The sequence below is a fragment of the Arcticibacterium sp. GJ41-1 genome (assembly GCF_055808875.1).
The window spans coordinates 641,888-757,230 of the sequence record NZ_CM147888.1 but is presented as its reverse complement, the minus strand read 5'-3'; the positions used below and the strand labels follow the sequence as shown (position 1 = coordinate 757,230).

Annotated in this window: 96 protein-coding genes (2 of these 96 running past the window's edge); 44 read left to right on the top strand and 52 right to left on the bottom strand. The window is 37.5% G+C overall.

The annotated features are described in order from the left end of the window. The 4 genes from AC0L6O_RS03135 to AC0L6O_RS03120 all read left to right on the top strand — a co-directional run. A protein-coding gene (locus tag AC0L6O_RS03135) for a SusC/RagA family TonB-linked outer membrane protein (protein ID WP_473306260.1) crosses the window boundary here: on the top strand, positions 1 to 1,854 show its 3' portion. It extends 1,398 nt beyond the left edge of the window; the window shows 1,854 of its 3,252 coding nt (coding positions 1,399-3,252); its start codon lies off the left edge, out of view; its stop codon occupies positions 1,852 to 1,854. 77 nt (positions 1,855 to 1,931) lie between these two features. After that, the gene (locus AC0L6O_RS03130; protein ID WP_473306258.1) at positions 1,932 to 3,365 is read left to right on the top strand and encodes a SusD/RagB family nutrient-binding outer membrane lipoprotein; all 1,434 of its coding nucleotides are present in this window, start codon (positions 1,932 to 1,934) and stop codon (positions 3,363 to 3,365) included. 103 nt (positions 3,366 to 3,468) lie between these two features. Continuing rightward, complete coding sequence (locus AC0L6O_RS03125) at positions 3,469 to 4,728, top strand: metallophosphoesterase (protein WP_473306256.1); 1,260 nt, start codon at positions 3,469 to 3,471, stop codon at positions 4,726 to 4,728. A gap of 4 nt (positions 4,729 to 4,732) precedes the next feature. After that, positions 4,733 to 6,100 carry an MATE family efflux transporter gene (locus tag AC0L6O_RS03120; RefSeq protein ID WP_473306254.1) on the top strand — a complete coding sequence of 456 codons (1,368 nt, stop codon included), beginning with the start codon at positions 4,733 to 4,735 and terminating at the stop codon, positions 6,098 to 6,100. On the opposite strand, the gene AC0L6O_RS03115 is transcribed toward AC0L6O_RS03120, so the two are convergent. After that, complete coding sequence (locus AC0L6O_RS03115) at positions 6,093 to 6,893, bottom strand: M48 family metalloprotease (RefSeq protein ID WP_473306253.1); 801 nt, start codon at positions 6,891 to 6,893, stop codon at positions 6,093 to 6,095. The genes AC0L6O_RS03120 and AC0L6O_RS03115 overlap by 8 nt on opposite strands. A 247-nt stretch (positions 6,894 to 7,140) precedes the next feature. Between AC0L6O_RS03115 and AC0L6O_RS03110 the strand changes: the two genes are divergently transcribed. Further along, complete coding sequence (locus AC0L6O_RS03110) at positions 7,141 to 8,127, top strand: ribonucleotide-diphosphate reductase subunit beta (RefSeq protein WP_473306251.1); 987 nt, start codon at positions 7,141 to 7,143, stop codon at positions 8,125 to 8,127. A 152-nt stretch (positions 8,128 to 8,279) separates the two neighbouring features. Here AC0L6O_RS03110 and AC0L6O_RS03105 read toward each other — a convergent pair whose 3' ends face one another. From AC0L6O_RS03105 to AC0L6O_RS03090, 4 genes are all read right to left on the bottom strand, one after another. Then, positions 8,280 to 10,757, bottom strand: coding sequence for a ribonucleoside-diphosphate reductase subunit alpha (locus tag AC0L6O_RS03105; RefSeq protein ID WP_473306250.1), 2,478 nt, complete (start codon positions 10,755 to 10,757; stop codon positions 8,280 to 8,282). Between the two features lie 436 nt (positions 10,758 to 11,193). Beyond that, positions 11,194 to 11,868 (bottom strand): thiamine diphosphokinase, encoded by a 675-nt coding sequence (locus tag AC0L6O_RS03100; protein ID WP_473306248.1) that lies wholly within the window; start codon positions 11,866 to 11,868, stop codon positions 11,194 to 11,196. A gap of 110 nt (positions 11,869 to 11,978) precedes the next feature. After that, the gene (gene lolA1, locus AC0L6O_RS03095; protein ID WP_473306246.1) at positions 11,979 to 12,623 is read right to left on the bottom strand and encodes an outer membrane lipoprotein periplasmic chaperone LolA1; all 645 of its coding nucleotides are present in this window, start codon (positions 12,621 to 12,623) and stop codon (positions 11,979 to 11,981) included. Positions 12,624 to 12,731: 108 nt separating this feature from the next. Continuing rightward, positions 12,732 to 15,161 carry an FtsK/SpoIIIE family DNA translocase gene (locus AC0L6O_RS03090; protein WP_473306245.1) on the bottom strand — a complete coding sequence of 810 codons (2,430 nt, stop codon included), beginning with the start codon at positions 15,159 to 15,161 and terminating at the stop codon, positions 12,732 to 12,734. Positions 15,162 to 15,496: 335 nt separating this feature from the next. Here AC0L6O_RS03090 and AC0L6O_RS03085 point away from each other — a divergent pair, with 335 nt between their 5' ends. The 3 genes from AC0L6O_RS03085 to AC0L6O_RS03075 all read left to right on the top strand — a co-directional run bounded on the left by AC0L6O_RS03085 (position 15,497) and on the right by AC0L6O_RS03075 (position 19,480). Continuing rightward, the gene (locus AC0L6O_RS03085) at positions 15,497 to 16,102 is read left to right on the top strand and encodes a hypothetical protein (RefSeq protein WP_473306244.1); all 606 of its coding nucleotides are present in this window, start codon (positions 15,497 to 15,499) and stop codon (positions 16,100 to 16,102) included. A gap of 124 nt (positions 16,103 to 16,226) precedes the next feature. After that, a complete protein-coding gene (locus tag AC0L6O_RS03080; RefSeq protein WP_473306242.1) occupies positions 16,227 to 18,572 on the top strand; it encodes a TonB-dependent receptor in 2,346 nt (781 codons plus the stop codon). Further along, entirely contained in the window at positions 18,569 to 19,480 is a 912-nt protein-coding gene (locus AC0L6O_RS03075) for a DUF4249 domain-containing protein (protein WP_473306241.1), read from the top strand. Before AC0L6O_RS03080 ends, AC0L6O_RS03075 begins: the two co-directional genes overlap by 4 nt. Before the next feature lie 18 nt (positions 19,481 to 19,498). Here the strand turns inward: AC0L6O_RS03075 and kdsA are convergent, their stop codons facing one another. Then, positions 19,499 to 20,311, bottom strand: coding sequence for a 3-deoxy-8-phosphooctulonate synthase (gene kdsA / locus AC0L6O_RS03070; RefSeq protein WP_473306239.1), 813 nt, complete (start codon positions 20,309 to 20,311; stop codon positions 19,499 to 19,501). Positions 20,312 to 20,445: 134 nt separating this feature from the next. On the opposite strand from kdsA, the gene AC0L6O_RS03065 reads away from it, so the two are divergent. The 3 genes from AC0L6O_RS03065 (at position 20,446) to rnc (ending at position 22,813) form a co-directional block, all read left to right on the top strand. Further along, positions 20,446 to 20,682, top strand: a complete 237-nt coding sequence (locus tag AC0L6O_RS03065) for an acyl carrier protein (RefSeq protein ID WP_463044995.1) — start codon at positions 20,446 to 20,448, stop codon at positions 20,680 to 20,682. A gap of 85 nt (positions 20,683 to 20,767) precedes the next feature. Further along, entirely contained in the window at positions 20,768 to 22,021 is a 1,254-nt protein-coding gene (gene fabF / locus AC0L6O_RS03060; protein WP_473306238.1) for a beta-ketoacyl-ACP synthase II, read from the top strand. Positions 22,022 to 22,072: 51 nt separating this feature from the next. Continuing rightward, a complete protein-coding gene (gene rnc / locus AC0L6O_RS03055) occupies positions 22,073 to 22,813 on the top strand; it encodes a ribonuclease III (RefSeq protein ID WP_473306236.1) in 741 nt (246 codons plus the stop codon). Here rnc and AC0L6O_RS03050 read toward each other — a convergent pair. The 3 genes from AC0L6O_RS03050 to AC0L6O_RS03040 all read right to left on the bottom strand — a co-directional run bounded on the left by AC0L6O_RS03050 (position 22,810) and on the right by AC0L6O_RS03040 (position 26,702). Next, positions 22,810 to 23,382, bottom strand: a complete 573-nt coding sequence (locus tag AC0L6O_RS03050; protein WP_473306234.1) for a precorrin-2 dehydrogenase/sirohydrochlorin ferrochelatase family protein — start codon at positions 23,380 to 23,382, stop codon at positions 22,810 to 22,812. The genes rnc and AC0L6O_RS03050 overlap by 4 nt on opposite strands. Positions 23,383 to 23,445: 63 nt before the next feature. Continuing rightward, positions 23,446 to 25,566, bottom strand: coding sequence for a peptidylprolyl isomerase (locus AC0L6O_RS03045; protein WP_473306232.1), 2,121 nt, complete (start codon positions 25,564 to 25,566; stop codon positions 23,446 to 23,448). 131 nt (positions 25,567 to 25,697) lie between these two features. After that, positions 25,698 to 26,702 carry an SMP-30/gluconolactonase/LRE family protein gene (locus tag AC0L6O_RS03040; RefSeq protein ID WP_473306231.1) on the bottom strand — a complete coding sequence of 335 codons (1,005 nt, stop codon included), beginning with the start codon at positions 26,700 to 26,702 and terminating at the stop codon, positions 25,698 to 25,700. Between the two features lie 113 nt (positions 26,703 to 26,815). Here AC0L6O_RS03040 and AC0L6O_RS03035 point away from each other — a divergent pair, with 113 nt between their 5' ends. Beyond that, positions 26,816 to 27,472 carry an AlbA family DNA-binding domain-containing protein gene (locus AC0L6O_RS03035; protein WP_473306229.1) on the top strand — a complete coding sequence of 219 codons (657 nt, stop codon included), beginning with the start codon at positions 26,816 to 26,818 and terminating at the stop codon, positions 27,470 to 27,472. Here the strand turns inward: AC0L6O_RS03035 and AC0L6O_RS03030 are convergent. The 8 genes from AC0L6O_RS03030 to AC0L6O_RS02995 form a co-directional block, all read right to left on the bottom strand. After that, a complete protein-coding gene (locus AC0L6O_RS03030; protein WP_473306228.1) occupies positions 27,469 to 28,743 on the bottom strand; it encodes a M16 family metallopeptidase in 1,275 nt (424 codons plus the stop codon). The two genes, AC0L6O_RS03035 and AC0L6O_RS03030, sit on opposite strands and share 4 nt — an antisense overlap. A 95-nt stretch (positions 28,744 to 28,838) precedes the next feature. Next, complete coding sequence (locus AC0L6O_RS03025; protein ID WP_341228053.1) at positions 28,839 to 29,036, bottom strand: hypothetical protein; 198 nt, start codon at positions 29,034 to 29,036, stop codon at positions 28,839 to 28,841. A 157-nt stretch (positions 29,037 to 29,193) separates the two neighbouring features. Next, the gene (locus AC0L6O_RS03020; RefSeq protein ID WP_473306227.1) at positions 29,194 to 29,691 is read right to left on the bottom strand and encodes a GtrA family protein; all 498 of its coding nucleotides are present in this window, start codon (positions 29,689 to 29,691) and stop codon (positions 29,194 to 29,196) included. A gap of 10 nt (positions 29,692 to 29,701) precedes the next feature. Continuing rightward, a complete protein-coding gene (locus tag AC0L6O_RS03015) occupies positions 29,702 to 31,081 on the bottom strand; it encodes an NADH-quinone oxidoreductase subunit N (RefSeq protein ID WP_473306225.1) in 1,380 nt (459 codons plus the stop codon). Positions 31,082 to 31,094: 13 nt separating this feature from the next. Beyond that, positions 31,095 to 32,546 carry a complex I subunit 4 family protein gene (locus AC0L6O_RS03010; RefSeq protein WP_473306224.1) on the bottom strand — a complete coding sequence of 484 codons (1,452 nt, stop codon included), beginning with the start codon at positions 32,544 to 32,546 and terminating at the stop codon, positions 31,095 to 31,097. After that, positions 32,547 to 34,499 (bottom strand): NADH-quinone oxidoreductase subunit L, encoded by a 1,953-nt coding sequence (gene nuoL, locus AC0L6O_RS03005; RefSeq protein WP_473306222.1) that lies wholly within the window; start codon positions 34,497 to 34,499, stop codon positions 32,547 to 32,549. A gap of 27 nt (positions 34,500 to 34,526) precedes the next feature. Continuing rightward, the gene (gene nuoK / locus AC0L6O_RS03000; protein WP_341228058.1) at positions 34,527 to 34,868 is read right to left on the bottom strand and encodes an NADH-quinone oxidoreductase subunit NuoK; all 342 of its coding nucleotides are present in this window, start codon (positions 34,866 to 34,868) and stop codon (positions 34,527 to 34,529) included. Between the two features lie 110 nt (positions 34,869 to 34,978). Further along, positions 34,979 to 35,803, bottom strand: a complete 825-nt coding sequence (locus tag AC0L6O_RS02995; RefSeq protein WP_473306221.1) for an exonuclease domain-containing protein — start codon at positions 35,801 to 35,803, stop codon at positions 34,979 to 34,981. A 101-nt stretch (positions 35,804 to 35,904) separates the two neighbouring features. On the opposite strand from AC0L6O_RS02995, the gene AC0L6O_RS02990 reads away from it, so the two are divergent. From AC0L6O_RS02990 to AC0L6O_RS02975, 4 genes are all read left to right on the top strand, one after another. Next, entirely contained in the window at positions 35,905 to 36,963 is a 1,059-nt protein-coding gene (locus AC0L6O_RS02990) for a PA0069 family radical SAM protein (protein WP_473306219.1), read from the top strand. Between the two features lie 162 nt (positions 36,964 to 37,125). Beyond that, a complete protein-coding gene (locus tag AC0L6O_RS02985) occupies positions 37,126 to 37,377 on the top strand; it encodes a DUF6364 family protein (RefSeq protein WP_473306217.1) in 252 nt (83 codons plus the stop codon). Positions 37,378 to 37,398: 21 nt separating this feature from the next. Further along, on the top strand, positions 37,399 to 37,809 hold the full coding sequence (locus tag AC0L6O_RS02980) for a type II toxin-antitoxin system VapC family toxin (protein ID WP_473306215.1): 411 nt from the start codon (positions 37,399 to 37,401) through the stop codon (positions 37,807 to 37,809). Between the two features lie 127 nt (positions 37,810 to 37,936). Next, complete coding sequence (locus AC0L6O_RS02975; RefSeq protein ID WP_473306214.1) at positions 37,937 to 38,437, top strand: hypothetical protein; 501 nt, start codon at positions 37,937 to 37,939, stop codon at positions 38,435 to 38,437. A gap of 12 nt (positions 38,438 to 38,449) precedes the next feature. Here AC0L6O_RS02975 and AC0L6O_RS02970 read toward each other — a convergent pair whose 3' ends face one another. The 7 genes from AC0L6O_RS02970 to AC0L6O_RS02940 all read right to left on the bottom strand — a co-directional run bounded on the left by AC0L6O_RS02970 (position 38,450) and on the right by AC0L6O_RS02940 (position 48,600). Next, the gene (locus tag AC0L6O_RS02970) at positions 38,450 to 38,848 is read right to left on the bottom strand and encodes a hypothetical protein (protein WP_473306212.1); all 399 of its coding nucleotides are present in this window, start codon (positions 38,846 to 38,848) and stop codon (positions 38,450 to 38,452) included. Between the two features lie 158 nt (positions 38,849 to 39,006). After that, entirely contained in the window at positions 39,007 to 39,282 is a 276-nt protein-coding gene (locus AC0L6O_RS02965; RefSeq protein ID WP_473306211.1) for a hypothetical protein, read from the bottom strand. Positions 39,283 to 40,292: 1,010 nt separating this feature from the next. Then, complete coding sequence (glpK, locus tag AC0L6O_RS02960; protein WP_473306210.1) at positions 40,293 to 41,789, bottom strand: glycerol kinase GlpK; 1,497 nt, start codon at positions 41,787 to 41,789, stop codon at positions 40,293 to 40,295. A 111-nt stretch (positions 41,790 to 41,900) separates the two neighbouring features. After that, positions 41,901 to 45,380, bottom strand: a complete 3,480-nt coding sequence (locus AC0L6O_RS02955; RefSeq protein ID WP_473306209.1) for an efflux RND transporter permease subunit — start codon at positions 45,378 to 45,380, stop codon at positions 41,901 to 41,903. A gap of 51 nt (positions 45,381 to 45,431) precedes the next feature. After that, the gene (locus AC0L6O_RS02950; RefSeq protein WP_473306207.1) at positions 45,432 to 46,568 is read right to left on the bottom strand and encodes an efflux RND transporter periplasmic adaptor subunit; all 1,137 of its coding nucleotides are present in this window, start codon (positions 46,566 to 46,568) and stop codon (positions 45,432 to 45,434) included. Between the two features lie 20 nt (positions 46,569 to 46,588). Next, positions 46,589 to 47,920, bottom strand: a complete 1,332-nt coding sequence (locus tag AC0L6O_RS02945) for a TolC family protein (protein ID WP_473306206.1) — start codon at positions 47,918 to 47,920, stop codon at positions 46,589 to 46,591. Between the two features lie 5 nt (positions 47,921 to 47,925). Next, on the bottom strand, positions 47,926 to 48,600 hold the full coding sequence (locus tag AC0L6O_RS02940) for a TetR/AcrR family transcriptional regulator (RefSeq protein WP_473306204.1): 675 nt from the start codon (positions 48,598 to 48,600) through the stop codon (positions 47,926 to 47,928). 291 nt (positions 48,601 to 48,891) lie between these two features. On the opposite strand from AC0L6O_RS02940, the gene AC0L6O_RS02935 reads away from it, so the two are divergent. The 3 genes from AC0L6O_RS02935 to porT are packed head-to-tail and all read left to right on the top strand — an operon-like array spanning position 48,892 to position 51,442. Then, entirely contained in the window at positions 48,892 to 49,932 is a 1,041-nt protein-coding gene (locus AC0L6O_RS02935) for a quinone-dependent dihydroorotate dehydrogenase (RefSeq protein ID WP_473306203.1), read from the top strand. After that, complete coding sequence (gene ubiE / locus AC0L6O_RS02930; protein WP_473306201.1) at positions 49,932 to 50,657, top strand: bifunctional demethylmenaquinone methyltransferase/2-methoxy-6-polyprenyl-1,4-benzoquinol methylase UbiE; 726 nt, start codon at positions 49,932 to 49,934, stop codon at positions 50,655 to 50,657. The genes AC0L6O_RS02935 and ubiE overlap by 1 nt, the downstream gene beginning before the upstream one ends. 23 nt (positions 50,658 to 50,680) lie before the next feature. Further along, positions 50,681 to 51,442, top strand: a complete 762-nt coding sequence (gene porT, locus AC0L6O_RS02925) for a type IX secretion/gliding motility protein PorT/SprT (RefSeq protein ID WP_162628207.1) — start codon at positions 50,681 to 50,683, stop codon at positions 51,440 to 51,442. On the opposite strand, the gene AC0L6O_RS02920 is transcribed toward porT, so the two are convergent. After that, positions 51,424 to 52,167, bottom strand: a complete 744-nt coding sequence (locus tag AC0L6O_RS02920) for a copper homeostasis protein CutC (protein WP_473306199.1) — start codon at positions 52,165 to 52,167, stop codon at positions 51,424 to 51,426. The genes porT and AC0L6O_RS02920 overlap by 19 nt on opposite strands. Before the next feature lie 151 nt (positions 52,168 to 52,318). Here AC0L6O_RS02920 and AC0L6O_RS02915 point away from each other — a divergent pair, with 151 nt between their 5' ends. Beyond that, positions 52,319 to 52,540: a DUF2795 domain-containing protein gene (locus AC0L6O_RS02915; RefSeq protein WP_096193716.1), complete on the top strand. Its 222-nt coding sequence runs from the start codon at positions 52,319 to 52,321 to the stop codon at positions 52,538 to 52,540. A 167-nt stretch (positions 52,541 to 52,707) separates the two neighbouring features. After that, positions 52,708 to 53,898, top strand: coding sequence for a DUF4440 domain-containing protein (locus AC0L6O_RS02910; protein ID WP_473306198.1), 1,191 nt, complete (start codon positions 52,708 to 52,710; stop codon positions 53,896 to 53,898). Positions 53,899 to 54,082: 184 nt separating this feature from the next. On the opposite strand, the gene AC0L6O_RS02905 is transcribed toward AC0L6O_RS02910, so the two are convergent. After that, positions 54,083 to 54,940: a ThuA domain-containing protein gene (locus AC0L6O_RS02905; RefSeq protein WP_473306197.1), complete on the bottom strand. Its 858-nt coding sequence runs from the start codon at positions 54,938 to 54,940 to the stop codon at positions 54,083 to 54,085. Between the two features lie 150 nt (positions 54,941 to 55,090). Here AC0L6O_RS02905 and blaOXA point away from each other — a divergent pair, with 150 nt between their 5' ends. Continuing rightward, positions 55,091 to 55,924, top strand: coding sequence for a class D beta-lactamase (gene blaOXA / locus AC0L6O_RS02900; protein WP_473306195.1), 834 nt, complete (start codon positions 55,091 to 55,093; stop codon positions 55,922 to 55,924). Positions 55,925 to 56,024: 100 nt separating this feature from the next. Here the strand turns inward: blaOXA and AC0L6O_RS02895 are convergent, their stop codons facing one another. Then, positions 56,025 to 57,182: a 2-isopropylmalate synthase gene (locus AC0L6O_RS02895; protein ID WP_473306194.1), complete on the bottom strand. Its 1,158-nt coding sequence runs from the start codon at positions 57,180 to 57,182 to the stop codon at positions 56,025 to 56,027. Positions 57,183 to 57,394: 212 nt separating this feature from the next. On the opposite strand from AC0L6O_RS02895, the gene pyk reads away from it, so the two are divergent. Together pyk and AC0L6O_RS02885 are read left to right on the top strand one after the other, a co-directional pair. Beyond that, positions 57,395 to 58,849 (top strand): pyruvate kinase, encoded by a 1,455-nt coding sequence (gene pyk, locus AC0L6O_RS02890; RefSeq protein WP_473306193.1) that lies wholly within the window; start codon positions 57,395 to 57,397, stop codon positions 58,847 to 58,849. A gap of 176 nt (positions 58,850 to 59,025) precedes the next feature. Beyond that, positions 59,026 to 60,579: a M81 family metallopeptidase gene (locus AC0L6O_RS02885; RefSeq protein ID WP_473306192.1), complete on the top strand. Its 1,554-nt coding sequence runs from the start codon at positions 59,026 to 59,028 to the stop codon at positions 60,577 to 60,579. Here the strand turns inward: AC0L6O_RS02885 and udk are convergent. Both udk and AC0L6O_RS02875 read right to left on the bottom strand, forming a co-directional pair. Further along, complete coding sequence (udk, locus tag AC0L6O_RS02880; protein WP_473306190.1) at positions 60,576 to 61,220, bottom strand: uridine kinase; 645 nt, start codon at positions 61,218 to 61,220, stop codon at positions 60,576 to 60,578. The two genes, AC0L6O_RS02885 and udk, sit on opposite strands and share 4 nt — an antisense overlap. A gap of 105 nt (positions 61,221 to 61,325) precedes the next feature. After that, on the bottom strand, positions 61,326 to 62,351 hold the full coding sequence (locus tag AC0L6O_RS02875; RefSeq protein ID WP_473306189.1) for an isoaspartyl peptidase/L-asparaginase family protein: 1,026 nt from the start codon (positions 62,349 to 62,351) through the stop codon (positions 61,326 to 61,328). Positions 62,352 to 62,393: 42 nt separating this feature from the next. On the opposite strand from AC0L6O_RS02875, the gene AC0L6O_RS02870 reads away from it, so the two are divergent. Next, entirely contained in the window at positions 62,394 to 63,218 is an 825-nt protein-coding gene (locus AC0L6O_RS02870) for a Rossmann-fold NAD(P)-binding domain-containing protein (RefSeq protein ID WP_473306188.1), read from the top strand. Here AC0L6O_RS02870 and AC0L6O_RS02865 read toward each other — a convergent pair. Continuing rightward, a complete protein-coding gene (locus AC0L6O_RS02865; protein ID WP_473306186.1) occupies positions 63,215 to 63,592 on the bottom strand; it encodes a MerC domain-containing protein in 378 nt (125 codons plus the stop codon). The two genes, AC0L6O_RS02870 and AC0L6O_RS02865, sit on opposite strands and share 4 nt — an antisense overlap. 195 nt (positions 63,593 to 63,787) lie before the next feature. Between AC0L6O_RS02865 and AC0L6O_RS02860 the strand changes: the two genes are divergently transcribed. The 3 genes from AC0L6O_RS02860 to AC0L6O_RS02850 are packed head-to-tail and all read left to right on the top strand — an operon-like array spanning position 63,788 to position 67,942. Further along, complete coding sequence (locus tag AC0L6O_RS02860; RefSeq protein WP_473306185.1) at positions 63,788 to 64,276, top strand: DUF4442 domain-containing protein; 489 nt, start codon at positions 63,788 to 63,790, stop codon at positions 64,274 to 64,276. A 25-nt stretch (positions 64,277 to 64,301) separates the two neighbouring features. Next, entirely contained in the window at positions 64,302 to 66,707 is a 2,406-nt protein-coding gene (locus tag AC0L6O_RS02855; RefSeq protein ID WP_473306184.1) for a 3-hydroxyacyl-CoA dehydrogenase/enoyl-CoA hydratase family protein, read from the top strand. Between the two features lie 56 nt (positions 66,708 to 66,763). After that, positions 66,764 to 67,942 carry an acetyl-CoA C-acyltransferase gene (locus AC0L6O_RS02850; protein ID WP_473306182.1) on the top strand — a complete coding sequence of 393 codons (1,179 nt, stop codon included), beginning with the start codon at positions 66,764 to 66,766 and terminating at the stop codon, positions 67,940 to 67,942. A gap of 65 nt (positions 67,943 to 68,007) precedes the next feature. Here the strand turns inward: AC0L6O_RS02850 and AC0L6O_RS02845 are convergent, their stop codons facing one another. After that, entirely contained in the window at positions 68,008 to 70,869 is a 2,862-nt protein-coding gene (locus AC0L6O_RS02845; protein WP_473306180.1) for a T9SS type B sorting domain-containing protein, read from the bottom strand. A gap of 299 nt (positions 70,870 to 71,168) precedes the next feature. On the opposite strand from AC0L6O_RS02845, the gene AC0L6O_RS02840 reads away from it, so the two are divergent. Genes AC0L6O_RS02840 through AC0L6O_RS02830 form a run of 3 tightly spaced genes read left to right on the top strand, consistent with a single transcriptional unit; the run spans position 71,169 to position 74,739 of the window. Then, on the top strand, positions 71,169 to 71,948 hold the full coding sequence (locus tag AC0L6O_RS02840; RefSeq protein WP_473306178.1) for a succinate dehydrogenase cytochrome b subunit: 780 nt from the start codon (positions 71,169 to 71,171) through the stop codon (positions 71,946 to 71,948). Between the two features lie 18 nt (positions 71,949 to 71,966). After that, positions 71,967 to 73,976 carry a fumarate reductase/succinate dehydrogenase flavoprotein subunit gene (locus tag AC0L6O_RS02835; RefSeq protein WP_473306177.1) on the top strand — a complete coding sequence of 670 codons (2,010 nt, stop codon included), beginning with the start codon at positions 71,967 to 71,969 and terminating at the stop codon, positions 73,974 to 73,976. Between the two features lie 10 nt (positions 73,977 to 73,986). Next, on the top strand, positions 73,987 to 74,739 hold the full coding sequence (locus tag AC0L6O_RS02830; protein WP_473306175.1) for a succinate dehydrogenase/fumarate reductase iron-sulfur subunit: 753 nt from the start codon (positions 73,987 to 73,989) through the stop codon (positions 74,737 to 74,739). Positions 74,740 to 74,846: 107 nt separating this feature from the next. Here AC0L6O_RS02830 and AC0L6O_RS02825 read toward each other — a convergent pair whose 3' ends face one another. Both AC0L6O_RS02825 and AC0L6O_RS02820 read right to left on the bottom strand, forming a co-directional pair. Next, the gene (locus AC0L6O_RS02825; RefSeq protein ID WP_473306173.1) at positions 74,847 to 76,466 is read right to left on the bottom strand and encodes an ABC-F family ATP-binding cassette domain-containing protein; all 1,620 of its coding nucleotides are present in this window, start codon (positions 76,464 to 76,466) and stop codon (positions 74,847 to 74,849) included. A 122-nt stretch (positions 76,467 to 76,588) separates the two neighbouring features. After that, entirely contained in the window at positions 76,589 to 77,011 is a 423-nt protein-coding gene (locus tag AC0L6O_RS02820; protein ID WP_473306172.1) for a hypothetical protein, read from the bottom strand. Between the two features lie 673 nt (positions 77,012 to 77,684). On the opposite strand from AC0L6O_RS02820, the gene AC0L6O_RS02815 reads away from it, so the two are divergent. Together AC0L6O_RS02815 and AC0L6O_RS02810 are read left to right on the top strand one after the other, a co-directional pair. After that, complete coding sequence (locus AC0L6O_RS02815; RefSeq protein ID WP_473306170.1) at positions 77,685 to 78,320, top strand: response regulator; 636 nt, start codon at positions 77,685 to 77,687, stop codon at positions 78,318 to 78,320. Between the two features lie 15 nt (positions 78,321 to 78,335). Further along, complete coding sequence (locus AC0L6O_RS02810; RefSeq protein WP_473306168.1) at positions 78,336 to 81,635, top strand: sensor histidine kinase; 3,300 nt, start codon at positions 78,336 to 78,338, stop codon at positions 81,633 to 81,635. 92 nt (positions 81,636 to 81,727) lie between these two features. On the opposite strand, the gene AC0L6O_RS02805 is transcribed toward AC0L6O_RS02810, so the two are convergent. Both AC0L6O_RS02805 and AC0L6O_RS02800 read right to left on the bottom strand, forming a co-directional pair. Then, positions 81,728 to 82,732 (bottom strand): DUF4097 family beta strand repeat-containing protein, encoded by a 1,005-nt coding sequence (locus AC0L6O_RS02805; RefSeq protein ID WP_473306166.1) that lies wholly within the window; start codon positions 82,730 to 82,732, stop codon positions 81,728 to 81,730. Positions 82,733 to 82,813: 81 nt separating this feature from the next. Continuing rightward, the gene (locus AC0L6O_RS02800; RefSeq protein ID WP_341226756.1) at positions 82,814 to 83,107 is read right to left on the bottom strand and encodes a hypothetical protein; all 294 of its coding nucleotides are present in this window, start codon (positions 83,105 to 83,107) and stop codon (positions 82,814 to 82,816) included. 249 nt (positions 83,108 to 83,356) lie between these two features. On the opposite strand from AC0L6O_RS02800, the gene yaaA reads away from it, so the two are divergent. Beyond that, the gene (gene yaaA, locus AC0L6O_RS02795) at positions 83,357 to 84,115 is read left to right on the top strand and encodes a peroxide stress protein YaaA (protein ID WP_473306165.1); all 759 of its coding nucleotides are present in this window, start codon (positions 83,357 to 83,359) and stop codon (positions 84,113 to 84,115) included. A 66-nt stretch (positions 84,116 to 84,181) separates the two neighbouring features. Here the strand turns inward: yaaA and AC0L6O_RS02790 are convergent, their stop codons facing one another. Both AC0L6O_RS02790 and AC0L6O_RS02785 read right to left on the bottom strand, forming a co-directional pair. Then, complete coding sequence (locus AC0L6O_RS02790; protein WP_473306164.1) at positions 84,182 to 84,565, bottom strand: hypothetical protein; 384 nt, start codon at positions 84,563 to 84,565, stop codon at positions 84,182 to 84,184. 102 nt (positions 84,566 to 84,667) lie between these two features. Beyond that, a complete protein-coding gene (locus tag AC0L6O_RS02785; RefSeq protein WP_473306162.1) occupies positions 84,668 to 85,057 on the bottom strand; it encodes a hypothetical protein in 390 nt (129 codons plus the stop codon). A gap of 328 nt (positions 85,058 to 85,385) precedes the next feature. On the opposite strand from AC0L6O_RS02785, the gene hemN reads away from it, so the two are divergent. Beyond that, on the top strand, positions 85,386 to 86,747 hold the full coding sequence (hemN, locus tag AC0L6O_RS02780; protein ID WP_473306160.1) for an oxygen-independent coproporphyrinogen III oxidase: 1,362 nt from the start codon (positions 85,386 to 85,388) through the stop codon (positions 86,745 to 86,747). A 92-nt stretch (positions 86,748 to 86,839) separates the two neighbouring features. Here hemN and AC0L6O_RS02775 read toward each other — a convergent pair whose 3' ends face one another. Further along, positions 86,840 to 87,235, bottom strand: coding sequence for a T9SS type A sorting domain-containing protein (locus AC0L6O_RS02775; protein WP_473306158.1), 396 nt, complete (start codon positions 87,233 to 87,235; stop codon positions 86,840 to 86,842). Positions 87,236 to 87,566: 331 nt separating this feature from the next. Between AC0L6O_RS02775 and AC0L6O_RS02770 the strand changes: the two genes are divergently transcribed. Beyond that, positions 87,567 to 88,673: a Fic family protein gene (locus AC0L6O_RS02770; protein ID WP_473306157.1), complete on the top strand. Its 1,107-nt coding sequence runs from the start codon at positions 87,567 to 87,569 to the stop codon at positions 88,671 to 88,673. A gap of 17 nt (positions 88,674 to 88,690) precedes the next feature. Here the strand turns inward: AC0L6O_RS02770 and AC0L6O_RS02765 are convergent, their stop codons facing one another. Continuing rightward, positions 88,691 to 89,893, bottom strand: coding sequence for an NAD(P)-dependent oxidoreductase (locus AC0L6O_RS02765; protein ID WP_473306155.1), 1,203 nt, complete (start codon positions 89,891 to 89,893; stop codon positions 88,691 to 88,693). A 21-nt stretch (positions 89,894 to 89,914) separates the two neighbouring features. Then, entirely contained in the window at positions 89,915 to 91,960 is a 2,046-nt protein-coding gene (metG, locus tag AC0L6O_RS02760) for a methionine--tRNA ligase (protein ID WP_473306153.1), read from the bottom strand. Between the two features lie 192 nt (positions 91,961 to 92,152). Here metG and AC0L6O_RS02755 point away from each other — a divergent pair, with 192 nt between their 5' ends. Beyond that, a complete protein-coding gene (locus AC0L6O_RS02755; protein WP_473306152.1) occupies positions 92,153 to 94,540 on the top strand; it encodes a glycoside hydrolase family 95 protein in 2,388 nt (795 codons plus the stop codon). A 54-nt stretch (positions 94,541 to 94,594) separates the two neighbouring features. On the opposite strand, the gene AC0L6O_RS02750 is transcribed toward AC0L6O_RS02755, so the two are convergent. From AC0L6O_RS02750 to AC0L6O_RS02730, 5 genes are all read right to left on the bottom strand, one after another. After that, on the bottom strand, positions 94,595 to 97,648 hold the full coding sequence (locus AC0L6O_RS02750) for a glycoside hydrolase family 3 N-terminal domain-containing protein (protein ID WP_473306150.1): 3,054 nt from the start codon (positions 97,646 to 97,648) through the stop codon (positions 94,595 to 94,597). Between the two features lie 74 nt (positions 97,649 to 97,722). Next, entirely contained in the window at positions 97,723 to 98,418 is a 696-nt protein-coding gene (locus tag AC0L6O_RS02745) for a hypothetical protein (protein WP_473306148.1), read from the bottom strand. A gap of 3 nt (positions 98,419 to 98,421) precedes the next feature. Continuing rightward, on the bottom strand, positions 98,422 to 98,847 hold the full coding sequence (locus tag AC0L6O_RS02740; protein ID WP_473306146.1) for a DUF2141 domain-containing protein: 426 nt from the start codon (positions 98,845 to 98,847) through the stop codon (positions 98,422 to 98,424). Positions 98,848 to 98,994: 147 nt separating this feature from the next. Next, positions 98,995 to 99,288 carry a chaperone modulator CbpM gene (locus AC0L6O_RS02735; RefSeq protein WP_473306144.1) on the bottom strand — a complete coding sequence of 98 codons (294 nt, stop codon included), beginning with the start codon at positions 99,286 to 99,288 and terminating at the stop codon, positions 98,995 to 98,997. Beyond that, positions 99,278 to 100,156 carry a DnaJ C-terminal domain-containing protein gene (locus tag AC0L6O_RS02730; RefSeq protein WP_473306142.1) on the bottom strand — a complete coding sequence of 293 codons (879 nt, stop codon included), beginning with the start codon at positions 100,154 to 100,156 and terminating at the stop codon, positions 99,278 to 99,280. Before AC0L6O_RS02730 ends, AC0L6O_RS02735 begins: the two co-directional genes overlap by 11 nt. Positions 100,157 to 100,299: 143 nt before the next feature. On the opposite strand from AC0L6O_RS02730, the gene AC0L6O_RS02725 reads away from it, so the two are divergent. Next, a complete protein-coding gene (locus AC0L6O_RS02725; RefSeq protein ID WP_473306141.1) occupies positions 100,300 to 100,536 on the top strand; it encodes a hypothetical protein in 237 nt (78 codons plus the stop codon). Positions 100,537 to 100,539: 3 nt separating this feature from the next. Here AC0L6O_RS02725 and AC0L6O_RS02720 read toward each other — a convergent pair whose 3' ends face one another. Beyond that, positions 100,540 to 101,385: a LytR/AlgR family response regulator transcription factor gene (locus AC0L6O_RS02720; RefSeq protein ID WP_473306139.1), complete on the bottom strand. Its 846-nt coding sequence runs from the start codon at positions 101,383 to 101,385 to the stop codon at positions 100,540 to 100,542. Next, positions 101,382 to 101,999, bottom strand: a complete 618-nt coding sequence (locus tag AC0L6O_RS02715) for a rhomboid family intramembrane serine protease (protein WP_473306138.1) — start codon at positions 101,997 to 101,999, stop codon at positions 101,382 to 101,384. The genes AC0L6O_RS02720 and AC0L6O_RS02715 overlap by 4 nt, the downstream gene beginning before the upstream one ends. A gap of 61 nt (positions 102,000 to 102,060) precedes the next feature. Here AC0L6O_RS02715 and AC0L6O_RS02710 point away from each other — a divergent pair, with 61 nt between their 5' ends. After that, the gene (locus tag AC0L6O_RS02710) at positions 102,061 to 102,669 is read left to right on the top strand and encodes a DUF1684 domain-containing protein (RefSeq protein ID WP_473306136.1); all 609 of its coding nucleotides are present in this window, start codon (positions 102,061 to 102,063) and stop codon (positions 102,667 to 102,669) included. A 41-nt stretch (positions 102,670 to 102,710) separates the two neighbouring features. Further along, positions 102,711 to 103,394: a molybdopterin-dependent oxidoreductase gene (locus AC0L6O_RS02705; protein ID WP_473306135.1), complete on the top strand. Its 684-nt coding sequence runs from the start codon at positions 102,711 to 102,713 to the stop codon at positions 103,392 to 103,394. A 79-nt stretch (positions 103,395 to 103,473) separates the two neighbouring features. Here the strand turns inward: AC0L6O_RS02705 and tpiA are convergent, their stop codons facing one another. Further along, the gene (gene tpiA / locus AC0L6O_RS02700; RefSeq protein WP_473306133.1) at positions 103,474 to 104,241 is read right to left on the bottom strand and encodes a triose-phosphate isomerase; all 768 of its coding nucleotides are present in this window, start codon (positions 104,239 to 104,241) and stop codon (positions 103,474 to 103,476) included. A gap of 94 nt (positions 104,242 to 104,335) precedes the next feature. On the opposite strand from tpiA, the gene AC0L6O_RS02695 reads away from it, so the two are divergent. Then, entirely contained in the window at positions 104,336 to 104,734 is a 399-nt protein-coding gene (locus AC0L6O_RS02695) for a hypothetical protein (protein ID WP_473306132.1), read from the top strand. Positions 104,735 to 104,781: 47 nt separating this feature from the next. Here the strand turns inward: AC0L6O_RS02695 and AC0L6O_RS02690 are convergent, their stop codons facing one another. Beyond that, the gene (locus AC0L6O_RS02690) at positions 104,782 to 107,055 is read right to left on the bottom strand and encodes a carbohydrate binding family 9 domain-containing protein (protein WP_473306130.1); all 2,274 of its coding nucleotides are present in this window, start codon (positions 107,053 to 107,055) and stop codon (positions 104,782 to 104,784) included. A gap of 275 nt (positions 107,056 to 107,330) precedes the next feature. Continuing rightward, entirely contained in the window at positions 107,331 to 108,053 is a 723-nt protein-coding gene (locus tag AC0L6O_RS02685; RefSeq protein WP_473306129.1) for a YebC/PmpR family DNA-binding transcriptional regulator, read from the bottom strand. A gap of 128 nt (positions 108,054 to 108,181) precedes the next feature. Between AC0L6O_RS02685 and AC0L6O_RS02680 the strand changes: the two genes are divergently transcribed. Continuing rightward, a complete protein-coding gene (locus AC0L6O_RS02680; protein ID WP_473306127.1) occupies positions 108,182 to 111,148 on the top strand; it encodes a lantibiotic dehydratase in 2,967 nt (988 codons plus the stop codon). Between the two features lie 8 nt (positions 111,149 to 111,156). Here AC0L6O_RS02680 and AC0L6O_RS02675 read toward each other — a convergent pair whose 3' ends face one another. Next, positions 111,157 to 111,879, bottom strand: coding sequence for a LytR/AlgR family response regulator transcription factor (locus AC0L6O_RS02675; RefSeq protein WP_473306125.1), 723 nt, complete (start codon positions 111,877 to 111,879; stop codon positions 111,157 to 111,159). 80 nt (positions 111,880 to 111,959) lie between these two features. After that, entirely contained in the window at positions 111,960 to 113,012 is a 1,053-nt protein-coding gene (locus AC0L6O_RS02670) for a sensor histidine kinase (RefSeq protein WP_473306124.1), read from the bottom strand. A gap of 327 nt (positions 113,013 to 113,339) precedes the next feature. Between AC0L6O_RS02670 and AC0L6O_RS02665 the strand changes: the two genes are divergently transcribed. Beyond that, entirely contained in the window at positions 113,340 to 114,005 is a 666-nt protein-coding gene (locus AC0L6O_RS02665) for a LuxR C-terminal-related transcriptional regulator (protein ID WP_473306122.1), read from the top strand. A 292-nt stretch (positions 114,006 to 114,297) separates the two neighbouring features. Further along, a protein-coding gene (locus AC0L6O_RS02660; protein ID WP_473306120.1) for a pyridoxal phosphate-dependent aminotransferase crosses the window boundary here: on the top strand, positions 114,298 to 115,343 show its 5' portion. 157 nt of this gene lie beyond the right edge of the window; 1,046 of the gene's 1,203 nt are visible here — the first part of the coding sequence; the start codon lies at positions 114,298 to 114,300; its stop codon lies beyond the right edge, outside the window.

The window sequence follows — 115,343 nt, the reverse complement described above, 5'->3', positions numbered from 1 at the left end:
AATATCACTTGGAACCAAAAAGATCCAATTGGTGGCGACATAGGGCCAATCTATACTGACAATGCTTACTTTACTCGTTTCGAGAACTACCAATCTGACAACAGAAACCGTCTTTTTGGTAACATTAACCTAAACTATAAAGTAACTGACTGGTTTAATTTGACTGGTAGAATATCTACTGATACTTATACTGAACTTCGTGAAGAGAGATTAGCTGAAGGTTCTAATCCAATTGCATTTGGAATTAACGCTTCTGATGAAACTTCAGGATACCAAAGAGTTGACATCAACTTTACAGAGATGAACTATGATATCATGGGTAACTTCAATCATAGATTCAACGATGACTTCTCTCTTTCTGGAATTATCGGTACTAACATTAGAACTGAAAGCAGAGAAAGAATCATGCTTTCTACAGCAGGTGGATTGGCTAGCCCAGGAGTATGGTCTATCGGTAACTCAGTAAATACTCCTCCTATTCCTTTGGAGTCATTAGCTGAGAAGCAAGTAAACGGTTACTATGCAAGTGCATCATTAGGATATCAAGATACATATTTCTTGGATATCTCTGATCGTTATGATATCTCTTCTGCTCTTCCTTCTGGTAGCAATGCTTACAACTATTACTCTGCATCTGGTAGCTTCGTTTTCTCTAACCTAATTGATGCCAACTGGTTGAGATTTGGTAAATTAAGATTCGGATATGCTGAGGTTGGTAATGATACAGGTGCTCTTAATGTATATGACACATATACGAGATCTGACAACTTCGGTTCTTCTATTATTACTTCTCTTCCTTCTACCAAAAACAATGCTTTCCTTAAGCCTGAAAGAACTAAGAGTTTAGAAGCTGGTTTGGAATTGAATACATTGGGTGGTCGTTTAGGATTAGACATGAGTGTTTACAAAGTGAATACTATTGATCAAATCTTAAGAGTTTCTCAATCTACGGCAACAGGTTACTCATCTCGTTATGTTAATGCTGGTGAACTTTCTAACAAAGGAATTGAAATAGCTTTAACTGGTACTCCAATTAAAGTAGCAGGTTTCACATGGGACATGAACTTAAACTTTGCTAAAAACATGAATACGGTAGAGTCACTTTATGGTGATGTTGAAAACATCGTATTAGGTTCTTATCAAGGTGGTATTACTATCAATGCTACTAAAGGTGAGCGTTATGGTACTATCAGAGGAACTGGTTATGACTATGATGATAACGGTAACAGAATTGTTGACGCTAACGGGTACTACGTAGCTAAAGCTGACCAAGTGTTAGGTGTAGCTGCTCCTGATTATACTGCAGGTCTTTATAACACATTAACATACAAAGGTCTTTCTTTAGGCTTCTTAATTGACATGTCTCAAGGTGGTGAAGTATTCTCATTAGATACTTACTATGGCTTTGGAACTGGTATGCCAGATTTCACTGCTGGCCTTAATGAGTTAGGAAATGAAATGCGTTTACCGATTGCTGAAGGTGGTGGAGTCCTTAATGAAGGTGTTCAAGCTGACGGTTCTGTAAATACAGTAAGAGCTAGAGCAGATTACTATGGTGGTAACTACTACTGGGGTAACTCTTCTAGAAACCCAGCTCAAATTCATGTATACGATGCATCTTATGTGAAATTAAGAGAAGCTTCTCTTTCTTATAATCTTCCATCTAAACTATACAGCAATTTTGCAAACAACATTTCTGTTGGTGTAGTAGGAAGAAACCTTTGGATTATCAAGAAACATGTTCCTTTCGCTGATCCAGAATCAGGTTTAGGTTCTGGTAATGCTCAAGGTTACCTAACTGGTTCTTACCCAACCGTAAGAAGCATGGGTTTCAACGTAAAACTTGACTTTTAAGAATAATCAATACCTCCATCCACACCTCCTTTCCGAAAGGATTGAGAGGGTGGTTGCGGAATTATAAAAATATATATATGAAAAAAATAGTAGCAATTTTATTATTTGGCTCGCTTCTATCTTGTACAGACCACTTCGAGGAATTGAATACTGACAAGAAAAGCTTAGCCACTGTTCCGGCAGAATCGCTTTTTAATAATGCAACAGAGCGTTTCTATCACATCATGAATAGCAATAGTGTAAACTATGGCGTATTCAAATTGTATGCTCAATATCAGGCACAAACAACATATCCTGATGAGTCTCAGTACAACATGGTTACTCGTAATATCTCGGCTAACTGGTTTTCTAGAGTATACAGAGATGGTTTAAATGATTTGAAAGAAGCAAAGAGATTACTTGAAGCTGAAGAGACAAATGCTGCAACAGCTCCAATTCAAAAGAACAAGCTTGCAATTATCACTATTAACGAAGTACAAATGTACTCTACCTTAGTTGATTTATTCGGCAACGTTCCTTACTCTACGGCTTTGGATTTCGAAAACCCAAGCCCATCGTATGATGACGCCAAAACAATTTACTACGACTTGTTCTCTAAATTAGATCAAGCGATTTCCGATATTGATGTGAATTCTGCTGGTTTTTCTGCCAAAAACGACTTGATTAATCAAGGAGATGTGGCTATGTGGAAAAAAGCGGCTAACTCTTTGAAGCTTCGTTTAGCAATGCGTATTGCAGATACAGATCCAGCTACTGCTAAAACTATGGCTGAAGCTGCTGTAACTTCAGGAGTATTTTCTGAATTATCTGATGACCTTTCTATGGAATACATTACTTCTGCTCCATACACCAACCCTGCTTATGAGGATTTCGTGTTAAGTGGTCGTACAGATTTCGTTGCAGCCAACACTATCGTTGACGTAATGAATGGATATAATGATCCTAGAAGATCTGCTTTCTTTAGCAACAATTTAGATGGTGAATATGTTGGTGGAACTTACGGTACTACTAACTCTTACCCTAACTCTACTCAAGTTGGAAGTTATTTACAAACAGCTACTTCTCCTGGTATTCTTATCAGCTGTTCTGAAGTAGAATTCCTAAGAGCTGAAGCTGCTGCACGTGGCTTTAACGTTGGAGGAACTGCTGAAGAACTTTACAACAAAGCTGTAGCTACTTCTATTATGGAGTGGGGTGGTTCTCAAGAAGATGTTGATGCTTACTTAGCACAAGAAGGCGTAGCATATTCTGCTGATGATTGGAAACAACAATTAGGTACTCAAAAATGGATCTCTCTTTTCTATAGCGGTGGTATAGAAGGATGGACTACTTGGAGACTATTTGACTTTACTGGATTCAATGTACCAGACGGTCTTGAGTATTCAGATATCCCAAGTAGATTATTGTACCCAACTAATGAGGCTACATTAAACGGTACTTCATATGATGCAGCTGCAGCTGCCATCGGTGGAGATACTAAGCAAACCAAAATATTCTGGGACGTTAACTAATACTTAGCACCTAGAAAATTAAAAAAGGGTGAACGAAAGTTCATCCTTTTTTTGTTTTCCCCCCCATAACGAACCACAAAAGAACAAGCAGCGTTTACCACCAATGCAAAGAACTGTCCTACTTACCATCTTCCTATTTCTATTTCTTGGATTAGACTGGTATATATTCACAGGTGTAAGACAACTTATAAAACCATGGTCAGCCAATAATCAAAGGTTTGTATCTATACTATATTGGGCCATTCCACTCATAAGTGTATCACTCGTAATTATTGGATTCTTCTGGTTAGGTGAAAGACTATCTTATCAAACCAGAACATTCATCGCTTCTTTTGTTCTCATAGTTTACGTTTCAAAGATATTTGCTGCCGTGGTTCTCCTATTCGGTGATATCGTTTTGATGATTCGTAAAGCCTACTCGTGGATTCAATCTTCATTTTCAAACAAGGGTACATCTCTAGACCAGCCCATTTCTAATCCTATAAGCCGAACAGAATTCATTACAAAGGCCGCTTTAGCTGTAGGAGCCACACATATAGGAGCTATGACATGGGGTATAATTTCAGGTGCACATGACTATAGAATTAGGCGAGTTCCACTTAAACTCGCTAACCTTCCTGCACAGTTTCATGGTCTAAAACTTGTACAACTCTCTGACATTCACTCTGGTAGTTTCTTTAATAAAACCGCTGTGCAAGGTGGTGTAGACATGCTTCTTAATGAAAAGCCTGACATGGTATTTTTCACAGGAGACATTGTCAATAATAAAGCTGAGGAACTTAATGATTACTTTGACATATTTAAGCGTATTCAAGCCCCTCTAGGCGTTTATTCCACATTAGGCAATCACGACTATGGAGACTACGTACAATGGTCCAGTCAGCAGGCTAAAACACAAAATCTTAAAGACCTCATGGAAGCCCATAAGCTCATGAACTGGAATTTATTGATGGACGAACATAAAGAAATAAAAGTTGACGGTGATAGTCTAGGGATTCTAGGAATTCAAAACTGGGGTCAGGGCTTTGCACAACATGGCAATCTTGAAAAAGCAATCTTAAATACAGACCACCTTCCTACCAAACTCTTACTTTCTCATGACCCCTCTCATTGGCGAGCACAAGTCTTAGACAAAACAAATATTGATGCTTCTTTCGCAGGTCATACACACGGCATGCAGTATGGTGTAGAAATTGGCGGCTTTAAGTGGAGTCCAGTTAGTCTTAGATATAAAGAGTGGGCCGGCCTATATAAAGAGAATGAACAGCAACTTTACGTCAACCGCGGTTATGGCTACCTTGGCTATCCAGGAAGAATAGGTATACTTCCTGAAATCACCGTTTTTGAATTACAAAAAGCATAATTTAATGCTCTCCAAAGAATACTTCAAAGAAGTTAAAACTAGTTTAAACCTTGCCTTTCCTATTGTCATAGCTCAATTAGGCGTAGTCTTAATGAGCGTTTCCGACAATATTATGATTGGCCAATTCATTGGTAAAGATGCCCTAGCAGCTGCTGGCTTATCCAATTCGCTTTGCTTCCTAATAGCCTCTATTGCTGTGGGTGGCTTCCCTATAGTTTCACCATTAATTTCAAAGCATTTTGCCGCTAAGAATAGCAACAAAATGCTTGAAACTTTCACAGCGTCCATTTCTATTGCTATAATATACTCAGTGGCTCTTACAGCCATCAGCTTAGCACTTTTATTGAACTTTGACTTGCTTGGCCAAACCCAAAATATAAATACCCTATCAAAGCCTTTCTTTTTGATAATCACCTTATCAAACATTCCACTCTTCCTATTCCTTGCTCTTAAACAAACTTTTGACGGCTTATCCCTTCCAAAGGTTTCCATGCTTATTACATTTCTTGGTTTGGCTTTGAACGTAGTGATAAACTACTCTTTAATAAATGGTATTGGCTTCATACCCAAAATGGGGTTAAATGGTGCTGCCTACTCTACACTTATAGTTAGAGTAATAATGTTTTTAGCCCTTTTAGTAGCTTTATTCTACATTAGTGAGGTTAGACATATAATTCCACCAAAATTAAACCTCTTGAAAAGCAAAGAGCAAACCATAAAACTTCTGCGACTTAGCATTCCAAGCGGACTTCAATTCTTGTTTGAAATAGGAGCATTTTCTGTAGCACTCATTATGATGGGCTGGATAAGCGAAGATGCTTTGGCCGCACATCAAATAGCTATTAATATAGCCGCAACAGCGTATATGACCGCTACAGGAATCGCATATTCTGGAGCAATAAGAGTAGGTAATGCCGTAGGCTTAGGAAGTATGCCCAAGCTACGTTTGGCATCAAATGTTTCCTATACACTGGTAACAATTCTTATGACACTAACCATGCTCATAATACTTGTGTTTAATGAAGACTTAATAGGTATTTACATTAGTGATCAAGATATAATTCAACTAGCTAAACCGCTCTTAGTAATTGCAGCAGTTTTCCAATTATCCGACGGTATTCAAGCGGTAGCTTTAGGGAATTTGCGTGGCATCTCTGATGTGAAAATCCCAGCTTATATAACCTTCGTGGCTTATTGGGTCATATCACTTCCATTGGGTTACTTTTTTGCTTTTCACTTTGATATGGGAGCCTCCGGAATATGGTATGCCTTACTCATAGGCTTAAGCTTCGCGGCTATTTTCCTTAGTTTGAGATTTTATAAAGCATTAAAAAATGAACAGCTAATTTTTGGGGAAATCCAAACTACCTAGAACGGTAGTTTTCTATATGCTCCTTTATCTTTTGAATTCTATTTGACGGGCTAGGGTGCGAACTCATGAACTCATCTCTATCCATTTCACCACCACCTGCTTCTGCTAATATTTCCATTACCTGAATCATAGCTTCCGCATTATAGCCTGCGTCCATCATGTAGTTTACACCAAACTCGTCAGATTCTAATTCGTCGTCACGACCAAACTTCATCATTTTGACCTGAGCTACATAATTCGCAATTTCTGATGTTCCATAACTACCGCTAGCTGCCGTAGCAGCCCCAGCCAAACCCTGAAAAAAAGCACTTTGAGCCATTTGCTGTGCCGAGTGCCTATGGATGACATGACCCACTTCGTGGCCTAAAATTCCAGCCAATTGGTCTTCCGTTGATAAACGACTTAATAAACCAGCTGTAATAAATATTTGACCGCCAGGTAAAGCGAAAGCATTCACCGTTCTATCATCTCTTAAAACGTGAAAATCAAAACGATAAGGATTTTGAATACCTCTTTCCGCTAAAGCACCATTAAAGCTCTTGACTATTCTATTTCCCACAGTTTTAATTTGCTGCTGAATCTCGTTATCTGGATATAATCCTCCATATTCCTGAGCCATTTGAGGGGCAGACTGAAGCCCCATCGCCACCTCTTGTTCTGGACTCATTCCTACCTGCTGACTTTCGCCAGTCAATGGGTTTTCTTGTGTCTTACCATAATAACTTATCAAAGCTATCACAGCCATAACAACACCCAAGATGAGTCTCATTTTAAGTCCAGAAGAACGTCCCATATAATCTATATTTTGAATTGCCAAGTAACTAAAAGCCAACAAATCTAATAAAAGATGACTATATCAAAAAGTTTGATTTTCTATAAAGCCCAAACGCTATCGAATGGAAAACAATAAACTTGAAATACCTCTCATTTCAAATAAATAAATGTCACTTTGACAGATCACTTTGAGTCAACTCATAAATTCTTTACATTTGATATACTGTACTAGTGAATTAAAACTTAAGAATCTATACCCGTAAGTAATGACAGATCAAGAATTAAAGATTTCTGAACCTTTATTAATTGACGATCCGCAACGATTCGTCATATTTCCTATAAAGCACATTGATATATGGCAGTTTTACAAAAATGCTGAAGCATCTTTTTGGACTGCTGAAGAACTAGATTTGTCTCAAGATTTAACAGATTGGGAAAACCTAAATGATGGTGAAAGACATTTCATCTCAAATGTTCTAGCATTTTTTGCAGCCTCAGATGGAATAGTCAATGAAAATTTGGCAGTTGATTTTATCTCAAATGTTCAATATGCTGAAGCCAAATGTTTCTACGGTTTCCAAATTGCAATTGAAAACATTCACGCTGAAGTTTATTCATTGCTTATAGACACTTACATCAAAGACGAAAAAGAGAAAGACAGATTGCTCAACGCCATGGAACATATACCATGCGTTAAGAAAAAAGCAGACTGGGCTATGCGATGGATAGATAATGGAAACTTTGTAGAAAGACTTATAGCTTTTGCCGTAGTGGAAGGTATCTTCTTTTCAGGTTCTTTCTGCTCTATATTCTGGCTAAAGAAAAGAGGTTTAATGCCAGGCCTAGCCTTCTCAAACGAATTAATTTCGAGAGACGAAGGAATGCACCGCGATTTTGCCTGCCTACTTTATACAGACCATATCAAAAACCAGCTAAAAGATGAAGATGTGTATGACATCATCAAAGACGCTGTGGAAATTGAAAAAGAGTTTGTAAGCGACGCTCTTCCAGTTTCGCTAATAGGAATGAACTCGGTTTTGATGTGTCAATATATCGAATTTGTGGCTGATCACTTGTTAGAGCAATTGAACTTGAAAAAAATATACAATTCTAGCAATCCATTCGACTTTATGGAGTTAATATCATTACAAGGAAAAACTAATTTCTTTGAGAAACGTGTAGGAGAGTATCAAAAAGCAGGTGTTACATCTGACAAAGATTCTCAATCGTTTTCTCTAGACGAAGACTTTTAATAACAGTTTATTTAAGGATCAAAAGAAAAGCGGGGTGGTTATGCCACCTCTTTTTTTATGCCCTTTATTCTGCTTAAAATGGGCACAAAAAGAGAGCCCCGTCATATTGACAGGGCTCATTATAATACACGAAAGTCGAAATCAAGCAAATATTAAGAACCGCACATTTCACAATCATCTGGGTTATCTAAAGAGCATTGCATGGCGGCAAACTTCTGCTCTTCTTCGGACATCTCTACAAACGAACTAGCAGCTTTCGCCAACTCTTCGTTCTTCACAGCGTACTCCTTATAATCCAAAGGTTTTTCATTAATCTTCTCTGTAGTAGGCTTTGTTTGCTGCAGAGCTTGCTTGTCTACTGTAAACTTAACGGCATCCACAGCCGCTTTAGTACGTAGATAATACATTCCTGTTTTAAGACCCGCTTTCCATGCATAAAAGTGCATAGATGTAAGCTTACCAAAGTTAGGATCTTGCATAAAGATATTCATTGACTGGCTTTGGCAAATGTATGCCCCTCTATCGGCTGCCATGTCAATAATTACTTTTTGCTTAATCTCCCAAGACGTCTTATAAAGGTCTTTCAGTGTTTGAGGAATTTCATCAATATGCTGTACAGAACCATTGGCTGCTATAAGCTTATTCTTCATTCCTTCGTTCCACATGTTAATCTTAACCAAGTCTCTTAAAAGGTGCTTATTTACAATAGCAAACTCACCTGAAAGAACTCTTCTAGAGTAAATGTTAGAAGTATATGGCTCAAAACACTCGTTGTTTCCAAGAATCTGGCTTGTAGAAGCCGTAGGCATTGGAGCTAATAAAAGTGAGTTTCTTACACCATTTTTAACTACTTTCTTTCTCAAGTCTTCCCAATCCCATCTGTTTGATTCTGGTTTAACATCCCACATATCAAACTGGAATATTCCTTTTGAAATTGGAGAACCTTCCCATGTTTCATAAGTACCTTCCTCTATGGCTAACTCCATTGAAGTCTCCATTGAAGCAAAGTAAATAGTTTCGAAGATCTCTTTGTTCAATTGCTGTGCTTCGGCAGAATCAAAAGGCATTCTTAAGTGAATGAATGTATCTGCTAAGCCCTGAATACCTATCCCTATAGGTCTATGTCTTTTGTTACTATTCTCTGCTTCTTTTACAGGATAATAGTTAACATCAATAATCTTATTAAGGTTACGAGTAACCACCTTAGTGATTTCGTAAAGTTTTTGATGGTCAAACTTAATACCATTACCAAAATCGTCCATTTCGACGTATTTCGGTAGAGCAATAGAAGCCAGATTGCATACAGCCACCTCATCAGGAGATGTAAACTCTATAATCTCGGTACATAAGTTAGAAGACTTGATAGTACCTAGGTTCTTCTGATTAGACTTCTTATTACAAGCGTCTTTATATAAGATATAAGGCGTTCCTGTTTCTATCTGAGACTCTAATATCTTAAACCAAAGTTGCTGAGCTTTTACTTGCTTTCTAGCTTTTCCTTCAGACTCATACTTCTCGTATAATTTCTCAAAGTCATCGCCATAAGCATCCGCTAAACCTGGGCACTCATGTGGGCAGAATAAAGACCATTCTGCATCGGCTTCCACTCGTTTCATGAATAAATCAGAAATCCACATAGCGTAGAATAAATCTCTAGCTCTCATTTCATCTTTACCATGATTCTTTCTCAAATCAAGGAAATCATCTATATCTGCATGCCATGGCTCTAAATAAATAGCAAATGACCCTTTACGTTTTCCACCCCCTTGGTCCACGTATCTGGCTGTATCATTATAAACACGAAGCATGGGTACTATACCATTCGAAGTTCCATTAGTTCCTTTAATATAAGACCCCTTTGCTCTTACATTATGGATAGAAAGTCCTATTCCCCCCGCTGATTGAGAGATTTTGGCACATTGCTTAAGTGTATCATAAATACCATCAATACTGTCATCTTTCATGGTTAACAAGAAACATGAAGATAACTGTGGCTTAGGTGTACCTGCATTAAATAATGTAGGAGTGGCATGCGTAAACCATCTGTCAGAAAGAAGCTCGTAAGTTTCTAGCACTCTTTCTATAGCTTCACCATGAATACCCACGGCTACCCTCATTAGCATATGCTGAGGACGCTCCACTATCTTACCATTAAGTTTAAGTAGGTAAGATTTTTCTAATGTTTTATATCCGAAATAATCATAACCATAATCACGGTCATAAATTATTGTAGAATCTAATAAGGCTGCGTTTTTCTGAATTACCTTCCAAACGTCTTTTGCTATCAATGATGCATTTTCGCCTGTTTTAGGATCTTCATATTGATAAAGCATTTTCATAGTACCTGAAAAAGACTTCAAGGTATTCTTATGAAGATTTGATATTGCTACTCTAGCTGCCAACTGTGCATAATCAGGATGCTTTGTTGTCATTGATGCAGCTGTTTCTGCCGCAAGGCTATCAAGTTGTGAAGTAGAAACACCATCATAAATCCCAGAAACCACTTTCATGGCAACTTCAACAGGTTGTACAAAATTGGGATCTAGACCGTAGCAGAGTCTCTCGATTCGGGCCGTTACTTTGTCAAACTTTACCGATTCCCGGCGTCCGTCTCTTTTGATTACATACATAGTACAAAAATAATTTTAGGGGTATTACAAAGATAAGTGAGTTAAGTTTTCGTTACTAAATCATTAACTTTCGCTTATCAGGATTACAAAATAAATGAGAATTATAGGTAAAAAAAAGTGCCATTTTTCTTTGGATTTTAATCTATTGTCAAATCATACAAGTCCTTTTTTTTGTAGGCCTTAATTATCAAGGATTTAAAAGTAGGTGCAAGTTAGAATAGTACTATTCTAAAGTTATCCACATTTTATTGCCATTAAAACTCAAGCCTTAAGTAAAGAACACATAATCTAGGCGGAATGCCTAAATAACACGTTTTCTGCTACTTACACCCTAAAGCTAAAGATTTTTTTTTAGAACTTTCAAATAATACTGAAAATTAATTAGCCGATTGACTAATTATTTTGTGGATAAGTATCAAACGCTGTATTAGACGTATCAATCGTTACATTCCATTAGAAATAGTTTGCCTTTTTCGAATTTGATACTCATTAAACCGTCCTTATCAACTTCATTGCTATTGCCTAACCTATTCCCTATTTCTAGGGTCTCCTTATGTAACGGATATTTCAAATTAGAAGTTTCAATATTCTCCGCTTTTGGTACAGGAATTAAAGAAATGACCGTTCCTGCCTTATACCACTTCTCAAATTTTGTTAAACCAGGCTCTAAAGGAATGATTTTAGAGTAATCATCTAGCATCACCAGCTTAATTTGAGAATTGTACTTTACCAAGTTTAAAAGGTTCGCAATCGTGTGATCCATTCTCCTTCCTGTAGCCCAAAGTATGTTTACTGCAGGAAAACCTTTCTCTATCAAAAACTCAATTCCTTTTTCTAAATCGGTCTTGTCTTGGTCTGGTGTGTGGACAATTTCAATGGGAAACTGCTCTTCGCGAATTTTATCCACATCCACTCCTTCTCTGTCAAAATCGCCCAGCAAGACGTCAACTTTAATACCTAAACTCAAAACCCTGTCAATAGCACCATCTAGCACCACCACATACGGCGACCAACCCAGAAGCTCTTCCATGAGTTCAAACTTGCAGGCAGCTCCGTTTGCTATCAATAAAGCGGGCTCTTGTTTATCTTTTACTATATGATGCGATGACATTTCAGAAATTTAGATTTTACCTTCAGGCTAAATTAGAGATTAGCCTTGAATCAAAGAAAAATGCTCACACTTTTCAGCGTGAGCATTCTCAAAATATTGTTTTGCGAAGCTTATCTTAAATCCACCACCTCTACTCCTGGGTGCTTTGCTGTATTAAAAGTGAAGTAGCTATCTGCCAAAGTTACGTTTGGACTAAACTTCACGATATCAAAAGCCGTTACTTTACCCGAACCGTCGGTTAACTTCCAGTTTTTAATTTCTTTGGTAGATTTACTTACACCTATTTCTACTTTCTGAATGTTTCCATTACCTTTTAAAGGAATCAACTCTATCAAATCACAAGAAGCACCACCAATGGTAGCTGTACCCTTGTGCGTGTATTTATATCCTTTCTTATAAATGCTATAGATGTTTGCAGGAGAAAATTGAGAATCAGCACTAGCGTCGTACTCAGTTACATTTACCTCATTGGTTTCTTCTACATAAGAAAATATCTCCGAGCCATTATTGTAAATCTCTTGACCAGCCATATTTAATTTGAACTTAACACCTTTGACAGCTATGCTGCCCGTACGTACACGTCCTTTTTTACCACTTGCACTAATTGCTCCGTAGGAGAAATTGGCCGTAAAAGTTTTCATGTTTTTATACTTCGTGCTCATCGCATCTAAAACTGCTCCCGCTTTAGCATCTTGAGCACTTGCCCCTAAATTAACCAAAAGCAAAAGAGCCAATAAAACCTGTATTTTCTTCATTATATTCAATTAAACTATGAGCAACAAACCATTCTGTAATGGCTATCTCAAATTGGACACAAAATTAGCAGAAAAGTTTAAGACCGAATTGTTAATAAGCCTTTAATGTTATTTCTCTCGCTTAAGGCCTCTTAATACTTCTTCCAACTCTGTCATGTCTTTGACAAGAACTTCACGGGCTTTACTACCCTCAAAAGGCCCTACTATTCCTGCACCTTCTAATTGGTCAATAATTCTACCGGCTCTGTTATAACCTAATTTCATCTTACGCTGAATCAAAGAAGTACTTCCTTGCTGAAAAGTCACCAGAACCCTTGCTGCATCATCAAACATAACATCCAACTGTGTTGGGTCAAAGTCTAGAATATCTGGCTCATCATCACCAAAAAACTCGGGTAACATATACGCAGACTCGTAGCCACGCTGCTCTCCTATGTAATCACAAATACCTTCAATCTCAGGAGTATCTACAAACGGACACTGCAATCTGACCATGTCGGAACCCATGGATAAGAGCATATCCCCATTACCTACTAATTGGTCCGCCCCGCCTGTATCTAAAATAGTACGTGAATCTACCTTTGCCGTTACTTTAAAAGATATTCTGGCTGGGAAGTTGGCTTTAATTAAACCTGTAATCACATTAACCGAAGGCCGCTGGGTGGCTACTATTAAGTGTATCCCAATTGCTCTGGCCAACTGAGCCAAACGAGCAATAGGCTGCTCCACCTCTTTACCAGCAGTCATCATCAAATCTGCCAACTCATCAATCACCAAGACAATGTAGGGCAAATACCTGTTCCCTTTTTCTGGATTCAGTTTCCTTTTGGTAAACTTGGCATTATACTCTCTAATATTTCTTACACCCGCATCTTTAAGAAGGTTGTACCTATTATCCATCTCTATACAGAGCGAATTCAGGGTGTATATAACCTTTTTGGTATCGGTGATAATAGCATCTTCTGCATTTGGCAGCGTGGCCAAGAAATGCCTTTCAATTTTATTAAAAAGAGACAGCTCCACCTTTTTAGGGTCTACCATCACAAACTTCACTTCTGAAGGATGCTTCTTATATAATAGGGATGCCAAAATAACATTGATACCAACAGACTTACCCTGACCCGTGGCTCCCGCCATCATAAGGTGAGGCATTTTAGCTAAATCCGATATAAAGATTTCATTGGCAATAGTCTTTCCTAAAACTATGGGCAGTTCATATTTACAGTTTTGAAACTTTTCGCCACCAAAGACCGATTTCACCGAAACCATCTCTCGGTTTTTATTTGGCACCTCTATCCCAATAGTACCTTTCCCTGGCATTGGGGCTATAATTCTAATTCCTAGTGCAGCTAAGTTTAAGGCAATGTCATCTTCTAAGTTCTTAATCTTAGAAATTCTTACCCCTGCTTCTGGTACAATCTCATACAATGTTACTGTAGGCCCAATGGTGGCTTTGATAGAAGAAATTCCAATAGAGAAGTTTTTCATGGTCTCCACAATGTTTATCTTATTAGCCTCCAACTCTTCCTGAGAAACCTTTCCGCCGCTCATGCCGCTATGGTCTGCCAATAAACTTATAGGTGGGTACATATAAGAAGAGAGGTCTAGCTTAGGGTCATAGGGCCCAAATTCCTCTAAATCCTTATTATCATCGTTATCCTCTATCAAAAAGCTATTTTCCTTTTCGGCTACTTCTAAAGGAATTTCTTCTTCTACTTTTTTAACAGGCTCTTCTTCATTTTCAAAGTTTTCTACGCTGAAAGCAATGCCACCATCAAAAGGTTTTGCTGGAAGACTATCTGGCACTTTAACTGTCGGAGGCGTTTCTTCAATCTCTTTCTCCACCAAAGTAGGCTCCGCCCTTGGCGTTACTGCACTAACAGTAGCCTCTTTCTCTTCTTCTTTAGCAGGTTTCTTTGAGAAATAATTATCAATCTGAGTAAGACCATGAAAGAAAACCAACCATAAAAACAGAACCAAGACTATCAACAAAATACTCCCCCAGCCCAATGCATGATTTAGCGATTGATTTAATTGATAACCTATGCCTCCGCTTATTTCTCCCTCACCAAGGTTAAACTGAAAAACAAAATAGCCTAAGAAAATAGAAGTAAACAGCACATAAAAGATACTGCCTTTGGCAAATCTGTTTAAGTTAACTTCAAATAAGTCTTGCTGAAAAACTAGCCTAAACGCCGATAAAAAAATGATAGGTATTAAACCGAAAGCGGCATAGCCAAACCATTTGAAAATAAAATAATGTGAAATAAAAGCTCCTAAAACCCCTAATGAGTTTTCTGCTTTTTTGCTACTGTTTTCAATAGCAGTTCTGAAGTTTTTTTGAACCAAATCTTGGTCTGCCTCTCCCGTAAATAAATACGAAACGAAGGCTATTAACATCACTAAGGAAATAATGAGGAAAAAGACACCACAAATAAGCTCTAGCTGAGCAGCCGATATTCCAAACGAACCCTCTTTCTTAGGAGACTTACGTTCTTTAGTTGGGGCCGATTTTTTCTTTCTGAAAGTTTTAGCCATTGTATTTTTTTAGAAAAGCAATTAAAGTACAAAATTAACAAAAAATGCTTGGATGAAGTATAAACAAGAAATAGAAACCCATTGCCCTATTTTTTCACCAAAGATGATTAAAGGGTAGCAAAGTTGAGTTGGTATTGCAAAACCAATTATTGATACGTTAACATGGAAAAACTCTATACTCGGCTTAAAATGTAATACTTAAACATTTATCTTTGAACGTATTAAATCCAGAAAAAATTAAACAACTAATACTAGTTAGTATCGAATCGATTACTCCAGACCGTGAAGATTAATCTTCCAAAATCCGTCACCTACTTAATTCAAACAACTACCCCATGCTTAAAAAAACCATCCTATTACTTCTTTTTATTCAGCCAATTTTTGGCCAAAACGCTTTTAATTTCCAAGCAGGATATGCAATCAACACAAGTGGAGGAGCCAAGGGTTATAATTTGGGCTTTGGTTTTGAAAAAGGCCTAAAAAAGAATCTAGCAATAGATTTTTCGCTTAGAAGTATATCCACAAGCAAAGAGTATGACAATGAATATGAAACTGATTTTGGTTCTGGGGTTTACGCTAAAGCTCCTTTCCGAATAGGTTCAAATTCTTTGCAATTCGAAATTCTTCCTAAAGTATATGTGGTAAACAAAAAAATAAAGGTTGCGGTATTACTTGGAGGATCTTTCACCCATGAAACAAGCATTTCGCCTGAGACCATTAGGGTTGACTACCCAATACCCAGTTTAAGCCCCTACCCCGTCCCTGTTTATATGATTGATTATAATGAGAAACTGCACAAAACCAGTTTGGGATATTCCGCCCAAATAGAATTAGGCTTAGCATTAAGCAAGAGGTCAGCTTTATCTATGCGACTAGGAGCTCAGCAAAGCAATGGAAACCTTGTTTGGATATTCCCCCTTTCTTATAGGTTTTCTCTTTGATAGTGGGCATGGCAAGAATATTTCATAGGGAATACAACCATTCATTTATAAATCAACACTTTAATAGTAACCTAGCGAAGCAGAAAGTGAAATAAAAAATGATTAAACCTTTCCACTTTAATAAATGAAAATATTTTTCCTTAGCTTCATTTTGTCCAGCCTTTTAAGTGCTAGTCAAACCTTTGCTCAAACTATAACGGGCTATGTTAGAGATGCGGAATCTGGTGAAAGCCTTCCAAATGTCAATATCTACTCATCTAATTCTGGCACTTATGCTACAAGCAATGAATATGGCTACTTTTCCTTAAAATTGGAAAATTGCCCTTGCCCTGTAAATTTTTCTTTTGTTGGCTATGAAACCAAAGAGATAAACTTGAATGAGACTAGCATTTCCAAGTTTCAAAATATTGAAATGAAACCGGCATCTAATATTTTAAATGAAATCACTATCAAATCTTCTGACAAAGAATATTATAAACTTCCCATTGGACTAGTCTCCATCCCTATAGACCGTCTTAAAAAAGTACCTGCACTTTTTGGCGAAACTGATGTATTAAAAGCCCTCGCATTAACTCCTGGCGTAACAAATGCAACCGAAGGCACTGCGGGCGTGCTAGTGAGAGGAGGCAGTCCTGACCAAAACCTAATCATGCTAGATGAAACGCCTGTTTATAATGTAACACACCTATTTGGGCTAGTTTCTGTTTTTAACCCTGATGCCATTCAGGATGTCAAACTTTATAAAGCCGGATTTCCAGCTAGGTATGGTGGTCGACTTTCATCTGTAATAGATATTAATTCAAAGGAAGGGAGTTCAAAAAAAACTAATAAAGAGTTTAGCCTTGGTCTTATTAATTCGCGATTGCTCCTCGAAGGACCATTAAAAACAAAGTCAGGAAAAGATATGGGAACATACTTGGCTGCCGCCAGAGTCACCAATCTTTCCCTTTTATTATTACCTTCCTACATCAGCTATTTAAAAGTAGGTGGGCAATATTTTAATTATAACCTGTATGACCTAAACCTTAAATGGAGCAAGGCTTTCAGCGACCATAGTCAGCTTATTTTTAGCGTTTATAACGGTAACGATGTTTGGTATGTAAAATCCAATAACAGTACGGCTTTTGAAAAATATAAGATTAACTGGGGCAACCTTACGGCTAGTATGAGATACATAAAGCCAATTGGCCAAAAAGTCTTCCTAAAAAACACCTTGGCTTACTCTTCCTATGGCTATGGATTGGGGTCTTCCTTAGTAGATGAAGACAAGAACAAAGATTTCTTTAAATCTAAATCCACCTTGACGGACCTCATGCTTAAAAGTACTTTTGAGATTTACCCAAACTCAAAAAGCGAAATATTTCTGGGAGGAGAACTTACTTCTCATTTCTATAAACCTGTTAATATTAGCAGCACTTATGAGATAAATATTCCAGGAAATAAAGACATAGTAAAAGCAATTGAAACTGCTGTATTTAGCGAGTTCAATACTCAAGTAACACCATGGCTTTCACTACAGGCTGGCCTCCGATATGCAAGTTTTTCGGTTCAAGACACTGCATATAATTCATTAGAACCTCGCCTTTCTTTATCTGTTTATCCATCTAAAAAAACGGCCGTCAAATTTGGCTTCTCTAAAATGGGGCAATTCCTTCACCTTTTAAACTCTAGTAGTGGTGGGCTTCCCAATGATTTATGGATTCCTGCTAGCAAAAAATTACCCTTTGAGCGTTCATTACAATATAGTGCTGGCGTTTCTCAAAAAATAGCAGACGCTTGGAGGCTTGATGTCGATATTTATAAAAAAGAATATACAAACTTGATTGACTACAAAAGCGGACAGAATTTTATTATCAATTCGGAATCAAATTATGAAGACCTAGTTGAAAAGAACGGAATAGGAGAATCTTATGGACTTGAGGTAATGGTAGATAAAAGCAAAGGAAGTTTAACTGGCTGGCTGGCTTATACCTATGCTCTCAATAACAGGAAATTTGACAACATCAATGATGGTCAGTGGTACGCCGCCAATTACGACCGAAGGCATACTTTAAACCTAACGGGAGCTTATCAGCTTAACTCAAAAGTAAATCTCTCTGCCAATTGGGTATTTCAATCTGGCAGGCCTATAACGGTGCCCTTAGCATCACATTCCAACTTGTTTATTAATGAGAACATAAACTATCCAAATTATATCTACGGTGACCGTAATAATTTCAGAACCCCCAACTATCATCGTTTAGATTTAAATGCCAGTTTCTCCAAAGAAACCAAACGTAAGAATGAGCGAGTACTATCTATTGGCGTTTATAATGCCTATAACCATAACAATTCATTTTTCCTTAAGACCAATTACAGATCGATATTTAATGATGGCAGAAGGACTCTTTTAGGTTGGGATATTATTACTACTAAAAATAATTTCATCCCTTTCCTTCCTTATATCAGCTACAGTATAAAATTCAAATGAAAAAATTATCTGTCTTATTTTTCTTCCTATCCCTTTTCTCGTGCGAAAAAGATATTACGGTTGAATTTCCTTTTGAGGGCGACCGCTTTTTTGTTTTTAGTGAATTTCAATCTGGTCAAGTTTTTCAGGTAAAAGTTGATAAGACCTACCCTCCAAATGGAGAAGTAAGGTTTAATAATGATTTTTTAGAAAGTACAGAGGTAGACATTTATGAAGATGGTGCATTCTTGGAAAGCTTGTCACAAGCTGCACCAAAGAGCTATATATTCAACTCTTCGGAATTCAATACCCCTTTAGAAGGGCATTCATATCAAATCAAAGTATCCTCAGACTTAATTTCCGAAGCATCGTCCAGCCCTGAACTACTATTACCTACTATAAAGATTGACTCGGTTTGGGCCTCTGATGAGCCAGCCACATCTCCTCTAAACCCAAGAATTCCTACTAAATTAATCAATGTTTCTCTTTCAGAGATCACCTCATCTATTCCTTATTTAATGTTTGAAATCAAAGGTTATCAAGATAACATAGTTACTAGTGCAAACGTAGTCTCCGTTGAGGATTTTGGAGAATTAGAAAACCCTTGTGTTTATTCCTATACATCATCTAAGAAATTCTTTAAAAGAAGCTGCTTCGAAACCAACAAAACCATTTTTCAGTTTTATGTTGAAATGGAAGGCACACTTCAGAAACAAGCCCCCCCACATGGTCAAGGAAACGTAAACCGAATAGAGGTTATAGTCAGCTCAGTAAATGATGCTTACTTTGACTATTATTATAAAATGAATGAGCCGCTTAACTTCTTTACAGTATTTGAGGGTGTAAACCCTACTTACACTACATTCCAGAACGGTTACGGGGCAATATTGACAAAGAACTCTAGTCAAACTAATCTTCACCTAAAGTGAAATCAACATTTAAAACTACTAAACCACCACCTGCCTAATCCTAACCAATTCCTCCAAAAGTTTTTCCAGATTATCTAAATGCAACATGTTAGCACCATCCGACTTGGCATTAGCTGGGTCTGGGTGGGTTTCTATAAATAAACCGTCTGCACCTACCGCTATAGCAGCCTTTGCAATGGTTCCTATTAGTTCTGGGTTTCCTCCTGTAACACCTGACGTTTGATTTGGTCTTTGAAGTGAATGCGTACAATCCATTACTACCGGTACTTCAAACTTTTTCATGTCAATGATATTTCTGTAATCTACCACTAAATCTGAGTAGCCAAAAGAATTACCACGCTCGGTCAGCATCACATTTGCATCCGAGTTTTCTTGTAAAACTTTTTCTACCGCAAAACCCATGGAGGCACCAGACATAAATTGACCTTTTTTGATATTTACAGCCTTGCCAGTCTTAGCCGCGGCGGCCAAAAGTTCGGTTTGTCTACATAAAAAAGCTGGAATTTGTAAAACGTCAACAAATTCTGCAGCTAATGAGGCTTCATAAGTCTCGTGTATATCTGTAACGGTAGAAACATTGAAAGTTTTTCCAATATCACCCAAAATCTTCAAAGCCTTCTCATCCCCTATTCCTGTAAAAGAATCAGCTTTAGTTCTGTTGGCTTTTCTGTAACTCCCTTTAAATATGAGAGGTATCTCCAATTTGTCCGTAATTTTGACAATTTTCTCAGCAATAGAGAAAGCGAGGTCTCGGCCCTCGATGGCACAAGGTCCGGCTAAAAGAAAGAAGTTATTTGACTTGTATTTTTTTGAGAAAAGGCTTTCCATCATGATTTTAAGACCGTTTTTAATTGTATATTACAAATGTCAACATTGTTAAGGAAATCAAAAAACCAATGGGTATTTTGTTGGTTTCAGAAAAATAAATTTTCTTTGCAGTGATTTAAACCAAAAACATTGTAATAATGTCAGATATCGCATCGAAAGTAACGAAAATTATTGTTGAAAAATTAGGCGTTGAGGAGTCAGAAGTGACTACTGAAGCTTCTTTCACAAACGATTTAGGAGCAGATTCTCTTGATACAGTTGAACTTATCATGGAATTTGAAAAGGAATTCAATGTTTCTATTCCAGACGATCAAGCAGAAAATATCCAGACAGTAGGTCAGGCTATTTCTTATTTAGAAGATAACACTAAGTAATTTTCTTAATACATTTTGAAGGTTCAATGTCCAGTTTTTACTAAAGTTGGCTATTGAACCTTTCCCTTTTTTTAACAAGACCAATATGGAACTAAAACGAGTAGTAGTTACAGGTTTAGGGGCTCTTACCCCTATAGGAAACGATGTAGAGTCATTCTGGGAAGGCCTTAAAAATGGTGTAAGCGGTGCTTGCCCTATCACAAGGTTTGATGCTTCCAACTACAAAACCACCTTTGCTTGCGAATTGAAAGACTTTGAAGTCACCGACTTCATTCCAAGACAAGACGCTCGTAAAATGGACTTGTTTACACAGTTTGGTGTAGTAGCTGCCGAACAAGCAGTACTAGACGCGAACTTTGACATGGACAAAGTCAATAAGAATAAAATAGGTGTAATCTGGGGTTCTGGAATTGGTGGTCTTAAGACTTTTGAAGAAGAAGTTTTAAATCTTGCCGACAATGATATGCAGCCAAGGTTCAACCCTTTCTTTATTCCAAAGATGATTGCTGACTCGGCATCTGGTCAAATCTCTATGAAATTTGGTTTTAGAGGACCAAACTTTGTAACTGTTTCTGCCTGTGCATCTACAAACAACGCCATGATAGATGCCTTTAACTATATTAGGTTAGGTAGAATGATTGCTTGTGTAACGGGTGGCTCTGAAGCCGCTGTAACAAGAGCAGGTATTGGCGGATTTAACGCTTTAAGAGCTTTATCTACACGTAACGACGATTACAAAACAGCCTCAAGACCTTACGATGCCGATAGAGACGGTTTTGTATTAGGTGAAGGTGGTGCAGGTATTATTTTAGAAGAATATGAGCATGCCAAGGCTAGAGGAGCCAAAATATACTGTGAACTAGTGGGTGGTGGAATGTCTTCTGACGCTTACCATATCACGGCACCGCATCCAGAAGGCTTAGGAGCTTTCCTTTCTATGGAAGACGCCTTGAATGATGCTAACATGGTTCCTGAAGATATTGATTATATCAATACACACGGAACGTCAACCGGCTTAGGTGACCCTCAAGAAATCACAGCCATCGAAAACTTATTTAAGGAGCATGCTTATAAAGTGAGTATTAGTTCTACAAAATCTATGACTGGTCACTTATTAGGTGGAGCTGGTGCTGTAGAATCTGTAGCGGCAATATTAGCTATTCAGCATCAAATGGTGCCTCCTACCATTAACCTTAATAATGTTGATGAAAAAATTAACCCGAAAATTGATTTAACACCAAACGTAGCTAAAGCTAGAAAGATTGACACAGTGCTGTCAAACTGCTTTGGATTTGGTGGGCATAACGCCACACTTATATTTAAAAAATATAATGGTTAAATTGCGAGGCATATAGCCCTAAAATAATAAATCAGGAGGGCTAAAAACTTAATGGCAGTAACAGAGACTATACTAGATTATTTCAAAACAGACGTTAAAGTCAGGGAATTTAGAAAAGCAGTAGAACGCATTATTGGCGAGAAACCAAAAAATGCTTCATTGTACCATCTAGCCTTTAGACATACCTCAGCTTCTAAGAACTCTTCTATAAAAGGCTTTAAAGAGTCTAATGAGCGTTTAGAATACCTTGGAGACTCTGTTTTGGGTATGATTATAGCCGAATATTTATTTAAAAAGTACCCATTAAAAGATGAAGGCTTTTTAACAGAAATCAGGTCTAGAATAGTCAATAGAGAATCGCTTAACCAAGTAGCTAGAAAAATAGGCCTAGACGACCTCATAACGTTTGACGGGAATAGAGTAACACATGCCAGAACCTCTATGTATGGTGATGCCATGGAAGCTCTCATAGGAGCCGTTTATTTAGACAAAGGATTTAGGTTTACCAAACGTTTTATTGTCAAAAACCTTTTGGCTAACTATTATGACCTGGATGAGGTTATAAAAAACAACGCTAACTATAAAAGCATACTCCTTACTTGGTCTCAATCACTAGGAAAAAATGTGGAGTTCGCCATTATCAAAGAAAATGGTCAACATCACAGCAAGGAGTTTGTAGCCCAAATAAAAGTGGACGACGAAGTAGTAAGCGAAGGAAGAGGTTGGAACAAAAAGAAAGCGGAACAAGACGCCGCAAGAAAAGCCACAGAAGCCCTTCAAATTAACGACTAATCGTTTTTCTTCATCACGTTAGTGATTTCATTAAGCTTCTCTACTTTGTACTCAAAATCGCCTTTTAGACGGTTTCTTAACTCTTGTAGATTATCCAATGTTTCTTGTAAAGAATCAGGCAAAACCTGCTCTAATATCTCTCTAAATCTCTTTGCAAAAGTCGGTGATTTCCCATTTGTAGAAATAGCAACTTTCAAATCTCCTTTTTTCACCACAGAACCTAGGTAAAAGTCACATAAAGCGGGCTTATCCGCCACATTGACAAGAATGTTATGCTCACGACAGTCTCGCTGTACTTGCTCGCTTACGGCCATTATACCGGTTCCTACTATTACCAAATTTTTACCTACTAAGTGTTCGGCCTTATAAGCTTCTAAAACTAGCTTAATTTTATAAGAAGCTGCTAGGGCTCTTATCTCCTCAGAAATTTCAGGAGCTACCATGGTAATATTAGTCTCAGGCGAATTTTTGAGTACGGCCTCTAATTTCTCAAGCCCAACATAACCACCTCCTACTATCAGAAGGTTCATTTGCTCTAATTTCAAGAAAACCGGAAATAAATTATTCATACAGTAAAGGTCATAAAAAAAGGGATACCGCTGGTATCCCTTTTCTCTATTCGAAAATATTTTTTAGAACATTTTAGCTCTTCTATCTACTATTTCAGCAGCCTCTCTCACTGCTTGATCTGCAGCAGAAGCCGAGCCATAAACACCTACACGCTGCTTAATGTCTTCTTTGTATTTGCTATAATCTGCAAGCTCAGGAGCCATCGTTTCTGCAGTTTTCTTCATAACGAAAACTCCATTTTGACCTATGAAAGGCTTGCTTGTTGTATTCACTTTTAAACCAAATGCCTTCCCGATTGCTACAGCATCAATTCCTGCACTGTTAAGCATTCCTGTAGCGATATTGATATCTTCTACTGTTTCTATCAAAGCACCAGCTCCGTAAGATTTAGCAGCTGCTCCAAAATCAGACACATCACCTAGTTTAGCAATGATTTTCTCAGCTTTAAGCTTATTCTTCACTTTAGCTTCAATCTGAGTTTTAAAGTCAGATGCTTTAGGGCTTTCTTTATCTGTAGCGTCGGTAAGGGCTGCAATCAAGTACGTATCTCCTACTATGAAAACTCTATCTGCCACATCACCTACAGAAACATCATTTCCGTAAGCCCATAAAACTACCTCTCTAGCATCTTGAACACTGTTAAAAGACCTAGCACCTGCAGCCACTCTCTGAGCAGATAATAAAACTAAATTCTCATTCTCCGCTACTTTCGCTTTCATGTCTTCCGCAGAAGAAATATCAGCTCTCAAGCTTTCTGCTTCCTGGTAGCTATCGTTCAATGTAATTTCAGAAGGTTCCAAAATTTTAGTGATAGTAGCTAAGTTATACTTAATGTTAGATTTAGGTTCAGTTACTTTAACTATATGGTATCCAAAATCCGTTTCTACCAAGTTTGGTAACAAACCAGCACCTCTAAATCCAAAAACAGCATTTTCAAAAGCAGGAATCATTCTACCATCATTGCTGAAGTACCCTAAATCTCCACCTTGCTGAGCAGTTCCGTCAGAACCATTAATTCTAGCTAAAGTTTCAAAGCTAGCTCCACCTTTAATTTGATTTAAGATATCTTGAGCTTTTACTTTCGCAACCGCTTTTGCAGTTTCGTCTGCACCCTGCGTATTGATTAATATGTGAGAAGCACGTAATGTGCTAACAGTATCAGTCTCTGTACCCATGTATTTGTAGATGCTGTAGTTCTGACCATCTTTAATTGGACCAACCATTCCACCTACAATCGTATTAGCTACAGCAGCTTTTACTTCTGCAGAAAGTTCACCAGCACTGTATGAGCTAGGGCTACGCACATCTGAATTAGCTGAAGCATAAGCTACTGGATTTTCAGCAGCAGCCATTCCACGAGCTAAGTCGTTAATTTCTTGAAGCAAAGCAGTAGAGTCTTCACCTGAAGGTAAAACTTGATAAACTACATAATCAAAAGAACGGCTATCAAAACCATTATACTCGCTTTTGTGTTTGCTGTAATAGCTTTCTATTTCGCTATTCGTAACCTTTACTGTAGTGTCATTAACACTATAGAATGGTACATATAGATATTCGGCTGAAATTTTATTATTCTGCGTAGTATACTCCTTCTTCGCTTCTGCTGTAGTAATGTAGTCACCTACACTTACCAAGTTTTGATATTTCTCACTCTTACGAATTTGAATCAAGTTAGACTTGAAGCTATCCCAGATATACTGCTGTTCTGCTGGCAAAGTTTTGTTTGCAGCAGCATTGATAAACTCTCTGTGCTGAGCTTCATTGAAAACACCAGTATTAGGGTCTGTAAATTGTTGACGAATAAATGGGTGCAAGTTTTTAGTTCCTTGTACCATTTCTCTTAATTCATCTGGCGTTACGTCAATTCCTAATTCTTCGTATTCTGGTTGAAAAGCATTGTCTTGCACTAATTGCTCCCAAACTTGCTCTCTAATATTTGCTAAATCAGCTTCCGTGGCCGATCTTCCAGTTGAAAGTTCTTGTTGTTGACGCTGAACATCTACCAGCTTTACAAACTGCTGGTAATCGACATCTACACCGTTTATCTCACCTACATTCTCCTGGCCACTGCTGCCAAGGGAACCGCTAGAAAAATAATCACCGATAATAAAGGCGAACAATGCTAAAGCCAAAATCCCTATAGTAAGGACAGAGTTTTCTCTAATTCTACTAATTAATGCCATTCTAAATTTTTATATAAAATTTGTTCGTTTGCATAGCTGTGCTAAAAAACGAGCCGCAAAAATATATAGATTCCTATTGATTATCAAAGAAATCTAATTCTCATATGCTAAATACCTTGTTAAAGTTTTTCTTAAAAGCCTTTACCAACGGTTTTTGTCTGAATTTTACATAAATACATGTCTGCAGTAATATAAAGAACAGAGCCATCGCCTCCCCAGGCACAGTTTGCGGTAGCCGCATCAATTTCTATTCGTCCCAATAATTCACCCTGTGGACTTAGGACCAATATACCTCCAGGTCCTGTGGTGAATATGTTTCCGTCCTTATCAGTTTTCAAGCCATCTGGCAAGCCTTTGTAGCCCGCTTTTACCATAGGCGTGGCATCATAAAGCAAATTCTCCTTCCCTAAGCTACCGTCTTCCTTTATTTCATAGGAAAGAATGTATGCCTTCTCTGGGTCAGACTGTGCCACATAAAGTGTTTTTTCATCAGGAGAAAGAGCTACGCCATTAGGTCTACTAAGATTTGCTATCGCCAATTCAGTCTTGCCAGAAACATCAACCTTGTAAACACCAAACAAGTCAATCTCTCTTGAAGTAGCATTTTCTCTATTTGGCAAGCCATAAGGTGGGTCTGTGAAATAATAAGTACCATTAGCTGCTTGAACTAAATCATTAGGGCTGTTAAACCTCTTTCCTTCCCAGTTATCTGATACTGGAAATTTTCCTCCACCACCATTCATTGGCATTCTGGTCACGCGTCTGTCGCCATGTTCGCAGGCTACCAACTCACCATCATTATTAATTATAAGACCATTGCTGCCTGGCTCCAAGCTGTATGGATGTTTTCCTGTATAACCAGACGGGTTTAGAAAAACACTTAGGCCTTCGCCTGCTTTATATTTGTAAATAGTATTTTCTGGAACATCGGAAAACAGTAAGCACGCTTCTTTTTTGTCCCAAACAGGGCCTTCCGCCCAAGTAAAACCGTCCGCTAATATTTCCACCTTAGCATTGACATCTATTAATTCATCAAACTTGGGATTTTCACTTATCAACTTACTAATTGATTTCTGCTGAGCGTTAATACTTAAAAATGTCATCATGATTATTGTAAGGGTTTTTATTAATTCCATTCATTCAATGATTTAGGTTGTTATCTCAAAAATATAAAACCCTATTAAACAATTGGCATTTTGTTTTGATTTAAACAGCCCTTAATTTTATCCATCCCCAACACTATCAACAAATGGAACTTGCATATAAAGGAAAGAGCATAAAGGGAAGAAACTTGACTAACTTGAAAAAGCTGGCTAGTCAAGGTGAGGGATTGCGTCTGGAATTTAAATTCAAAGCCAAGTATCCTGAAAAAATCATTCGAGAAATGGTGGCCTTTGCCAATACCAAGGGAGGTCAACTTTTAGTGGGCGTTGATGACGATGGCACTCTTAACGGATTAAAATTTGCAGATGAAGAGGAATATGTACTCGTCAGAGAAATAGAAAGAGCTATTACGCCTGAATTAGACTATAGCATAGAACGTGTTCGCTTACTAAACGAGAGTGAAATCTTAATTTTCCATATTCCTGAAAGTGAGAACAAACCTCACAAAGCCGCCGACAAGGTTTTTGTGCGTCATAAAGACCGTACTATTCAGGCCAGTAAAGAAATAAGAGAAATATTAAGGGGTTTAAAAAAAGGCAAAAGCCTTCGTTTTAACTATGGCGACAAAGAAAGTAAGTTGATGGCCTACCTAACAGAGCACCCTACAATAACGCTAGACACTTTTGCAGAACTTTGTGCTATTCCGAAAAAACAAGCTTCCAGAACCTTAGTTTTGATGGTTTTAACTAATGTATTACGTTATGAAGCCCGGGAAGATGGCGACCGCTTTATGCCTATTTAGATTTTTTCGCCCACTACTACTTCACTCAAAGCTTCCATACTAAGATGCTTATTAGCCACCTCTGAAACTTGTGCTGTGGTTACACTATTTATTCTATCAATAAATGAATCGTAATAATCTGAAGGCAATTCCGACAGAATTATGTTCTTGTGCTTATCCATAAGTTCAAAGGCAGTGGTGATAGAACCTGCAAAACTTCCGGACATATAGTTTTTTACAGTTTCTAGCTCGTTTTGACTTACCTCTTCGTTTCTAAGCAAGTTTATTTCCTTTTCTATCTCCTTTAGCGTGTCTTCAGTGTTTTCTTTAACCACATCAGAACCTATCATCATATAGCCAAAACCTCTTAGCGGATTTATAGAAGAAGAAATACCATAAGTAAATCCTTTATCTTCTCTAATGTTAGTCATCAGCCTGCTCCCAAAATATCCTCCAAAAACAGTATTAGTTACCGCCATTGGGAAAAAGTCAGGATGCAGTCTGTCAAAAAGCGGCTTGCCCAGTCTTATGGTAGACTGCATTTTATTTTCTAGGGTTACCAGTTTTTTTGAAGGTGTAAATATCTCAAAAGGAATATCCAATCTGTTTTGAGCCAAATAACTTTCCTTACCAAAAGAATTATTTAAAAGCTGCTTCTCTCTTTCTTTAACATTTCCTGAGGCAAATATCCTAAAGTTTTTCCCTTGAACGTTTGATTCGTAGAAGTTTACTAAGTCTTCTCTAGTAATCGTTTCAAAATCTTCCCCATTTAAAACGCTACCGTATGGATTAACGGAGCCAAACATTGCCCTCTTAAATTCTCTATTAGCTAAATAGGAAGATTTCTCCATATTTAACTTCATGTTTTGAAGAGATATTTTTCGCTGAAGCTCTAATTCATCTTCAGGAAAGACACTATTCTCTAACATATCTTTTATGATAGCTAGGTATTTGTCAAGATATTTTGGTAAGCCATAAAGCACTATGTAAAGTCGCTCTATTCTAGAACTAACTTCTATAAAACCACCATACTGGTCAAAACCCGCCATTATTTCAGAACCAGTTCTAGTTTTTGTTCCTCCTAAAAGCAGTTTTGAAAACAAAGCAGAAATACCTCGCTTCTTTTCAAAGGCAGAACCCGCTTCAAAAACTAATTCCAGCTTAATCACGTCTTGCGAAGCAAAGCCTACCGTGTAAAGTGGGATTTCGTTTTGAAAAATATCTTTCTCAGCCTCCGCAAGCTTTACAGATTCGACCGATTTAAAAGCTGGAGCCTGACTTCTTTCTAGCATTCTATTCCTTTTTTCTGCAAATATATAACCCTAAAACAACAAAAACCTTCTCATTTTGAAATGAGAAGGTTTTAATATATTGACTAGTGATGAGATTACTCAGCAACTGCTTCTTCAACAGCCTCAGTAGCATCTTCCATAGTAGCTCCAACTGAATCAACAACTGACTCAGCAGCATCCATAGTAGCATCAGCAGCATCGTCAACCGCTTCAGTAGCAGTTTCCATAGCGTCAGAAGCTGACTCAGAAGCAGAAGAACAAGCAGTAAAAGAAGCCATTCCGGCTAATAACATAACAGCGATTAATTTTTTCATCGGTATTGATTTGTTTAACGTTTATATAAAATGAAATCAAATTTAAGAACTTTTTAAGTTCTCAAGCACAAACCCACCACTTTTCTTTAAAAAAAACTTAAAATCAGAAAGAAGTTTAAATAAAACTTAGAAAAATTTAATTTCGATCTGCTCTAATCATCCTATAGAGCCCTGTGGTACGGAAGGTAAAAAACTTGTGCCCGAAGAAGTTTGCCAGAAAGCTACAGGCCATTCCAGCTAAGTGAGAAGCTTTCTCTCTCCAAAGAAGACTATAGTCTCCAAAGTAAGGATTGACAATGAATTTCAAGGTCCCTAAAGTCACTAACTCTTGTACAATAAGGGCCAAGGAAGCTATAATGAAGAATTTTACCCACTCTCTTTTAGAGTTGCCAGATTCCTTGGCTGAGAAAGCAAATATTTTGGCTGGTATAAATGTAGCGGCCGTAGAAATCATATAGGCCCAAAAGACACTCCACGCTAATGCAGCATCATGATTCATTCCAAAATCTAAAAACCAAACTTTAAGTGGAATCTGAGACAGGAAATTAACAGAGGCACCAAAAACACCTGTTAAAAAAAAGTTGATGAAACTCTTATGTTTCTTTAAATCTATATTCTTAAGTAATTCAGTCAATCAGTTTTCTTTAGAAGATGGAACGAAGTAAGTTTGGAAATATTCCTAAAATTATCGTTCCACAAGTGGTTATCACCAAAATAAGCTTTACAAGAGGCGAAAGCGATACAGTTTCTACGCCATCTGTTTTCTTCATGCTTAAAATTATAGGCTTGAAATAATAATACACCGCCACTGCCGACATCAACACGGCTATTACTATTAAAATAAAGTTACCAGAGGCTGCAGCATCACTAAACACAAAGAACTTACCCCAAAAGCCTGCCGTTAGCGGAATACCTGCAAGCGATAATAAAGCCACCGACAACACCGCGGCTAAGAAGCCATTGTTTTTTACCAAACCTTCAAACAAATCAATCTGCTCGTAAGGTCTGCCTTTTTCAATTCTGTGCTTTGAAACTTTCATTAAAACACCAAATGCCGTAATAGTAGCTAATGAATAGGCCACTGAATAAAACATGATGGTGCCCAATGCACCTTCATTATCTCCGACTAAAGCCAAAAGCATAAAACCTGCATGCGATACACTTGAATAAGCCATTAGCCTTTTAAAACTCTTTTGCGTCACCGCAAAAACATTCCCTATAATTAAAGAGGCTCCTACCATGATAACTATCATTGGTGTCCAGAACTCTGTAATTTGTGAGAAAGAGGACCATAATACCTTAAAAATCGCTACAAAACCCGCTGTTTTAACCACCGTAGCCATATAGGCCGTAAAGATGGTAGGTGCTCCTTCATATACGTCTGGCGACCAAAAATGAAATGGTGCTGCAGATACCTTAAAGGTCAAACCAATTAATATCAATGTACAGCCAATCCAAAGGAAAGGCATAGAAGCGTCATTCATAGCTGAAGAGGCATGAATGTTAAAACTTCCGACAGCACCATAAAACATGGCAATTCCGAACAATAGTATACCCGTAGCAAAAGCTCCCATTAAGAAGTACTTAATGGCTGCTTCATTTCCTCTAAGGTTTCTCTTGTCGGCTCCTGTTAACACATAAAGGCCAATAGAAAGAATCTCGATTCCAAGGAACAGCATTATAAGATTTTCAAATGAAACCATCATCAAAGCCCCTACTAAGGACAGCTGAACCAAAGCAAAGTACTCCGCGGGTTGTGCAAACTCAAAATCATTAAAACCTTCAGAAAGACATAAAATAAGAATGGCCGAAACTAAAATAATGGCACCAAAAACAATGGTTTCATTATTTATAGATAGCATCTCATTGAAATATAAACCTGGAGCATTCCAATCAACAAACGAAACGCCTAAGGCGATTACCAAAAAGAGTATTGAGATTGGGAAAACTAGTTTTTTATTATCTAGAAAACCTAAGAACAGGGTCAATAGACCAGTAATAGAAAGAGCGATTATTGGATACATGTTCTTTTAATCTTTAAAATTTAGCCATATAGTCTAGAAGCTGCTGAGAAGCTGGTTCTGAAATTTCCAGTATACAGTTAGGAAAAACTCCCATTAATATAACCAGGGCTGAAATCACACATAATACAATGGTTTCTGAACCTGAAATATCTTCAATCACTACATCTGTATTTTGCTTTTCGCCAAACATCGTTTTTTGAAAAAGTCTTAATAAGTATACAGCACCTAAAATGATGCTTATCCCTGAAATGATACCCAATAGCTTGCCGTGGTCAAAAACACCTTTGAGCATTAAAAACTCACCGACAAAACCGTTTGTCAATGGCAAAGCCACACTACCCAAAAGGATAATCATAAAAGTTACACTTAACCATGGTGCGTCTTGTGAAAGACCTCCGAGTGAAGATAAACTTCGGCTACCTGTTCTTTCTGAAATGATTTTCACCACAAAGAATAAACCTACAGCATTAAGACCATGAGCTAACATTTGGAAAACCGCACCTTGTGTTCCCTCCAAAGTTCCACTAAAAATAGCGGCTGCCATTAAACCCATGTGTGCAAATGAAGAGTAAGCTATCAACCTTTTTAAGTTGTCTTGCTTCACCGCTATAATAGAACCATATATCAAACCAACTACTCCGAGCACCATTACCATGTAGCCCATTTCTTTGGCTCCTAAAGGTGACATTGGAAGTGCAATTCTTATCAAACCATAAACACCCATTTTTGAAAGCAAACCTGCCAAGAGCATAGTAGCCGGAGTAGATGACTCTGAATAAGCATCTGCCTGCCATGTATGTAATGGAAAAATTGGCATTTTAATAGCAAAAGCTAACATGAAAAGACAAAACAGGGTGGTTTGTACCCCTGCTGGAATAAAAGCCATAGACGATTTTAAGGCTTCCATGTCTGCTGTTTGACCTTTGGAATACAAATAGACCAAACCTACCAACATTAACAAACTACCAAAAATGGTATACGCCAGCATTTTGAAGGTAGCTTTTGCGGCATCCGCCCGCCCCCAAATTAACCCTAAGAAGTAGACTGGGATTAAGGCAATTTCGAAAAAGAAATAAAACAGGAATAAGTCTCCTGCCATAAATACACCTACCAGAGCGGCCTCTGTCAATAGTATCAAAGCATAAAGTACATTGGCTTTTTCGTAAGCTACTTTGAACGTACTAAGAATAACCAGCGGCACCAGTACTGCACTAAGTCCTAATAAAAGAACACTAATACCGTCAATGGCGAACTTAAAAGATATACCGAAATCTGGCAGCCATTCTTTTTGAAAAAGAAGGTTTCCTGAAGTATTGAATTCTTTTAAAATAAAACCAAACACGACTAGCTCTAAAAGAGCTACTGCCAATGCCAGTTGTTTGCTTCTTAATTGATTTTGACCTCCCAAAGCAAAAACAATAAGTGCTCCGAAGATGGGAATCAATATGAGTGCTAGTATCAACATCTATTTGCTAGTTATCGCTTTAAAAATATCTGTGAAGTGTGCTAAAACGTCTTGTCCTAAATTAAGAATGAGGAGAAAGCCGATAGATAAACACATTATTAAAAGGTAAAAACCTGTAGTACCTGTTTGTACCTTAGTTCCTATTTTGCTCAATGAGCCAATTCCTGAAGTAATAAGATTGATAAAACCGTCAATTCCTTTCGGGTCAATAATATTACCAAAAAGCTTTGAAGACTTTTCAATTGGGTTTACAAAGACCTTGTCGTAGTTTTCGTCAAGGTAAAACTTGTTGTAAATGAACTTCTGAATGCCTGTAATCTCTGAATCTTCTTTTGGCACAAAACCTCTTTTGACATAAATGACATAAGCCAGTAGCAAAGCCGCAAGAGCCAATAGCACCGAAAAGCCCATCAGCATCCACTCTGTAGCGTGTGATAAATTAACCTCGCCAAAACCGTCAAAGGCTTCTCTAGAGTTAGCATATATTGGACTCAAAAAGTCTCCTAAGAAATGTGGCAAATGGAATATCTCAGGGAAGCCAATGAAACCTCCTACCATTGACAATACTGCAAGTACAATAAGTGGCAGCGTCATAGAACTTGGCGATTCATGTAAATGCTCTTCCTGCTCTTTAGTTCCTCTAAATTGACCTGTAAAGGTTAAGAAAAACAACCTGAACATGTAAAAAGCGGTCATGAAAGAACCCGCCATTGCGAGAGCCCACATGCCTTTATTGTGCTCAAAAACATGAGCTAAAATTTCGTCTTTTGAAAAGAAACCTGCGAAAGGAGGAATACCTGAAATGGCAATGGTTCCTATTAAGAAGGTAACGGCCGTAATTTTCGTTTTTGACCAAAGTCCTCCCATTTTTCTAATATCCTGCTCATCGCCCATGGCGTGAATCACACTACCTGCTCCTAAGAAAAGAAGAGCCTTGAAGAATGCATGCGTAATAACATGGAAAAAACCTGAGGAATAAGCCATCACACCTAAACCAATAAACATATAACCCAGCTGACTCACGGTAGAGTAAGCCAAAACCTTTTTGATGTCGTTTTGAAAAAGGGCTATTGCCGCCGCAACAAGTGCTGTCAAAGTACCTATCCAAGCTATAAACTCTAAGGTGTCTGGTGATAAAGTGTAAATCACGTTACTTCTTACCACCATGTAAATACCTGCCGTAACCATGGTAGCGGCGTGAATTAATGCCGAAACTGGTGTAGGACCCGCCATGGCATCTGGCAACCATGTAAAAAGTGGAATTTGAGCCGACTTACCCATGGCTCCTATAAACAGACAGAAGCTGATAAACATAAGTGGTAAAGAACCGGAAGGCATGCCTTTGGCTTGTTCAAAAACCGCTATATATTCTAAAGTTCCGAAATAATGGAAAATCAAAAAGACACCAATTAAGAAACCTAAGTCTCCTACCCTATTCATTATAAACGCTTTTCTGGCAGCATCTCCAAAGTCTGAACGCTTATTCCAGAAACCTATCAAAAGGTATGAACAAAGTCCTACGCCTTCCCAACCAATAAACATGATGAGGTAATTAGCACCCATCACCAATATCAGCATAGAAAAAAGGAACAAGTTTAGGTAAGCGAAAAACTTACCAACACCTGCATCATGCTTCATATAACCAGCAGAATACAAATGAATTAAAGTACCCACCCCAGTAATAATGAAAAGCATTAAAATGCTCAACTGGTCAATTTGGAAAGCGAAAGAAACATTTATGTTTCCTACGGAAATCCAATCAAAAAGTGTTTCAACAATCGGTTGGCTAGTTTCCTTAAACTGTAGGTAAACGCCTATGGTAGCAAGAAATGAAAGAAAAGAAGCCCCAATACCTATAGGAGCTACCAAGTTCTTTGGCATTATCTTAAAACCCAGACCATTTATTAAAAAGCCTAATAAAGGAAATAGAGGGATTAAAGCAATCAGCGACATATATTCTATTCAGAAATTCAAACTAAATTAACCTCTCAATTTATCTAACAGGCCAATATCAATGGACCTAATGTTTCGATAAATCATGACAATGATGGCAAGTCCAACAGCCACCTCGGCCGCTGCAACTGCAATAATAAAAAAAACGAAAATCTGACCGTTCGGGTCAGACCTGTAAGACGAGAATGAGACTAAAAGTAGATTTACGGCATTAAGCATAAGCTCAATTGACATAAACATGATTAGGGCATTTCTCCTTATCAAAACGCCTACAATACCTATAACAAACAAAATACTAGCTAATAACACGTAGTTTGTAAGTGGTACTTGGGCTATTACATCGGGTATAGATGGTAGTTGGTTTTCCATTAATTTATTTTACTCAAAGAAAATCTCGGCAAAATTAGCCATTTTATCTCTTTGACTGAATTTAAAAGCGAAGAATTAAGACAACCTTCCAGTATTACAATTTTTTATTACTACGAGCCAAAAAGCCCTCCAGCCATACTAAGCTTTATTTCTGTAAGCTTCCTTTTGGTATCTAAAGGGAAGTCACTGTTCATCATCCAGTCATAGTAGCCTTTTTCTTTGGTGAAGACATCGGTTACCCTTTTCCCTTTGTGTTTTCCAAAATTGAAAACTATTACATCATTATCGTCATAGGCCAATCTGTTTGCAAAATCTACAATCTTACCTGAGGTAAAATCATGCAATGCCTGCACGTCGTTTTTGACTGGCTCTATTTCTTCACCTTTCTTGTTCGTGATTTTTACGCCTTCGTATTTTTCTACCTGAGCACATATCACTTCTAAAGTAGCAAGCGTATCAGCCTCAGCACTGTGAGCGTTTTCTAAAGTCTTACCCGTGTAAAATTTATAACCGGCTGCTAAGGTTCTTGGCTCCATTTGATGAAAAATACGCTGAGCATCTACAAATTTTCTATTTTTAAGGTCAAACAAATCTGAACCTACTCTTAAAAACTCCTCTACCAACATCGGAATATCAAACCTGTTGCTATTAAAACCTGCAAGGTCGCACCCCTGAAGAAACTGAGCCAAAGATTTGGCCATTTGCCTAAAAGTAGGTTCGTCTTTAACGTCTTCGTCATAAATGCCGTGAATCAAACTAGATTCAATAGGAATAGGCATTTCAGGATTTACACGTTTGGTTTTTACCTCCACCGTGCCATCTGGCATTGCTTTAGCCACAGAGAGCTCTACTATTCTATCTCTAGAAATGTTGGTTCCTGTAGTTTCTAAATCAAAAACAGCTAATGGTTTCTTAAGCTTTAAATTATGGGTCATATTTTGGTCTGCCAATGGTTGTAGCAAAGGTAAAGGTTTTCATTTGCAGATGTCAAAATGGCTTTAGTTTTATGGCTCAATTTTCAAAAAGGGTCTCATTTATGTCGGAAATTCCAAAAATTAAAGGTCGCGGTGCTCAGCTCAACAGTAATAATCGTTTTTTGGCAAACACTACGGTCTATAATGAGGACTTTGCTTATGGCGACGAAGAGAACTTCAGAACTAGGAAAACGAAATACCTCATTGAATACCCCAAAAAGGTGGTCAACAAAATTGATAGCCCTGATGTACCCAACGGAAAATCTGTCAATCCTTACCAAGGCTGCGAGCATGGCTGCATTTACTGCTACGCCAGAAACACGCATGAATATTATGGTTATTCGGCTGGCTTAGATTTTGAACAAAAGATTTTAGTCAAAAAGAATGCTCCCGAACTATTAGAGAAGGAACTCCAAAAGAAATCTTGGACGGCTACGCCAATTCTTTTTTCAGGAAATACGGATTGTTATCAACCTGCCGAAAAGAAATTTCAATTGACCAGGCAGATGCTAGAAATATGCCTCAAATACAGAAACCCTGTCGCCATCATTACTAAGAATGCTTTAATCTTGAGAGATATTGACATTTTACAGCAATTAGCAAAGCATCAATTATTGCACGTTATAGTTTCCCTTACCTCTTTAAATGAGGAATTAAGACGGGCTTTAGAGCCAAGAACGGTATCTGGCTTAAAAAGACTTCATATTATTAAAAAACTGTCTGAAAATGGAATCCCCGTTGGGGTCAACACAGCACCCATTATCCCGAGTTTAAACGACCATGAAATACCAGAACTCATCAAACAGGCTTCAGAAAATGGAGCATGCTGGGCTGGCTACACCATGGTGCGACTTAATGGCTCCATAGCCGAAATTTTCACCGACTGGATTTACAAAGCCTTTCCAAACAAAGCTGAAAAGGTGCTAAATCAAATAAAGGAATGCCATGTCGGAAATTTGAACGACAGCCAGTACGGAAGAAGAATGCGAGGCGAAGGAAAATATGCCGAGCATATCAAACAACTCCATAAAATAAGCCGCATGAAATATTTAGCAGGAAGAGGTTTCCCTGACTATAATTATGATGCTTTTATTCGGAATGGGCAGTTGGGGTTGTTTTAGGGAATAATTATCTAAACCATGATTTTTACGATTCTCATGATTACCTAGATTTTTGATTTAGGTAGAAGTTCGGGTCAGATTGAAAGTCTGTCAGTAGAAAGATACTGACCTTTTCGATTACGTACATATTTATTATATTTGTACGTACAAAAAAGAACTCGCATGGATGCCAAGCTAACACTAAAATTAGACGAAGAAGTAATAGCCCAAGCTAAGGAATATGCCAAAACCCAGAAAAAAAGCCTTTCTAGAATCATAGAAGCTTATCTCAAGGCTATCAGCAGCAGAGAAGAAGGTGGTGCCAACATAGAAATTTCACCCTTTGTGAAGAGTATGACTTCTGATAGCAAGATTCCTTCAGATTTAGATTACAAGAAAGAATATCAGGAGTACTTGATAGAAAAATATAAATAATTCGGAAGCAAACACAGCAAGATGAAAATATTTATAGATACCAATGTTATGCTAGACTTATTAGCGAAAAGAGCTCCTTTCTCAGAAGCGGCTGCCCAAATAGCCACTCTTGCAGACGCTCAAAAAGTGACTTTATATGTCTCCTCCTTATCATTTTCCACCGTAAACTACTTCCTTTCTAAAGATGTAGGGGGCAAAAGAGCTAAAACGCAGCTTACAAGGTTTAAGGTTATATCCGAAATCTGCTCACTTGATGAAACAATAATTGACAAAGGCCTCAGCTCTGACTTTTCAGACTTTGAAGATGCTTTACAATACTTTAGTGCATTGCGGGCGGATTGTGAAATGATAATTACTAGAAACGGAAAAGATTTCAAGGAATCTGCTATTCCTGTTTTGACACCTGATGAGTTTTTGAAAGGTTTTTTCTAATATAGGTCTATAGACCAATTAATTCACATTCTAGAAAATGCGGAATAGTAGCTTTTTATTAATCTTAGCTTTTTGTCTTTCGGACTGTAATAATCGAGAAACGATAGTTTACACACCGAAACAGAATATGAATTATTCTCTTCTTTTTAGGGAAGGTTACCGTGAAGCTCCAGATTTCGATTCACTCAAAACAGAAAAGAGGGGGGCGAACGGAATAATCTATCGAGGTATAAAAGAAGTTGAAAACATGACAATTACTTCATTTTTGACTCTCGAGAAGTTTGAAAATCAGGGTCTGATTGCATACTTTTCGAATGATACAATTGAAATTAATAAGTTTTTACAAGTAATTATTATTGACGATGAAATTGAGTCTCTTGAAATATTTTTCAAGAATAAAAAAGTACTACCTAAGGATAAGGTATTAGATATATTTGTCTACTACATTCCTGTAGAATCCCTCGGTTCAAATAGGATAAGCATTGTCAAAAATGGGAAAGCGGAAGACTACTTTTTTTGGGGAGTTGAATTTAAAGAAGTAGATAGTATGACTCTTATGAACAAGTATTACAATGAACAAGTAGTGAAAGATATGGGAATGAGTATAGACTCTCTTGAAATCCCATAACAAGATACTTTATCAGTACTCATATTCTAAAACCCAATTCAATTTACTTCCAAATGGAACATCAAACTTTTCATGAAACTTTTTCGTGATAACTATGACACTATTCTGCGGGTTTTCTCTTTCATAAAGAACATCAAACTCTTGACCAAATAATTTTTCTGCTCCCGAAGCAAAATAATTTATCATATGTGAATTTTTAATCTCTTTATCATTTACCCGATACTTGTAATCTACCCAAATATTCGAACCGTGATGAACAACGGAATAACTAAACACAATTCCTTTGGTTAGAGCTCTATCTTTTATAATTTTCCCTTCATTATCATTCTTTACATTTCCTTTATATAATGACCATATAATTAAAGTCGTAATTACGAGAGCAGTAAGAATCAAGTCTCTTTTTTTACTCATTTTATTTTCTCTTTTTAGAGAACACTTTCGTCAATCTATCCCAAAAAGATTCAGTTCTATTCCTCCTTAATCGTCCTACTGGGTAAAAACGGAGGTCAATCCTAAAATTGATTACTAAGCATGTAGCCAAAAACAAACTAAGAAAACAGCACCATAGACTATACCGGTAACCTCAAAACCTCCCTCTCCGTAAACTCAGCTGGCATCCACATGGTGTCACCGCCGCACATTTGAAGTTCCAAAACGCCATCCCAAACTAGTTTACCGTCTTTGACATAAGCACTTTTGAACTTCTCTGTCTCTAAAATAGCACGGTATGGATTACTTGGCTCAGGTACTGTTTTATTAAGAAAGTCTGCAAAGTCAAGCGTCATGACTTCGCCATTTGACAGCTTTAATTTTATGTTCGGATGATTGATTGACAATATTTCCATCTCTTTTTTCTTTTGGTTGACAAAACACGCTACTCTGGTAGAAGCTTTAATGAAACGTTTGTCATGATTTTGGCATTTTAAGGCCAAAATCTCGCCAAACAAATTATTTCTTCTTGTCTATTCTTTTCTACCTACGTTTCGCTCCTAAGGAGCTCCAAATTCTGCTTTATAAAAAAGATTATTCCTTTCTCTTTCCCTAACGAATAACATTTCGCTCCGCTGGAGCTTTTATATCTCCCTGTTTAAAAACCTTTTTCTACCGATGTTTCGCTCCTAAGGAGCTCCAAATTTTTCCTTCTTCTTTCCAAGCTATTAATATTTCCCTCCGCTGGAGCTTTTATATTTCCCTGTTTAAAAACCTTTTTCTACCGATGTTTCGCTCCTAAGGAGCTCCAAATTATTCCTTATTCTTTCCGAGCTATTAATATTTCGCTCCGCTGGAGCTTTTATATTTCCCTGTTTAAAAACCTTTTTCTACCGATGTTTCGCTCCTAAGGAGCTCCAAATTATTCCTTATTCTTTCCGAGCTATTAATATTTCGCTCCGCTGGAGCTTTTATTTCTCTCCTGTTTAAAAAACCTTTTCTACCGATGTTTCGCTCCTGAGGAGCTCCAAATTCTTCCTTCTTCTTTCCTAGCTATAAACATTTCGCTCCGCTGGAGCTTTTATATCTCCCTGTTTAAAAACCTTTTTCTACCGATGTTTCGCTCCTGAGGAGCTCCAAATTTTCCCTTCTTCTTTCCGAGCTATTAACATTTCGCTCCGCTGGAGCTTTTATATCTCCCTGTTTAAAAACCTTTTTCTACCGATGTTTCGCTCCTAAGGAGCTCCAAATTCTTCCTTCTTCTTTCCGAGCTATTAAGATTTCGCTCCGCTGGAGCCTTTATATCGCTCCTGTTTAAAAAACCTTTTTCTACCGATATTTTGCACCTAAGGAGCTCTAAATCCTATATGTTAAAACCTTGTGTATTAAGAGAACAAAATATTGCCAATCGCAATTCCTTATTTGCTTAATCTTCCCAGTCTAAGCTACGCTCAATGGCTTTTTTCCAACCTTTGAAGTATTTATCTCTTTTTTCTGAAGGCATTTTTGACTCCCAGGTTTTATCAATGCCCCAGTTTTGGGTCAAATCATCAAAGTTCTTCCAAAAGCCTACCGCCATTCCTGCTGCATAAGCTGCACCCAAAGCTGTAGTTTCTATCATTTTAGGACGAATAACCTCCACATCCATAATATCTGACTGAAATTGCATTAGCAATTCATTGACCGTCATTCCGCCATCTACTCTAAGCGATTTAATTTCTATTCCGCTATCTTTTTCCATGGCTTCTAGCACATCTCTGGTTTGATAGGCTGTAGCTTCTAAAACCGCTCTAGCGATATGGCCTTTGTTTACATACCTTGTTAGGCCTGCTATAATTCCTCTAGCGTTATTATTCCAGTGCGGAGCATATAAACCCGAAAATGCTGGCACAAAATACGCTCCGCCATTATCATCTACAGATTCTGCAAGTTTTTGAACATCTTCACTGTTTTTAATAATACCGAGATTATCTCTAAGCCACTGCACCAAAGCTCCTGCTATAGCCACAGAGCCTTCTAAAGCATAATGCACTGGCTGACCGTCAAACTGATAAGCTACGGTAGTTAGTAAACCAAACTTAGAAGGAATAGCCTCTGTACCTGTGTTCATTAACATGAAACAACCTGTACCGTAGGTATTTTTTGCTTCGCCTGGAGCGTAACACGTTTGCCCCACTAGGGCTGCCTGCTGGTCTCCTAAAATTCCTGCTAAAGGAACACCTCTTAACGGCTCCGACTTTATTTTACCATAAACCTTACTACTTGGTTCTATTCTTGGAAGCATGGCCTTTGGAATATTTAGTTTCTCCAAAATCTCATCTTCCCACTCCATGGTATTGATATTCATGAGCTGCGTTCTAGACGCATTTGTAACATCTGTCAGGTGCAAACCACCGTCAATACCACCTGTCAAATGCCAAACGGTATAGGTATCCATGTTGCCAAAAATAGCTTCGCCACTTTCGGCTGCTTCTCTAACACCTTCTACATTTTCTAATATCCATTGGATTTTCAATCCACTAAAATAAGTGGCTAGCGGAAGCCCCGTTTTCTCTTTGAACCAAGCTGAGCCTACGCTTTTTTCTAACTCATCTACTTGCTTACCCACTCGGGTATCTTGCCACACTATGGCATTATAATAAGGCTTGCCCGTTTTACGACTCCAAACCATGGCCGTCTCACGCTGATTGGTAATTCCGCAGGCTAAAATTTCTGAAATGGATATATTTTTTTTAATACGAGCGTTTGCTATTACCTCTAGCGTATTTTGTCTTATTTCTTCTGGATTATGCTCTACCCAGCCTGCTTGAGGGAAAATTTGTTCGTGCTCTTTTTGACCTACCGATACTATCTCACCTTGCTTATTAAAGATTATGCAACGCGTACTGGTGGTTCCTTGGTCTATTGATGCTATGTATTTCATTGATGGGTTGTTTTGAAAGATTGAAATTAGGCATTTTGTTTCTCCTAAGAAATTAGGCATAAAAAAACCTCACGAAATAATTCGTGAGGTCTTAAAATTTGAAGCGATAGCTTAAGCAAAACTTAACTCTTCGTCATCTTTTCTATATTCATTTTCAATAGCTTCTTCTCCTCTAATTTTTTTCTGTAGCCTGTCAGATAAATAATACAGACATGGTACAATTACCAAAGTAAGAATGGTAGAGAAAATAAGTCCGAAAATAATGGTCCAAGCTAAAATGTTCCAGAACACAGCACTATCTCCTCCAACATTTACTGCCCATTCCAAATCAACGAAAAGAGCTCCAAAGTCAAAGGCTAAGCCTATGGCCAAAGGAATCATACCCAATACCGTAGACGATGCGGTTAAAAGTACTGGCGTTAAACGTGTAGAACCACCTTCAATAATGGCTTCTTTCACCGTATAACCTCTCTTTCTTAACTCGTCAATAAATTCAATCAATAGGATACCATTTTTCACCACAATACCTGCCAGTGCAATAATACCCACACCAGACATAATAACAGAGAAGGTTTTATCAAAAGCCATGAAGCCTAATAACACCCCTATCAAACTCAGAATAATGGTGAAGAAGATAATGATTGGTTTAATAATAGAATTAAACTGTGCAGCCAAAATCAAATAAATCATTGCCATAGCTATCAAGAAAGCTGAGCTTAAGAAAGCCATAGCTTCTGCTTGCTCTTTTTGCTCTCCACCCTGGCTAATGCTGTATCCTGATGGTAAATCTAAGTCGGCCAACTCAGCAAAAATCTTCTGATTTATCACCGTAGCCTCATCTTTATACTCTGGCGTTACATCAGAACTTAAAGTAATGGTTCTTTCCGCATCAGTTCTGTTGATTTGGCTAAATGTGGTAGAGTAAGAAATGTCTGCCACGGTAGCTAAAGGAACACTTCTCAAAACTCCGCCCATATTCATGTCTCTGAAAGTCAGGTTCATGCTTAAAAGCTTCTCTATTTGGTCTCTGTCAGATTTCTTTAAACGAAGCTGAATAGGATACTCATCATCATTATCTCTAAACTTAGAAACCTCTAGTCCAAATAACGCTGTTCTTAAAGCCATTGCCACTTGAGCAGTACTGATACCTTCTCTTGAAGCCTTTTCTCTGTCAATTTCAACAACTATCTCCGGCTTATTAGTTACTAAGTCCGTCTTTAATTCATCAATTCCTTGAATTCCTGAATCTTCAATTTTCTTTAAAGCCTTCTTTTCTATTTCACCTAAAACGGCAAAGTCTTCTCCGGTAATTTCGATAGTAATAGCTTTACCCGTTGGCGGACCATTACTTTCTCTTTCTACAGATATTTCTGTTCCAGCTACATCTTGAAGAGCCTCTCTAACTTCTGAAAGTAAAAACTGCGAAGATATATCACCTCTATGTTCTTTTCCAATAAAGGCAATAGTCACCTTAGATTTATGCGGCGTATCAGACCTGTCAGGGTTCATAGGGTCACCCGCATTTTTACCCACGTTTGAAATTACCGAGTTAACAGCGGGCATAGCATTGTTTTCTTCCAATACTCGGAAAACTCTACTTTCAATCTCTTTAGTTACATCATCCGTTTTTCTAGCATCTGTACCTATTGGCATTACATTATATATATAAATGTAATCTGGCTCACCAGAAGGGAAGAATATTACCGATGGCTTCACTATTCCCATGATAATAAATGTACCTATCAGCAAAACAAGAGAAGATAATACTGCCCAAACAGGTCTCCAGCCAGTTATTATCCATCTGATTAATTTTCCATATCCACTTTTTAATTTTGGTAAGAAGTTTTCCTGAAAAGGAATAATCAATTTAGGTGTTAAGATGTAATGATTAAACACATAAAGAATAGCAATCAAAATCAAGACATTACCTGTTCCAAAGAATCCTGCACTACCCGTAGCTGCATAAATCAGGTAAAACAATACCGCTATACCCACTAGTATGCCTAATGGTTTCAATAATGTTCTAAAGCCTTGGTCTTTCCCTTTGTCTTCATCTTCTCTCTTCATGAATGTGATTACAAACACTGGATTCATCACATAAGAAACTACCAGTGAAGCAAACAGTGTAAATATCAATGTAAAAGGAAGGTATTTCATAAACTCTCCTACCATTCCTGGCCAAAATATTAATGGGAAGAATGGTGCAATGGTAGTTAAAGTACCAGCCATTACCGGAATAAATACTTCCGATGCTGCTAACCTTACCGCTTCTTTAATACTTAAGTTTTTATGTTTATTGAAAATCCTGTGGGCGTTTTCTACCACCACAATGGCGTCATCCACCACCAAACCAAGTCCTAACAGGAAGGCAAAAAGCACGATGGTATTTAATGTAAAGCCCATCAACATTAGTGGGTAAAGTGCTAAAAGTGCCGAAAGCGGAACAGAAAGTCCCACAAAAATGGCGTCTCTCACACCCATGAAAAACATCAATACCAATACCACGAAGATGAAACCCATCACCACCGTATTGATAAGGTCGTTAAGGTCAGCTTCTGTTCTTTCAGACTGGTCAGCCGTAATGGTAACATTTAAGCCTGGAGGTGCTGTCTCTTTAAACTCTTCTAGAATTTTCTCTATCTCTTGTGAAGCCAAAATCAAGTTTTCGCCACCTCTTTTAATTACGTTTAACGTAATTACTGGCTGGTTATCTAACCTTGCAAAATCTTGACGCTCTTCGTTAGAATCTACCACCTCTGCTATTTCAGAAAGTTTTGCAGTAGCTCCAGAGCCCGACCTGATAATAACATTTCTTAGCTGTTCTATGTTCTTAAACTCTCCTTTGACACGAAGTGTTCTTCTTACATTTCCTACATTTAATTCTCCACCAGAAATATTCACATTCTCGTTTTGAACTGCCATCTGGATATCGCTAAAAGCTAATCCATAAGACTGCAATTTTTGAAGGTCAAGGTTAATTTGAATTTCTCTTTCTAAAGCCCCTACTATATCTACACGAGAAATTTGAGACAAAGACTCTATCTCATCTTGAATCTGCTCCCCGTAAGTCTTAATTTTCTCTAAAGGAAACTGCCCCGAGAGGTTAATATTCATGATTGGAAACTCCGAAAAGTTAACCTCTATAGCAGTTGGGTCTTGGTCCAAATCTGCTGGCAAATCTCTCCTTGCTTTATCAATAGCACTCTTTACTCGCTCTTTGGCTATCTCCACCGTAACATTGGTATTAAACTCTACCAATATCACAGAAACATCTTGAAGGGCATTTGACTTAATTTTTTTAATGCCCGTTTCTGCCTTAATTTGTTTCTCTAACGGCTTGTTAATAAGGTTTTCTATATCTTCAGGAGCTGTTCCTAAGTAAACCGTATTGACGTAAATCTGTGGAATAACAATCTCTGGAAACTGCTCTTTTGGCAAGTTATCATAAATGCTATAACCAGCTATGGTTAGCAAAAAAGTAACCAAATAGACCGTAGTTTTATTATTAGCTAAAGCCCCAATAAGGTTATAAATAACCCCTTTGCCTTCTGGTAGTTTTTCTGACTCTATATTATCTTTTGAATCTGTCATTTTTGTAATTTTTTAATGGCATTTAACAAGAACTCCTTGTGGAATTCTTCATTAGAAAGAAACCAATTCACCATCTACAATTTCCTGATAACCATCTGTAATTAAGATGTCACCAGCACTTAGACCTGTTAAAATCTCTATTTCGCCATTATAACTTAAACCCGTAGTTACCACTCTTCCTCTAGCTACTTGGTTTTCTCCTTCTGATTCAGCTACATATACGATATCACCTAGCTCTGTTCTTTGAATCAAGTTTTGAGGAATCACTAATGCCGAACTTCTTGCTTGGTCTTGTATTTCTACCATGGCGGTAAGGTTAGGCTTTAATTGCTTATCAAAAGGCACTTTAGCTTCTGCCGTAAATGTTCTGCTTACTTGATTTACTGTTTGACTCACAAAACTCAGTTTGGCAGTAATCTCTTTTCCTAAATCTGGAAATTTAACTTTTACCAAGTCGCCTTTTTGAATAGTACCCGCATATGTGTCAGGAATATTTACTACTACTTTAAGGTCGTTAAGGTTTACAATTCTCACAATACCTAAACCTGGAGAGGCCATTTCGCCTGCTTTCATTCTTACCTCATCCACATATCCAGAAATAGGGGCAGCCACTGTATTTTGAGCATCTTGAGCTTCCATGGTCAACATTCTTTTCTCCAAGTTTTCTACTTGAGCTTTGGCTTGAATGTATTGAATCTCCGTTCCAATCTTTTGATTCCAAAGTGCTTCCTGACGTCCAAAAATAGTTTTAGCCGTTTCTAACTGAATTTTCACTTCGTTGATGCTATTTCTTAAAATGCTGTTGTCAATAGTCGCAATCGTTTGACCTTTTTTGACATAATCACCTTCTTTCACAAAAACACGTGTCAATGCTCCGCCCATTTTAGGACTAACAAAAACATTATTAACAGCATCTAACCTTCCGCTTGCTTCTACATAATGCGAAAAGTTTTGAGCCGTTAAAGGCATTGCTTTTACTTGTGATACTTTCTCCTCTGTTTCGGGCTCTAAAATTCCAATTTCCGCTTTAATAGCGTCAATCTTTGCATCAATTTCCGAGGCTTCAGACTGTAATTTTACTAACTGAGCTTTTTTGCTTTCAATGCTAGTATCTTCTTTTTGACCACATGAAAAACCAATAAAACTAAGTGTGGCTATAGTAATGAGTAAATACGCGTACTTTTTCATTTATCTTTTTTAAAAAATGATTATTCAATTATTAATTTTCCGTGTGCTTTGTCGAGGTCAACTTTCGCTACTAGCACATCATAAAGTGCAGCGAAATAGTTTGTTTGGGCTTGGCGGTTATCGTTTTCGGCGTTAACTACTTCTAGGTTACTTCCTACACCCTGTTGGTATTTTATTTTGGTTACTCGAAGAATCTCTTCTGCCAAGTCCATATTTCTTCTTTGAACCTCTAGGGTTTCTAAGCCATTTTTAAGACTCACAGTAGCTTGGTCGTTTTCAAGCTTAAATGAGTTGCGAAGCATTTCTGAAGTATTATCTAACTGAATAATATTAAGACGCTGACGCTCCACCTGAATCTTTCTTAACCCACTGTCATAAATAGGAATGTTCACTATTAAAGAAAGAGCCGAAGAACCAAACCACTTTTCAAAAGGATTAAACCTAGTATTACTATGACCTGCTCCTAAAGTTCCTGAAAATGCGATATTAGGAAGTGCCTCTTTCTGATACCTTTCTACATTAAGGTTTAAAAGGTTACGATTGGTTTTTAATGTTTGATACTCTATTCTATCTTCAGGATTTACGTCGGTATATGCTACGGAGCTAAGAGCTTTTAATTCTTGGTCTTCCAGTTTATCTTTCAAACTAATAGGCTGATTAACATCAAAACCCATTTGAAACTTTAATAATTGATACGTAAGACTGATAAGGTTATTAACTTTTGAAAGCTCTGCTTCTAGGTTGTTCTTTTGAACAGAAAGCCTGTCTAAGTCAAGCTTCTCCACAAAACCTTGCTTAAACATTTCGCCCGTATTATACCTTAGGGTATCAATTTGGCTAATATTAAGCTTTAAAAGTTCTGCTCTTTCTTGTGCTACTAAAGCTGAGTAATACGCTTTTGTAACATTTTCTGCCACGGCTACTTTTGATTGAACAATTTGCTGGTCGGCTAACTGCCTGTAGGTTTCTGCTGCCCTAAGACCAACCAACCAAGTGGCATCAAAAATCAATTGATTTAAGCTTAAACCTGCCTGGCCACTCCAAGGTACACCAAACTTAAATTTCACTACCTCGCCTTCTGCAGCATTAGGGTCAAAGTTTTGAGCATCTATAAGCTGTGTAGGAACAATGGCGTTATACGTGTACTGAAGTTGCCCGTTTATTTGTGGCAAACCAGTGGTTTTAATCTCTTTGATTTCCAATTCAGAGTCTTGTCTTTTCACCAATGCATTTTTTACATCTGCATGATGAACAATAGCATAATCTACCGCCTCTTTCAAAGAGAAAGCCTGTTGCCCTTGGGCTTGGAAAAGTGTACTAAAACCTAAAATTCCAAATAATAGTTTTTTCATTTATTTTATTTTAATGCTTCATAGACCTTTAGGCCCTTTTCTGTGACTATTCCTCTTACAAAATGATCTATAAATGCCAACTGGACATCTAAAAGGTTAAACTGTGTGGATGGAAAAGTATCATTGTTAAATGCTAGATCTACCGATTCTGATCTTAAAATAGCCAGCATCTCCACATTGATATCTGCTCGGTAATACCCCCCTTCAATTCCTTCTTTTAGGTTATTAACCATTACCTCTCTAAAACTCTCTTTATGTTCCTCGTAACTTTTATAAGCTGATGGGTAATACTTCTTTAAATCATGAATCAATGTGGCTCCTGAATTTGCTAAATATTCACGCATCATCTGCCTAGCAAAAATTATTGCTTCAATAGGATTTGAAGCTCCTTCAAGAAAATCTCTTTCTTTACAGACTTCACGATTCATGGCCGTTTGCGTTACGGCATTCACAAACATGCGTTTGTCCTTAAAATGTTGATAAATCGTTTTCTTAGATACCCCTAAGGATTGAGCAATATCATCCATAGTCACAGATCTTACTCCATGCTTGAAAAACAATTCCTCCCCCTTTTGCAATATTCTTTCTTTTACATTCACGAACACAAAACTCAGGAAACTTTCAAAAGGTTCAAAGTTTCCTTGTATTATTTTAATATTAAAATTTCTAAGTGGTGCCATTTATAGATGAATGGCAAAAACTATCTACCAAGTGGCTAAAGACATGCCGAGATAAACAAGCCTATCAAACAGTGAATTACAGAAAAACACATTAAGAACCTTTATGAAATAAACTCAAACTGAAGGAGTGACACATTACAAAGATGAAATTGCACTTTTCTAACCATAAAGACCTAGCACTCATTTTAAACCCATAAGAAGAAAGCCTGCAATACATTTGAAATAAACTTCCTAAGACCTAGCTTTGTACCCGCCTTAAAGTATTATCAGCTCCTTTATTAAATCATAAGAATGAACCTCTATAAAAGTCTCATTTTCCCCATTCTCAAGAAATTTGACCCAGAAAAGATACACTATACTGTCACAGATTTATTAAAAATAGCATACAAGCTACCTTTTGGTAAAACCATTCTGAAATCACTATACGAGGTGCCCGATAAATCTTTAGAGCGAACCGTTTTCGGGCTAACTTTTAAAAACCCAGTAGGATTAGCGGCAGGCTTTGACAAAAATGCATTTTGGGTCGACGAACTGTCTTGTTTAGGTTTTGGCTTTATAGAAATAGGTACTGTTACACCTAAAGCACAGCCAGGAAACCCTAAACCTAGACTATTTAGATTAGTAGACGATGAAGCCATTATTAATAGAATGGGCTTTAATAATGAAGGTTCTTTTAACGCTGCACAATTATTAAAAGCAAGAAAATCTAATCTAATCATTGGAGGGAACATTGGCAAAAACAAAGTCACGCCAAATGAAGATGCTTTATCTGATTATCTATTAGCATTTGAAGATTTGCACCCTTATGTAGATTATTTTGTGGTGAATGTAAGTTCGCCAAACACCCCAGGTTTAAGAGAATTACAAGACAAAGAACCACTGAGTAGAATATTAAATTCGCTGATGGAGCGTAATGCTCAAAAAGAAATTAAAAGACCAATTCTGCTAAAAATAGCTCCTGATTTAACAGAAAGTCAGCTAGATGACATTGTAGAAATTACACTTAGTACAGGCATTGACGGGCTTATAGCAACCAATACCACCATTGACCGAAGTGGCCTTAAAAGCTCTGAGGCTTTAGTTACTGAAATAGGTGCAGGAGGTTTGAGTGGAAAACCTGTCAAAGACAAATCGACAGCGGTAATTTCGTATTTAAATAAAAAATCAAACGGTGCATTTCCTATCATAGGCGTGGGTGGAATATACACTGCAGAAGATGCTATTGAAAAACTAAATGCTGGAGCGGCACTAATTCAGGTATATTCAGGATTTATTTATGAAGGACCAGCGTTAATTAAGGACATTTGCAAAGGCATACTAAAAAACAAGTAATGGCAGTACTACCATATAAAGATAAAACGGAAGGCAAAAAAGAGCAAGTTTCGGAGATGTTTGACAATATCTCCAAAAATTATGACCTGCTAAATCGTGTCCTGAGTGGCGGAATTGATATTTATTGGCGAAGAAAAGCCATGTCTCTATTAAAGAAGGCACAGCCAAAACTAATTCTTGATATAGCGACAGGAACAGGCGATTTAGCGATAGAGGCCAATAAACAGCTCAATCCTGATAAGATAATTGGTGTTGATATTTCTGAAGGAATGCTCAAGTATGGCCGTGAAAAAATGGAGAAACTTGGCCTGTCCGATAAGATTGAACTTAAAATGGGCGATTCGGAGAAACTACTCTTTGATGACAATACATTTGACGCAGTTATCGTTTCATTTGGCGTAAGGAATTTTGAGGATCTAGAAAAAGGACTAACAGATATGTGCCGAGTTACCAAAGAAGGTGGCACCTGTGTGGTTATTGAACTTTCTACTCCAAAAAGCTTTCCAATGAAACAACTTTATGGATTTTACTCCACAAAGATTTTACCATTAATAGGAAAACTTATTTCTAAGGACAATGCGGCCTATACTTACCTTCCTGAGTCGGTAAAAGCCTTTCCTGATGGAGACAATTTTCTTGCAATTTTTGAGAAAGCTGGTTTTAAGCATGCTTTTTGCAAAGCTCTTACTTTCGGCATTTGCTCTATATACGTAGGTACCAAATAGGCGATTAACAAAGAATGTATAATTTGACTAGAATTAACAATAATAGAAAAGCCTTAGAAGGAGCTTATCGCTTTTTCCTTAAAGCTAGTTTATTGCTAATGATTAGTTTGACATTTTCTAGTAATGCATTTTCTCAAGCATCAACAGTAAAACACCAGGCAGATTATGATGCAAAGCCTATAAGGTTTGGTTACTTTTTAGGTGTTGCCTTTAGTAATTACCGTATAAAGCATAACCAACTATTTTTATCAGGTGCCAACACTACGATAAACTCTATTACCTCTCCAATGGACTATGGTATAAAGATGGGTGGCCTAATGAACCTAAACACCATCAATCCAAAAATTGACGTAAGAATAATACCTACGGTGGCTATTTATGCTAAAAAACTCTCTGTGAATGAAGACCCTGAGATTATTCCATCTAGAGAGCAAGCTTGGTTTGAGCTTCCGGTTCTAATAAGATACAAATCGCTCCGAAGAGGCAATATGCGAATGAACGTATTTGGAGGAATGCGATTAGGTTTTGAAACAAATGCTGTAAACCTCGCTAGAAAATCAAAAATTGGAAAAACCGCGGGCATCAAAAGCTCTGACTTAAGCATTGAATATGGTGCCGGCATGGAACTGTTCCGTCAATTTTTCAAACTCTCTCCTGAAATTCATTTTTCGCATGGTATCAAAAACTTGATAGACCCTGCGGTGGGCAGTACTAGCATTACGCCTATTTCTGTAATAGATAGGTTAAACAGCCATGCTGTCACTTTTTACCTATTCTTCGAATAAATCAAGTCAAAAAGCACCTTAGCTTTCTCCGTTGACGTCTCATACCTTCCTAAATCATCAGGCAATGTACCCGACTGCATTGAAACTTCCGATACACTCATAGGGCTAGTTACCCAATCTTTAGCAGTGAAATGCACCGCTTCTAAACCTGCGTTGACAAAAGCCTCCACATTTTCAGCATTAACGCCAGCTCCTGCCATAATTTGGATTTTACCTTGTCCTTTAGCTTTCAATTCTTCCAATAAAGGCAAACCTTCCAAAGCCGAGTTTTTTAGTCCTGAAGTCAGTATTCTTTCAAAGCCTAGTTCAATAATTTCATCCAAACTTTTAACAGCATCTTTACATTGGTCAAAAGCCCTATGGAAAGTCACGGGGAAGGGTTTTGCCCATGAAATAACTTTTTCACAAAGCTCAATATCCACAGAACCATCCGCCGATAAAGCACCGAAAACAAAACCTGCTGGATTTAGTTTTTTTATTGCGTTAATTTCGTTATATATAGTAAGCACTTCGGAATCGGTATAGCAAAAATCGCCACCGCGTGGTCTAATCATAACAAAAGTTTTAGGAGAGGTTTTTTCTAAAACCAATTGGATTAAACCCTGGGATGGCGTAGTGCCTCCTTCTAAAAATCCGCCGCAAAGCTCAATTCTGGTAGCAGATAAATTATGAGCGACTAAGGCAGACGCTAAGGAGAAACAGCAAATTTCGGTTTCGATTGTCATTTTATACACGTTGTAAGTTTCTGATTTTCAATGCAGTCTCAAAAACATTAAGAGGAAATACACTTTTTTGACAAAAATACGTTTTTGAATAAAAGTTTTTGATACTTTTGCAGCCAAATTCAGGAAATACACATTTAAACATAGTGAAGACATGTACTGGACTTTAGAATTAGTTTCTTATTTAGAAGACGCCCCTTGGCCAGCTTCAAAGGATGAATTGATTGACTTTTCAATCCGTTCTGGAGCACCTAATGAGGTGATGGAAAATCTGTCTGAATTAGAAGATGATGGTCAGCCTTTCGAAAATATCGAAGAAATATGGCCTGACTACCCAACGAAAGATGACTTCTTCTTTAATGAAGATGAATATTAGATAAACGTTAGTTTTCTTTTTAAAAAGCCATTGCTCTCGGAGCAGTGGCTTTTCCTGTTTAACAGTTTGCTATCTAAGCACCCTTTTCAGTTTCTTAAAGCTGAATAATATACAATCCTATTCATCCCATTTTTTTTGTTTAATTTTGGTAAAACCCTATCAAAAAAATGAAAAAAATCATTGTACTAGTATTTTGCTTTGCCCTTAGTTTTCAGCTCCATGCACAAGAAATAGGCATCATTATGGGCACCGCCAGAGACCTTGTCAAAGACGATGTGGAAGAAGGTCTTATCAAACTCAAAAACATGGGTATAAAGTACCTTGAAGGTGCCGGAAACCGGAGCATGTCTGACGAGGAATACAAGAAACTCTTAGACAAACATGGCTTGCAAGTAATAGCCGGAGGAACGTCTTTTGAGCAACTGCAAGACCCTGAGAAGATTAAAGACATCATTAAAAACCTAAAATTCTTTGGTGCAGAATATGCCGTTTGCTATTGGATTCCGCATAACGGCAACGACTTCACTTTTGAAGACATGAAAAAAGGTGTTGCTGTTTTTAACAAAGCAGGAAAACAATTTGCGGAAGCAGGCTTATCCTTTTTATATCACGCTCACGGCTACGAATTTAGACCTTATGATGGAGAAGGCACCATGTATGATTATATGATGGCCAATACCGACCCAAGGTATGTCAACGTAGAAATGGATGTTTTTTGGATGCGTAATCCTGGTCAAGACCCAGCTGCACTTATGAGAAAATATCCGAATAGAATTCCAGTTACGCACCTGAAAGACAGAATGATAGGCTCCGTGGATAATTTAGACGGCCGTCAAGACAAACAAAGAAACGTCGTCTTGGGTACTGGCGATGTCAACATAGCAGAAGTGATGAAGGCGGCTAAAGAAATTGGTGTCAAGTATCATTTTATAGAAGATGAATCTGCAAGAGCTGATGTGCAGCTACCTATGCACCTAGCTTTTCTAAGGACACAAGACCTTGCGGTGAAAGCGATTGACCAGTCTGTGATAAAACTTCATAAAGCCATGGTGAGTGCAGACTCTGCTAATTTGGCTTACCTGACTTGCGAAGAGCTTACTTATGGACACTCTAGCGGTAAAATAGAAGGACGAAAGTCTTTTATTAATAGTTTGACCAGTGGTGAGTCAGACTTTGTTACTATCGATTTTGGAACCCCAGATATTACCGTAAAAGGTGATGTGGCTTGGGTAAGAAGCCTTATGAAAGCAGATGTTAAGGATGGCGGCGTAGCAAATAGCATAAGTCTTAAAATTCTTTATATCTGGACCAAAGAGCAAGGTTACTGGAAATTACTGGCTAGGCAGGCGGTGAAATAAGTGAACGTGAATTAACGTAGAATCCAGAGAGCTATTTGTCCCAATTTTGGTTTTTAATGACCAAAATACCGCCAAATACTTTAACTAATTGTTCTTTTTAAGACGGGTTTCACCCGTCTCTATTAACATTATACCCCTCTGGGGTATATAGTAGGAATTCATGAAATATTGAATTCATGTTTTGTCAGTCGATACTGGAAACCAGGTCTAATCCGTATTTCAAAACTTTGACATAATCAGCATTTTCAAATGTAGCCGCTGTATGACCAGGGGCTACATAAAATGCTTTCCCTTGCTTTACATCCATAGACCAAACATTTGGATGAAACGCTCCCATACCCCAATTTTTATCTTTAATCCAAAGCATATTTCCATTTGGAATTATCTTATCACCATCCATGGCGTAAAGCACATTTGCTCCCATTTCTCTTGGGTCTTTATTAAAAATATACCACTCTTCTTTTAAGTCAAGACTGGCCGGCAAAAGAGTTTTAGTCAAACTATCAGCACTAGCTTCCAAATGAATGGTAGCCTCTTGAAGCTGCGGTTTAAGAGGATGATGCGAAAATGTAGTTCCTAAAATGTGGTCATAATACCACTGCCAATGATGAGAAAAATCTCCTGCGGCATGAATGCCAAGTAAGCCGCCACCATTTTCTAGATAATTAGAAAAATCGGCACGTTGCTCTTCTGTCAAAACTTGACCAGAAACATTATTCCAAATCACGGCGTCAAACTTAGCCAACTGCTCTTTATTGAAAACTCCACCTTCATCTGTTTGGTAAATAAACCAATCATTTTCGGTGGCCATTTGATTGAAAACCCTCTTTCCTGCATCAATAGCTTCGCCATGTACAAAACCATTAGCTTTTGAAAAAAGGAGAATTGATTTTTTGCCTTCGGCAAACTCAATATTGGGAGCTTCTGTTTCAAAAAATGGCATTCCTTTGGTAACTCTGAAAACAAAATACCCTATAAATAGAGCTCCCAGGAGCAGCAAACTACCAACAACGATTCCAATTCTTTTGAGCCACTTATTCATTCCAATAGGGTTAAATTATTAATTTTCAAATTAGAACTTTTTAAGGAAAGAATAGTACGATGCAATATATTTTAAGTCAATTCTCTCGGCAATTGAGAGCTGAAGAAGAATCATTTTATAACTTAATACTTTCCTAATAAAACGCCTACAATGAAAAACCTCGCTTTCCTACTGGCTATCGCTAGCCTTATTACCGCTTGCTCCACATCTACAAAAGAATCAATTGAAGAAAAAGAAGTAGTTAGTTCAGACTTTCAGTCAATTATTGACTCATCACTTATCAAAGGCTCTGTCTTAATTTATGACGCCAACAAAAGCACTTATTACTCCAATGATTTTGAATGGGCAAAGAAGGGGTTTATACCTGCATCTACCTTCAAAATAGCCAATTCCATAAATGCTTTAGAAAACGAGATTGTAGAAAATGATAGTTCTATGTTTTACTGGGATGGCGAACCTAAGTTTTTGAAATCTTGGGAACAAGACATGAATTTCTATCAGGCATACCAACGCTCTTGTGTGCCTTGCTACCAAGAAATTGCGAGAAAAACTGGAGCTGATAAAATGCATGCTACGCTAGATAAAATCGGATATCCAGGGATGATTTTTGACAGCACAAACATTGACAATTTCTGGTTAGAAGGAGATTCTAAAATATCGCAGTATGAGCAAATTGACTTTTTAAAAAGACTTGCCAATAAAGAACTTCCTATTTCGGAGCATAGCTATGACATTATGAACAAAATCATGGTTCTAAAAGAAACCGAAGACTATACACTTTATGGAAAAACAGGTTGGGCAGTACAAAACGAGAATAATATTGGCTGGTTTGTAGGCTTCGCCAAAACCAAGGACAATACTTATTTCTTAGCCACAAATGTAGCTCCCACCGAAGCTTTCAATATGGATGATTTTGGGCGTATAAGAATGAAAGTGTGCTTAAAGGCATTAGAAACTTTAATCTCTAATCCCTCTGAGAAATAGTTTCACATCACCTTCCAAACAGAACAATCGATTCATAAAGAACTATAAAAAAAAGACCTCCCATCGCCGGAAGGTCTTCATCAAAATCTATATCAAACATTTAAGCCTCTACCACTAGCTCTTTCATTAAATTAACTAGGTCTTTATCATTTACCTCCTTAATTCTATCAGCAAGCTCAAGGAATTCATTATAAATACCGTCAGCTTCCGTTTTCGCAATATTAAATCCTAAAATTGCTAATCTGTGTCTCAAAGCATGTCTTCCGCTTCTCGCTGTTAAAACTATATCAGACTTATCTACACCTACAGATTGCGGTGTCATTATCTCATAGTTTTCCGCATTCTTTAAGAAACCATCTTGGTGAATGCCTGAAGAATGAGCAAATGCATTACGACCAACAATGGCCTTATTAGACTGAACTGGCATACGCATGGTATCTTCCACCAATTTACTAAGCGGGTAAAGCATCTCACTCTTAATATTGGTATAGCAGTCTAATTCTTTATGCACTTTTAAAGTCATGGCTACTTCTTCTAAAGAAGTATTTCCAGCCCTTTCTCCTATTCCATTAATAGTAACCTCCACTTGTCTGGCTCCCGCCTGAACACCTGCAATAGTATTGGCAGTAGCCATTCCTAAGTCATTATGACAATGCATTGACAGTATTGCCTTATCTACATTAGGAACATTATTCATTAAATAACTTATTCTTTCATACATCACAGTTGGCAAAAGGTATCCAGTGGTGTCAGGCAAATTTACCACCGTAGCTCCAGCCTTGATAACAGCCTCTGTTAGGCGAGCTAAAAACTCTAAATCTGCTCTTCCAGCATCTTCAGCATAAAACTCCACATCTTCTACAAAAGATTTAGCATATTTTACTGCTTCTACGCCTCTTTCTAGAATTTCATCCCGATTGCTATTAAACTTATGTTTTATATGAATATCCGAAGAGCCTATTCCTGTATGAATCCTTGGTCTTTTTGCATGCTTTAGAGCCTCTGCAGCTACCTCTATATCGTTTTTCACTGCTCTTGTCAACCCACAAACAGTGGCATTTTGCACAATTTTAGAAACTGCCTCCACCGACTTAAAATCACCGGGGCTTGAAACAGGAAAGCCTGCTTCAATGATATCCACGCCTAACTCATCGAGCCTTTTGGCAATCATCACTTTTTCGTCAATATTTAATTGACATCCCGGAACTTGCTCTCCATCACGCAATGTGGTATCAAAAATATAAATCTGTTTGATCATTTTTTATTATCCTTCCTACTGTTTTCTTTTAATAGAACAGGACAAAAATAGGAGATACGGAAGGTCATTTATAATTTTACGGCTCATCTTAAGGCAAATAGGAATAATATGCCAAAACAGGGCTGAGATACTGAAATTTTATTCTAGCCTTATCCCTTAATATTCCTATTTTTACGTCGAAATTTACGCCAAAGACAATAACATAACAGTTTATGTACAAAAAAACCAAAATTGTAGCAACCGTAGGCCCAGCCTCAGAAAGTGAAGAAATGTTGCTTAAACTGGCAAACGCCGGAGTAAATGTATTTAGATTAAACTTCTCTCATGGAGACCACCCGGAGCATTTAACTAGATTAGAAAGAATTAGAAAGAACAATAAAGAGCACAATTTAAAGTGTGCCATCCTTCAAGATTTACAAGGCCCAAAAATCAGAGTAGGTGAAATGGAAGGCGGAAACGCTGGAGTAGAGCTTATCGAAGGAAACAAGTTTATCTTCACTAATGACACAGTCGTTGGAAACGCTGAAAGAGTAAGTACTCCTTACAAAGGCATGTACCAAGATGTGAAAGTGGGAGAGCGTATCCTTATGGACGACGGTAAACTTGAAGTAAAAGTAACTGCGATAGATAAAGACAAGCAAGAAGTAATTACGGAAGTAGTTTACGGTGGTTTGCTAAAGCAAAAGAAAGGTGTAAACCTTCCTAACACTAACATTTCTCAACCTTCTGTTACAGACAAAGATTGGAAAGATTTAGAGTTCGGTCTTAAGCACGATGTTGATTGGATAGCTCTTTCTTTCGTTAGAACTGCGAAAGAAATCATTGAGATAAAAGAATACATCAAAAGCAAAGGAAGCACAGCTAAGGTTATTGCTAAAATTGAGAAACCTGAAGCTATCGAAAACATGGATTCTATCATTGAAGCAGTTGATGCTATCATGGTAGCCCGTGGTGACTTGGGTGTTGAAATGCCAGGCGAAGAGGTGCCAATTATCCAAAAAGAACTTGTTAGAAAATGTAACCTAGCAGCTAAGCCAGTTATTGTAGCTACGCAAATGCTAGAAAGTATGGTAGACAACCCTCGTGCTACTAGAGCGGAGATTGGCGATGTAGCCAATGCTGTTTGGGATGGTGCTGATGCTGTTATGCTTAGTGGTGAGTCTGCTGCCGGTAAATACCCTTTACTAGCTGTAGAGACCATGACAAAAACAATACAGCAAGTAGAGCTACACGCTCAAAAAGAAGACCTTTACTTCAAATATCATACAAGAGTAACTACTGCAGATTATGTCTCTGAAGATAAAGATAACGACAACGTTATCATGATGGGATGTAGACTTGCAAGAGACCTTGACGTTAAAGCTATCATTGGTTATACCACTTCTGGTTATACTGCGGTAAGACTTTCTCATCACCGTCCTAAAGCTCATATTTTCATATTCACTTCAAATCAGAAATTGCTTACACAGTTAAGCCTTTACTCTGGTGTAGAAGTTTTCTCTTCTGAAAGAATGCCAAACAACCACGAAGACAACTTAGTGGATGCTGCCATGAACTTCTTAGTAGAGGAAGGAAAATTAGAAAAAGGAGACAAATTCATTAACACATTAAGTGTTCCTTTATTAGCAGATAACAGAACGAACACTGTTCGTTTAAGTGTAGTGTAATAAATTATACCGCATTTTGTTTAAAAGCCTTGATTTGAAAAAATCAGGGCTTTTTGCTTTTCTAAGGTTTCCTGTAAACCCTCTAAGACTTTAATGAGATATTTTAGAAATGCGAGACGTGATTTCAAGAAATCTGTAACTTTAGTTAACCATTACCATTTTCAAATTAGTCCTTCATGAAATTCCTATCTATTCCTTTATTCCTACTGACACTCATTTCTTGTAATACTGACTTACAGAAAAACACGGAAGAACTTCCAAAAATTGCCATTGCAGGCCTAGCCATTGAATCAAGTACTTTTTCTCCAGCTATCTCAGAGGAAGAAGCCTTTCATGCCAAATACGGCGATGAAGTTTTCACAAGATACCCTTTCTTTGCCGCAGATTCCGTACTAAGAAGTGCGGCCAATTGGTACCCAACAGTTATTGGTAAATCAATTCCTGGTGGAGCCGTAAGTAAGAAAGCTTATGAATCTTTGGTAAACAAAACATTAGAAAGGCTAAAAAAAGGAATGCCCTACGATGGTGTCTTTTTTGACCTCCACGGAGCCATGAGCGTTATTGGCCTAGACGACCCAGAAGGTGATTTCATAATACGCGTTAGAGAAGTTGTTGGCAAAGAACCTATCATTTCTACCTCAATGGACTTACATGGCAATGTGTCTCCAAGATTAGCTGAAAACACAGACCTTATAACCTGTTACAGAATGGCCCCTCATGAAGACGCCATGGAAACAAAGAGAAGAGCCGTTACCAACTTATTAGACAGAATAAAGAGCGGAAAAGGAAAACCGAAATATAAAGCATGGGTTCCAGTGCCAATCTTGCTTCCAGGAGAAAAAACGAGTACTAGAGTAGAGCCTGCCAAATCTATTTATGCAGAAGTAGACCCAATAACTAAACAAGAAGGTATTATAGACGCTGCCATTTGGGTAGGATATGCTTGGGCAGACGAGCCTAGAAATCATGCTGTGGTGATGGTTACTGGTGACGATAAGGAAAAAGTGAGCCAAGCAGCTGAAAAACTAGCTCAGAAGTTTTGGGATGCTAGAAATGAATTTGACTTTGTTTCACCTGTAGGTTCGCTATCAGAAAGCCTTGATGCTGCTATCAAAAGCGACAAACATCCATTCCTAATTAGTGATTCTGGTGATAACCCAACTGCTGGCGGTGCAGGTGATGTCACTTGGACTTTGAAAGAAATCCTTGACAGGCCAGAATTCAAAAAAGCAGATGGCCCAAGTTTAATTTATGCCTCCATTCCAGGCCCAGAACTTACTAAAATTGCCGTAAAATCGGGTGTAGGTGCCGAAATAGAAGCCCTAGTGGGTGCTGCGGTAGATAATAGATACGCTCCACCAATTAAGCTAAAAGGAACTATAGAATCTATCAAGGAAGGTGACGTTAATGCTGGTGTAGAAGTGGTGGTAAAAGTAGGTTCTGTGCATGTGATAGTTACCGAAAAAAGAAAACCATATCACTACATAAAAGATTTTACAGACTTAGATTTAAATCCATCAAAGACTGACATCGTGGTTGTTAAAATTGGCTATTTAGTACCAGAACTTTATGATATTAGAGCAGACTGGATTATGGCCCTAACGCCGGGTGGAGTAAATCAAGACTTAGAACGACTAGAATATAAAAGAATCAAAAGACCAATGTTTCCACTAGACAAAGACATGGAACAGCCAGACCTTTCGGCTCAATTTATTCCTTCTTCAAACTAGCTTTTACTTTGATTCAATATTGACCTGACAAAGGTGGTAAGCATCCAAAGTCCATTATCGAAGTGGTCATTGTTGTTTATCACCACATCAGCAGACTTTTTGGTAGGCTTAATGAACTTCTTGTAAGTAGGCGTTACATGATTTTCCCATCTGTAAAGCACGTCATCCATGTCATAGCCGCGTACCTCATTATCTCTTTTTATTCTGCGTTTGATTTTTATTTTTTCTCTCGCATCAATAAAAACTTTAATGTCTAACAAATCCGAAAGGCTCTTTTCGTAAAACACAAAAAGCCCTTCCACCACTATTATTGGAGCAGGCTTGTGCACCAACATTTCTGGAACCTTATCCGGATTGTTAAAAGTATACTCTAGGTGATTTACAGTTTCACCCTCTATTAAGCTTTTAATGTGGCTTGCGTAAGACTCGAAATCTATGCACTCAGGCAAGTCGTAGTTTTCAATGTCATTACCATCTCTTGGAATATGCTTATTCTCTTTATAGTAATTATCCTGAGAAATAAGACAAACCTCATCTTCAGAAAATTCTTTCAATAAGCTCTTTAAGAAAAAAGTTTTACCTGAGGCACTTCCCCCAGTAATTCCTATAACAAAAGGTTTTTTTCGATGAGTATCGACCATTTTAAAAGCTAATTTCCAAAGATTTTGATAAATGAAGTGCCACAAAGTAGGACTTATCCTACAAATCAGCCGCAAAATTAACAAATACCATTGGCTTTATTCTTCTCAATCCACTTCTTTATAGATGGATATCAATTTTTCGCCATTTGATTTCATATATCCACGGTACATTCCTTTAGTATTAAAAGGCATTGCTACGTTTCCTCCCTTATCAATAGCAATAACTCCTCCAGAGCCACCAAGCTTCACAAGCTTATTCAGAACTACCTCCTCAGACGCCTCTGTCAACGAAAGCCCTTTATAATCCATCAAAGCAGAAATATCGTAGGCCACTACCGACCTTATAAAATATTCACCATGACCAGTAGCCGAAACAGCACAGGTTGCATTATTGGCATAGGTGCCAGCTCCTATAATCGGGCTGTCTCCTACCCTATTCCATCTTTTATTCGTCATTCCTCCCGTAGATGTACCTGCCGCCAAATTACCATCCATATCTAAAGCCACGCAGCCCACCGTTCCAAATTTATAATCTTCTGGCACACTATAATTCATAGACGACTTCTTTGGTGATTCCTCCGAATGGTCTAGCTCTATAGAGTCTCTTTTAATAGCTCGTTGCAAAGACTTCCACCTTCTATCTGTATAAAAATAGCTACTATCCACCATATCCAGCCCCTTCAATTTCGCAAATTCTTCTGCACCCTTTCCTGCCAATAAAACGTGTTCGGACTTTTCCATTACTGCCCTAGCAGCTTCAATCGGACTTTTGATATGGCTCACTCCTGCCACAGCACCTGCCCCGAGTGTTTTACCATCCATAATAGAAGCATCTAGTTCATTTCTTCCTTCATGCGTAAACACGGCACCTATTCCTGAATTAAATAAGGCAGACCCCTCCATAACCTGAATGGCTTTTACTACTGCATCCATTGCGGGCTTCCCATCGGCCAGTTCTTTATAACCAGCCTGCAGAGCCTCATTTAGCTTTTCTTGATAGGCTTTCTCCATTTCTGGGCTTAGGTTTTCTCTAGTAATAGTACCTGCCCCACCATGAATCACTAAAGCGAAGTTTTCTTGTGCCGTAAGTTGACCAAGAATAAAATAAAACACCAACACTAATTTTTTCATCTTTACTTTGTTGTTTAAATAAAATGCGGTCGGTTTTATCTCATGCAAAATATTCAAGAAAACAGTTTAAAAGAAATTTCTATCTCAATTTTAGGTTGTGGTTGGCTAGGACTACCACTCGCTAAAAGTTTTGTCCTAAAAAAGTGGAATGTTTCAGGCAGCACCACCTCTAAAGACAAAATTAAAACGCTAGAAGAGCAGAGCATAAAACCATTTATCATTGATTTAGAAAATGATGTTTCACAAACAGAGTTTTTCAAATCAAAATACCTTGTTATTTGTTTTCCGCCAAGGCTCAAAAAGAATGGCGAAGAAAATTTTCTTACGCAAATGACTAAACTTGCCTCAAAACTTGAAGAGCGTAAAAATGTCAAAGTGATTTACACAAGCAGCACTTCTGTTTACCCTACTGAAAACAGGTCAATGAGCGAAACAGAAGCTAATGAAACTAACCCACTTTTTAAAGCTGAACAAATATTGAGAGAAAGTGTTAGTGAAAGATTGACCGTTTTAAGACTAAGCGGACTTATGGGTTATGGCCGAATTCCTTGTAAATATTTCTCTGGCAAAAAAGATCTTACGAATGGAAACACGCCGGTCAATTATGTTTTCAGAGATGATGTAATTGGTGTTATTGACGCAGTAATAGAAGCAGACATTTTCAATCAAACTATTAATGTAACAGCACCTATACATCCGAACAGAAAAGAAATTTTAGAAAACTGTGCGGAAAGGACGGAGTTTATAAAACCGGAATTTACAGAGCCTGAACAGCCAATCCCCTTTAAAATAATTGACGGGAAAAAACTTAAAAGCCTATTGAACTATGAATTCAAATACCCAAATCCCATAGATTTTCCTTACTAAGAATGCGAACAAACATTCTTATGCAATCTCCAATTATAGAAATAAGCCACTGCCATAGAAATAGAGCTTAACGAGACGATAACGTGATTGTGGACAAATACATGAAGAAGCACCAAGCAGAAAGACGCTCCCAGAAGAACTAAAGGTAAAATATTATCATGATGGCGATAATCTTTCAAAAGCACGAAAAAACCAATAAGTAAGCTGACACCAATCATAGCAAACTCCGCCCCGTCACTAAAAAAATTAGCTCCTAAAAAAGGTAAAAGCACCAAAACGAAAGGCATAGCCAAACAATGTATAGCACATAAAAAAGACAAACTTAAACCCAGTTTGTGGAAAAGGTGTGAATGTCTTTCTATAAATCTTTTCATTTCTTTAACTTGAATCACAAATGCAACAATGATGCAAAAGTAACACTAAATGCAACAACATTGCAAAAAGGAACGCTTTTCTTTTATTCAAAGAATAATCCTAAGCGTACTTAGAAAAATCTTTTAATAGTATGCTTGCATACCAATTTCAAAGTAGATAATTTTACAACAGTATGCTTGCATACCCTTTACACCATGGAATACAATAACCGACTTAACCGAAATATTGAAAAGGTAAATAAAATGCCAAAGTTCATTAAGCCATGGCTTCTTGACAAATCGATAGGTAGGGTGGTAAATTTTGTAGGTACGGCAGGAATTCATTTTGAAAAGTTGACTTGCCATAAAGTCGTAATTTCACTTCAGAACAAAAAAAAGGTCCAAAATCATATTGGACAAATACATGCTGCTGCCACCACACTTTTAGCTGAAACAGCTACAGGTATGGTGGTAGGCATGAACATTCCGGACGATAAGCTACCATTGATGAAAGACTTGTCAATAAACTTTATCAGAAGGAGTTTAGGGAAACAGATGGCAGTTGCTTGGCTAGATGATGAGCAAATAGAACAAATTAGAAATACCCCAAAGGGTGACTTAAGCGTTCCTATTAGGGTAACTGATGAAACAGGACAAGAGATTATTCAAGCCGTAATGAACTGGGCTTGGATTCCAAAAAAATAAATAGATAGATAACTAATATCAAAACATGAACAGAAAAATAAACAAAGTAGCCGTATTAGGAGCTGGAATAATGGGAAGCAGAATTGCTCTTCATTTTGCCAATATAGGCTGTCAGGTTTTATTGCTTGATATGGTTCCTAGAGAGCCTAACGATGCGGAAAAAGCGAAAGGATTGGGGACAGACTCTCCATACGTGAGAAACAGAATTGTTACAGACATGTTTACAGCTGCTGTAAAAGGCAAGCCAAACTCTACCTATAACAAAGAGGTAGTTAAAAGAGTGTCTTTAGGAAACTTCGATGACGACATGTCCAAGATAAAGGATGTTGACTGGATAATTGAAGTAGTGGTAGAGCGTCTTGATATAAAAAAGATTATTTATGAAAAAGTAGAAGCTCACAGAAAACCAGGAACCTTAGTAAGTTCTAATACATCTGGTATTCCGATACACCTCATGAGTGAAGGGAGAAGTGAAGATTTCCAAAAGCATTTTTGTGGAACACACTTTTTCAATCCTCCAAGATATTTGAGGTTACTGGAAATCATTCCTGGCCCAAAAACAGACTCAGCTATTATAGATTTCTTAATGCATTACGGAGACCTTTATTTAGGTAAGCAAACTGTATTGTGTAAAGACACACCAGCTTTTATTGCAAATCGCCTTGGTATTTATGCCATGGTGCAGACTATTCGTACTGCGGCAGAAATGGGCTTAACTGTAGAGCAAATTGACAAACTAACTGGCCCTGTAGTAGGAAGACCTAAATCAGGTTCTTTCAGACTTTCTGATGTAGTAGGCCTAGACACTACCGTCAATGTTTGCAACAACCTTAAAGCAACGCTAAAAAACGACGAGTCTTCTGCTGCATTTGAGCTGCCGGAAATCATGGCAAGCCTAATGGAAAAGAAATGGCTTGGAGATAAAACTGGTCAGGGTTTTTATAAAAAGACCAAAGAAAAAGGTAAAACAGTCATTCTTGCCCTTGATTTTGATACGCTAGCGTACAGACCAACTGAAAAAGTAAAGTTTGACACTTTAGGAGCTACAAAAAGCATTGACAATTTAGCTGACAGATTTCCTGTACTATTGGCAGGAAAAAACGCCGCGGGTGAATTTTACAGAAAAACATTAACGGATGCGTTCAAATATGCCTCTTTCAGAATTCCTGAAATAGCGGATGAACTTTTCAGAGTAGATGATGCTATCAAAGCTGGTTTCGGTTGGCAAATGGGACTTTTTGAAACCGCTGATGCCGTGGGTGCCAAAAAGTTTGTAGAAATAGCCGAAGCTGAAGGCAACAAGCCTTCGCAATGGGTTTATGATATGTTAGCCGCTGGCAATGAGTCTTTCTATAAAATAGAAAACGGCAAGCGACTTTATTATGACATTCCTAGCAAATCTTACCTAGTAATTCCAGGAACAGAATCATTCATTATTCTTGATAACATTAGAAAAACGAATGTAATCTGGAAAAACGCTGGCTCATCAATCTTCGACTTAGGAGATGGCATAGCAGGTGTAGAATTCCACTCTAAGATGAATACTTTTGGAGCGGAAGTGGTAGAAGGTCTTAATAAAGCATACGCTGTTGCAGAAAAAGATTTTAGAGGATTAGTCGTAGGTAACGATAGCCACGAGGCATTCTCCGCTGGAGCAAATTTAGCGATGCTATTCATGTATGCTATTGAGCAGGATTTTGACGAAATCAACATGATGATAGCTCAATTCCAGCAAACCATGATGAAGGCGAGATATTCACCTATCCCAGTGGTGACAGCAGCTCACACCCTAGCATTAGGTGGCGGAACAGAGCTTAACCTTCATGCCGACAAAGTGGTAGCAGCAGCAGAAACCTACATGGGACTTGTAGAAGTAGGTGTAGGTGTTATCCCTGGTGGTGGCGGAACTAAAGAGATGGCTCTTAGATGTTCTGATGCTTACAAGCCTGGTGATTCAGAATTAAACATTCTTCAAGCGGCATTTATGAACATTGCTCAGGCAAAAGTGTCAGGTTCCGCTCATGAAGCTATGGAAATGGGTTATTTAAAAGAAGGAAGAGACCAGATTGTACTTAACAGGTCAAGACTATTAGCAGAAGCTAAGCAGGCAGCTGTAGAATTGGCAGAAAACGGCTACACTATGCCAACCAAAAGAACAGATGTTAAAGTACAGGGTAAGGCAGGAATAGCTCTTTTTAAAGCAGGTATTAAATCAATGAGGCTTGGAAATTACATTTCTGACCATGATGCCTTAATCGTTGACAAACTAGCTTATGTTATTTCTGGTGGAGATTTGAGCTACGCTCAAAACGTAACGGAAGATTATCTTCTTGACTTAGAAAGAGAGGCTTTCTTGAGCCTTTGCGGTGAGCAAAAGACTTTAGAAAGAATGCAAGGTTTATTGACAACAGGTAAACCACCAAGAAATTAAATAGAGCCGAGAAAAAGTCAATGATTTTTTATCTCACAGTCTTAAAAAAATAAAATATGAAAGCATACATAGTTAAAGGATATAGAACAGCCGTAGGAAAAGCTGGTCGCGGTGGATTTAGATTTACCAGACCAGATGACTTGGCAGCAGAAAACATTAAATACCTACTCGCTCAGGTACCTGAGTTAGACCCAAACAGGGTAGACGACCTAATAGTAGGAAACGCAGTTCCAGAAGCAGAGCAAGGAATGCAAATGGCAAGATACATTTCGCTTTTGTCTATGGGAAAAGCCGTTCCTGGTGTAACCATCAATAGATATTGTGGTTCTGGTATTGAAGCCATTGCTATGGCAGCTGGTAAAATAAATGCTGGTATGGCAGATTGTATCATTGCTGGCGGAACGGAGTCTATGTCTATGGTACCTACCATGGGTTGGAAAACCGCATTGAATTATGACATAGCTAGTGATAATCCAGACTATTACTTAGGAATGGGTTTGACTGCAGAGCAGGTAGCTCAAGATTTCAAAATATCAAGAGAGGCCCAGGATGAGTTTTCTTACAAGTCGCACATGAAAGCCTTAAAGGCTCAAGCTGACGGAAAATTCGATGAGGAAATTGTTCCAATAACTGTTACTGAAACTTATTTTGACGCAAACTCTGGTAAAAAGAAAACCAAAGAAAGCATTATCAAAAAAGATGAAGGCCCAAGAGCGGGCACAAGTGTTGAAGCCCTTGCGAGACTTAGACCAGTATTTGCCGCAGGCGGAAGTGTAACAGCAGGTAATTCTTCCCAAACATCAGATGGAGCTGCTTTTGTGATAGTGATGTCTGAAAGAATGGTGAAAGAATTAAACCTAGAACCAGTAGCTCAGATGCTAGCTTATGCAGTGGCAGGCTGTGACCCTAGAATTATGGGAATGGGGCCAGTATACGCTGTGCCAAAGGCTTTAGAGCAGGCTAATTTAAAATTAAAAGATATAGACCAAGTAGAATTAAACGAAGCATTTGCGTCACAAGCACTTGCTGTTACTAAAGAGCTTGGAATCAATCCAGACATTCTTAATCCTAATGGTGGAGCTATTGCCCTTGGACATGCTTTAGGGTCTACTGGTGGTAGATTGACCGTTCAAATTTTGAATGAAATGAGAAGAAGAAATCAAAAATATGGTCTTGTAACTGCCTGCGTAGGTGGTGGACAAGGAGTAGCTGGTATTTACGAGCTCCTAAAGTAAGATTGATTGATTTACATAAATCCACAAGGCCTGAGAATTTCTTCTCAGGCCTTTCTTTTTGAATCTTATTTAACCAACTCTAGATACCCTTTGTAGGTAAAAACGTCTGAATTTTCTTCTAACCTATTAAACTGAACATTAATAAGATAATAGTACGTCCCTACAGAAAGTTCTTGGTCATTTATTCCTCTACCATCCCAACTTAGGCTTGAACCTTCCCCTTCTGCCACTAGCAGACCTTGTCTATTGTAAATTTGGTATTCAATAGATTTTATAAATGCAGGACAATCCATTGGCTCAAACGTATCGTTTTTACCATCACCATTCGGAGAGAAAACATTTGGAAAAGATATCTTGTTGCAGTTATCGGCACAAACCATATTACTCGGCTCACTCTCCACATCCAAAATACTCACCGCTGTTACATAATAACATCCAGCAAAACCGTCCGTTGGATTTTTGATATGATCGTATCTACTGGTAGTGCCTTCGGTAATACCAATTTGCTCAAAGTTACCATCAGGAAATCGAGAATAGTATACATTATATCGTATTAAATCTGTTCTACAATTCACCCCTCCTACATTTTCTGGTGTACTCCAGTTAAGTTTATTAGTAAAGGCATTTGGCCTACAAAAATCTTCTTGGGGAATATTTTCACAATCTAGCTGATCTAAATTTATCACTAATGGGCAAGGCGGTGTTCTGTCAGCCGCAGATAAACAAAACTCCTGAGATTCATTTTCCAAAACACCAAACACGGAGGCTTCATTACCGTAGATTCCTCGAGTGGTTACTTTGTAACAATACTCAATATTGTTTTCCATCACTATAGACTGGTCTCCATCGGCAAGAAAGGTGTCTTCACCCTTATCTGTAAAACTGTAAGTGTTTGGTCCTGTAACTGCTACCTCTGCAATGACATTAAACACACCGGGGTTTTCTTTATCCTCTCTATAAACTAAGTGCGTCTGGTTATCATTTATCCATGGAGTATTTGCTTCCCAAGTCAGATTAATTTGTCTATCGTCAGGGGTTCCTCCAAGTCTCACTGATGTAGCCGCTGGAGCCTCACCCATTAGTTTATCTCCTTCATAGTAAAATGCTACTTTATATTTATAAACTAAATCAAGGGTATTTAATCCTGTATCAAAAAACATGGTATCTGCAGCATCTCCTAGAGAGGTATTAATGGTAGTAACTTCTACAAAGCTGTCGCCTCCAAGTCCTTCTGTTCTAAAAAGTTTATAAGAATAAGGTCCTTTAAAGTCAGCAGTATCTAGTCCTATTGGCTTTGACCACTTTACCATTACACTTCCACTTGTATTATTGGTGGATTCCACATCTACGTGCGTAATCACCGGAACACGCTTTGGCAACTCACTTCCTATACAAAACTCGGTTGAAGGAGAACTTAGCATAGTATTAAACTGAGAAACACCCACTTCTGCTACCAACCTATAGCTATATATTTGCCCGTTTTCCGCATTGTTATCTATGAAAGTGGTATCCCCCAAGGCTACCTCCCCTATTTTAACATACCTCCAAGCATCAGGCATCCCTTGAACACAAACCCCTGGATTTAATCCACTACAGCCATCTTTTCTGTAAACAAAAATCTTTCCTTCACCAGTACATTCCGGATATTGTTGCCATGTAAGCGTTACACCATCTTCGGTTTCTTTACCCGTAAGACCTTTAACCCTTTGCGGATTGACATTAATTTTAACCGTTTTTATATCTACCAACTGTGTGATAAACCTTCCCGGTAAATCTTCAACTTTAAAAAGCACATCATAAGACTGCTCTCTCACATGAGCACAGTTTGTTTGCCAAGTAAACTTCCCTGTAACTGGTGACACATTATTATCTCCCGAAGAAGTACTAAACTCTGCAGCCTCATCTGCCACAAACCTTTTAAATGAACCATCAGCCCCCAAATTATAAACACCTCCATTTGTAGTAATCTTCAAACTTTGGTCTTCGTCATCATCAGTTCCTAAAACTTCGAATTCAATCAAATCACCAGCTTCTACACAAAAGTCATTAGGGACTTCTAGTTCTGGTCTTCTATTGTCGGTTTCCACCACAATAATCTGCATATCCCTTACAATCACACCTATTCTAGCATAGGTGCCGTCAGGAGCTTTTCGCCATTCTTCTATGGTAAAAGCTACATTATACTGACCGATTTTTTGTGGAGCATCCCAAATTAAATCTCCTGTTCTAGCATCAATTTTGAAAGTAGCCGGCCCCGTATCTGCTTCATTTCTAATAGGTGCATCTCCTACTAAACTAGGGTCAGTATATCCCTCAATCGGTCCGCCTATTCCATTTGCTTGCTCACTGTCCTCCATTGGGATAGTCAACTTATAAGACAAACTATCCCCATCTATATCAAAAGCACCTGGATTATGGATAAACTTGACCCCAACTGCTGCTGAGTCAATTGGTATATTTAAAAGTACTGGTGTACTATTTAAGCCAAATGCTGAGTTTATTAAAAGTGTAGTTTGGACAAAAAATGTAATGTTATCAGAAGGCTGTGGTAGGTTTATGGTCGCTTCGTTTCTATTTGGTATTCCGCAACTTATCTTATAAAAACCTGCTCCCGGAAAAGTTACCGTGGTAACGTAGGTATTTCTAACTGTAGTTGGACTAATAAGCACCTTCTCTCTCCTTGGTACTTTATAACTAACTACACCATTGTTCGAAAAACCCGGATAAAAATCTACATCTTCTTGAGCTTCGTTAGCACTTTTCCCCCCCACTTCATCCGTATAAGTGGTAAGTGTTATCCTATATGTTAAAGACGTGTTTGAAATTCTTTCTGCCGTAATTTCTCCCGCTCTAATGTGCGTTGCATAAGCCTGAGTACTCAGGAAAAAGAAAAGAGGTACTAATAGATACGATAAATATTTCTTCATGCAGTTTAAAGGAATCTTCATATATGTAGTATAACTAACGCAATAAGTGGTCTCAATATTCATATATCCGAAGAATTCGAGATAGTTTTTTTTCAAATATATCAAAACAAATACATTTTCTACGCTAGTTTCAAACATGACCATAGAATCGCTTAGAAACAGTCTAAAAATCAAAATTTGCTATTTCTAATTGATTTTTTTATTGGTTCTAAACTCTTTGGTACTTACTTTTGACCTCGAATTTTGTACTATTCTAAGTATGAGAGGTTTCATTATTGACCAAAATAAATAATCATTATATGTCTTGGCTTACCAAAACATTAACTAGCTCAATCGGCAAAAAAGTACTAATGGCTCTGACGGGGCTTTTCCTTTGTACTTTCTTAATTATTCACTTGATTGGAAATCTTCAATTGTTCAAAGATGACGGAGGTTATGCATTTAATACCTATACGGTATTTATGACAACCAACCCGCTTATCAAGACAGTTTCCTATCTGCTTTACACCTCTATCTTGTTTCATGCCTTTTGGGGCCTTTACCTGGAATTCCAAAACAGAAAAGCCAGACCAAAAAGTTACGCGATGTCGAAGAATCAAGGTTCTTTCGCAAGTAAAAAGATGGCAATTTTAGGAACCATTGTATTGGTTTACTTAGCAGTTCACATGGGTGATTTCTGGTATGAATATAAATTTGGCCACTTGCCTTATGTAAGCTATACCGAAAACATTGCTTCTGGAGCTATGAATTCTATTGAGTCTCTTTCTTCTGACTACACACAAGAGGTTAAGTTACTTGAAACTATAAATGAAGCTGAAGGAACAAAAACTACCGTAGTAAAAGATTTGTATGCAGAAGCCGAAGCTTCTTTCTCAAATCCTCTTCTGGTATTATTCTACGTGCTTTCAATGGCTGCTTTAGGCTTTCACCTATTGCATGGTTTTCAAAGTGGATTTCAAACACTTGGTCTTAACCACCCTAAATACACTCCATTAGTAAAAAAATTGGGGACATGGATTTTCGCAATTCTGATTCCATTGGCATTTGCTGTCATTCCAGTTTATTTTCTAATTAAATAATTTAAAAAGATAACAATCATGGCAAATTTTAAATTAGACGCCAAAGTTCCTGAAGGCCCACTAGCCGACAAGTGGACATCCTATAAAGACAAAATCAATCTGGTTAATCCAGCGAACAAACGTTCCATTGATGTTATAGTGGTAGGAACTGGTCTTGCTGGAGGTTCGGCCGCAGCTACACTGGCTGAGTTAGGATATAACGTAAAAGCATTTTGTTACCAAGATTCTCCTCGAAGAGCTCACTCTATTGCTGCTCAAGGGGGAATTAACGCCGCAAAGAATTATCAAGGTGATGGTGACTCAAATTATAGATTATTTTATGACACCGTTAAAGGTGGCGACTATAGATCAAGAGAGGCTAACGTACACAGACTAGCTGAAGTCTCTGGAAACATCATTGACCAGTGCGTAGCACAAGGTGTACCATTTGCAAGAGATTATGGTGGACTATTAGATAATCGTTCTTTTGGAGGAGTTTTAGTTTCTAGGACTTTTTATGCCAAAGGGCAAACTGGGCAGCAGCTTCTATTAGGTGCTTATTCTGCCATGAATCGTCAAATAGCTCGTGGTAAAATCCAAATGTATAACCGTCATGAAATGCTTGACTTGGTTATAGTAGATGGTAAAGCAAGAGGAATTATTGCAAGAAATTTAATCACAGGTGAGATAGAAAGACATTCTGCTCACGCTGTAGTAATAGCAAGTGGTGGTTACGGGAACGTATATTTCCTTTCTACTAACGCTATGGGTTCTAACGTAACAGCTGGATGGAAAATCCACAAAAAGGGAGCTTTCTTTGCCAACCCATGTTACACACAAATTCACCCAACGTGTATTCCACGTTCTGGTGATTACCAATCCAAATTGACATTAATGTCGGAGTCGTTAAGAAACGATGGTAGAATTTGGGTTCCTAAAAATATGGACGATGTGATGGCCATTAGAGAAGGTCGTCTTAAACCAACAGAAATTTCTGAAGAAAACAGAGATTACTACTTAGAGAGAAGATATCCTGCTTTTGGTAACTTAGTACCTAGAGACGTAGCCTCTAGAGCCGCAAAAGAAAGATGTGATGCCGGTTATGGTGTAAACCAAACAGGTGAAGCAGTTTACTTAGACTTTAAGTCTGCTATAGAAAGATACGGTAAAGAGCAGGCCATGATTCATGGTTTGAAAGATGCCTCGATGGAAAAAATCATTGAGCTAGGTACAGAAGTAGTTAGGTCTAAATATGGTAACCTCTTCCAGATGTATGAAAAGATTGTGGATGAAGACCCATACACTACACCAATGATGATATATCCTGCCACACACTATACTATGGGTGGGGTTTGGGTTGATTATAACTTGATGACTACTATTCCTGGTTGCTATGCTATTGGAGAAGCTAACTTCTCTGACCATGGTGCCAACAGATTAGGAGCATCAGCTCTTATGCAAGGTTTAGCTGATGGTTATTTTGTATTGCCTTACACCATTGGTCATTACTTATCAGATGATATTAGAACCGGCCCAATCTCTACTGATTCTCCTGAATTTGAAGAAGCTGAAAATTCAGTAAAAGAGAAACTTGAGTTCTTTGTTAATAATAAGGGAACTCACTCTGTCGATTATTACCACAAGAAGCTTGGTAAAATCATGTGGGATAAAGTAGGAATGGCAAGAAACAAAGAAGGTTTAACAGAAGCCATTGCTGAAATAAAAGCCATTAGAAAAGACTTCTGGAAAAATGTTAGTGTTCCTGGTAATGCTAGCGAACTTAACCCTGAGCTTGAAAAAGCAAATAGAGTAGCCGATTTCTTAGAACTTGGTGAGCTATTCGCAAAAGACGCTTTGGAAAGAAACGAATCTTGTGGAGGGCACTTCCGTGAAGATTATCAAACAGAAGACGGAGAAGCACTGCGTGATGATGAAAATTATGCCTACGTAGCTGCATGGGAATATAAAGGAGAACCATCTGATGCCGTACTCCACAAAGAACAATTAGAATTTAAAGACATTGAGTTGAAAACTCGCTCATACAAATAACAAACTGACCATGGATTTAACACTGAAGATTTGGAGACAAAAAAATGCAGAGGACAAAGGTGGGATTGTAGATTATAAGGTCACTGAAATTTCTGATCATATGTCATTTCTTGAAATGATGGATGTCTTAAACGAACAATTAATCAATACAGGAGAAGAGCCAGTAGCATTTGACCATGATTGCCGTGAGGGTATTTGTGGTTCATGTTCTTTGCACATTAATGGCGAACCTCATGGACCAGATAGTGGCACCACTACTTGCCAGCTCCACATGCGTCGTTTTAATGATGGCGATGAAATTTACATAGAGCCTTTTAGAGCTAAAGCTTTTCCTGTAATAAAGGATTTGATAGTAGATAGAACATCTTTTGACAGAATTCAGCATGCTGGTGCTTACATTTCAGTAAACACTTCTGGAAATACCCAAGATGCTAACTCTATCCCTATTCCTAAAGTAGATGCTGATAAAGCCTTTGATGCTGCTACATGTATTGGATGTGGAGCATGTGTAGCTTCTTGTAAAAATGCTTCTGCAATGCTTTTTGTTTCGGCTAAAATATCTCAGTTCGCTCTTTTACCTCAAGGTAAAGTAGAAGCTGCAGAAAGAGCTAAAAACATGGTAACTCAAATGGATCTAGAAGGCTTTGGTAACTGTACCAATACTGGTGCATGTGAAGTAGAGTGCCCTAAAGGAATTTCATTAGAGAATATTGCTAGAATGAATAGAGAATACCTTTCAGCAAGTTTAACTACTGCTGAATAACATTAAATATATCCGATTGTAAAATAAAAAGCTTGAACCAATGGTTCAAGCTTTTTTTATGCTCTATTAAGTTTCAGAGAAGCTAATTAACTTCTGTTATTAATATTCTAATCATACAACTCGGCACGCTGAGATTTTACTTTTGCATCTGTCAAATAATCATCAAAGCTCATAAGTTTATCTAAACAGCCTTTTGGCGTAAGCTCAATAACTCTATTTGCTACCGTGTTAGTCAACTGGTGATCATGACATGTGAAAAGGATATTACTATCATACTCTTCCATGCCTTTATTTAAAGCCTGAATTGACTCTAAGTCAAGGTGATTGGTAGGTTCATCAAAAAGCAAGACGTTAGAGTTAGAAAGCATCATTTTTGAGAACATACAACGCTGCTTTTCTCCCCCAGATAAAACTGTACACTGTTTCAACGCCTCTTCTCCTGCAAAAAGCATTCTTCCTAAAAAGCTTCTTACAAAAGTCTCGTCTTTATCTTCAGAGTATTGACGAAGCCAATCAACTAAATTCAAATCAGAATCAGAGAAGTACTCCGTATTATCATTTGGTAGGTAGTCTTTAGTTATAGTTACTCCCCACTTAAAATCTCCCGAGGTTGCTTTCTTCTTGCCCATTAAAATGTCAAAAAGAGCAGAAACAGCTAAACCATCTTTGCTTAAAAAGGCAATCTTATCCTTTTTCATTACTTGGAAAGAAAGGTCTTTGAAAAGATACTCTCCTTCCTCATTCTTATAGCTAAGGTCTTCTACCATTAACATCTGATCGCCTACTTCACGCTCTGGCTTAAAGCCTATATAAGGATATCTTCTAGATGATGGCTGAATAGCTGAAATATCTAACTTATCAATCATCTTTTGACGGGCTGTAGCCTGCTTAGACTTTGCCACGTTGGCAGAAAAACGACGAATAAAGTCTTCCAACTCCTTCTTTTTCTCTTCTGCTTTTTTGTTCTGGTCAGAACGCTGACGAGCCGCCAACTGGCTAGACTCATACCAGAATGTATAGTTACCACCGTAAAGATTTATTTTCTTGAAATCTAAATCGGCAATGTATGTACAAACGTTATCTAAAAAGTGTCTATCGTGAGATACTACAATTACAGTATTCTTGAAATTCATCAAGAAATTCTCTAACCACAAAATAGACTCAATGTCCAAGTTGTTAGTAGGCTCATCTAATAAAAGAACATCAGGGTTTCCGAAAAGAGCTTGGGCCAAAAGAACCTTTACTTTTTCAGACAGATTCAAATCAGCCATTAAAGTTTGGTGATATTGCTCTTTCACACCAAGACCTGAAAGTAAAGTAGCAGCATCTGACTCAGCTTCCCAACCATTCATTTCAGCAAACTCCGCTTCTAAGTCTGCAGCACGATTACCGTCTTCTTCTGTGAAGTCTTCCTTCATATAGATGGCATCTTTTTCATGCATCACCTCTATAAGCTTTTCGTTACCTCTCATCACAGTTTCTAAAACTGGATATTCATCATAGGCATTCTGATTTTGACTCAAAACCGACATTCTCTCTCCTGGGTCAAGACTGAAAGAACCTGAGGTTGCTTCTATTTCGCCTGAAAGAATTTTAACGAATGTAGACTTACCTGCACCATTGGCACCAATAAGACCGTAAACGTTACCTGGAACAAATTTCAAGTTGACATTGTCAAAGAGAACTCTTTTTCCGAACTGAAGAGATATATTAGAAACTGTTAACATAAACTGATGATTTTTCTTCTAAAAATGGCTGCAAAGGTAAGGTTTTTATATGGCAAATAGAAGCCTTATAAAATGACCATTAGGTCAATGATATTTAAACTAAGAATAAGCTAGTAAATTGATTATTTGACAATAACTGTAATCATATCATCTTTTACCTCAAAAAAACTTCCCGGTTTGTGTTTTTCTATAAAATCACGCAAGTTTGAAATAGTTGGATAGTCATTTTCACCAACAAAACAACGGGCATCATCTATCAATAAAACATGTGGGTATGGTGATGTAAAAATCGCATTTAATTCTCCATAAATAGGGCAATCTTTATCTCCTTGAGCTGTTTCACCAGAAGAGAAATGGCCATCAAGCCAAAATAATGTAGTATCAGAAAGTTCTTTTATAATCTGGGGTATTAAAACTCCACTATCGCCAAAGTGCAACTCTATGTTCTTATTTTTTCTAAACTTTTTGAGAGCTTTTTTATAATACAAAGGTGAAAGCTCCACCGAAATCAATTTCGGAAAATGACTTTTCAATGCAAAAATCATATCTCCTTTATAGGTTCCTGTCTCTACAAACGTCTTACAATTATACTCTTTTTGTAATTCCTGAATTTTGAAAAGTTTGACAACTTGTGGTGGTGGAATTGAGCTCCCTGACTCTACCCATTTTTTAAACTGATACTTTCTAAAAGAATGCTGAAAAGGCTCTGGAAATAAATGAAAAATGTTTTTAAAAAGGTCTCGTAGCATAAAGGATAGAACTGAACGTTAATTTGCCCCAATTTACTCCTTTTATTTCGTTAAGAAATATTTTGAGAACACCTATACCTTCTCTTTTCTATCAACGTTTCAGGGATCGTCATTACAATCCAAACCACTATAATATTGATTATACAGCATCTTAGACTTTAAGAAACCTATCTTTAAAAATCAAAAAGACACAAATAGTGATTGCCACAAGTGAATTTGCCTTGAATCTATTCTTTTAATATTCGACAAAAAGGCTCAGTTCTCTAAAAAATCATTACTCACGGCTATAAAACAGAAAACACATGTAAATCTCCAACAATAAAACTATTTGTCGAGCACCCTGAAGGGTGCAATTTTCTTTCGTTTTGGCGTTTTTGTCACCCTTTAGGGTGACACACTTAATTAAAATGTTAAATTCGTGCTACTAAAAAAGCCCGAAAGTAATTTAACCGTCGTATAAAAAAACAGCATGAAAACAGTCTGCCTAATAGATGATGACAAAATAGTTACAGACAGTGTTTCTTCATTCTTAGAAATGCAACCTGACATAAAAATTACAGGAATTTTTCATTCAGCTGAAGACTTTATTAATCCCGCCAATCTAGCTAAACACGAGGCTACTTCCATTTTAATTCTTGATGTGGGCTTGCCCGGCATTTCAGGAATTGATGCCATTGCCCCCATTAAGGAAAAGTTTCCTGAACTAGACATTATCATGCTCACCACTTATGAAGAAGAGGATGTCATTTTAAAAGCCATTTATAACGGTGCTTGTTCTTATGTTTCAAAAAAAGCGGGTTTGAAAGCTATTTTAGATGCCGTTAATATAGTTGATAATGGTGGCTCCTATATGTCCCCAGCCATTGCAAGGGAAATTTTCAATCATTTGTCTCCTAAAAAATCCGATGCTAAATTTAGTTTACCAGAGAGACAGCTTGAAATCTTAGAAAGTTTGGTAGACGGAAAAACCTACCTGCAAATAGCAGAAGACTTCAATATTTCGGTAGAGACTGTACGCTCCCATATTAAGCGAATGTATAAGAAACTACATGTGAGCAACAAAACCGAAGCCATCTCTAAATTCATGAAAGGTCAGGTTTCTTAACTTAACGCGAAACAAATGACTCGCCTGAACTACCTTCTTCTAATACTTCTTACCACGATTACAGCTTGTAAAGAGAAAGACGCTTCCAAAAGCTTACAAACAAATTCAAAAGAGCGAGATGCCATCTTTTCTACAATAAAGCTAAACACGCTGCCAGAGCCAAACACTGTTCCCATGGGAAGGAACTTGGTAAAAAGAGTAGGCAATACTCAAATTATAATACTGCCAAAAAAAGGGATTAAAGTAAACCCGAGAAAAACCACTTACGCCCAAACAAAAAATATAAATAACAATAAGCTTCAAGAAACCTTAAGAACTCCACTTACAGAAACAAAAGTTAAGAGCCCAGCAGCTCAGTCAAATATTGCTAAGCAACCAAACTTCCCAGATTACAACCCATATAACTTTAACGTTTATGATCTTACATCCGGACTCATAGACAGTAAAGTACACGACATACTTCAAGACAGAAAAGGAAATATTTGGATTTCTTCTTACCTCGGCGTCTCGAAATACAACGGTAGAACCTACGAGAACTTTGGTCAGAATCAAGGCTTGGCAGATGGCTATATTGACCATGTCTATGAAGACATGGATGGTAATATCTGGTTTTCGCATAGAAAAGGAATTAGCAAGTTTGATGGTGAAAACATGTCTAATTTTCATACATCGAATGATATTCTAGCCAAGGGTATCAACCAGTTCATGCAAGACAAGGATGGCAACTTTTGGTTAGCCTCTCAAACGGATGGCGTTTTTAAGATTGAAAAGGATAAGCCTGATGAACTAATAACATTTAATGAATTTAAGGGACCCGTGAATGCTATCCTTGAAGACGGAATGGGCAATATTTGGTTTGCCACCGAGCAAATGGGTTTAATAAAGTACGATGGCAACTCATATATTCAATTTCCTGAGACAAGTAATTTAGCAATCTCTTGTTTGACAGAAAGTAGTGATGGCTCCATTTGGTTTGGTTCTTTTGCCTCTATTACTCGTTTTGATGGAGAAACTTTTATCTCCTATGACAAGCTTGGAAAGTCTAGACTTAAGAGCATTTTGGAAGACGACTCCAAAACTATCTGGTTCACCACAGAATTTGACGGGGCATATGCCCTAAAAGAAGATTTACTAAAAAACATTACCATTAACGAGGGACTACCGAGTAATGAAACAAGCGGGCTACTTCAGGATAGGGCTGGTAATATTTGGATTGGCACTTACGAGGGAGCGGTTAAATACAACAAGATGTTTTCTAGCTTCTTTACTCAGGACGGACTAACCAGTCAGGCAGCTCGAAGTTTACATCAAGAAGCAAATGGCAATATATGGGTAGGCTGCGACTTAGGAGGTGTTTCTTATTTTGACTTTGGCAACAACACCATTACTAATTTCACGGTAGAAAGTGGATTAAGCGGACAAAACATTAACGCAATTACAGTAGACCAAGACGGCGATATTTGGTTTGGCTTTTGGGATAGCGACCTCTGTAAACTTTCGGCCGACCATAATACCATTACGCAATATAAAGATGCTGGTCATAAGGTAGTATCGCTCTATACCGACTACCTCGGTGATATATGGTATAGCTCACGAGAAAAAGAAGGTGTTTTTAAGATTGATAAAAAGAAAAACACAAGAACACATTATACCATTGACCAAGGTTTAGTTGACAGAGAAATTATTCAGATAAATCAAGACATTGACACCAACTACGTATTTACCACCTTTGCTGGAATATCCTTCCTGAATAAAGAACAAACCGAACTAACAAATTACCCAAAAACCTCCGGTCAAAACCTGAGCATTATAGAAAGCTATTTTCAAGACCACACTGGAGCTTATTGGCTAAGTTCATTGGTAGGTGAAGGTATTTTCAGGTTAAACAGAAAGACCAATAAATTAAATCAATTCACAATGAATGATGGCTTGCCCAGCAATGTGGTTTTAACTGCCATTCAAGACGACAATAAAAACATGTGGATTAGCACCCGTAATGGAGTTGCTAAAATTGACAAAAGTATACTTGAGAGCCTAGATTCTCAAGATACTTTTCTTGACAAAAACCTATTCACCGTTTTTGGCTCTGAAAATAATTTCATTGGAAATGGAGACGGAAGGCATTACATTTTGAAAGATAAATTTAACCGACTTTGGATTCTTTTACTTGACAGAATAAGCTTTATTGACCTCAACGAGGTTAAGGAAAAAGAGAGTTCTGTAGACATAGAACTACTTAACTTTAAACTATTTAATGAGGCTATTAATTGGACCACCGAGGGCTCTTACACTTTAAAAAACGGATTAGAAGTAGGTAGATTTAAGTTTAATGGTTTTATAAATAACACAGGAATTCCGCTAGAACCTGTATTACCCTATGATAACAACTTTGTGAGTTTTGAGTTTGTAGGAATTGATGTAAACAAACCGCAATCCGTAAAATATCAATATCAACTGGAGGGCTTAGAAAAAAACTGGAGCTCCATTACAAAAACTCCTGAAGCCACTTATGGCAACTTAAGCCCAGGGAAATATACTTTCAAAGTAAAAGCCATGAATGAGGCCGGAATTTGGAGTAATATCAGTCAATATCAATTTAGTATTACACCACCTTGGTGGAAAACTTGGTGGGCTTATTTGTTTTACATTGTGTCTGCAATTCTGCTTATTTACGCATGGACTCGCTATAATGTCTACCTAACTTTAGAAAAGTATAAAGCAACCCAAGCCATGCGAGCTAAAATATCGACTGACCTCCATGACGATGTAGGAAGCATACTTTCAGGCTTGTCCATGAAATCAGAGTTAATGTCTTATTCGGCAGACAAAACGCAACAAAAAGAGCTTACCACATTAAGCGAAATGAGTAGAGATGCCATGGAACGAATGCGAGACACCGTATGGGCCATGGATGCCAGAAAAGACAAATACGAAAATCTGACGGATAGAATGAGAGCCTTTGCCGAAAGCAACTTACCTCTTAAGAATATTTCCTATGACATTAAGATAGAAAGCCTTAAAAATGGAGAGTTTATTAATCCAGAAATCAGACAAAACGTTTACCTCATTTTTAAAGAAGCCATCACCAACATCCTTAAACATTCTGATGCCAAGCATGTTACCATTAATTTTAACAAAAAAGCCAACACCTTAACATTGACAATAAGAGATGACGGCTCGGAGAAAAACACAAAGCCTTCTGATGGTTTAGGTATGAGCAACATGGCAACTCGAGCCAAATCATTAAAAGGCACTCTGAAAGCTTATTACCAAAAAGGTTTTATCGTAGAACTAGAAATTCCAACCAATACATAAACTGTTATTATTACAAACTCTTAAAAAAGAAAATCCGAGTTAGGACTAATACGTTCCAACTCGGATTTTTTCTGTTACTAATATCAGTGTCTTTAATTAATATTTACATGCCCAGTACTTGAAGAAATATCAACATTGGCTCCGCCGCCATTTACTTTACCGCGAACATGATTTTTATCAAAATCCCCTTCAAAGTTTTTATAAGCCATGGTAAGTCTTGAACCCTTTATGTCTAAGTCCATTCCTTTGTCCATAGGTAGGTTTACATCAATTCCGCCGGCACTGGTGTGCAAAACTAAAAAGTCACCTACCTCCAAAATATCTGCTTTAATACTTCCTCCGCTGGTACTTGCCTTTACACTGGCCGCTATTCTTTCTAAACGAATAGAACCGCCGGAAGTTCCAGTAATTAGTTCTCCTTCAATATCGGAGGCTTTTATACTTCCTCCACTAGTGTGAGCATCTATATCACCTCGCATATTTGCTAGTTTAATACCTCCTCCAGAAGTTCTTAGTTTAATATCACCTTCTGCATTTTCCACGTCTATCCCTCCCCCACTCGTACTTAAATCTACTCTGTCTACTACATCACTTACATAAATACCTCCACCTGAGGTTCTGCCATAAATATCACCACTTAATTTGCTCAAATGAAGACCTCCGCCACTTGTGCTAAAGTTTAAGTCGCCATGAAGATTTGTCAAATGAATGCCGCCGCCACTAGTTAACAACTCCGTATCCACATTTCTAGGAGACTTAATTTTAAAGGTAATGTTAAGTCCTTTCTTCCAATTGTTCTTTACGTTAGATTTTGCGAAGCAAATAAGTGTGCCTCCTTCTTTTCTTACTTCCAGCGTATAGTCACGCAGTCTATCCTCTATTTCTGCGTTCGAAAGGTCTCCATTCCCTTTTATAAAAACCTCTACCACGGTACGTGAACCCGAAACGCCTGTCACCTCAATACCACCTCCAGATGTTCTTACATCTAAGTTCTCAATGTCATCGGCGTTAAATGTTTTGACTAGAAACGGTTCTTTTTGAGCATAAGAAATAAGGCTTATGCATGTTAATAAACCTAATACGAATAGCTTTTTCATAATTTTTGAATTGATTAAGATTGAGTAAATAATTGTTTAGGCTTGTGTTTTGCCTTGCTTGGTTTTGAGATGTCAAAAAACCTAAACAGGTTGCAGCAGAGCTCGCTGTTTTTTCAAATCGTCTCTTTTCACAAAGGTTATTGGAACAAATTCATCAGTAGGCGAGCCAATAAAATACAAGCTCCATTCTTGGTCATAGTCCTTCAAAAGATGGCTGATACACTCCGCCCTATCTACTGTCGGTACTTCACAGTCTTCCCAGTAAAAAAGCTCTACACGGTAATGAAGCTCTTGTTTTTGACCATTTATGGTTACCTCAATTTCTACTTCTTGTTTGCCATTCCCTGGTGGAATTGGTATCGCGATATGTGCCATAACTTGATTTTTTTATGTCAAAACTTACATGAGTATTTATATAACAATTCTAAAAGCGAAACCTATGCCAACTAAAATAAATCACTAATTACAAGACACTTACAACAAATTAATTCAACAAAAAATGTCCATAAACGGACAAAATAGCAGATACCGAACGGAGAAAAATAGAACAAACTAGGTAAACCAGAAACTGTCAAGCCGAGATTAGCGTTTCTTGATTGACTGAGTACTATCCCAAAAAGATTTATGAAAATTGTAATTTCTCCTGCCAAGACATTAGACTTTGAAAGTGCATTGCCTACGGACAAGTTTAGCATACCTAGTTTTTTAAAAGAAACTGAAAAACTAAACGCCGCTCTAAAAACCAAGTCTGCCAAGAAACTCTCTGATTTGATGAGTATCTCAAAAGCTTTGGCCGAATTAAATAGAGAAAGAAACCTAAACAGAGAGGAAGAATACAATACCGAAAATGCTCGTCAAGCCGTTTTTGCCTTTAAAGGAGATGTTTATTTAGGATTAGATGCTTATACTTTAAACGCTGAGCAAATAGACCAAATGAACGATAAACTGAGAATTCTCTCGGGTCTTTATGGTTTACTTAAGCCTTTAGATTTAATTCAGCCTTACAGGCTTGAAATGGGAACAAAACTTAAGGTTGGGAGTAAACCAAACCTTTATAAATTTTGGGATAAAAAAATTACGCAGGCTATTAACGACGAATTAGAAGATGGCGAGCCTTTTGTCAATTTAGCTAGCAACGAGTATTTTGGAGCAGTGAAACCTGATTTATTAAAATCTCCCGTTATCACGCCTGTTTTTAAAGACTACATAAAAGGAAACTTAAAAGTGGTTAGTTTTCATGCCAAAAAAGCTCGAGGTATGATGGTGAGATATATTTTAGACAAGAATATCGAAAAGGCAGAAGACCTTAAAACGTTCAACTATGGTAATTATGAGTTTGACGTAAAGGCCTCTAGTCAAAATGAATTCGTTTTTATTCGGTAACAAAAAAGAGGGAAACATACCTCTTAAGTACATTCCCCCCTTTTAAAACTAGATTTCCCCTTTTCTTTAAAACTTCACAATTTTCATCGGTGAAGGTTGCGAAATATTAACTGGTTGTACAATCTCTTCTTTGCCATTGCTAACCTTAATTTTATATGTTCCATTAGGGAGTGTATTTATATCAAAGTTAATCCTACCCGACTCCTGCTTTTTGGTTAGAAAAGACTCAGAGAGCTCATTTCCTTCGTTATCTAGAAAAGTAACTTGAAGGTAGTCGCCTTTTTGTTTCTCAAAAAAGGTCTTGATGGTTCCCGTGTTATAATTATAGTACATTCCCACTTCGAATGTCTTCGCTTTTTCTGGGTTTGGGTTTTCGGTATTTGCTAAAGCAGCAAAAGAAAGTGTAGTGGCGAATAGTGCTAAGGCGATAGTTTTGAATTGCTTTTCCATAATTGTATTTTTTATTTTTTTGTAATAGCTTCTAATTTTTTTGCAGTGTTTACTGCTTCGATAAGGATGAATATTAAACTTCTAAGAACTCAGAAAGTCATATTATTTTGAAAATTCCACAACAGTCACTGGGCTAGGCTGAGAGATATTCACTGGCTTTACTATCTCTTCTTTACCGTTGCTAACCTTAATATTATAAGTTCCAGTAGGCAATGAATTAATATCAAAGTAAACCCTTCCTGAATCCTGCTTTTTGTTTAAATAAGATTCTGAAAGCTCTTCTCCTTCTTCATTAAGAAAAGTAACATGTAGTTGGTCTCCCTTTTGTTTCTCAATGAATGTCTTGATAGTACCAGTGTTATAATCGTAGTACATTCCCACTTCAAAAGTCTTTGCTTTTTCTGGGTTTGGGTTTTCGGTATTTGCTAAAGCAGCAAATGAAAGTGTAGTGGCAAATAGAGCTAAGGCGATAGTTTTGAATTGCTTTTTCATAATTGTAATTGTTTATTTTTTGTAAATAGCTTTTAAGTTTTGCAGTGTTAACTGCGTTTCGATGTGTCAAAGGTCAGCAATAAACCAACTACTATGCAATACATAATAGTATGTATGGTAAATTTGTAGTTTGAATGGTTGCTTTCATTTCTGACTTGATTATGGAGATGCGGAAAAAGTCAATTGGTTGCCTCGATTATTCCAATTTTAAGGTCTGTTAACATTACTATCCTTTCTATATTTTCTAAAAACAATGATATCGTTCATGTTTTCTATCTTCATAGCAAACCGATAACTAGTTAATTTTGCGATATACATAAGATTTAAAATGGATATAGAGCTAATAAGAAAATATAATGTTCCTGGTCCCCGATACACAAGTTACCCCACTGTGCCATATTGGGACAAAGAAGGTATCTCCCTTATTGACTGGAAAAACACTGTTCTGAAATCATTCAGCAAGAGCAACGAGCAGGGCATCAGCATTTATATTCATTTGCCTTTTTGCGAGAACCTTTGCACCTTTTGCGGCTGTCATAAACGTATCACGAAAAGACACGAGGTAGAGGAGCCTTATATAGATAGTGTCATAAAAGAATGGCAACTATACCTTCAACTTTTCAAAGAAAAACCACTTATCAAAGAAATTCACCTTGGTGGTGGTACGCCTACCTTCTTCAGTTCAGTTAGCCTTACAAAGCTTATGAATGGAATTGTAGAGCACGCACTGATTGCCGAGAAACACGAATTTAGTTTTGAAGGACACCCCAATCACACATCAAAAGAGCAACTACAGACGCTTTACAATTTAGGCTTCAGAAGGGTAAGTTTTGGCGTTCAAGATTATAACCCGAAAGTTCAAAAAACAATCAATCGTATTCAGCCATTTGAAAATGTAAAAGAAGTGCATGATTGGAGCAAAGAGATTGGCTATACTTCCATAAGTCATGACTTGGTTTTTGGTCTGCCTCATCAAACCAAAGAAAACATTCAACATACCATTGAAAAAACCAACGAGCTAAAACCCGACCGTTTGGCTTATTACAGCTATGCTCACGTGCCTTGGATAAAAGGATTGGGGCAAAGAGGTTTTAATGAAAACGACCTCCCAAAAGACGAAGAAAAAAGAGAATTATATGAGCTAGGCAAACAGCTCTTTGACCAGAATGGTTACGTGGAAATAGGTATGGACCACTTTGCTTTAAAAACCGACGACATGTATGAAGCTATGCTAAATAACAAGCTCCATAGAAACTTCATGGGCTATACCACCAACAATACCCAATTAATGATAGGCCTTGGTATGTCAAGCATAAGCGACAGCTGGTATAGCTTTGCTCAAAACGTAAAAACGGTGGAAGAGTATCAGGAAATAGTAAACAATGGTGAGTTCCCTATTTTTAAAGGACACCTTCTTAACGAAGAAGATTTGATACTAAGAAAACACATTTTAGCCATAATGTGCCAGTTTGAAACCTCCTGGAAAAGCGAAGAGAATCAATCTCCTATTATTGACGAAGCTATCACTAAAATGGGAGAACTCGTAAAAGATGGTTTAGTAGAAATTGAAGATAAAAAGTTAAAAGTGACAGAAAAGGGGAAACCCTTTGTCCGAAACATCTGTATGTTTTTTGACGCCAGACTCAATAGAGCAAAACCCAACACACCAACATTTAGCTCAACCATTTAAAGCTATCCAAATGAAAGAAATGCCTGTGCAGGAGCTGCACAGGCATTTCTTCTTGAAAAACGAAACTGTATAAATGACTTAGCCCATCGAGCTTAAAGAAGTTCCATTTTATAGTTATGCACTTTTTTAGCATCTATTTCCGATAAACTAATATTTCTAGTTACCACTTCATCTCCCAAACTTACTCTTAATGTATACACACCGCTATCTAGGTTACTAATGTCAAAATTAAACCTAGCTGAGTTTCTTTTTTTACCCATAAAACTCTCTGTTAAAACTTTCCCTTTCTTGTTCAAAATCTCAATCTTAAGATTCTCTCCTAAGTCTTTCTCATAAAAGGTTTTAATAATGCCAGAAGCTTGGTCAAAATACATGGCCATTTTAAACGTTTTCGCTTCCACATTTCCTAGTTTCTCATTTGGACTACTTGCTAAAGCAAAAGATGAAACCAACATAAGACCTGCAACAATTTTTAATAACTTTTTCATAATATGTTTTAATTAAAATTGAAAATGCTCCAATGGAAAATGAAACCACTCATTACCACCGCATCCTCAATGCCAATTATTCCAAAGGCATACCATAAAACATAAGCTATTGATTATTAGCTAATTAATTTTTATTCGTTAATTTTTCGCGTTCGCTAGCGAACAAGTGAACGGTGGTTCGGACAATTATTTAATGCCAAGCTTAGCATTAACCATTCTTATAGGAATGCTTAGAGCGAGAGCATTTCATAAAAAAAATTGAGCCGATTAGCACTTCTATTCGGCTCATTATTTTAGTACATTTGAGCCGATTAATGTTAATATTCGGCTCATGAGATATAACTGGCAACAAAAAGATTGGCCTCTTTTTAGATATGATGAAGCACATGCGACTTCTCTTTTACTCCCTTTTTTAGAGAAAGTGGGCAAAAGCAGTGGCTTTATGGAAACCCTTTCAAAAGCCGAACAAGAAGTGTCAGTTATCAATGTATTGGTAAAAGAAGCCATAAAGACCTCAGAGATAGAAGGCGAATATATCAGCCGAAAAGATGTTATCTCTTCTATTCGTAAAAACCTCGGTTTCCCTACAGATAAATCAGTCATAAAAGATAAACGTTCTGAAGGCTTGGGCGAACTGCTCATAAAAGTTAGGGAGACTTTTGAGAAGCCTTTATCAGAAAAGATACTTTTTGATTGGCATAAGCTTCTAATGAAAGGAAGTTTTGGTGTAGAAGTAGGCAAATGGCGAAGTCATGAAGAACCCATGCAGGTAATATCAGGTGCCATGGGGAAAGAAAAAGTGCACTTTGAGGCTCCGCCCTCGCTAAAAGTGCCAGAAGAAATGGCTGCTTTTGTTACATGGTTTAATGCTAGTTCACCAAAAGGGGAACAGAAACTGTTTAACCCGATGCTTCGTGCTGCTATAACTCATCTGTATTTTGAAAGTGTACACCCTTTTGAAGACGGAAACGGACGTATAGGAAGACTATTGGCAGAAAAAGCATTGGCTCAAGGGCTCGGAAAACCGGTATTAATGAGCCTTTCTAAATCAATAGAAGCAGATAAGAAAACGTATTATAGCCAATTAGAAAAGGCTCAACAAAGCAATGAAATAACTAAATGGGTAAATTATTTCTGTGGTTTATTAGTAGACGCTCAAAATGACTTCGAACAAACAGTACGATTCAGCTTAAAGAAGGCAAGCTTTTTTGAAACACACAAAACCGAACTAAACGAAAGGCAGAAAAAGGTCATAAAAAGAATGCTAGATGAAGGCTATGAGGGTTTTGAAGGCGGAATGAATACTCGAAAATACATAGGCCTTACCAAAACATCAAAAGCCACCGCCACCAGAGATTTACAAGATTTAGTAAGCAAAGGCATCTTTATTTCCACTGGTGGAGGTAGAAGTGTTTCGTATCAACTAAAAATAGCGTAGAACCAAATCAGCTTAAATTATTTTCCTTCTAGGTAATCTCTCAGGTATTCAAAGTGAGGGCCTAAGTTCTTTTTGGTAGCAATAGTCGCTTTGGTCAGCATATCGCTTTCTCCTTTTAGTAATTCTGGAATTACGTGCTCTATAAACATATCTCCAAAAGCTTCCGAAGCATCTCTCGGCAGTTCATTTGGAAGATTATCTATGGTCATCATGTCTATGGCATTCTCTTGGAAACTTGCCACTTCTGATTTAGAAACAGGGTCAAATCCAAAAACTGGGTCAGCAATAGTACTTGGCCTTAAGGTAGATGGAATAGAACTGGTAGGAGCTATATCGCATGTCACATCTGCTATGACTTTGATATTGAAATCTGAACTAGCCATTTGTTCTATAGTAAAAAAGGCAGGAGCGTCATTATCCCAATAAATACCATTAATCATGATATCTGACATGGGCAAAAAGTGCTCAAAATCCGAATCATAGTCTTTTGGGTTTTTATAAAAATCTTGAACTTCATCAAATACCTCCCCATCCTTTCTTTTGGCATAGTAGAAGCTATTCAACTGCGTATAAACTGGCTCATCGTGTGTTTTCCTAACGTAATCTATAGGCCTAACTTTGGCAAAACCCATGTCATTCAGTACTTGAGCAGCTCCTTTAGCCACTCTACCCGTACCTGTCAGCACTACTTTTATATTTGGGAACGCTGTTTTTTTATAAACCTCTTTGGCAGCTTTGTAATCAAAAAGATTAGTCATTCTTGGAAACTCAAAAGCACCAGTTCGTTGGCTATAAGTCCATAAAGCATTATGTGCCCCAACCATACCCGCAAACTTACCGAAAGCAATAACCCTCGCTCCAGCATCATTGGTCAGCACCTCATAATCTATCAAAGTAATGTTTTTATCAACAATGGCTTTAAGTAGCTTCTGATTATAAGGCTGAGCTTTAAAAGTATGAGAAAAGAAAAAATAAGTCTTATTAGGAATCAAAGCCTCTATCGGGACTTCTTTCACGCCAATTAGCAAAGTTCGGTCACTTAAATCTTCCTGCATGGTTATACCCGCATTTAAGTAATCATCATCACTAAAGCATCTTACCTTAGAAGGTTGCACTACCACATCTAGGCCCATTTCTATGAGCTGTTTGCAGTGTGCCGGACTTAAAGTAACTCTACTATCTGGTGGATTTTTCTCCTCTCTTATTATCCCAATCTTCATTTTGGAGCTTGTTTTTATTTTTTATGACACAGTGCCACCATTCCAAACAGCTTTGTCTGGTTGAATAAGGGCTAAGCCGCCATCATTGTTTTCTGCCATCAGAATCATTCCTTCAGACATCACGCCCATCATTTTTCTTGGGGCTAAATTGGCCACAAAGGTTACTTGCTGACCAATCATCTCTTCAGGATTATAATGCTCAGCTATTCCGCTCAAAATGGTACGTTTTTCCATACCATCATCTATTAAAAACTTAAGTAGCTTTTTACTCTTTTTGATAGGCTCCGCCTCTAAGATGGTTCCTACTCTGATATCCAGTTTCATGAAATCATCAAAAACTATCTCTTCTTTAATTTCAGGGATAACCTTACTTTCTAATTCATTCATTTTCTTCGTATCTAATAATTTTTGAACCTGAGCCTCTACTGTTTTATCTTCTATTTTCTCAAAAAGTAATGTTGCTTTCTCTAATTGATGTGCATCTGCCACAGCATCTGCTTTTCCTGCAAACAGCCATTCACGCTTTTCTAAGTTAAGCATGCCATTAATTTTAGTAGCCGTAAACGGCAAAAATGGTTCAGAAACAATTCCTAAGGTAGCAGTAATCTGCACCGCTATGTTCATAATGGTTTTAACACGCTCTGGGTCCGTCTTTATCAACTTCCAAGGCTCTGTGTCTGCCAAGTATTTATTACCCAGTCTAGCTATCTCCATCATGCTGGTTAAACCATCTCTAAACTTATAATTCTTTAGAGCGTCTGAAACATCACACGGAAGCTGTGCTAATTTGGCTAAGGTTTCTTTGTCAAAATCTGTCAACTCACCTTTAGCAGGAAGCACACCTTCATAATACTTATTGGTAAGTACCATGGTACGGTTTACAAAATTCCCCAAAATAGCTACCAACTCCGAGTTGTTTTTAGTCTGCCAGTCTTTCCATGTAAACTCAGAATCTTTTGACTCAGGAGCATTTGATGTTAATGCATAACGCAGCACATCTTCTTTGCCAGGAAATTCTTCTAAATACTCGTGCAGCCATACCGCCCAGTTTCTAGAAGTACTAATTTTATCTCCTTCTAGGTTCATAAACTCATTGGCAGGCACATTATCTGCTAATGTATAATCTCCATGAGCCATCAGCATGGCCGGGAAAATAATACAGTGGAAAACGATATTGTCTTTACCTATGAAATGCACCAGTTTGGTATCTTCTGATTGCCAGTAGTCTTTCCAATTTTTGCCATTGGCGGCAGCCCACTCTTGTGTAAAAGTGATGTAACCAATAGGTGCATCAAACCACACATAAAGTACTTTCCCATCTGCTCCCTCTACCGGCACCTTTATACCCCAGTCTAAGTCTCTGGTCATGGCACGTGGTCTTAAGCCATCTTGAAGCCAAGATTTACATTGACCCGACACATTATTTTTCCACTCTGGATGGCTATTGACGTACTCTTCTATTTTAGGCTGCATTTTATCTAAAGGCAAATACCAGTTCTTGGTCACCTTTTTGATAGGTTCAGCACCCGAAAGTGTTGATTTTGGATTTTTTAATTCTAATGGTGAAAGTGCTGTTCCGCAATTTTCACATTGGTCACCGTAGGCTTTATCATTCCCACATTTTGGACAGGTGCCTATTACATACCTGTCGGCCAAAAATTGACCAGCGGCTTCATCATAAAGCTGTTCCGTCTCTTCCTCCACAAAATCTCCTTGGTCATAAAGCTTTTTAAAGAAATCTTGTGAAACTTCATGATGGATTGGCTTGGAGGTCTGAGAATAAATGTCAAAGTTTATCCCAAAGTCTACAAAACTCTTACTGATTTGCTTGTGATATCTATCCACCAACTCCTGTGGCGTAATTCCTTCCTTCTTGGCTTTGATGGTAATGGGCACACCGTGCTCATCAGTCCCCGAAATAAAAGCCACATCTTTGCCCTTTGCCCTTAGGTAACGCACATAAATGTCGGCAGGCAAATAACAGCCAGCAAGGTGACCTATATGAATAGGGCCATTGGCGTAAATTAAAGCTGCTGTTACGGTATATCTTTTCGGAGTTTTGTTCATCAATCTTTTTGTATTTGAAATCGGACTGCAAATTTAGTCAGAAAAGGGCTGAAATTAATCAAGGGCAAGCAGAATAAAGACATCATTGCTTTTAAGCCAAAGCTATTTTCAGTGAAACCCCTGAATTATCCACCGAAACTTGAAACTATCAAAAAACAGCCTTAACATTGAATTTCAACCCAAAACTCAACAATGAACAAAGTATTATTCGCCCTCTTTTTTGCTTCAACTGCCATAGCTCAGCAAGCACCCATGAAGCTATGGTATGATAAGCCTGCCGAACATTTTGAAGAAAGTTTAGTGCTAGGAAATGGAAAAATGGGAGCTACCGTTTTTGGCGGAGTGTCTTCAGACAAAATATACCTGAACGACATCACACTATGGTCTGGCGAGCCTACCGACCCAAATATGAATCCTGAGGCTCATACTTATATGCCAATGATAAGAGCCGCACTTAAGGCCAACGATTATAAACTTGCCGACTCGCTCATGAGAAACATTCAGGGTAAGTATTCCGAGTCTTTTGCCCCATTGGGCACCTTGACCTTAAACTTTGATGACTTAAAAAGTGAAAACTATTATCGAGAATTAAGCCTAGACGAAGCTACGGCTATGGTTCAGTTTGAAAGCAAGGAGAATGAGATTGTTAAAGAATATTTCACCTCACACCCCGACAAGGTTTTTGTTATCAAACTAAAGGCAAAAAACAAGAACAGCTTGAATTTCAATTTGGCATTCAGCAGCTTGCTCAAATATGAAGTAAGCACCAGCCCGAATTTACTTAAGGCCCACGGCTACGCTCCTATGGAGTCAAAGCCTAGTTATTTAGGCAAGGTGGAAAATGCCGTGCAATTCATTGAAGGCAAAGGCACCAAGTTTTCAAGCTTAATAAAAGTAACTAAAACCGATGGTCAGGTAACACAAACAGCTAACACACTTAAAGTTTCTAATGCCTCAGAAGCCACTATTTTGGTGAGCATAGCCACCAGTTTTAATGGTTTTGACAAAAATCCAGCTTCGGAAGGCTTAGACGACAAAGCTATTGCGAAAGCACAATTAGAAAAGGCTGAAGCCAAAACCTATGCCGAACTAAAAAACAATCATATAGCTGATTATCAAAATTATTACGACCGCGTAAAACTAGACTTAGGTCAGTACGAGGGCAAAGAAACTCCAACAGACAAACGACTTAGAAACTACGCTGATGGAGCGAAAGACCCTTACTTAGAGGCTCTCTATTTTCAATACGGACGATATCTTTTAATTTCTAGTTCTAGAACTTCTGGTGTTCCTGCCAATTTACAAGGACTTTGGAATCCTTATATGAGACCACCATGGAGTAGTAATTACACCATGAATATTAATGCGGAAGAAAACTATTGGGCAGCAGAAACCACTAACCTTAGCGAGTTTCACGAACCATTTTTAAGCTTCTTGGCCAACCTTCAAAAAACAGGTGAAGTAACTGCAAAAACTTTTTACGGAGCCAGAGGCTGGACAGGCTCACACAATTCTGACATCTGGGCTATGACAAATCCCGTTGGTGATTTTGGGAAGGGTACCCCTGTATGGGCAAACTGGGCCATGGGAGGCACATGGGCCAGCACACACCTTTACGAACACTACCAATTTACACAAGATAAGGAATGGCTTAAAAATTACGCTTACCCTATTATGAAAGGAGCGGCGGAGTTTTGTTTAGACATGCTGGTGGAAGGTCCTGATGGTACTTTAATTACATCGCCGTCTACTTCTCCTGAAAATATCTACCTCACAGATAAAGGTTATAAAGGAGCAACCCTTTATGGTGCCACGGCAGATTTAGCCATGATAAAAGAGCTTTTTAATGACATTATTGGCTCCGCCAAAGCCTTAAACAAGGATGCCGAATTTGTAGCCGAACTAGAAGCTACGCTTTCAAAACTACATCCTTATAAAGTTGGGCATAAAGGCAATCTTCAAGAATGGTATCACGACTGGGAAGATGCCGAACCACAGCACAGGCATCAAACTCATTTGTTTGGCTTGCACCCTGGACATCATATTACGGTAGCTGAAACACCAGATTTGGCAAACGCCGCCAAAAGAACCTTAGAAATAAAAGGTGACGAAACTACAGGCTGGTCAAAAGGATGGCGAATTAACCTTTGGGCTAGATTACTAGACGGAAACCATGCTTATAAGATGTATCGTGAGCTTTTAAGTTATGTAGAACCTGATGCCATCAGACCTAAGGGCAATAATAAAGGCGGCACCTACCCAAACCTTTTTGACGCTCACCCACCATTTCAAATTGACGGAAATTTTGGTGGTACAGCGGCCATAGCCGAGATGCTAGTTCAGTCTGATAATGACAACATTTACCTGCTTCCTGCCTTACCTAACGCTTGGCAAACAGGCTCTGTAAAAGGACTAAGAACTAGAGGTGGTTTTGAAATTGACCTGAGTTGGAAAAAAGGAAAGCTGAAATCTGTAACCGTTTATGCCAAAGGTGGTACTAAAACTAATGTGGTTTTTCAGGGAAAATCTAAATTGATAAACCTTGGTAATGGGGAAAGTTTGACTTTGGAGAAGATTTAATCGAGGTTTCTTTCTAAATCACCTTTGCTAGGTGATTTAGATTTTATCTTCCAATCAAAGATTATCCACCGCCTCGTTAATGACTTCGTGAATTCTTTTGCGTACATCCAAGTCCATAAGTTTATGGTTATTGGCTCTTGGGTACACTCTATTGGCTAGCATAATGAAGATTAGCTGACGGTCTGGATCTACCCAAACTACTGTTCCTGTGAAGCCAGTGTGTCCATAAGTATTTGGCGAAGCAGAAGAGGCTATACTAGAAAGGTCTAAGTTTTGTACGGGCTTATTCCAGCCTATTCCTCTATGACTTCTATCTGAAAGGTGCGTAGCAAAATGATTGACCGTTTCAGGGTACAAATACCTTCTGCCACCATAAGTGCCATTTTGAAGGTTCATTTGATACAGTTTGGCCAAATCCCAAGCATTGCTAAAAAGCCCTGCATGGCCGGCCACGCCACCTAAAAGTGCAGCATTGGGGTCATGTACGGTTCCCCAAATTTGTTCTTTCCTAAATATTTGGTCATTCTCCGTAGGAGCAATATCACTTTTTGAAAATCTATTAAGAGGATTAAAAAGCGTATGCGTCATCCCTAAAGGCTCGTAAAGATTTTGGTCAAGAAACTCGTCCATTGACTGGCCTGTAACCTCCTCCACTATCCTTTGCATCATGATAAGACCCAAATCACTATAGAGGTACCTATACTCTCCGCTACTATTTTTCCTTCTTGTGGTATATTCTGTGTCAATTAACCATTTCCAAACCGAATCTCTTATGCTTGGTTTAATATAAAGGTCTTCTGCCACTTGTAAGTTTCCTACGGGGCTGTCTTGATAAAATTCCTTTTTGAAAGCTCCGCCACTGGTTTTGGTATGCGTCCAAAAAGCCTGAAAAGACTTTAAACCTGCTTGATGGAAAAGTATATCACCCACCACCATATTCGCCTTATTGGTACCTTTTAGTTCTGGCAAATAATCAGAAGCCTTTAGATTTAAATTTAAAAGCCCTCTTTCGTTCAGCATCATGACTGCCTGAAGTGTAGCACTCACTTTAGTAAGCGATGCTAAATCATATAGGGTATTGGTGGTAACTTTTTCTGTGTTGCCGTATCTAAATGTCCCAAAGGCTTTGTGGTAAACCACCTTTCCTCTTCTAGCCACCAAAACTTGAGCTCCTGGAAAAGCGTTTCGGCTGATGGCGTCATTTACAATGCCATCTATCTCATTTAGTTTGTCGCCATCCATTCCCACATTTCCTGGTAGGTCTTCTGTCAACCTGCCTACGTTCTGTGATTTTTGACCAAAACTGTATTTTGCCAATGGTGAAGCCGTTACCGGCAAACGCCCATTTGCCGAACCGGCACCAAATAAAACCTCAGAAACAGCCTTATAGGCCAAAGGGTCGTTTTCAAAACCACAAACTACATTAGGAAACTCATCAAAAAGCTTTAATCCGTAAGGGTTCCCAAAGGCCACCACCACTACTTTAGTCTTTTTTGACAATGCTCTAATCATGTCAATGGTAGATGGAGAAACACCAAAGTTTCTAGAGGAACGGCTATTCATGTCATGCACACTCACCACCATGGCATCATACGTAAATGCTTGCTCTACTATATAATCCCAGTCTTTAGAAGAACTTGGTTTTATAGGCATTTTATAATTTACTACGTTTCCAAAACCACTCATTTGGCTCTGAAATTCATTATCGGCAGGAGCACTAACCGCTACCGTTCCTATGGCCAATGTGTCTAACTGCACAAAAGGGAAAACATCTTCTTCTGCTCTTAAAACAGTTACCGCATTTTTATAAAGCAATTCCTTTAACTCCCTGCTTTTCTCATTATTAAGGTCTTCCATCAAACCTTGCTCTCTTACATGCTGCGGTTTGCTTAAGCCAGCCCAATATTTAGCCCTAAGAATTCTATGAACTCTTTTATCTAATTCTTCTTCTTCTAAATTTCCGTTTCTAAACTCACCTAAAAGTTTATTATATGCTGCATCCAAATTTGCGGTTTGAAGCAAGACATCATTTCCTGCTTTAAAGGCGGCCAAATCTGCTCCACCTGCCGAAAACTGATTAGTGATACCTCGCATGTTTAGTGCATCGGTAAAAGTCAGTCCTCTAAAACCAAGTTGTTCTTGCAATAAACCTTTTACAATTTTCTCGGAAATGGTAGCGGCTCTGTTTGGCGTATTATCCAGAGCTGGCACAAAAAGGTGACCAGTCATAACACCTGCAACACTATCGTTTATCAATCTTCTAAAAGGCACTAGTTCTTGTTCAGAAAGTCTTGTTTTGCCATGATGCACCACAGGCATAGAGACGTGAGAATCTGTGCCAGTATCTCCATGACCAGGAAAATGCTTTGCTACCGCCATAACACCAGCCTTTTTTAAGCCAGATGCGTAAGCCATGGCTTTATCTGCCACTAAATCTTGTGATTCTCCGAAAGAACGGTAGTTGATAACAGGGTTTTTTGGATTTGTATTTATATCTGCCACAGGGGCAAAATTGATATGCACTCCTAGCCTTTTAAGCTGTGAGCCTATTTCATATCCCATAGCTTCTATTAAAGCATCGTTTTCAATAGCTCCTAAGGTAATTTGTTTTGGAAAAGAGACGGTATTAGTAAGTCGCATACCCAAACCCCACTCGGCATCCATACCTATCATTAGAGGTATCTTACTTAACTCTTGGTATTCGTTTGTTAATCTTGCCTGAACAGGAGCTGTTCCTTGAAAGAAAATCAGTCCACCCAGATGATACTTTCTAATATCTTCTCTTACTCCTTGGTAATACTTTTCTGACCTATTAGAATATGTGGCAATCATGAAGAGCTGCCCCACTTTTTCTTCCAAACTCATTTCAGACAAAACACTGTCTGCCCAAGCATATTGAGCCTCTATATAGTCTTTGATACCACTATAGTTTCTTTTTAAAACCGTGTTGCCACTTTTTGAATTCGTAGGAGCTTTGACTTCAAAACCCTCCTTAATTTCAATGCTTTTTGAAGCAGCAAACTGTAGGTCGCTCCCGATGAAACTTAGCGTAAAAACCCCAACGAAAAGTACAAGTAATAAAAGTTTAGGTTTGACCCTTTGATTCATAAAGCATTTGATTCTTAAAAAACACAAAACTAAGGCTTAAAGATTGAATATGAAACCAAAGAGCCCAGTCAAAGTCATTTAACCAGCTTAAACTTCGCCTGATATTTCTTTCTATAATACCTTGACACAAAACCAAAAACTACCGCTGGCCCTACCCATGTCAAAATGAAAACGAAAGTACTTGTGTCTTCTGGTAAGAATCTTGGAACTATATTCACGCAAAAGGCCGTAACTGCAGCAGAATAGGCTCCAATCATTTTGGCAGCATGCCCAAAGAACCAATGCATTTTACCAAGTGGCGTTCTTCCCGAATATCTCAAAAGGTCTACCATGCCTAGTACCACACTAAATATTCCAAAAACAAAGAACAATGTAGTAAATGAAGAGATCCCTTTTACGATTAAAAACACACCATAAGCTATCATTAGAAAACCAGAAACAAGTATGGCAACAGCACCAAACCAGTCGTACCATTTAAGGTTCAAGCCCTTTTTCATGCTTAGCATTCTTCTCCCTGCGAAAGTGGGATAAAAACTTACAATGCCAATCATCAAGAAAAAATGATACTTAAGCCTTGTAGGATATAGAAACACAAAAAGAATAGCAGTTATAAAGATAAACGCCATAGACCAGTAAAAAATCAAGCCTGACACGTTGTGAATTTTGCCTCCTTTTTTTCTGACCAGCATCGCTACCAGACCAAAAACTATGGATAAAACGCCTGCAATCACATGCAGAAAAAGCGAAGTGTTAAATATGGTATCTTTCATGGCTTAAAGTGTATAAAGTTGGATAGTTATTTCTTTGTTTTCGTCTAATTTGAATGAGCAGCTCCCCCAGTTTGGTGGACCCATCATTACATAATTAGAAAAGCCAAAAGGCTCTGCTGGTCTACCGCCACTCATTTCCATTTTGCCATCTTCATTTAAGTCTTGAAAAAGCACAACAGCATAATCGGCTCCACCAAATACACCTTCAAATTCAAAACTTACTTTTCCATCCTCTACTTTAACTGCTTTGCTTGCTAAAGGATTTTGTACAGCTGGGAAAGTACTAGGGTCTGTAGTTAGTGAGGCATATATAGTACCTGAATTATTGCTGATGCTATTGACATTTACCGTAATAGTATAGTTTTCTTGGGCCTTTAAGGATGCGGTACTTGTTAAGATAATTGCGAGAAGAATAAATAAATTTTTCATTTGCTTTTTGTTTAGTGAGATAACAGTAGCAAATGTATAAGGCAGAAAAGCCTCTCTAAAATTTAAGGGCTGACTGACAAGCTTTAGGGATAAAAAACAAGCTTTAGGGCTAAAAGAGCCGCTTTTGGGATGTTTGACAAAGCAAAATTATGCCAAATAAATGCTGAGTCTATTCTTCAATTCGGCTAATTCGCTTTCTTTTTTATTCAGTTTTTCTAATAAGTTCAAGATAACATCTATACCGGCGGGGTTTATCTCTAACTCCTTATATAAACGAACCACCTTTTCTATATGAGGTATATCTTCGACTAGGAAATACTTGACATGGTCAAACTCCCGAATACTTACCAATTCAAAAGACTCAAGCTCTTCCATAAAAGAAAGCTCTACCTCATGAACTTCACAAAAATATGCTATCCGAATAAATTTATCAGTTTCCATCGTTTCTCAATTTAGCTAGTTTCTGGAACAGTTCCTTTTCTTCTTCTGTAAGGTTTTTGGGTGTTTCTATTTTAAAGGTAATTATCAAATCGCCAAAAGTGCCCTTCTTCTTATACGCTGGCATCCCTTTCCCACTTAGCTTTATTTTAGAATCGTTGCTACTTTCTGCAGGCACTTTTACCTTAACCTTTCCGGTAAGCGTTTCTATAATTACATCGCCTCCTAAAATGGCACTGTACAGGTCTATATTTTTTGTCAAATAGAGATTGTCTCCCACCCTTTTAAAAACGGTATCATTTTCAATAGAAAAGGTAATTAATAAATCACCTTTAGGACCACCGTTTCTTCCTTCCCCGCCGTAACCTGCTATTTTTATGGTTTGACCATCGCTTATTCCCGCAGGAATAGTCAGTCTTATGTTTTTACCGTTTACGGTCAACACTTGTTTTCTCTCCTCTAAAACATCAGTCAATTTCAGACTTAACTGAGCATTGAAATCTTGCCCTCTAAACCTAGGGGAAGCTCTTCTGCCTCCACCACCGAACATAGACTCAAAATAATCAGAAAAATCATTTGACCCACCTCCGCCATAAGCTTGCTGCTGGCTTCTTCTTTGTTTTTGAGCTTTTTCAAACTCCTCTCCATGCTCCCAGTCCTTTCCATACTTATCGTACTTCTTTCTTTTTTCTGGGTCAGATAGCACTTCGTTCGCTTCATTTAATTCCTGAAACTTAACTTTGGCATCTGGATTGTCTGGATTCAAGTCTGGATGAGACTTTCTGGCTAGCTTTCTATAAGCTTTTTTGATATCATCGCTTGTTGCCGACTTATCAAGACCTAGTATTTTATAGTAATCTTTGAATTGCATTTCTTATGGAATAACCGTTTTGCTAAGCTGAAAAATAATCTTAGGCGGAACAATGATAAATATCATAAACGAACCGCTTAAAAGTCATCATTTAAATGAGGTATTAGGACTATATTTAGAAATAAATTCTAAATCAATCAAACATGGATATTAAAGCATATAGAAAAGTACTTTTCCCAGTGGCCTGCTTGTTTCTTATCATCTTCAGTTTTAACCTAAATTCGTTTGATAATAACTTTGCCATAGCAACTTTAGCCGCCAGCTTTGCTTTACTTATAGTAGAAGCATTGATATTGATTTTTAAAAGTCATGCCAGTTGGTGGGGAACCGTAAAATGGTTTATCCTAGCCTTGCTTTTACTTCTTACTCTAATTGGCTAAAAACTACTTTAAGCCTTCCACGATAGCACTGTATTTTCTGGCTACAGGTATAATGTAGTCAGAGTCTGACAAATGGAGTTTGTAACCTTGGGCATTCCCTGTTACTTTTTCGGTTTTACTAAGGTTGACTATGTATGACCTATGACACCGCACTATGCTTTCTTCCGTAATCTGGTTTGACATACTGGCCAAACTCCCTCTCAATAACTCCTGTTTAAAGTTTCCATCAGAGTTAAAGACGACTTTCGAATAATTATCAGCAGACTCTAAAAAGAATAATTCTCCTGTTTTAAAGCTTAAAGTATCCTTCCCGTTCTCTGCTTTTAATAAGATTTCACTTTCTTTTTTCTCCTTTGCCACTCCTAATTCTACGGGTTCCGAAAACTTCTTTAAACCTCTGTTATATTTCAAAAAAACATTGAAAGAGATAGGGAAAACGCCCAGAGCTACCACCACCGAAAAATTCCAAAAAAACACATCCAACCTCCACGGGAAAAGATGTATGCTTAAAGCATAGATATAATTCCCAAGAGCTATTAAACAAATCACCAAAAGGTTAGCAACAATCTCCCTTCCTACTGTCCACTTTATTTCATTAAAATAACTTGGAAAGGCTTTCATAAGCCCAAACTTCATAAAAGTCAAAACTCCAAAAGTGATTGCACCAAAAGCCAATAAATGACGAACCTTATTATCCGATTCCCATCGACCTATCCCAAATGGCTCAAAAACGATTAAAAAAACAGAAATAAAAACCCCTACAAAAAAAGAATAGAGGAGATTTTGAGTATTCGACCGCTCTAGGTCAACACAAGGATAAGGCTGTTTTAATGTTTCTAAAATTTTCAAAACGAAGAAGTAATTTGCTCTATAAACCTTGGCAAGGTAGAAGGCTCTGTCAAACCAATAAATAAAACTCCCCAAATAGCTCCCCAAAGGTGAGCCATGTGATTCACATTGTCCATCTGACGTTTCTCCATAAAAATAGAATATGCCACATAAACTAAAGCGAAAATATACCCTGGCATGGGAATAGGAATTGGAAATATTATCAACTCCATCAAAGGATTTAAAATCACAGAGCAAAAAACAATGGCAGAGACACCTCCTGATGCTCCAAGAGAATTGAATCCAATATTGTCTTTATACTTCACAAAATCAGGAAGATTAGCAACGACTATACCCACTAAGTACAAACCCAAAAATGCCAGAATAGCCTTCCCTCCAAAAAAGTAGGCAAAATACTGCTCCACCACACCCCCAAAGAGATAAAATGCGTACATGTTAAAAAACAAATGCATATAATCAGCGTGAATAAAGCCACTGGTTAGCAGACGATAATACTCTTTATACTTATTAGCACTATAAGGATTGTGAATCCATTTGTTTTTAAGTATGGAATCTCGCCAAGCATAAATACTCGCCAAAACAGTGATTATTATTAAAATAACGGTAACAGACATGCAGTTTTATTGTTTATTTTGAAGCATGATGAATATTCGGAAAATTAAGAAATCGGAGCTTGTGAAACCAATAAAGTACCTTTTCATATCCTTAATTAGTTTAAGTGCCTTCGGCCAAAATAGCTACCAAAAGGAAATTAAAACTCATAGAGACACTTATAAAGCAGACTTTATAAGCAACTCACATTCTCCTTTGAAGAAAGAAGACCTCAAATTTCTTGACTTTTATGAGCCCAACGAAACATTTAAGGTATCCTGCACTTTTAAACCTGGCGGCAAAAGCATGCCCTTTGAAATACCGACATCTAGCGGCAAAATGAAAACCTACACTCGTTTTGGTCAATTAAAATTCAAAATAGGAGGCAAAAAGCAAACATTGACCGTATATAGAAGCATCGACTTAATGAAAAACCCACTCTATAAAGATTACCTCTTCATTCCTTTTAAAGATGCCACCAGTGGCAACAGCACTTACGGCGGCGGAAGGTATCTTGATTTAAGAATGAGTGATATTTCGGGAGAAGAAATTATACTTGATTTTAATAAAGCCTATAATCCTTATTGTGCCTTTTCTGTAGGGTATAGTTGCCCTATCCCGCCAAAAGAGAACCATTTAAAAATTGCGATAACGGCAGGCGAAAAGAATTTTAAAGGAGCCATTAAAGAATAACAATGTTACGGTTTTAAATTGCAGGCAGAATTTTAAGAATTATGGAAAAACTGGATAGAATAATAGAAGCAAGGATGAAGCTAAAATCTCGTTTTGAGAAAAAAATGGCGAATTCTCCTTCCATAGCAGACGATAAACCTTTGGGCACAGGCCCAACAAACAGACATGGCATGCCTCAACTGCCTGCCGGTCAAACGGAAACTGTAAAATGGCCCATATTAGACTTAGGCTATCACCCTGAGGTAAGTTTAGAAAACTGGCGATTGACACTAAATGGTGAAGTAGAAAACCCAATGGTTTTAAAATGGCAAGACTTCATGGATTTGCCTCAAACAGAAGACACATCAGACTTTCACTGTGTAACCACTTGGAGCAAAATGGATATGCCATGGAAAGGTGTTAGGCTAATGGATTTGGCGGCTCTGGTCATGCCAAAAGAAACGGTAACTCATATCATGTGCTATGGCTACGACACCTACACCACTAACGTACAAATAGAAGAAGCCTTAAAACCAGATGTGCTACTAGCTCATACCGTTTATGACGCTCCGCTTGATTTAGAGCATGGCGGCCCATGTAGAATGGTTACACCGCAACTTTATGCATGGAAAGGTTCAAAATGGATTAAACGAATAGAATTCTTAAACGCCAACAAAAAAGGCTTTTGGGAAGAACGAGGATATTCTGATACTGCATATCCTTGGAGGAATGATAGGTATTCTTAAAATTTAAGGAAACTGAAATTCACAAAAAGGCCTCTCTGATTATAAATCAAAGAGGCTTTTTAAATTTTATTGAAATGACTTACGCTGGAAATGCTTTAGCAATATCTGTAAACCCTCTAGAATCTAGAGAAGCTCCACCTACTAAACCTCCATCAATATCTGGCTGAGCGAAAAGCTCTCCTGCATTACCTGGTTTTACACTTCCACCATAAAGAATAGAAATATTTGCTGCCACATCTGCACCATATTTTGATGCTAAATGAGCTCTTAATTCTTTGTGCATTTCTTGAGCTTGATCGCTAGATGCTGTAACACCAGTACCAATAGCCCAGATTGGCTCATACGCTATAACTACTTTTTGAAGCTCTTCTGCAGACAGTTGGAACAAACCGTTTGTCAATTGACCTTTTACAAAATCAAAGTGAATACCAGCCTCACGCTGCTCTAAAGTCTCTCCACAGCAGAAAATTGGCGTTAAGCCACCTGCTAAAATTGCATTTACCTTTGATGCTATAAACTCGTCAGACTCATTAAAGTATTCTCTTCTTTCTGAGTGACCTATGATAATATGATCTACACCTGCCGAAGCCAACATCCCTACAGACATCTCTCCAGTGAAAGCTCCTTTAGCTTCTGGGTGACAGTTTTGAGCTGCAATGCTCACTTTATCTGTATTGATAAGTTTGCTAAACGAACTTAAATAAGGAGCAGGTACTCCCATTACTACTTTTACGTTAGGATTTACTACTTCATCCTTCACCATATTAGTTACTTCTGAAAAAAGGATTTGACCTTCTTCAAAAGTTAAATTCATTTTCCAGTTTCCTGCTGCGTACTTTGTTCTCATTAGATTTCTTTTTTATAAACTTTTCCACAAAGATATTAAACCTTTAACAAAGCACTGCGTCTAAAAGACTGTAAATAATTTAAACAAACATATTATGAAAAAACTAATGATAATGGCCGCCCTGATTTTTGCGGCAGCTGGAACTTCTTTCGCACAAAGACCAGAGCACAAAAAAATTGACCCAAAAGAAAGAGCTGAAAAAATGAGTCAAAAAATGAAAAGCGATCTTTCATTAAACGAAGACCAATACGCTCAGCTACTTGCACTTAATACTGCCAAAGCAGAAGAACGAGAAGCAAACAAAGACCTCAAAAAAGAGGAAATGAAAGCTAAGCATGAAGCCATGAAGCTAGAAAGAGAAGCTTATAATGCTAACTTAAAGGAAATTCTTAGCGAAGAGCAATACATTAAATTCTTAGAAATGAAAACGGAGCAAAAAGGAGAAATGAGAAGAAAACATGCTCCTAGAAAGCGAATGAACAAAGAGAAGTAAGATATCTTATAGACTAAAGAAGGGAAGCCATTGTGCTTCCTTTTTTGTTATAGACTAAACCAGTAATTAAACTTCAGTACAATAGCCCTGCTTTTATTGATAAAGGAATTTGAAAAATAATTATCGGTATAGACCAAAAAGAAATCGGACATTGGACTATAACGATATTGAATTCTGCTATTGATATTAAAATTATCTTCTTGAGTGTTATACTGTAAGAAGGTAGTCCAAAAAAACTTATTTGTAAGAGTAGTTTCAAGTTTGGAGCCTATTAACCAAAGCTTTGTTCTACCATAATCCATAGGGAAAAGAAGATCGTTAAACTGTGCACTTAAAGTCATGCTATAAAACGGCTGCTTTCTTAAGAGCATACTCATGTTATACTGCCTTATTTCTGCATTATAATACTGTCCTAACAATACACCCCCACTTAAAACAAAAACCTTTCTTTCGTCCCCTGCATAATTAAGTGATATATTATTATATCTATAATTGCCTGGTTTTAAAGGCTTGTTACTTGGCAAAGGGAAATGGTAAAGCAAGTTATCTTCCTGCATTTTAAACTCCGTACTTATGCTCGAAGTATTCTTAAAATGTAGCCCTCCAGTGAAGGAATGGTATTTATCACTAAGTTGATTGTTTTCAAAAAAGGTCAAGAAGTTTGTTAAACCAAACACCACTTGCACCACCTTTTTCTCTTTAGGCCTTATTGTAAAAGTATTCTGATTTTTGAAGTACTTAAAACCTGCCCTTATTAACGTATCAGGATCTGTATAACTTGACCCCATCTGAGCATATGTCTCTATTCTGTTTATGAAACCCATATCAGCATAATAGTTTTGCCCAAAATCAGTATAATCTATGCTACCCTCATATGCCTCCCCGCTGTAAGAATAACCAATTTGGTAAAAATTATTATTTGAACTTATTCCTTTTTTTATTGAAGTATGATATCCTGCCCAAAAATGATTTACTCCATTCTTATCTATTAAATTTAACTCTAAGCCCGCATTTCTACCGTAAAGGCTAAGTTCATCATCCCTCTCCTCTCCTGCCAAATCAGTAGCTTCTCTATTTAAAAAATACCCCTTTAACAGCGACCTAGCTCCCATCCGTTGATGTATGGATGCTGCAGTATAATTCTGAGCAGCAAAATCTCCCCGTCTTAGCGTCTGCATATTCATAACGCCAACCCTTACTTTATTAGATACATTGCCACTAAGCCTAGCTCCATATAAAATCGGAATTGGATTTGCATTTTCATCCAACCCTAACCTTCGAGAAAAAAAAGGCTTAAATGAGGTAGATGCAAAATTTGAGAAAATGTCACTATTTTCTAGGAAAAACGTTCTCCGTTCGGGATAGAGTATGGAGTAACGAGTCAAATTAGTAACCTGTTGGTCTACCTCTACCTGCGAAAAATCAGGATTCAAGGTTAAATCAAGGTTCAAAGAAGCGTTGATTGCTACCTTTGCGTCAAAGCCAACATTAAGATGGAAGGGATGAGCCTCATTATTGATTCCGTTACCTGGAATTAAACCACTCCAGCCAACTCCGTCATTAGTTTCTGAATCACTATGAACTCCAGCAATAGTATATGGAATGAATGATATATTACTTTTCTGTTTTCCTAAAACACCATCAAACTGCAACGTTCCAAGGTAACCTAGATCTAGTGCTGAAAACTGAACAGGAATTTTAGTCCAAGAAGAAAGTCGGTTATTCTTCAAATCACTTCTTAGAAAATTTATCCCCCAAGTAGTATTTTCAGAATTATACCTTAACGACTTAAAAGGAATTGCCATTTCAATGACATACCTATCACTTAATTTCTTAACCGCCGAGTACCATTTATTATCCCAGGCATAAGTTATTCCTGCATAGTCTGTTCCATACTGATATTCCGACTGAACATTATTAGGTGTACAGGTAAAAACAAAACCATTACTTCTTTTATTGATTGGGTCTAAAATAATTGCCACTCCATCATTTAAGCCTATGGAAGCATCCCTTTTTAAAGATTGAGACACATAGATGTTTGTACTATCAAAAGCTTCAATTAAGAAATAAATGTAGTCATCATCAAAAGCGGCCTTAACTGTCGTCTTCACTTCAGACTTATTCTCCGCCCGAGGATAAAGCTGCCAAAAATCACTTGCAAGTTCTCCTTTGCTCCAAACCTCTTCATTAGCCACACCATCCACTTCTACCTTTTCGTTAGACTTATATACCTTCAGAAAATATTCTGAAGGATCATGGATAGCCGTTTGTGAAACTGCCAGTAATGGAAGCTGTAATAAAGTTATTAAAAGAAACCGCAAGTTTAGTTGGTATGATTTACACAAAAGTACTAGAATTCTACAACAAAAAATTGTACTAATTAAAGAATAATCAATAATTAGTCCAAGAACCATATTCCACCAAATTCTTTTTAAAACTCTCTTTTAGAAGAGCTTAAAGAACTAAAACCTATACTTTTTCCCAATGTCCGTTTTCAATGAACTTAATTATTCTAACATTGCCATTTTTAGCTTTAACAAACAAAAGTCCAGCAAAATGACCTGCTGGACTTTCTATATATTAACTAATCGAATCGCTATTCCAAAACCATATTGTGGTATACGTTTTGAACATCATCATCTTCATCTAACTTCTCTAAAAGTTTATCTATCTCAGCTCCCTGCTCTTCTGATAATGCTTTAGTATCAGTAGGAATTCTCTCAAAACCAGAGCTTACTACTTCAAACTCATTCTCCTCTAAATACTTCTGAATATCCCCAAAAGAAGCAAACTCTCCATAAATATTAATCTGCCCGGTTTCTTCATCTAAGAAAACATCATCCACGCTAAAATCTATCAACTCAAGCTCTAACTCTTCCAAGTCTACGCCTTCTTTGTTTTCAGTTTTAAAAACACACTTTCTATCAAAAATGAAATCTAACATTCCATTAGTCCCTAAACTTCCTCCCGTTTTAGAGAAATAGCTTCGAACATTAGCAACAGTTCGCTTATTATTATCTGTAGTACACTCTACCAAGACAGCCACTCCATATAAACCATAGCCTTCTAATATTACCTCCTTATAGTCCTCTTGGTCTTTTGAAGAAGCTCTTTTGATAGCACTTTCTACATTAGTCTTAGGCATATTGGCCGCTTTGGCATTTTGAATAATTGCCCTAAGCCTACTATTTGAAGCAGGATCTGGCCCTCCTTCTTTTACCGCCATCACTATATCCTTACCTATTCGTGTAAAGGTTTTCGCCATTGAGCTCCAACGCTTCATTTTTCTGGCTTTCCTAAATTCAAATGCTCTTCCCATATTTTTTTAATATTCTGTCCGCAAATTTAAAAGATTTGAATAAAAATGTGGAGAAAGCGAGCAAATCGTTAAAAGTTATCTTCTAAAGTGTAACTTTAATTGATTTTATTCCCATTTCGCCCTATAAAATGTCCAAATATACTTTTTTGCCCGAGCTTGTTTTAAGAACTCCCGCAAAAGCTTTCAAGAGTCAACTGACCGAAACAGAAATAATCACTCTTTTAAAAGATCAGGGATTTCTGGAAACGGTGTTTTTAGCTTCTCCATCTCTCTATCAGGCAATCCTTGACTTTAACTCAGGAACACTTTCTGAAAAAAGCCAAAAGGGTGTTTTAAGAAGTGCCGCTAAATATATAATAAGAAGTCATACACGTAGCACTCCTTTCGGTCTTTTTGCTGGTACTTCGATGTTAAAATGGGGAGACAAAACTAACATTGCCCTTGAAGAAAGCATTCAGAGAAAAACTCAACTAGACTTTAACCTCCTTACTAATTTGTATGAAAACATTAAGGAAAACCCGGAACTCATTTCACAAGTCAAATACTTTCCAAATTCAACCTATTATATCTTACAGGATGAAATACGGTACTTAGAAAAAGCCTTTGAAAATGATGAAGTTACTTTTCAAATATCTGCTCTTCAAAAAAATGATTTTCTTCTATTCCTATTAGAAAAAACCGAAAATGGACTTTCTATAAATCAACTTACCAACATTCTCAAAGAAGAAGGGGTAGAAGAAGAAGACTCACTTGAGTATTTAGCAAGCTTGATTGATTGCCAAATACTGGTCAACAAACTTGAGCCTTCATTAAACTCAACAGATAAGCTTGATGATTTAATTACACTGAATAGAAAATTTGACACGAATAAGAGCCAAGAACTAATAAACATCAAGGAAAAACTTAATCAGCTAGATACTTGCAAACAAAATGACATTGAAAAATACGCCATTTCTCAGGACACCTTGAACCAGAAAACATTTCATACAGAATGTTTCTTTGATTTAAAAAAGAATGCCTCTTTAAATAAAAGCCTTCAAAAAGAGCTATTAGAAGCCCTCTCTGTAATAAACACACTGCAGGAAAAAACAGAAAACAATAGATTAAATGAATTCAAAGTCAGATTTAAAAGGCGATTTGGTTCACAGAAAATACCTCTGTTAATTGCATTAGATACGGAAAAAGGGCTCGGTTATGATAAAGAAGTTGACACCGCACTTGCCCCTTTAATTAAAGATATAAATTTCGCTCCCTTTCAAAACTTAGACACCTCAAAAACTAAAAAAAAGGAAGAAACTTACCTAGACAGCCTTCTCAAAAAGGCACTAGAACAAAATCAGTATGAAGTAAAATTGGAAGACGAAAACCTTCCAAAGCTAAATCATGACTTAAATTTAAGTGCGAGCTGCTCTGTTTTATTTAGGTTAATAGCCGACAATAAGGTTTTCTTAGAAGCCGCAGGCGGAAGTAGTGCAATAAATCTTATTGGTCGGTTTGCCAACAGCTCAGAAGCTTTAGGAGATCTTGTTGACAAAATAAGTAAGGAAGAAATCAATAACAACCCTAGCGTTCGATTTGCTGAAATTATTCATTTACCAAATAGCAAACTCGGTAATATTTTATCTAGAAGGTCCGTTTTTGAACACGAAATATCTTTTTGGGGTATTGGTAAAACAGAAGAAACCATTACCCTTAGAGACCTGGTAGTTTTCATTCAAGAGGATAAACTATTTCTTGAAAATCTGAAGACAAATGAAATAATTATCCCGAAACTAAACTGTACACATAATGTAGGGGACACAGACCTTCCTGTTTATAAATTCCTTTTTGATTTACAGTTTCAAGGCTTGGATGGTAGCATAAAGTTTAATTGGAGTCAACAGCAAGTTTTCTATCCGAGAGTGTCTTATAAAGGGATAATTTTAAGCTTAGCGACTTGGAAATTTAAGAATACATCTTTAGCAGGAGTACATAAACTGAAATCTATAAACGACTTCTGTGAATGGCACAAGAAACTAAAAATCCCCCAACTTTTTGTTATTTCAGAGGGTGATAATGATTTATTAATTAATAGCCAAAGCGAGTTTTTAATCAAACTCTTTATGGACTCTGTCAAAAACAAAAAGCACCTTACACTAAAAGAGTTTCTTTTTGATAAAGATCAGGCAGTTAAGAATTTTGAAGGGCAACCTATGGTTAATCAATTCATTGGTTCCTTAATTAAATCGGACGAGGCCTACGGGGTTCCTAAAAATGAAACTTTAGATAAAGTTGAATCAACAAAAACTTTAAAACCTCTAGAAAGCTCAATTGAACATAAATGGCTATATATAAAACTTTATGCTCCCTTATCCACCTTTGACAGTATACTTTCAAATGAAATAAATGAGGTTTTAAAAATAGCCTTTGATAGAAAATTAATAGATAAGTGGTTTTTCATTCGGCTGCGTGACCCTGACCTCCACTTAAGAATACGCTTTCATTTAAACGATATAGAGAAAGGAGAAGAACTTATCTCCCTTTTAAACCAGCACTTATCAAATCATATAGACATTTGGAAGCTGGAATTTGGCAGATATGAAAGAGAGCTTGAAAGGTATGCCGCCATAGGAATGGATAATGCCGAAAGCATATTTTATCATGAAAGCTCCTCTTATTTAAATTTTATCATACATAGCGAGTCTGAAGATAAAGAAGAACTAAGATGGATATACGGCCTAAAGTGCATAGATGCTTTGCTAAACTACTTTGACTACAACCTAGCAAACAAACTTAGATTCATTACAACATTAAGGGATGGTTTTGCTGAAGAATTTGGAATAAACCAAGAGAAGAAGAAGGAAATTGATAAGCTATACCGTGAACATCGACCAAAGGTAAATGACGCTCTTGGCCAAGGCTCAATCTTTGAACCTCAGATGGTTTTTGAAGAAGATTGGAAAAAGAAAACTGATTTTGAAAAGTCTACTTTAGCAGGTCTAACACATATGTGTATAAACCGAATCATGAATACACAACCTAGGCTTCATGAATTAGTTATTTACGATTTCCTAATGAGAACCTATAAGTCATTTTTGGCTCAGCAAAAAAGATAAGGAAACTTTTACGAGAGCATTTTACTCTCTAAAAGCTCAAAGAACGTATCTCTATAAGTTATACCTAAAGGAATTTTATCATTATCTGTTTGAAGAACAATTTCACCACCATCCACATACTTAAGGTGATTCAAAGAGACAATGAAAGACTTATGCGTTCTAATAAAATGTTCTTTCGGAAGTTTCTCTGCCAACTCTTTCATAGTTAGCAAAGTAATTATCTGCTCTTTTTGAAGCGTGTAAATAGCCACATAGTTTTTAAGAGACTCTATATAAAGGATATTTTCAAATTTCACTTTGACATATTTTCCTTTATGCTCCGTTTTAACCATGATGTAATCACTTAGCGACTCTAGTTTTGTTGCCGTGGTAGCAGCTAAAAACCTATTCTGAACTCTTTGGACTGCTCTTAAAAAGTCATCAAACGGAATTGGCTTAGTTAAATAATCAACCACATCATACTTGTAGCCATCTATAGCATATTCAGAATATGCTGTAGTTAAAACTATTTTGGTATCACCTTTAAGCATATCCATAAAGCTGAACCCAGTGAGGTGCGGCATGTTAATATCTAAAAACACCATGTCAATCTCGTTTTCATTGACAAAAGTTAGAGCTTCAACTGGATTTGAAAAAGATGCAACGTTTTCAACAAAGGATAGCCTTTTAACGTAGTTTTCAAGTACTTTTATTGCTGCAGATTCATCATCCACAATTACACTTAATATCATTTTTTTTCTTTTAGTAGAACTCCTTTGCCTTTAATATACACAATTCTAATCAGATCTAACGTAATTTCCTATTGCGGAACTCACTTCTTCCAGAGTATGGTTAATATCACCTCATAGGTATCGTCATCCTCATTAACTAGTAGATCGTAATCACTTCCATAAGTTAACTCCAATCGCCTTTGAATGTTCTTTATGCCTACAGAAGTTGTCTCTCGATCCTTAAAATCTAGACGCTTTGTATTAAAGCATACAAATTTCAGACCATCTTTATCAACCGCCAGATTTATTTTTATTGGATTCTCCTCGTCATCAATGATGCCATACTTAAAAGCATTTTCAACAAGGCTTAGTAAAACCAAAGGAGGTATAACAAAAAGCATGAACAAACCAGACTTTTCAAAGTCAACATATGCCCTGCCTCCAAACCTAAGTTTTTGAAGTACCAAGTACTCTGTAACTGCTTCGACCTCCCTTCTTAAACTACTGTTTTCTGTCTTGGTACTCTCCACCGAATATCGAAGAAGTTTGGTTAATGAAAGTATAGCATTTCCTGCTTCCGTACTCTTCTCAGCTACATCACCATAAACGAAGTTTAATGTATTAAATAAAAAGTGTGGGTTTATCTGAGCTCTTAAAAAGGCAATTTCTGCACTATGTAATTGCTTCTCGGCCTCTCTTCTTAATCGCTGGTCATCAATACGCTGTAAATATATCCAATAAGCAAAAGCATATAAGGCTGAAGTAGAAAAACGCCAAGTCTCAAAAAGGAAAACGTGCCACGGGTTTGTTTCCAGCTTAAGAATTGATTTATCATATTCAATTACATAAATATCCCAAACACAATTTAAAGCAGAGAAAATCAAAACTGAGATTAGACTTATCAAAATCCCTTTAAGTAATTCTTTCGGAAAAAACCTTTTATAGACTTCAACAATAATGTAAAAACAGAAAGTATAAATAAAAATTGTGCTGAAGTAAGTCATTACAGCACTCGATGTTAAATCTGACGTAAATCCAATCACGAAGATAAAATCAATCAAATAATAGATGCTCCATCCCAAAACATGGAGCATTATTTCCGCCTTATTTCTTCTAATATGATCAAAAAAGGAAACTAGAAACGAGTCTTTCATAATGGTCTTATACTTAAAAAAGCTTTTTGTATAGCAAATAATGTTATGTGCACTTTTTATTTCTCTACTATAACCATGTCCCCGACATTTGTATAGTAAATTTTAATCAATCAAATAATCAATTTTAATCATGAGAAAAATCAATCTCGAAATCAAAAAATCAACTGTTGCTAAATTCAACAATTCTAGCAACAATTCTAGTAAAAATTATTCTACTATTCCTCTTCCATGTTCTACTGTTCCTCTTCCTTGCTCTACTGTTCCTCTTCCTTAATTTAGGAATAAGAGAAATAAGAAGATAAATAGTATTTCCAAAGAAATATTAATATGCAAACATTACCCAAAGTTCTATTGATTCACAGAAGTACCTTAATTTGCGAAGTCCTTCGTGAATCATTAGAACAGAGGGAATATGAGGTTGTATCCTACGCAACCTCTGGGGACGATGCACTCAAAAAGTCTACCAAATATAAGCCAGACGTAATAATAATTAGCAACTCTCTATCAGATTACAGCGGTTTAGAGATTGTAAATGAATTAAATAGAGATTCTTTCAAGGGTTCCTTCATCTTTTTATCTCAAAATGCTAAGGACGCTAGGCAAGTCTTTCAGAAATTAAATGTATCTGGCCATATTCATACTTTTGACGGCATGAGCGAATTGTTTTTTGCCCTTCAAGAAATTAGAGCAGGCAGAAAATATACTTCTCAAAGCGTCAAAAAAGAAATTAACAAGAGTTTCAAAGAAGAAGTAGGTGACCTAGAAATGGACACCTCCGTGCTAAAGTCTCTCACACCAAGAGAGCTTCAAATAATGCAAGCCTTGTCCGACTCTAACACTACTCCACAAATTGCTAAACAGTTTTTAATAAGCCCTGCTACCGTTAATAACCACAGAGCCAACATAATGCAAAAGCTAAACCTTAGAGGAAGAAATCAACTCATAGGTGTAGCTATATCATTAAAACCTTTTTACGACAGCGACGCCGCTTAGTTATTCCAGAATTGAATAGGCTATTTGGTACATTTTTTAAAAAACCTGTCCCGTGCTAGTAAACACCTTTCAATAACATTATTTCCACGCAATAACCTTTTAAAGACACTCTATTTCAAAACGAAATGGAGTGTCTTATTTATATGGCTTATAATCAAACAGAAGTATAAAAAACGACTCAGAATTTAAATCAAAATGAGTCATTCATAAAATAGTTTTATTTTCGGTTTCATATCGCGATTTAAGAACCTATTTTTGCCCCCGATTTTTACGGTAAACAAAACTTAACAAAATGTCTGCAGCACATCAAGTATCTGAACGTATCCAAAACTTGGAAGCATCAGCTACCATTGCCATGTCTCAAAAATCTCGTGAACTACGCGATGAGGGACATGACGTTATCAACCTTTCAATCGGAGAGCCCGATTTTAAAACACCTGAGCACATCTGCGAAGAAGCTAAAAAAGCTATTGACGCAGGTTTTCACTCATATACACCTGTACCAGGTATTCCTGAGTTACGAAAGGCGATTGCAGACAAATTTAAACGTGACAATAATATTGACTGGTCTCCAGCTAATATTGTAGTTTCTACTGGTGCTAAGCACTCTTTGGCCAATGCCCTTCAGGTAATGGTTAATCCAGGTGATGAAGTAATAATTTTTGCTCCTTACTGGGTGAGTTACTCTGAAATGGTAAAATTAGCCGAAGGAACGCCAGTGATAGTTAAAGGTTCTTTCGAGAATGGCTTTAAAGTTACTCCAGAGCAGCTTGAAGCAGCCATCACTGACAAGACTAAGGTTATCATGTTTTCTTCTCCTTCTAACCCTACAGGAGCGGTATTTAGCAAAGCTGAACTTACGGCCATCGCTAAAGTGGTAGAAAAACACGAAAACGTTTTTGTATTAGCTGATGAGATTTATGAGTATATCAATTTCATGGACGAAGGTCACTTCAGCATTGGTTCTATCCCAGCTATAAAAGACAGAGTTATTACTGTTAACGGTATGGCAAAAGGTTTTGCTATGACTGGTTGGAGAATTGGCTACATCGGAGCAGCAGAATGGATTGCAAAAGGAATCACCAAACTTCAGGGTCAAGTAACTTCAGGAACTAACCACATTGCTCAAAGAGCGTCTGTGGTAGCATGGGATGATATGACTTCTTCAGAAACTATGAAGAGAGCATACCTAGTGAGAAGAAAATTAGTAGTAGATGGTTTAAAATCTATTCCTGGTTTTAAGGTAAATACGCCTGATGGAGCATTTTATGCATTCCCAGATATCAGCGATTTCTTCGGAAAGTCAAATGGCGAAACTAAAATCAATAATAGTGATGA

Excerpts from the sequence above, each read along its gene's own strand:
- AC0L6O_RS03035 (WP_473306229.1), top strand. The coding sequence starts at position 26,816 with ATGGAACTTGCATATAAAGGAAAGAGCATAAAGGGAAGAAACTTGACT.
- AC0L6O_RS02975 (WP_473306214.1), top strand. The coding sequence starts at position 37,937 with ATGAATTATTCTCTTCTTTTTAGGGAAGGTTACCGTGAAGCTCCAGAT.
- AC0L6O_RS02740 (WP_473306146.1), bottom strand. The coding sequence starts at position 98,847 with ATGAAAAATTTATTTATTCTTCTCGCAATTATCTTAACAAGTACCGCA.
- AC0L6O_RS02840 (WP_473306178.1), top strand. The coding sequence starts at position 71,169 with ATGTCTTGGCTTACCAAAACATTAACTAGCTCAATCGGCAAAAAAGTA.
- AC0L6O_RS03025 (WP_341228053.1), bottom strand. The coding sequence starts at position 29,036 with ATGTTATTAGCCGGAATGGCTTCTTTTACTGCTTGTTCTTCTGCTTCT.
- AC0L6O_RS02980 (WP_473306215.1), top strand. The coding sequence starts at position 37,399 with ATGAAAATATTTATAGATACCAATGTTATGCTAGACTTATTAGCGAAA.
- AC0L6O_RS02985 (WP_473306217.1), top strand. The coding sequence starts at position 37,126 with ATGGATGCCAAGCTAACACTAAAATTAGACGAAGAAGTAATAGCCCAA.
- udk (WP_473306190.1), bottom strand. The coding sequence starts at position 61,220 with ATGGTCGATACTCATCGAAAAAAACCTTTTGTTATAGGAATTACTGGG.
- AC0L6O_RS02685 (WP_473306129.1), bottom strand. The coding sequence starts at position 108,053 with ATGGGAAGAGCATTTGAATTTAGGAAAGCCAGAAAAATGAAGCGTTGG.
- AC0L6O_RS03125 (WP_473306256.1), top strand. The coding sequence starts at position 3,469 with ATGCAAAGAACTGTCCTACTTACCATCTTCCTATTTCTATTTCTTGGA.
- AC0L6O_RS02855 (WP_473306184.1), top strand. The coding sequence starts at position 64,302 with ATGAACAGAAAAATAAACAAAGTAGCCGTATTAGGAGCTGGAATAATG.
- AC0L6O_RS02770 (WP_473306157.1), top strand. The coding sequence starts at position 87,567 with ATGAGATATAACTGGCAACAAAAAGATTGGCCTCTTTTTAGATATGAT.
- AC0L6O_RS03110 (WP_473306251.1), top strand. The coding sequence starts at position 7,141 with ATGACAGATCAAGAATTAAAGATTTCTGAACCTTTATTAATTGACGAT.
- glpK (WP_473306210.1), bottom strand. The coding sequence starts at position 41,789 with ATGAAATACATAGCATCAATAGACCAAGGAACCACCAGTACGCGTTGC.
- pyk (WP_473306193.1), top strand. The coding sequence starts at position 57,395 with ATGTACAAAAAAACCAAAATTGTAGCAACCGTAGGCCCAGCCTCAGAA.
- AC0L6O_RS03100 (WP_473306248.1), bottom strand. The coding sequence starts at position 11,868 with ATGTCATCGCATCATATAGTAAAAGATAAACAAGAGCCCGCTTTATTG.
- rnc (WP_473306236.1), top strand. The coding sequence starts at position 22,073 with ATGGCAGTAACAGAGACTATACTAGATTATTTCAAAACAGACGTTAAA.
- AC0L6O_RS03075 (WP_473306241.1), top strand. The coding sequence starts at position 18,569 with ATGAAAAAATTATCTGTCTTATTTTTCTTCCTATCCCTTTTCTCGTGC.
- AC0L6O_RS03065 (WP_463044995.1), top strand. The coding sequence starts at position 20,446 with ATGTCAGATATCGCATCGAAAGTAACGAAAATTATTGTTGAAAAATTA.
- AC0L6O_RS02845 (WP_473306180.1), bottom strand. The coding sequence starts at position 70,869 with ATGAAGAAATATTTATCGTATCTATTAGTACCTCTTTTCTTTTTCCTG.
- metG (WP_473306153.1), bottom strand. The coding sequence starts at position 91,960 with ATGAACAAAACTCCGAAAAGATATACCGTAACAGCAGCTTTAATTTAC.
- AC0L6O_RS03045 (WP_473306232.1), bottom strand. The coding sequence starts at position 25,566 with ATGGCATTAATTAGTAGAATTAGAGAAAACTCTGTCCTTACTATAGGG.
- AC0L6O_RS02935 (WP_473306203.1), top strand. The coding sequence starts at position 48,892 with ATGAACCTCTATAAAAGTCTCATTTTCCCCATTCTCAAGAAATTTGAC.
- AC0L6O_RS02995 (WP_473306221.1), bottom strand. The coding sequence starts at position 35,803 with ATGACCCATAATTTAAAGCTTAAGAAACCATTAGCTGTTTTTGATTTA.
- AC0L6O_RS02820 (WP_473306172.1), bottom strand. The coding sequence starts at position 77,011 with ATGATTTTTGCATTGAAAAGTCATTTTCCGAAATTGATTTCGGTGGAG.
- AC0L6O_RS02775 (WP_473306158.1), bottom strand. The coding sequence starts at position 87,235 with ATGAAAAAGTTATTAAAAATTGTTGCAGGTCTTATGTTGGTTTCATCT.
- fabF (WP_473306238.1), top strand. The coding sequence starts at position 20,768 with ATGGAACTAAAACGAGTAGTAGTTACAGGTTTAGGGGCTCTTACCCCT.
- AC0L6O_RS02850 (WP_473306182.1), top strand. The coding sequence starts at position 66,764 with ATGAAAGCATACATAGTTAAAGGATATAGAACAGCCGTAGGAAAAGCT.
- AC0L6O_RS02670 (WP_473306124.1), bottom strand. The coding sequence starts at position 113,012 with ATGAAAGACTCGTTTCTAGTTTCCTTTTTTGATCATATTAGAAGAAAT.
- hemN (WP_473306160.1), top strand. The coding sequence starts at position 85,386 with ATGGATATAGAGCTAATAAGAAAATATAATGTTCCTGGTCCCCGATAC.
- AC0L6O_RS02860 (WP_473306185.1), top strand. The coding sequence starts at position 63,788 with ATGGAATACAATAACCGACTTAACCGAAATATTGAAAAGGTAAATAAA.
- lolA1 (WP_473306246.1), bottom strand. The coding sequence starts at position 12,623 with ATGAAGAAAATACAGGTTTTATTGGCTCTTTTGCTTTTGGTTAATTTA.
- AC0L6O_RS02875 (WP_473306189.1), bottom strand. The coding sequence starts at position 62,351 with ATGAAAAAATTAGTGTTGGTGTTTTATTTTATTCTTGGTCAACTTACG.
- AC0L6O_RS02830 (WP_473306175.1), top strand. The coding sequence starts at position 73,987 with ATGGATTTAACACTGAAGATTTGGAGACAAAAAAATGCAGAGGACAAA.
- AC0L6O_RS03115 (WP_473306253.1), bottom strand. The coding sequence starts at position 6,893 with ATGGGACGTTCTTCTGGACTTAAAATGAGACTCATCTTGGGTGTTGTT.
- AC0L6O_RS02725 (WP_473306141.1), top strand. The coding sequence starts at position 100,300 with ATGGATATTAAAGCATATAGAAAAGTACTTTTCCCAGTGGCCTGCTTG.
- AC0L6O_RS02990 (WP_473306219.1), top strand. The coding sequence starts at position 35,905 with ATGTCGGAAATTCCAAAAATTAAAGGTCGCGGTGCTCAGCTCAACAGT.
- AC0L6O_RS02665 (WP_473306122.1), top strand. The coding sequence starts at position 113,340 with ATGCAAACATTACCCAAAGTTCTATTGATTCACAGAAGTACCTTAATT.
- AC0L6O_RS02895 (WP_473306194.1), bottom strand. The coding sequence starts at position 57,182 with ATGATCAAACAGATTTATATTTTTGATACCACATTGCGTGATGGAGAG.
- AC0L6O_RS02735 (WP_473306144.1), bottom strand. The coding sequence starts at position 99,288 with ATGGAAACTGATAAATTTATTCGGATAGCATATTTTTGTGAAGTTCAT.
- AC0L6O_RS02910 (WP_473306198.1), top strand. The coding sequence starts at position 52,708 with ATGAAAAAAATCATTGTACTAGTATTTTGCTTTGCCCTTAGTTTTCAG.
- AC0L6O_RS02865 (WP_473306186.1), bottom strand. The coding sequence starts at position 63,592 with ATGAAAAGATTTATAGAAAGACATTCACACCTTTTCCACAAACTGGGT.
- nuoL (WP_473306222.1), bottom strand. The coding sequence starts at position 34,499 with ATGTCGCTGATTGCTTTAATCCCTCTATTTCCTTTATTAGGCTTTTTA.
- AC0L6O_RS02695 (WP_473306132.1), top strand. The coding sequence starts at position 104,336 with ATGAAAAAACTAATGATAATGGCCGCCCTGATTTTTGCGGCAGCTGGA.
- AC0L6O_RS02940 (WP_473306204.1), bottom strand. The coding sequence starts at position 48,600 with ATGGCACCACTTAGAAATTTTAATATTAAAATAATACAAGGAAACTTT.
- AC0L6O_RS03090 (WP_473306245.1), bottom strand. The coding sequence starts at position 15,161 with ATGGCTAAAACTTTCAGAAAGAAAAAATCGGCCCCAACTAAAGAACGT.
- AC0L6O_RS02870 (WP_473306188.1), top strand. The coding sequence starts at position 62,394 with ATGCAAAATATTCAAGAAAACAGTTTAAAAGAAATTTCTATCTCAATT.
- yaaA (WP_473306165.1), top strand. The coding sequence starts at position 83,357 with ATGAAAATTGTAATTTCTCCTGCCAAGACATTAGACTTTGAAAGTGCA.
- AC0L6O_RS02825 (WP_473306173.1), bottom strand. The coding sequence starts at position 76,466 with ATGTTAACAGTTTCTAATATATCTCTTCAGTTCGGAAAAAGAGTTCTC.
- AC0L6O_RS03120 (WP_473306254.1), top strand. The coding sequence starts at position 4,733 with ATGCTCTCCAAAGAATACTTCAAAGAAGTTAAAACTAGTTTAAACCTT.
- AC0L6O_RS02955 (WP_473306209.1), bottom strand. The coding sequence starts at position 45,380 with ATGACAGATTCAAAAGATAATATAGAGTCAGAAAAACTACCAGAAGGC.
- AC0L6O_RS02755 (WP_473306152.1), top strand. The coding sequence starts at position 92,153 with ATGAACAAAGTATTATTCGCCCTCTTTTTTGCTTCAACTGCCATAGCT.
- AC0L6O_RS02680 (WP_473306127.1), top strand. The coding sequence starts at position 108,182 with ATGTCCAAATATACTTTTTTGCCCGAGCTTGTTTTAAGAACTCCCGCA.
- AC0L6O_RS03105 (WP_473306250.1), bottom strand. The coding sequence starts at position 10,757 with ATGTATGTAATCAAAAGAGACGGACGCCGGGAATCGGTAAAGTTTGAC.
- AC0L6O_RS02920 (WP_473306199.1), bottom strand. The coding sequence starts at position 52,167 with ATGACAATCGAAACCGAAATTTGCTGTTTCTCCTTAGCGTCTGCCTTA.
- ubiE (WP_473306201.1), top strand. The coding sequence starts at position 49,932 with ATGGCAGTACTACCATATAAAGATAAAACGGAAGGCAAAAAAGAGCAA.
- AC0L6O_RS02715 (WP_473306138.1), bottom strand. The coding sequence starts at position 101,999 with ATGTCTGTTACCGTTATTTTAATAATAATCACTGTTTTGGCGAGTATT.
- AC0L6O_RS02675 (WP_473306125.1), bottom strand. The coding sequence starts at position 111,879 with ATGATATTAAGTGTAATTGTGGATGATGAATCTGCAGCAATAAAAGTA.
- AC0L6O_RS02800 (WP_341226756.1), bottom strand. The coding sequence starts at position 83,107 with ATGGCACATATCGCGATACCAATTCCACCAGGGAATGGCAAACAAGAA.
- AC0L6O_RS02705 (WP_473306135.1), top strand. The coding sequence starts at position 102,711 with ATGGAAAAACTGGATAGAATAATAGAAGCAAGGATGAAGCTAAAATCT.
- AC0L6O_RS02745 (WP_473306148.1), bottom strand. The coding sequence starts at position 98,418 with ATGAAAGATACCATATTTAACACTTCGCTTTTTCTGCATGTGATTGCA.
- AC0L6O_RS02950 (WP_473306207.1), bottom strand. The coding sequence starts at position 46,568 with ATGAAAAAGTACGCGTATTTACTCATTACTATAGCCACACTTAGTTTT.
- AC0L6O_RS02750 (WP_473306150.1), bottom strand. The coding sequence starts at position 97,648 with ATGAATCAAAGGGTCAAACCTAAACTTTTATTACTTGTACTTTTCGTT.
- AC0L6O_RS02945 (WP_473306206.1), bottom strand. The coding sequence starts at position 47,920 with ATGAAAAAACTATTATTTGGAATTTTAGGTTTTAGTACACTTTTCCAA.
- AC0L6O_RS03040 (WP_473306231.1), bottom strand. The coding sequence starts at position 26,702 with ATGGAATTAATAAAAACCCTTACAATAATCATGATGACATTTTTAAGT.
- AC0L6O_RS02785 (WP_473306162.1), bottom strand. The coding sequence starts at position 85,057 with ATGAAAAAGCAATTCAAAACTATCGCCTTAGCTCTATTTGCCACTACA.
- AC0L6O_RS02805 (WP_473306166.1), bottom strand. The coding sequence starts at position 82,732 with ATGAAAAAGCTATTCGTATTAGGTTTATTAACATGCATAAGCCTTATT.
- AC0L6O_RS02885 (WP_473306192.1), top strand. The coding sequence starts at position 59,026 with ATGAAATTCCTATCTATTCCTTTATTCCTACTGACACTCATTTCTTGT.
- blaOXA (WP_473306195.1), top strand. The coding sequence starts at position 55,091 with ATGAAAAACCTCGCTTTCCTACTGGCTATCGCTAGCCTTATTACCGCT.
- nuoK (WP_341228058.1), bottom strand. The coding sequence starts at position 34,868 with ATGGAAAACCAACTACCATCTATACCCGATGTAATAGCCCAAGTACCA.
- AC0L6O_RS02730 (WP_473306142.1), bottom strand. The coding sequence starts at position 100,156 with ATGCAATTCAAAGATTACTATAAAATACTAGGTCTTGATAAGTCGGCA.
- AC0L6O_RS03080 (WP_473306242.1), top strand. The coding sequence starts at position 16,227 with ATGAAAATATTTTTCCTTAGCTTCATTTTGTCCAGCCTTTTAAGTGCT.
- AC0L6O_RS02970 (WP_473306212.1), bottom strand. The coding sequence starts at position 38,848 with ATGAGTAAAAAAAGAGACTTGATTCTTACTGCTCTCGTAATTACGACT.
- AC0L6O_RS02965 (WP_473306211.1), bottom strand. The coding sequence starts at position 39,282 with ATGGAAATATTGTCAATCAATCATCCGAACATAAAATTAAAGCTGTCA.
- AC0L6O_RS02815 (WP_473306170.1), top strand. The coding sequence starts at position 77,685 with ATGAAAACAGTCTGCCTAATAGATGATGACAAAATAGTTACAGACAGT.
- AC0L6O_RS02905 (WP_473306197.1), bottom strand. The coding sequence starts at position 54,940 with ATGAATAAGTGGCTCAAAAGAATTGGAATCGTTGTTGGTAGTTTGCTG.
- AC0L6O_RS03010 (WP_473306224.1), bottom strand. The coding sequence starts at position 32,546 with ATGTTGATACTAGCACTCATATTGATTCCCATCTTCGGAGCACTTATT.
- AC0L6O_RS03085 (WP_473306244.1), top strand. The coding sequence starts at position 15,497 with ATGCTTAAAAAAACCATCCTATTACTTCTTTTTATTCAGCCAATTTTT.
- AC0L6O_RS03130 (WP_473306258.1), top strand. The coding sequence starts at position 1,932 with ATGAAAAAAATAGTAGCAATTTTATTATTTGGCTCGCTTCTATCTTGT.
- AC0L6O_RS03030 (WP_473306228.1), bottom strand. The coding sequence starts at position 28,743 with ATGCTAGAAAGAAGTCAGGCTCCAGCTTTTAAATCGGTCGAATCTGTA.
- AC0L6O_RS02765 (WP_473306155.1), bottom strand. The coding sequence starts at position 89,893 with ATGAAGATTGGGATAATAAGAGAGGAGAAAAATCCACCAGATAGTAGA.
- AC0L6O_RS03015 (WP_473306225.1), bottom strand. The coding sequence starts at position 31,081 with ATGTATCCAATAATCGCTCTTTCTATTACTGGTCTATTGACCCTGTTC.
- tpiA (WP_473306133.1), bottom strand. The coding sequence starts at position 104,241 with ATGAGAACAAAGTACGCAGCAGGAAACTGGAAAATGAATTTAACTTTT.
- kdsA (WP_473306239.1), bottom strand. The coding sequence starts at position 20,311 with ATGATGGAAAGCCTTTTCTCAAAAAAATACAAGTCAAATAACTTCTTT.
- AC0L6O_RS02915 (WP_096193716.1), top strand. The coding sequence starts at position 52,319 with ATGTACTGGACTTTAGAATTAGTTTCTTATTTAGAAGACGCCCCTTGG.
- AC0L6O_RS02835 (WP_473306177.1), top strand. The coding sequence starts at position 71,967 with ATGGCAAATTTTAAATTAGACGCCAAAGTTCCTGAAGGCCCACTAGCC.
- AC0L6O_RS03050 (WP_473306234.1), bottom strand. The coding sequence starts at position 23,382 with ATGAATAATTTATTTCCGGTTTTCTTGAAATTAGAGCAAATGAACCTT.
- AC0L6O_RS02810 (WP_473306168.1), top strand. The coding sequence starts at position 78,336 with ATGACTCGCCTGAACTACCTTCTTCTAATACTTCTTACCACGATTACA.
- AC0L6O_RS02790 (WP_473306164.1), bottom strand. The coding sequence starts at position 84,565 with ATGGAAAAGCAATTCAAAACTATCGCCTTAGCACTATTCGCCACTACA.